Annotated in this window: 104 protein-coding genes, 1 tRNA gene and 1 pseudogene (1 of these 106 cut by a window edge); 48 read left to right on the top strand and 58 right to left on the bottom strand. The window is 70.6% G+C overall.

All coding sequences use genetic code 11. The features are described 5' to 3' along the window. Positions 1-38 precede the first annotated feature (38 nt). From ACTOWY_RS25445 to ACTOWY_RS25415, 7 genes are all read left to right on the top strand, one after another. Positions 39-569: a GntR family transcriptional regulator gene (locus tag ACTOWY_RS25445; RefSeq protein ID WP_441312184.1), complete on the top strand. Its 531-nt coding sequence runs from the start codon at positions 39-41 to the stop codon at positions 567-569. Between the two features lie 30 nt (positions 570-599). Beyond that, positions 600-1328, top strand: coding sequence for a GntR family transcriptional regulator (locus ACTOWY_RS25440; RefSeq protein WP_441312183.1), 729 nt, complete (start codon positions 600-602; stop codon positions 1326-1328). Between the two features lie 869 nt (positions 1329-2197). Further along, a complete protein-coding gene (locus ACTOWY_RS25435; RefSeq protein WP_441312182.1) occupies positions 2198-2998 on the top strand; it encodes a hypothetical protein in 801 nt (266 codons plus the stop codon). A 93-nt stretch (positions 2999-3091) separates the two neighbouring features. Then, positions 3092-3619, top strand: a complete 528-nt coding sequence (locus tag ACTOWY_RS25430; protein ID WP_247757885.1) for a hypothetical protein — start codon at positions 3092-3094, stop codon at positions 3617-3619. 59 nt (positions 3620-3678) lie between these two features. Then, positions 3679-4977: a DNA polymerase III subunit beta gene (locus ACTOWY_RS25425; RefSeq protein ID WP_441312181.1), complete on the top strand. Its 1299-nt coding sequence runs from the start codon at positions 3679-3681 to the stop codon at positions 4975-4977. A 165-nt stretch (positions 4978-5142) separates the two neighbouring features. Next, positions 5143-5424, top strand: a complete 282-nt coding sequence (locus ACTOWY_RS25420) for a hypothetical protein (protein ID WP_441312180.1) — start codon at positions 5143-5145, stop codon at positions 5422-5424. Positions 5425-5870: 446 nt separating this feature from the next. Continuing rightward, complete coding sequence (locus ACTOWY_RS25415; RefSeq protein ID WP_441312179.1) at positions 5871-6524, top strand: N-6 DNA methylase; 654 nt, start codon at positions 5871-5873, stop codon at positions 6522-6524. 30 nt (positions 6525-6554) lie between these two features. On the opposite strand, the gene ACTOWY_RS25410 is transcribed toward ACTOWY_RS25415, so the two are convergent. The 8 genes from ACTOWY_RS25410 to ACTOWY_RS25375 all read right to left on the bottom strand — a co-directional run bounded on the left by ACTOWY_RS25410 (position 6555) and on the right by ACTOWY_RS25375 (position 17377). Further along, a complete protein-coding gene (locus ACTOWY_RS25410) occupies positions 6555-7520 on the bottom strand; it encodes a C40 family peptidase (RefSeq protein ID WP_441312178.1) in 966 nt (321 codons plus the stop codon). A 7-nt stretch (positions 7521-7527) separates the two neighbouring features. Continuing rightward, a complete protein-coding gene (locus ACTOWY_RS25405; protein ID WP_441312177.1) occupies positions 7528-8559 on the bottom strand; it encodes a replication-relaxation family protein in 1032 nt (343 codons plus the stop codon). Between the two features lie 22 nt (positions 8560-8581). Then, the gene (locus ACTOWY_RS25400; protein WP_441312176.1) at positions 8582-11095 is read right to left on the bottom strand and encodes a type IV secretory system conjugative DNA transfer family protein; all 2514 of its coding nucleotides are present in this window, start codon (positions 11093-11095) and stop codon (positions 8582-8584) included. Next, a complete protein-coding gene (locus ACTOWY_RS25395) occupies positions 11085-12917 on the bottom strand; it encodes a VirB4 family type IV secretion system protein (RefSeq protein WP_441312175.1) in 1833 nt (610 codons plus the stop codon). The genes ACTOWY_RS25400 and ACTOWY_RS25395 overlap by 11 nt, the downstream gene beginning before the upstream one ends. After that, complete coding sequence (locus ACTOWY_RS25390; protein WP_441312174.1) at positions 12914-13990, bottom strand: PrgI family protein; 1077 nt, start codon at positions 13988-13990, stop codon at positions 12914-12916. Before ACTOWY_RS25390 ends, ACTOWY_RS25395 begins: the two co-directional genes overlap by 4 nt. Then, positions 13987-15588 (bottom strand): hypothetical protein, encoded by a 1602-nt coding sequence (locus ACTOWY_RS25385; RefSeq protein ID WP_441312173.1) that lies wholly within the window; start codon positions 15586-15588, stop codon positions 13987-13989. Before ACTOWY_RS25385 ends, ACTOWY_RS25390 begins: the two co-directional genes overlap by 4 nt. A gap of 308 nt (positions 15589-15896) precedes the next feature. Further along, on the bottom strand, positions 15897-16226 hold the full coding sequence (locus ACTOWY_RS25380) for a pilin (protein WP_247757894.1): 330 nt from the start codon (positions 16224-16226) through the stop codon (positions 15897-15899). A 161-nt stretch (positions 16227-16387) separates the two neighbouring features. Then, positions 16388-17377: a hypothetical protein gene (locus ACTOWY_RS25375; RefSeq protein WP_441312172.1), complete on the bottom strand. Its 990-nt coding sequence runs from the start codon at positions 17375-17377 to the stop codon at positions 16388-16390. A 522-nt stretch (positions 17378-17899) separates the two neighbouring features. Between ACTOWY_RS25375 and ACTOWY_RS25370 the strand changes: the two genes are divergently transcribed. The 7 genes and pseudogenes from ACTOWY_RS25370 to ACTOWY_RS25340 all read left to right on the top strand — a co-directional run. Beyond that, on the top strand, positions 17900-18892 hold the full coding sequence (locus ACTOWY_RS25370) for a hypothetical protein (protein ID WP_441312171.1): 993 nt from the start codon (positions 17900-17902) through the stop codon (positions 18890-18892). Next, complete coding sequence (locus ACTOWY_RS25365) at positions 18885-19844, top strand: DNA methyltransferase (RefSeq protein WP_441312170.1); 960 nt, start codon at positions 18885-18887, stop codon at positions 19842-19844. The genes ACTOWY_RS25370 and ACTOWY_RS25365 overlap by 8 nt, the downstream gene beginning before the upstream one ends. A 188-nt stretch (positions 19845-20032) precedes the next feature. Next, positions 20033-20851, top strand: a complete 819-nt coding sequence (locus ACTOWY_RS25360; RefSeq protein WP_441312169.1) for a recombinase family protein — start codon at positions 20033-20035, stop codon at positions 20849-20851. After that, positions 20851-22101 carry a DNA-methyltransferase gene (locus ACTOWY_RS25355; RefSeq protein WP_441312168.1) on the top strand — a complete coding sequence of 417 codons (1251 nt, stop codon included), beginning with the start codon at positions 20851-20853 and terminating at the stop codon, positions 22099-22101. Before ACTOWY_RS25360 ends, ACTOWY_RS25355 begins: the two co-directional genes overlap by 1 nt. Continuing rightward, entirely contained in the window at positions 22098-23222 is a 1125-nt protein-coding gene (locus ACTOWY_RS25350; protein ID WP_441312167.1) for a DNA-methyltransferase, read from the top strand. The genes ACTOWY_RS25355 and ACTOWY_RS25350 overlap by 4 nt, the downstream gene beginning before the upstream one ends. Positions 23223-23437: 215 nt before the next feature. Then, positions 23438-23578, top strand: coding sequence for a hypothetical protein (locus ACTOWY_RS25345; protein WP_441312166.1), 141 nt, complete (start codon positions 23438-23440; stop codon positions 23576-23578). Between the two features lie 73 nt (positions 23579-23651). Then, positions 23652-24941: pseudogene (locus ACTOWY_RS25340) on the top strand (recombinase family protein); the annotation flags it as partial. Between the two features lie 30 nt (positions 24942-24971). On the opposite strand, the gene ACTOWY_RS25335 reads toward ACTOWY_RS25340, so the two are convergent. The 10 genes from ACTOWY_RS25335 to ACTOWY_RS25290 form a co-directional block, all read right to left on the bottom strand. Continuing rightward, on the bottom strand, positions 24972-25097 hold the full coding sequence (locus ACTOWY_RS25335) for a hypothetical protein (RefSeq protein ID WP_441312165.1): 126 nt from the start codon (positions 25095-25097) through the stop codon (positions 24972-24974). A 467-nt stretch (positions 25098-25564) separates the two neighbouring features. Continuing rightward, positions 25565-25638: transfer RNA gene (locus ACTOWY_RS25330), tRNA-Leu, on the bottom strand. A 51-nt stretch (positions 25639-25689) separates the two neighbouring features. Continuing rightward, positions 25690-26619: a DMT family transporter gene (locus tag ACTOWY_RS25325; RefSeq protein ID WP_441312269.1), complete on the bottom strand. Its 930-nt coding sequence runs from the start codon at positions 26617-26619 to the stop codon at positions 25690-25692. A 107-nt stretch (positions 26620-26726) separates the two neighbouring features. Next, entirely contained in the window at positions 26727-27677 is a 951-nt protein-coding gene (locus ACTOWY_RS25320) for an alpha/beta fold hydrolase (protein ID WP_441312164.1), read from the bottom strand. An 11-nt stretch (positions 27678-27688) separates the two neighbouring features. Then, positions 27689-28399, bottom strand: a complete 711-nt coding sequence (locus ACTOWY_RS25315) for a TetR/AcrR family transcriptional regulator (protein WP_441312163.1) — start codon at positions 28397-28399, stop codon at positions 27689-27691. 50 nt (positions 28400-28449) lie between these two features. Next, complete coding sequence (locus tag ACTOWY_RS25310; RefSeq protein ID WP_441312162.1) at positions 28450-29673, bottom strand: FAD-dependent monooxygenase; 1224 nt, start codon at positions 29671-29673, stop codon at positions 28450-28452. 88 nt (positions 29674-29761) lie between these two features. Further along, a complete protein-coding gene (locus ACTOWY_RS25305) occupies positions 29762-31174 on the bottom strand; it encodes a purine-cytosine permease family protein (protein ID WP_441312161.1) in 1413 nt (470 codons plus the stop codon). Beyond that, on the bottom strand, positions 31171-32103 hold the full coding sequence (locus ACTOWY_RS25300; RefSeq protein ID WP_247757906.1) for a PfkB family carbohydrate kinase: 933 nt from the start codon (positions 32101-32103) through the stop codon (positions 31171-31173). The genes ACTOWY_RS25305 and ACTOWY_RS25300 overlap by 4 nt, the downstream gene beginning before the upstream one ends. Continuing rightward, positions 32100-33101: an ADP-ribosylglycohydrolase family protein gene (locus ACTOWY_RS25295; RefSeq protein ID WP_441312160.1), complete on the bottom strand. Its 1002-nt coding sequence runs from the start codon at positions 33099-33101 to the stop codon at positions 32100-32102. Before ACTOWY_RS25295 ends, ACTOWY_RS25300 begins: the two co-directional genes overlap by 4 nt. 94 nt (positions 33102-33195) lie before the next feature. After that, complete coding sequence (locus ACTOWY_RS25290) at positions 33196-34044, bottom strand: NAD(P)H-binding protein (protein ID WP_441312159.1); 849 nt, start codon at positions 34042-34044, stop codon at positions 33196-33198. A gap of 69 nt (positions 34045-34113) precedes the next feature. On the opposite strand from ACTOWY_RS25290, the gene ACTOWY_RS25285 reads away from it, so the two are divergent. Together ACTOWY_RS25285 and ACTOWY_RS25280 are read left to right on the top strand one after the other, a co-directional pair. Continuing rightward, complete coding sequence (locus ACTOWY_RS25285; protein ID WP_441312158.1) at positions 34114-34572, top strand: MarR family winged helix-turn-helix transcriptional regulator; 459 nt, start codon at positions 34114-34116, stop codon at positions 34570-34572. Positions 34573-34660: 88 nt separating this feature from the next. Beyond that, the gene (locus ACTOWY_RS25280) at positions 34661-35134 is read left to right on the top strand and encodes a carboxymuconolactone decarboxylase family protein (protein ID WP_441312157.1); all 474 of its coding nucleotides are present in this window, start codon (positions 34661-34663) and stop codon (positions 35132-35134) included. A gap of 144 nt (positions 35135-35278) precedes the next feature. On the opposite strand, the gene ACTOWY_RS25275 is transcribed toward ACTOWY_RS25280, so the two are convergent. After that, the gene (locus ACTOWY_RS25275) at positions 35279-37714 is read right to left on the bottom strand and encodes an FtsX-like permease family protein (protein WP_441312156.1); all 2436 of its coding nucleotides are present in this window, start codon (positions 37712-37714) and stop codon (positions 35279-35281) included. Next, positions 37711-38460 carry an ABC transporter ATP-binding protein gene (locus tag ACTOWY_RS25270; RefSeq protein WP_441312155.1) on the bottom strand — a complete coding sequence of 250 codons (750 nt, stop codon included), beginning with the start codon at positions 38458-38460 and terminating at the stop codon, positions 37711-37713. Before ACTOWY_RS25270 ends, ACTOWY_RS25275 begins: the two co-directional genes overlap by 4 nt. A gap of 119 nt (positions 38461-38579) precedes the next feature. Between ACTOWY_RS25270 and ACTOWY_RS25265 the strand changes: the two genes are divergently transcribed. The 3 genes from ACTOWY_RS25265 (at position 38580) to ACTOWY_RS25255 (ending at position 40819) form a co-directional block, all read left to right on the top strand. Continuing rightward, positions 38580-39728: a sensor histidine kinase gene (locus ACTOWY_RS25265; RefSeq protein ID WP_441312154.1), complete on the top strand. Its 1149-nt coding sequence runs from the start codon at positions 38580-38582 to the stop codon at positions 39726-39728. After that, complete coding sequence (locus tag ACTOWY_RS25260; protein ID WP_441312153.1) at positions 39725-40372, top strand: response regulator; 648 nt, start codon at positions 39725-39727, stop codon at positions 40370-40372. The genes ACTOWY_RS25265 and ACTOWY_RS25260 overlap by 4 nt, the downstream gene beginning before the upstream one ends. Before the next feature lie 96 nt (positions 40373-40468). Beyond that, positions 40469-40819: a hypothetical protein gene (locus ACTOWY_RS25255; RefSeq protein WP_441312152.1), complete on the top strand. Its 351-nt coding sequence runs from the start codon at positions 40469-40471 to the stop codon at positions 40817-40819. Positions 40820-41464: 645 nt separating this feature from the next. On the opposite strand, the gene ACTOWY_RS25250 is transcribed toward ACTOWY_RS25255, so the two are convergent. Genes ACTOWY_RS25250 through ACTOWY_RS25240 form a run of 3 tightly spaced genes read right to left on the bottom strand, consistent with a single transcriptional unit; the run spans position 41465 to position 44309 of the window. Further along, positions 41465-41734, bottom strand: a complete 270-nt coding sequence (locus tag ACTOWY_RS25250) for a hypothetical protein (RefSeq protein ID WP_441312151.1) — start codon at positions 41732-41734, stop codon at positions 41465-41467. Positions 41735-41737: 3 nt separating this feature from the next. After that, positions 41738-42067 (bottom strand): ArsR/SmtB family transcription factor, encoded by a 330-nt coding sequence (locus tag ACTOWY_RS25245; RefSeq protein WP_441312150.1) that lies wholly within the window; start codon positions 42065-42067, stop codon positions 41738-41740. A 28-nt stretch (positions 42068-42095) separates the two neighbouring features. Then, positions 42096-44309, bottom strand: coding sequence for an MMPL family transporter (locus ACTOWY_RS25240; protein ID WP_441312149.1), 2214 nt, complete (start codon positions 44307-44309; stop codon positions 42096-42098). Between ACTOWY_RS25240 and ACTOWY_RS25235 the strand changes: the two genes are divergently transcribed. Further along, positions 44268-44948 (top strand): alpha/beta hydrolase, encoded by a 681-nt coding sequence (locus ACTOWY_RS25235; RefSeq protein WP_441312148.1) that lies wholly within the window; start codon positions 44268-44270, stop codon positions 44946-44948. The two genes, ACTOWY_RS25240 and ACTOWY_RS25235, sit on opposite strands and share 42 nt — an antisense overlap. 201 nt (positions 44949-45149) lie before the next feature. On the opposite strand, the gene ACTOWY_RS25230 is transcribed toward ACTOWY_RS25235, so the two are convergent. The 4 genes from ACTOWY_RS25230 to ACTOWY_RS25215 form a co-directional block, all read right to left on the bottom strand. Next, on the bottom strand, positions 45150-46802 hold the full coding sequence (locus ACTOWY_RS25230) for a carboxylesterase/lipase family protein (protein ID WP_441312147.1): 1653 nt from the start codon (positions 46800-46802) through the stop codon (positions 45150-45152). A gap of 76 nt (positions 46803-46878) precedes the next feature. Continuing rightward, positions 46879-47409: a hypothetical protein gene (locus ACTOWY_RS25225; RefSeq protein WP_441312146.1), complete on the bottom strand. Its 531-nt coding sequence runs from the start codon at positions 47407-47409 to the stop codon at positions 46879-46881. Continuing rightward, positions 47406-49217, bottom strand: a complete 1812-nt coding sequence (locus tag ACTOWY_RS25220; protein WP_441312145.1) for a DEAD/DEAH box helicase — start codon at positions 49215-49217, stop codon at positions 47406-47408. The genes ACTOWY_RS25225 and ACTOWY_RS25220 overlap by 4 nt, the downstream gene beginning before the upstream one ends. Before the next feature lie 256 nt (positions 49218-49473). After that, positions 49474-49743, bottom strand: coding sequence for a ricin-type beta-trefoil lectin domain protein (locus ACTOWY_RS25215; RefSeq protein ID WP_441312144.1), 270 nt, complete (start codon positions 49741-49743; stop codon positions 49474-49476). A gap of 238 nt (positions 49744-49981) precedes the next feature. Between ACTOWY_RS25215 and ACTOWY_RS25210 the strand changes: the two genes are divergently transcribed. Beyond that, positions 49982-50356 carry a PH domain-containing protein gene (locus ACTOWY_RS25210; protein ID WP_247757924.1) on the top strand — a complete coding sequence of 125 codons (375 nt, stop codon included), beginning with the start codon at positions 49982-49984 and terminating at the stop codon, positions 50354-50356. Here ACTOWY_RS25210 and ACTOWY_RS25205 read toward each other — a convergent pair. Together ACTOWY_RS25205 and ACTOWY_RS25200 are read right to left on the bottom strand one after the other, a co-directional pair. Beyond that, positions 50353-51567, bottom strand: a complete 1215-nt coding sequence (locus tag ACTOWY_RS25205) for an RNA polymerase sigma factor (RefSeq protein ID WP_441312143.1) — start codon at positions 51565-51567, stop codon at positions 50353-50355. The two genes, ACTOWY_RS25210 and ACTOWY_RS25205, sit on opposite strands and share 4 nt — an antisense overlap. After that, positions 51564-51938: a YciI family protein gene (locus ACTOWY_RS25200; protein WP_441312142.1), complete on the bottom strand. Its 375-nt coding sequence runs from the start codon at positions 51936-51938 to the stop codon at positions 51564-51566. The genes ACTOWY_RS25205 and ACTOWY_RS25200 overlap by 4 nt, the downstream gene beginning before the upstream one ends. Before the next feature lie 160 nt (positions 51939-52098). Between ACTOWY_RS25200 and ACTOWY_RS25195 the strand changes: the two genes are divergently transcribed. From ACTOWY_RS25195 to ACTOWY_RS25175, 5 genes are all read left to right on the top strand, one after another. Continuing rightward, positions 52099-52584: a formate dehydrogenase subunit gamma gene (locus tag ACTOWY_RS25195; RefSeq protein ID WP_247757927.1), complete on the top strand. Its 486-nt coding sequence runs from the start codon at positions 52099-52101 to the stop codon at positions 52582-52584. Continuing rightward, positions 52581-54134 (top strand): formate dehydrogenase beta subunit, encoded by a 1554-nt coding sequence (locus tag ACTOWY_RS25190; protein ID WP_441312141.1) that lies wholly within the window; start codon positions 52581-52583, stop codon positions 54132-54134. Before ACTOWY_RS25195 ends, ACTOWY_RS25190 begins: the two co-directional genes overlap by 4 nt. After that, positions 54131-56938, top strand: a complete 2808-nt coding sequence (gene fdhF, locus ACTOWY_RS25185; RefSeq protein WP_441312140.1) for a formate dehydrogenase subunit alpha — start codon at positions 54131-54133, stop codon at positions 56936-56938. The genes ACTOWY_RS25190 and fdhF overlap by 4 nt, the downstream gene beginning before the upstream one ends. A gap of 3 nt (positions 56939-56941) precedes the next feature. Further along, positions 56942-57160: a formate dehydrogenase subunit delta gene (locus ACTOWY_RS25180; RefSeq protein ID WP_441312139.1), complete on the top strand. Its 219-nt coding sequence runs from the start codon at positions 56942-56944 to the stop codon at positions 57158-57160. 136 nt (positions 57161-57296) lie between these two features. Continuing rightward, entirely contained in the window at positions 57297-58403 is a 1107-nt protein-coding gene (locus tag ACTOWY_RS25175; RefSeq protein ID WP_441312138.1) for a methyltransferase, read from the top strand. A 75-nt stretch (positions 58404-58478) separates the two neighbouring features. Here the strand turns inward: ACTOWY_RS25175 and ACTOWY_RS25170 are convergent, their stop codons facing one another. Beyond that, complete coding sequence (locus tag ACTOWY_RS25170; RefSeq protein ID WP_441312137.1) at positions 58479-60071, bottom strand: tannase/feruloyl esterase family alpha/beta hydrolase; 1593 nt, start codon at positions 60069-60071, stop codon at positions 58479-58481. A gap of 702 nt (positions 60072-60773) precedes the next feature. Here ACTOWY_RS25170 and ACTOWY_RS25165 point away from each other — a divergent pair. Continuing rightward, positions 60774-61346 carry an RNA polymerase sigma factor gene (locus ACTOWY_RS25165; protein ID WP_247757934.1) on the top strand — a complete coding sequence of 191 codons (573 nt, stop codon included), beginning with the start codon at positions 60774-60776 and terminating at the stop codon, positions 61344-61346. On the opposite strand, the gene ACTOWY_RS25160 is transcribed toward ACTOWY_RS25165, so the two are convergent. The 14 genes from ACTOWY_RS25160 to ACTOWY_RS25095 all read right to left on the bottom strand — a co-directional run bounded on the left by ACTOWY_RS25160 (position 61306) and on the right by ACTOWY_RS25095 (position 77624). Continuing rightward, positions 61306-64557 carry a tetratricopeptide repeat protein gene (locus ACTOWY_RS25160; RefSeq protein ID WP_441312136.1) on the bottom strand — a complete coding sequence of 1084 codons (3252 nt, stop codon included), beginning with the start codon at positions 64555-64557 and terminating at the stop codon, positions 61306-61308. The two genes, ACTOWY_RS25165 and ACTOWY_RS25160, sit on opposite strands and share 41 nt — an antisense overlap. 184 nt (positions 64558-64741) lie before the next feature. Continuing rightward, complete coding sequence (locus tag ACTOWY_RS25155) at positions 64742-65218, bottom strand: MaoC family dehydratase (protein WP_441312135.1); 477 nt, start codon at positions 65216-65218, stop codon at positions 64742-64744. 5 nt (positions 65219-65223) lie between these two features. Then, on the bottom strand, positions 65224-66018 hold the full coding sequence (gene fabI, locus ACTOWY_RS25150) for an enoyl-ACP reductase FabI (protein WP_441312134.1): 795 nt from the start codon (positions 66016-66018) through the stop codon (positions 65224-65226). Then, positions 66011-67228: a beta-ketoacyl-[acyl-carrier-protein] synthase family protein gene (locus ACTOWY_RS25145; protein ID WP_441312133.1), complete on the bottom strand. Its 1218-nt coding sequence runs from the start codon at positions 67226-67228 to the stop codon at positions 66011-66013. The genes fabI and ACTOWY_RS25145 overlap by 8 nt, the downstream gene beginning before the upstream one ends. Then, the gene (locus ACTOWY_RS25140; protein WP_247757952.1) at positions 67228-67467 is read right to left on the bottom strand and encodes an acyl carrier protein; all 240 of its coding nucleotides are present in this window, start codon (positions 67465-67467) and stop codon (positions 67228-67230) included. The genes ACTOWY_RS25145 and ACTOWY_RS25140 overlap by 1 nt, the downstream gene beginning before the upstream one ends. Beyond that, positions 67464-67937, bottom strand: coding sequence for a type II toxin-antitoxin system RatA family toxin (locus ACTOWY_RS25135; RefSeq protein WP_441312132.1), 474 nt, complete (start codon positions 67935-67937; stop codon positions 67464-67466). Before ACTOWY_RS25135 ends, ACTOWY_RS25140 begins: the two co-directional genes overlap by 4 nt. Beyond that, positions 67934-69187, bottom strand: a complete 1254-nt coding sequence (locus ACTOWY_RS25130) for an aspartate aminotransferase family protein (RefSeq protein WP_441312131.1) — start codon at positions 69185-69187, stop codon at positions 67934-67936. The genes ACTOWY_RS25135 and ACTOWY_RS25130 overlap by 4 nt, the downstream gene beginning before the upstream one ends. Next, positions 69184-70326, bottom strand: coding sequence for an acyl-CoA dehydrogenase family protein (locus tag ACTOWY_RS25125; protein WP_441312130.1), 1143 nt, complete (start codon positions 70324-70326; stop codon positions 69184-69186). Before ACTOWY_RS25125 ends, ACTOWY_RS25130 begins: the two co-directional genes overlap by 4 nt. Next, a complete protein-coding gene (locus ACTOWY_RS25120; protein WP_441312129.1) occupies positions 70327-71955 on the bottom strand; it encodes an aldehyde dehydrogenase family protein in 1629 nt (542 codons plus the stop codon). 304 nt (positions 71956-72259) lie between these two features. Then, entirely contained in the window at positions 72260-73246 is a 987-nt protein-coding gene (locus tag ACTOWY_RS25115; RefSeq protein ID WP_441312128.1) for a phosphatidylglycerol lysyltransferase domain-containing protein, read from the bottom strand. Next, positions 73243-73692 carry a hypothetical protein gene (locus ACTOWY_RS25110; protein ID WP_441312127.1) on the bottom strand — a complete coding sequence of 150 codons (450 nt, stop codon included), beginning with the start codon at positions 73690-73692 and terminating at the stop codon, positions 73243-73245. Before ACTOWY_RS25110 ends, ACTOWY_RS25115 begins: the two co-directional genes overlap by 4 nt. A 3-nt stretch (positions 73693-73695) precedes the next feature. After that, complete coding sequence (locus ACTOWY_RS25105) at positions 73696-74910, bottom strand: cytochrome P450 family protein (protein ID WP_441312126.1); 1215 nt, start codon at positions 74908-74910, stop codon at positions 73696-73698. A 9-nt stretch (positions 74911-74919) separates the two neighbouring features. Next, positions 74920-76281: an NAD(P)/FAD-dependent oxidoreductase gene (locus ACTOWY_RS25100; protein ID WP_441312125.1), complete on the bottom strand. Its 1362-nt coding sequence runs from the start codon at positions 76279-76281 to the stop codon at positions 74920-74922. Beyond that, complete coding sequence (locus ACTOWY_RS25095; RefSeq protein WP_441312124.1) at positions 76278-77624, bottom strand: NAD(P)/FAD-dependent oxidoreductase; 1347 nt, start codon at positions 77622-77624, stop codon at positions 76278-76280. The genes ACTOWY_RS25100 and ACTOWY_RS25095 overlap by 4 nt, the downstream gene beginning before the upstream one ends. Positions 77625-77781: 157 nt before the next feature. On the opposite strand from ACTOWY_RS25095, the gene ACTOWY_RS25090 reads away from it, so the two are divergent. The 3 genes from ACTOWY_RS25090 (at position 77782) to ACTOWY_RS25080 (ending at position 79716) form a co-directional block, all read left to right on the top strand. After that, entirely contained in the window at positions 77782-78453 is a 672-nt protein-coding gene (locus tag ACTOWY_RS25090) for a TetR/AcrR family transcriptional regulator (protein WP_441312123.1), read from the top strand. A gap of 118 nt (positions 78454-78571) precedes the next feature. Next, a complete protein-coding gene (locus ACTOWY_RS25085) occupies positions 78572-79213 on the top strand; it encodes a GGDEF domain-containing protein (protein WP_441312122.1) in 642 nt (213 codons plus the stop codon). Next, positions 79210-79716 (top strand): phosphoribosyltransferase, encoded by a 507-nt coding sequence (locus ACTOWY_RS25080; protein WP_441312121.1) that lies wholly within the window; start codon positions 79210-79212, stop codon positions 79714-79716. Before ACTOWY_RS25085 ends, ACTOWY_RS25080 begins: the two co-directional genes overlap by 4 nt. A gap of 161 nt (positions 79717-79877) precedes the next feature. On the opposite strand, the gene ACTOWY_RS25075 is transcribed toward ACTOWY_RS25080, so the two are convergent. After that, positions 79878-80714, bottom strand: coding sequence for a LysR family transcriptional regulator (locus ACTOWY_RS25075; protein WP_441312120.1), 837 nt, complete (start codon positions 80712-80714; stop codon positions 79878-79880). Between the two features lie 370 nt (positions 80715-81084). On the opposite strand from ACTOWY_RS25075, the gene ACTOWY_RS25070 reads away from it, so the two are divergent. Genes ACTOWY_RS25070 through ACTOWY_RS25060 form a run of 3 tightly spaced genes read left to right on the top strand, consistent with a single transcriptional unit; the run spans position 81085 to position 84334 of the window. Beyond that, on the top strand, positions 81085-81420 hold the full coding sequence (locus ACTOWY_RS25070; protein ID WP_441312119.1) for a winged helix-turn-helix transcriptional regulator: 336 nt from the start codon (positions 81085-81087) through the stop codon (positions 81418-81420). 2 nt (positions 81421-81422) lie between these two features. Continuing rightward, positions 81423-82970, top strand: a complete 1548-nt coding sequence (locus tag ACTOWY_RS25065; protein ID WP_441312118.1) for a BTAD domain-containing putative transcriptional regulator — start codon at positions 81423-81425, stop codon at positions 82968-82970. Between the two features lie 8 nt (positions 82971-82978). Continuing rightward, entirely contained in the window at positions 82979-84334 is a 1356-nt protein-coding gene (locus ACTOWY_RS25060; protein ID WP_441312117.1) for a hypothetical protein, read from the top strand. Between the two features lie 871 nt (positions 84335-85205). Here ACTOWY_RS25060 and ACTOWY_RS25055 read toward each other — a convergent pair. Continuing rightward, positions 85206-85679 carry a MarR family winged helix-turn-helix transcriptional regulator gene (locus ACTOWY_RS25055; RefSeq protein WP_441312116.1) on the bottom strand — a complete coding sequence of 158 codons (474 nt, stop codon included), beginning with the start codon at positions 85677-85679 and terminating at the stop codon, positions 85206-85208. Between the two features lie 105 nt (positions 85680-85784). Between ACTOWY_RS25055 and ACTOWY_RS25050 the strand changes: the two genes are divergently transcribed. Both ACTOWY_RS25050 and ACTOWY_RS25045 read left to right on the top strand, forming a co-directional pair. Then, a complete protein-coding gene (locus tag ACTOWY_RS25050; protein ID WP_441312115.1) occupies positions 85785-86339 on the top strand; it encodes a YceI family protein in 555 nt (184 codons plus the stop codon). A 52-nt stretch (positions 86340-86391) separates the two neighbouring features. Next, the gene (locus ACTOWY_RS25045; protein WP_441312114.1) at positions 86392-87162 is read left to right on the top strand and encodes a pirin family protein; all 771 of its coding nucleotides are present in this window, start codon (positions 86392-86394) and stop codon (positions 87160-87162) included. A gap of 364 nt (positions 87163-87526) precedes the next feature. On the opposite strand, the gene ACTOWY_RS25040 is transcribed toward ACTOWY_RS25045, so the two are convergent. Then, a complete protein-coding gene (locus ACTOWY_RS25040) occupies positions 87527-88105 on the bottom strand; it encodes a TIGR03086 family metal-binding protein (RefSeq protein ID WP_441312113.1) in 579 nt (192 codons plus the stop codon). A gap of 122 nt (positions 88106-88227) precedes the next feature. Beyond that, complete coding sequence (locus ACTOWY_RS25035; RefSeq protein ID WP_441312112.1) at positions 88228-90204, bottom strand: S8 family peptidase; 1977 nt, start codon at positions 90202-90204, stop codon at positions 88228-88230. A gap of 329 nt (positions 90205-90533) precedes the next feature. Here ACTOWY_RS25035 and ACTOWY_RS25030 point away from each other — a divergent pair, with 329 nt between their 5' ends. Further along, on the top strand, positions 90534-91328 hold the full coding sequence (locus tag ACTOWY_RS25030) for an alpha/beta fold hydrolase (RefSeq protein WP_441312111.1): 795 nt from the start codon (positions 90534-90536) through the stop codon (positions 91326-91328). A 50-nt stretch (positions 91329-91378) separates the two neighbouring features. On the opposite strand, the gene ACTOWY_RS25025 is transcribed toward ACTOWY_RS25030, so the two are convergent. Together ACTOWY_RS25025 and ACTOWY_RS25020 are read right to left on the bottom strand one after the other, a co-directional pair. Then, a complete protein-coding gene (locus tag ACTOWY_RS25025) occupies positions 91379-91603 on the bottom strand; it encodes a hypothetical protein (RefSeq protein WP_441312110.1) in 225 nt (74 codons plus the stop codon). Positions 91604-91719: 116 nt separating this feature from the next. Then, positions 91720-94161, bottom strand: a complete 2442-nt coding sequence (locus tag ACTOWY_RS25020; RefSeq protein WP_441312109.1) for an AAA family ATPase — start codon at positions 94159-94161, stop codon at positions 91720-91722. 140 nt (positions 94162-94301) lie between these two features. Here ACTOWY_RS25020 and ACTOWY_RS25015 point away from each other — a divergent pair, with 140 nt between their 5' ends. Next, on the top strand, positions 94302-95966 hold the full coding sequence (locus tag ACTOWY_RS25015) for a purine-cytosine permease family protein (protein WP_441312108.1): 1665 nt from the start codon (positions 94302-94304) through the stop codon (positions 95964-95966). Here ACTOWY_RS25015 and yidC read toward each other — a convergent pair. The 4 genes from yidC to ACTOWY_RS24995 form a co-directional block, all read right to left on the bottom strand. Then, positions 95918-96592, bottom strand: coding sequence for a membrane protein insertase YidC (gene yidC, locus ACTOWY_RS25010; RefSeq protein ID WP_441312107.1), 675 nt, complete (start codon positions 96590-96592; stop codon positions 95918-95920). The genes ACTOWY_RS25015 and yidC overlap by 49 nt on opposite strands. Positions 96593-96626: 34 nt before the next feature. After that, complete coding sequence (locus ACTOWY_RS25005) at positions 96627-96887, bottom strand: DUF6412 domain-containing protein (RefSeq protein ID WP_441312106.1); 261 nt, start codon at positions 96885-96887, stop codon at positions 96627-96629. Between the two features lie 59 nt (positions 96888-96946). Continuing rightward, on the bottom strand, positions 96947-97627 hold the full coding sequence (locus ACTOWY_RS25000) for an NIPSNAP family protein (protein ID WP_441312105.1): 681 nt from the start codon (positions 97625-97627) through the stop codon (positions 96947-96949). A gap of 479 nt (positions 97628-98106) precedes the next feature. Beyond that, positions 98107-98613 (bottom strand): Lrp/AsnC family transcriptional regulator, encoded by a 507-nt coding sequence (locus ACTOWY_RS24995; protein WP_441312104.1) that lies wholly within the window; start codon positions 98611-98613, stop codon positions 98107-98109. A gap of 163 nt (positions 98614-98776) precedes the next feature. Here ACTOWY_RS24995 and pdhA point away from each other — a divergent pair, with 163 nt between their 5' ends. From pdhA to ACTOWY_RS24960, 7 genes are all read left to right on the top strand, one after another. Continuing rightward, complete coding sequence (pdhA, locus tag ACTOWY_RS24990; protein WP_441312103.1) at positions 98777-99862, top strand: pyruvate dehydrogenase (acetyl-transferring) E1 component subunit alpha; 1086 nt, start codon at positions 98777-98779, stop codon at positions 99860-99862. 3 nt (positions 99863-99865) lie between these two features. Further along, positions 99866-100855 (top strand): alpha-ketoacid dehydrogenase subunit beta, encoded by a 990-nt coding sequence (locus ACTOWY_RS24985; protein WP_441312102.1) that lies wholly within the window; start codon positions 99866-99868, stop codon positions 100853-100855. Positions 100856-100884: 29 nt separating this feature from the next. After that, entirely contained in the window at positions 100885-102369 is a 1485-nt protein-coding gene (locus tag ACTOWY_RS24980; RefSeq protein WP_441312101.1) for a dihydrolipoamide acetyltransferase family protein, read from the top strand. 121 nt (positions 102370-102490) lie between these two features. Then, positions 102491-102868 carry a PLDc N-terminal domain-containing protein gene (locus ACTOWY_RS24975; RefSeq protein WP_441312100.1) on the top strand — a complete coding sequence of 126 codons (378 nt, stop codon included), beginning with the start codon at positions 102491-102493 and terminating at the stop codon, positions 102866-102868. 2 nt (positions 102869-102870) lie between these two features. Further along, on the top strand, positions 102871-103416 hold the full coding sequence (locus tag ACTOWY_RS24970; RefSeq protein ID WP_441312099.1) for a GNAT family N-acetyltransferase: 546 nt from the start codon (positions 102871-102873) through the stop codon (positions 103414-103416). Positions 103417-103471: 55 nt separating this feature from the next. After that, positions 103472-105238, top strand: coding sequence for an IucA/IucC family protein (locus ACTOWY_RS24965; protein WP_441312098.1), 1767 nt, complete (start codon positions 103472-103474; stop codon positions 105236-105238). Then, positions 105235-107043, top strand: coding sequence for an IucA/IucC family protein (locus ACTOWY_RS24960; RefSeq protein WP_441312097.1), 1809 nt, complete (start codon positions 105235-105237; stop codon positions 107041-107043). Before ACTOWY_RS24965 ends, ACTOWY_RS24960 begins: the two co-directional genes overlap by 4 nt. Here the strand turns inward: ACTOWY_RS24960 and ACTOWY_RS24955 are convergent. Further along, complete coding sequence (locus ACTOWY_RS24955) at positions 107024-107530, bottom strand: VOC family protein (protein WP_441312096.1); 507 nt, start codon at positions 107528-107530, stop codon at positions 107024-107026. The two genes, ACTOWY_RS24960 and ACTOWY_RS24955, sit on opposite strands and share 20 nt — an antisense overlap. 118 nt (positions 107531-107648) lie before the next feature. Here ACTOWY_RS24955 and ACTOWY_RS24950 point away from each other — a divergent pair, with 118 nt between their 5' ends. Then, positions 107649-108902 (top strand): alanine racemase, encoded by a 1254-nt coding sequence (locus tag ACTOWY_RS24950; protein WP_441312095.1) that lies wholly within the window; start codon positions 107649-107651, stop codon positions 108900-108902. Here ACTOWY_RS24950 and ACTOWY_RS24945 read toward each other — a convergent pair. Continuing rightward, entirely contained in the window at positions 108890-109585 is a 696-nt protein-coding gene (locus ACTOWY_RS24945) for an ArsR/SmtB family transcription factor (protein WP_441312094.1), read from the bottom strand. The genes ACTOWY_RS24950 and ACTOWY_RS24945 overlap by 13 nt on opposite strands. Before the next feature lie 298 nt (positions 109586-109883). On the opposite strand from ACTOWY_RS24945, the gene ACTOWY_RS24940 reads away from it, so the two are divergent. Together ACTOWY_RS24940 and ACTOWY_RS24935 are read left to right on the top strand one after the other, a co-directional pair. Further along, positions 109884-110366, top strand: coding sequence for a hypothetical protein (locus ACTOWY_RS24940; RefSeq protein ID WP_441312093.1), 483 nt, complete (start codon positions 109884-109886; stop codon positions 110364-110366). Beyond that, entirely contained in the window at positions 110363-111142 is a 780-nt protein-coding gene (locus ACTOWY_RS24935; protein WP_441312092.1) for an isocitrate lyase/PEP mutase family protein, read from the top strand. The genes ACTOWY_RS24940 and ACTOWY_RS24935 overlap by 4 nt, the downstream gene beginning before the upstream one ends. On the opposite strand, the gene ACTOWY_RS24930 is transcribed toward ACTOWY_RS24935, so the two are convergent. Further along, positions 111120-111848 carry a hypothetical protein gene (locus ACTOWY_RS24930; RefSeq protein ID WP_441312091.1) on the bottom strand — a complete coding sequence of 243 codons (729 nt, stop codon included), beginning with the start codon at positions 111846-111848 and terminating at the stop codon, positions 111120-111122. The two genes, ACTOWY_RS24935 and ACTOWY_RS24930, sit on opposite strands and share 23 nt — an antisense overlap. Positions 111849-111960: 112 nt before the next feature. On the opposite strand from ACTOWY_RS24930, the gene ACTOWY_RS24925 reads away from it, so the two are divergent. Further along, positions 111961-112398, top strand: coding sequence for a GNAT family N-acetyltransferase (locus ACTOWY_RS24925; RefSeq protein ID WP_441312090.1), 438 nt, complete (start codon positions 111961-111963; stop codon positions 112396-112398). A 4-nt stretch (positions 112399-112402) separates the two neighbouring features. Here the strand turns inward: ACTOWY_RS24925 and ACTOWY_RS24920 are convergent, their stop codons facing one another. Beyond that, positions 112403-113594, bottom strand: partial view of a glutamine synthetase family protein gene (locus ACTOWY_RS24920; RefSeq protein WP_441312089.1) — the 3' portion only. It continues 170 nt past the right edge of the window; the window shows 1192 of its 1362 coding nt (coding positions 171-1362); its start codon lies beyond the right edge, outside the window; it ends in the stop codon at positions 112403-112405.

The raw sequence follows: 113594 nt of genomic DNA, 5'->3' as shown, positions 1-113594 counted from the left end.
AGCACCTGTCCAATGCGAGACGCAGAGGAGCGCGAGCCATGACCAGCGGCGGCCCGTGGACGAGCGTGTCGATGCCGTACGTGAGCGGCCACCGCGGCGACGCCTGGGGTGCCGAGGCAGCAGAGCATGGCGGCACAGGCGCCCAGAAGCTGCTCGGCGTTGACGAGGTAGTCGCCTCCGCGGAGGTCGCCGACGCGCTCCGCCTGAACCTGGGCGAGCCGGTGATCGTGCGGCGAAGGGTCATGCTGTTCAACGACCACCCGGTCGAACTCGTCGAGTCGTACTACCCCGCGACCATCGCCCTGGGCACCAGACTGGCCGAGGCCCGCAAGATTCCCGGTGGCGCGGTCGCCCTCTTGGCCGACCTCGGCCACCAGCCCCGCCACGTCCGCGAGGACGTCAGCGCACGCCTGGCCACTCCGGCCGAACGGACCGCGCTGCGACTGAACGACCCCTCCTGCGTGCTACTGCTCTCGCGCGTACTTTCGACCGGGCTCGGCCTTCCCGTCGAGGCCAGCGTGATGACGATGGCCGACGGCCGGCGGCTGCGCTACGAGCTGACCCCATGACCACGCCGTCGCTGTCTCCAGGAGCCGGACTTGCCCCGCGCCCGTGACACCCGGCCCCGGCACCAACAGATTGCCGCGGAACTGCGCGACCTCATCATGCGCGGCGAACTCAAGCCGGGAACCCAACTGCCCTCCACCGCGCGACTCGTCGCCCAGTACGAGGCGGCCAACGCCACCATCCAGCATGCGCTCGGCACCTTGAAGACGGAAGGTCTCCTGATCAGTCGCGTAGGCAAGGGTGTCTACGTCCGGGACCGGCAGCCGTTCGTCATCGACGCCGCCGCCTACATCACGCCCGAGCCGGGCCGGTTCCGCTATCAGCTGCTCACTGTCGACACCGTCATACCGCCCGCGGACATCATCGACGGACTGCGGCTGGCTCCGGGCGCGACCGCGATCATCCGCACCAGGATCCTCTTCCACGATGAGCGGCCCGTGGAGTTGTCCGCGTCGTACTACCCCGCCGAGATAGCCACCGGCAGCAGCCTGGCGAAGGCCGCGAAGATCCGCGGAGGCGCACCCCAGGTGCTGACCAACCTCGGATTTCCGCAGCGGATGTTCGTCGACCGGATCTCGGCTCGCCCTCCGACCGTGGAGGAAGCCGAGACGCTGGACCTTCCTGACGGGACGCCGGTGATCCGACAGCTGCGGGTCATCTACAGCGACAACGAACGCCCTGTCGAAGCCTCGGTACTCATCAAGGGTGCCCACCTGTACGAGCTGCGGTACCGCCAGACCGCGGAAACCGAGTCCGGGTAGAGCCTGGCCCTCACACCGTCTGCCCGGCAACATCACGAGCAGAAAACCCCGGCCAAGTTCGAAGAGCCCCTTTGTGTCAACGAAAACCCACCACGGTAATGCCGTCGCAAAGACATTGTCATCAACCGTGTACCATGACCTGACAACCCTCGGCGCCATCCGAACAACGGAAACTGACGGGCGCTGAATCACGTTCGACCCAATCGCCATGAGAATTCTCCTGCACGGTCAGTCCGGCAGCGCCCAGCAGGAATTCGCAGTCCCATCTTCGAGCGGATTCAAGCGCCAGATAGAGTTGCCATGTCGCCAATACCACACGAACAGCCCAATATCAACACCAGCCGCGAAAACCTACAACTCAGCCTGTCTACCAATGCCCCTTCCTATCCGACTACCGATCCGCCTACCCACTAGAGCAGCAGGAGCGATCGAGCCTATTCGCGCAGGCCAAGAGCTTCCACATCCTACCCATGCACCCCCCGACTTGGGTGCCGGCAGGCATATGAACAGACGGGCGGGGCGCACCAGGAGGTCTGGGCCACTCACCACTATCGCTCTCCACTTTTCGCAAACCAATCACTACACGAAGATCCATGCTCATTGAATTTCTTTCTATTTCACCCTTGATCCTCCCATTGCGAACTATTCCCTATCTTGATCTTGATTCATCGCCGAAAACGAGACCTACCGAAGATCGATTTCACCAGCCGGCACATCTGTCGATCAATACAGAAATGGGCCATAAATTCGACAAGACCTCTTGATTCAGGACCATAAGAGAGTAGAATCAGAGTTGTCGGGCAACGGGGCGGCACACCTCGAAATCCGATTCGACAATCCGGCATAGATCAACGAAAAGGTAGTCTGCCATGACTATTCTTGAAACGTCCGTGTCGCGCTTTTCGCTCACGGTGGATGTATCCGACACAGTCGCCGTCATGATCGATAACGCTGACACCCCGTGGGGCCGACGGCTGCACGAGGCGTTGGCGTTCGCGACCTCCGCTGACACCGCCTACGCGGTCACCCCGTATGTGAGCGTCGGCCTGGACGACTTCCGACCCGATGCCCCGCAACGGCCGGACCGGCCCGACGTAGCCGACTGCCACGTCTCCGGGGTGCTCGGCAAGCTTGCGGCCGCAAGTTACCTCACCGCACGCACCGAACTACGCGAGTCCTCATCGGAAAGTTATCTCTCCGACGGGCGCACCGTAACGAGCGTGGCAGTGCACCGGCCGTTCGCGCTGGTCGAGGTCGACTACTGGTTGCGCCGGGATGCCAACCGTCCTACAAGCCAGTACGGCTACGCCTACGCCCGTCGGTGGGAGATCAGCCACCGTTCCCACATCGTGCCCGCCGGCTTGTACCTGATCGGCGAAACCGGCGACCACGTGCCGAGGTTGACCGGCGTCGCCGGTGTCGAGGCGAACCGCACCGACCTGGTGTCGCACTTGTTCGACCTTGAGGGATTTGGGGCCAGCACCTGCGACGCGGACTGCGACGCCTGCGGCGCCCAGTGGCGGGCTGAGTGCGGCTCCTGGCACTTCCGGGCTGAGGACTGCCCTACCGACGCGTGGTACTTCGACGACGCTGCCGGTATCGACGACACCACAGGCACAATCGCGTGCCCGGCATGCCGAGCCGGTCGAGTCGGCTTCGCCATCTCCTGAACGGTCCCCGCGTCCGCGGCCGGCTCATACCGACGCGCCCACGGGCCTCTGGTCATCGAATCCTGTTCGTCTCGCGACCTTGTGAGGTTTGTGATGTTTGCTGCGCTCTTGGTCGACGGCACCCCCGCCGAACCCTGCGAAGACACCCCTGGCGCCGTGACACTGGAGTTCGCCACCGACACGGCCGCCACCCATCGGTGCCGCGCATGCGGTGAAGAGCTGCACAAAACCGTGTCCGGCTACGAAACCGACTTGGGCGAGACCGGGTGTCCCGACTTCGAGCCGCACACCGACACCGGCCCCGAGTCCGGCGAAGGGCCGCACGATCCGGAACACATCCCAGTGTCCTGGTGCAACAGTGCCGCGGTGCACACCGACGAGTCGCAGGACTCGGTCACGGTGTCCATTTCGGTCGGTGACCCCCGCGGCGCGTTCACCCTCACCATTCGCCGGATGCCCGATGACGTCGACTGTGGCCTTGCCGGACACCTGATCATGCACACCCCCTACGCGGGGCAACCGTTGCCGCATATGGAACTCACGCCGTTGCATGACGGAACCTACGTCGTCGGCCCCTACACCCCGACGCAGCGCACGCACTCCGTTCCACCCGCGGCCTAACCCGCGTGGCAGACCCGCCACCGCCCACTGGCCATGACTGATCCACGGAGGTACCCACGATGACCGCCACCGCCGAAACCCCCACCGCCGCAAGCCTTCCGCGTCCCGCGTTGGCTGCCCGGCTGAGCTTCACCACAGACCGCGCCACCCTCGCCGATGCCTTGACCACGGTAGGTCTGGGCGTGCCCACGCGGCCCGTCCTACCCACTCTGGGCGGGGCGCGCCTGGAGGCCAGCGAGGGTCACCTCACGATCAGCGCCACCGACTACGAGACCACCGTGACCGTGCGCATACCGGGTACCGTGCAGGTTGCGGGCATCCTGCTGGTTGATCATGGCGAGATCAGCAAGCTGTTGGGCGCGCTGGTCAAGGGCACCGGCAAACGGGAAGCCGACGCACTGCCGGCCACCGTGCGCACCCTCGATGACGGCACCCCCATAGTGGATCTTGCCGGGTACACGATGCCCGTCACGGCCTACCCCCTTGAGGACTATCCGCCTATCCCAGAGGCCGTGCCGACACTGGCCGAAGTCGACCGGGATGCCTTCGCCCGGGACATGGCGCGAGTGATGATCACGGCGGGCAAGGATGACACGCTACCCGTGCTGACCGCGCTCGGTCTGGAGATCACCCCTGGCGCGGTCACGATGGCGGCAACCGACCGGTACCGGCTGGCCGTCGCGCCGCTTCCGGCCGTCACCGCCGTCCGCGGCGCGCAGAACGCGCGTGCCTTGGTGTTGGGACATGTGGTGACGCGGGTGGTCAAGCGGTTCACCGGCGACCGCGTACGCATCGGACTCGACGACGTCACCGCCCCGTCGATGGTGTCGTTGACCTGTGGTCCCGTCACGGTGTCGGTACACACCGTGGATGCCCAGGCTCCGCCGTACAAGCAACTTCTCCCCGACGGTGCGGCCGGCATCGTACGGACCGGGCGTGACGCGTTGCTGACCGCGACGCGTCGGGCCGCCGCCGTGCTCGATGCCAAACGGCACAAGAACGGGCAGGTCGATGTGATCATGTCCGGCGGGTCGGTTTCGGTAACACCGGTACTCGCTGAGAACACCGTTGCCGTGACCGCGCCGACGCAACCGGCCACCATCGAGGGGATCAGTGACGGTCACCGGTTGCGGTTCAACCCCGCCTACCTGCTCGATGCGCTGAACACCTTCACCGGCGACACGATCACCGTGCACACCCAATCCACTGCTTCTCGCCCCGTGGTGTTCACCAATGCCGCTGACGGACTGACCGACCCTGCCGCGTTCCTGCACCTGGTCATGGGGGTGCGTATCCCACAGGGAGAGAACCACATCCACACGCGAGAAGCCGGCAACCGGGTACCTGTCGGGGCCTGACCCGACCTCCGGCCATAAAAGACAGACGGCGTGCGGGCTGGGGCGAGGCATCTCGACACGTCGCAGTCGACCCGCGCGGCCCGCGCCTTCGTCGACCGCGTGCGCGCACCGTCGCGGCGACCAACTTCGGTCGGCTCAGCCACGCACCACGCAAGAGAGGGCACTATGTCTGACAACCACGGCAACGATCAGAAGATACCCGATGGATACCGACTCGTTGATGAAACGACCCTATCGTTCCTGTGGTTCCACACCGCCGCCGTCGCGCTCCACTATTTTGGAGTGAAGAAAATCCCGCTCGTCTCCGACGCGGAACGACTCGATTGTGTCATGCGACTAGGAAAACTCCATCAACAGCACAGTGACCTGCTGCCAGACGAATCTCTGCTCGTCATTGACTGCCTGGTCACCGCGGCTACGGACCTGACGCGAGTGTCCAGGCACTGACCCGTTGTCAGGACCCGGCGAGCGGGAGCACCTCCGAAGAGGTGCGGCACACCCACCCGCCAGGCATCCAGCACCGCGCACCAACGAAACCGCGCGCGGACGGCCAGTTTAGCGCACCACCAGCACCCAGCAGGACCGCCATCGACAGCGCGAGCCCGGAGAAGGCCAGCTACCCGTCTGGAGCCAGACGTACAGAACTCTCGGAGCGCAACGCCATGCCCACGCCATCCAAGAAGACGAGTTCGCGCCACGCCGCGACACGTCCACGCACACGGCCGATGCCACCGGCTAATGCGGAACTTCATGCACGCAAGATAGCCGAGGTAGTCGTATCCGCCTGGCACGGCGCGGACGACAGTGGGCGACTCGACGTCCCTATTTCCGTCGTAGCCACACTGGCCGCACCTCCGCAGGTCGACTCGCGGGGAAACGACGTTGTCGAGTTGGTGAGCGAATGGACCGTGCCTGAACTCGTAGCCTACTTCAGGCATACGTGGCGTTCGATCATCCGTTCACGTCCGGAGGTCACGCACCTGGTGTACCCGGTGATATCGTGGATCTTCGACGACAGCCAGGCATCCGTGCATCCCCACGCCCATGCCGTTGCCCGCGCTGCACTAGACGCAGGTCAACCGGACCTGACCGGCACCGATCGGCGGTTCGACACTGACCTGCTCGGCCAGGTGCTGGTGCTGCTACGACCGAAGTCCGCGCTGCAAGCCCGCGGGCAGTTCTACACCCCCTCCGATATAGCGGCGCTGCTCGCAGGAATGTCCACTGTGGAGGAACACTGCACGGTGCTGGATCCGATGATGGGCACCGGCGGTATGTTCCGCGCCGCCGCGGCGGTCATGCGCGAACAGGGCCGCGACCCGCACACCGTGTCCTGGGTTGGCTGCGACATCGACGAGACCGCCGTAGCCTGCGCCACGGTGAACAGCATGATCTGGGGACTCGGACGCGACATCGTCTTCCATGCCGGCGACGCGCTGACCCCGGACTGGGAGACTCACGCACGGGCGCAACGAGACGAACTACGGCGCCTGGCAAGCGGTATTGAACGCGACCAACGCCTGATCGCTGCGCTCACCTCGATGTGAACCCAGCCTGCCGTCGATGCGGAGCTCGCATCACGCGGCTCCCAGTGCGGCGGGACGCGTCACGCCGAGGAAGGTCGAGCGCCAGATCCGTTCGATGCGCACCACCGCGCCCCGGTGCGGCGCGTTGACCATGGAGTCGGCGGAGAGTGCGATCCCCACGTGCGTGACCGCGCTCGGCCCGGAACCGAAGAACACCAGATCACCGGGCAATATCGCCTGCCCCGTCGGCACCCTCGGCCCTGCTTGATACTGCGTCTGCGCGGTGCGCGGTAGCTGAATCCCAGCCGCGGCGTAGGCCGCCTTCGTCAGCCCTGAGCAGTCGAACCCACCTTCAGTGGCTCCGTCACCGCCCCAGAGGTAGGGCAATCCCCTTTGGCTACAGGCAAAATTGAGGGCGGCGACAGCTGCGGCACTGGACGCCTGGATCGTAGCGCACTCACCGGTTCCGGTGGTGGTGCAGGGGATGCCGTGAACCGCTCCGACTACCTCGCGCGCCGCCTGCTCGAAGTTCGCGTAGCGGTCGGGGAATCCGGAACGCTGCACGGTTTGTGCGGCGGTGGTGACGCTCATCCGCTGCCAGCCGTCGACGGCGATCAGGTGTTGGTAGAACTTCGTGGCGCTGTAGATGGGGTCCATGATCTGGGCGGGGCTGCCCCATCCCTGGGAGGGGCGTTGCTGGAATAGGCCGAGGCTGTCCCGGTCGCCGTAGTTGAGGTTGCGGAGCCCGGATTCGGTCATCGCGGTGGCGATGGCCACGACCCAGCCGTGTTGGGGGATCTGCATCTGCTTGCCAACCGCGACGATCGTGGCGGCATTGGCCATCTGCTCGGATCCATAGCCAGCTGCCCCGCTTGCGGTGACACCGGGTGCGGAGCAGTTGAGGCCGCCGCCGGTTCCGGTGCCGAAGACCGCGTGCAGGACCGTGATCGCGCCAGCTCCGAGAAGCAGGACGGGCACGAGGACGAACGCCACGCCGAGGGCGGCGAGCTTACCCATGAGGCACCTACCTTCGGCGGCAGGCGGGTTGTGGGGGCGTCGGAGGCGGCGGGGCCAGCTCAAGCCGCTCCCCGACAGGCTGACCGCCTCGGTTGGTTCCTGCGGCGTGGGGCATTGCGGCGGCAAGGCCCGGCCACAACGCGGGCAGATCAGCCAGCTGGACCCGCCCGCTGGCCGCGGTGTCCCCGACGCGCCGCCACCGCGGCTCGGTCATGTCCAGGGGATCAGCGCCCGCCAGTGCACTGGTGGTCGCGACCAGTGCCCGGTTCGGGTAGTCAAACGTACGCAGGGCCTCGGCCAGCGCACGGCGAACAGCCGCTTCTCGTTCGGGGGTGGGCAGCCAGATCAGGACCGGGGTGATGATGCCGGTGATGGTGGCCAGCCGTTCGTAACGGGCGAGCTTGGCGGCCAGGCGAGACAGGGGCTCGGTGCCGAAGTCGAACTCGATGAACCACTCGATCTCACGACCAGCCTGATGCCACCGGCCGTAGCCGTCGGGGGTGATGATGTCACCCCAGTGCCGGCCGCAGCGGGCCGCCGACCACCACGCGGTAAGCCTTCCGGCGGCACCGGGCTGGCGGCCGCGGCGGATCAGCGTGGTGAACAGGCTGTTGCAGCCCACGGTGTGGGCGAGTTGGAGGGAGTAGGCGCGGCCGGCTTCCTCGTCTCGGTTGTAGTTCAGCTCCGCCGGTTTGATCCCGTCCTCGTGGGCGAGCAGTGTGGCGCCGACGGTGTCCAGGACGTAGTGCATGGGGTGCGAGCCGCTGTCGCGGTGCGGTTGGAATCGGTGCAGCACTCCCCACTTGCGCAGGTTGAGCAGCCGGAGGTTGGCCGCGCGCCGGGTGGGAAAGGCAAGGTCGACGAACTGGTGGGTGGTGAACACCTTGTGCTCGAAGAGCATTCGCGCGAGCCACCGGTCTCGCGCCGTGAGGTGTCCGGCAAGCCAGGCCAGGTGCTCGGCCGTCTTGCGTACCCGTGCCACCCCGCGGTCGGGGTTGTGGCCACGCAGGGCGCGTTGTGGTGTGGGATTGGAGATCATGGCGTCAAACACCTCCAGTGGTTCAGGCGGCGCGGCGTGGGTCGGCCGGTCGCCGGGTGGCGGGCCGGATCGGGAGGTTCTCTCCCTGCGGGCGGGTGTTGATCAAGGCTGCCGTGCGGATGGCATGGGCGCGGCCGGGGATGGCGGGTGGGAGTTTGCGGGTGCGGGCGGTGAAGGGGTGGGTGTCTTCACCGTCGAGGACCAGACGGGCGGCGAGGTGGAAGGCGCCCAGGTGGGCGAGGTCGTGTTCGGTCAGGCGTGGGGTGGTGTGGCGGGCCAGTTGCCGGGCGTCTTCGGGGCTGGCGGCGAAGAACAGCTTGGATCGGGCGTTGGCTGAGATTCCGGCGTGCAGGTCGTTGGGGAGCTGATCCAGATTCTGGTGGGCCAGCACCATCGACAGGCGGTATGCACGCGCTTTGGCAAGCAGGGATTCCAGGGAGTAGGGCAGGTTGAGGAAGTTGTGGCACTCGTCGATGTAGACCGCGGCATCCCGGCGCCGGTGTTGGGGAAGGCGGCCTCGGCTGGTGGCCGCGTGCCAGGTGGCCGCGACGATGAGGGAGCCAACCATGCTGGTGGTGTCCTCGCCGAGTGCGTCCTCGGCGATACGCACCAGGCAGATCCCGCCGTCGAGGACCTTGGTCATGTCCACTGTGGATGCTCCACCGGCGAAGGCGTTGCGGACGAACGGGCGCAGTAACAGACCGCGGAGCTTGTTCATCAGGGGCGCGATCACCTGGGCGCGTGCCGGGTCGGACAAGCTGTTGAACCCCGCCCAGAAGCCGAGTAGGACTTCGTCGCGGATGTGCTCGGTGGCGCGATCCCGGAAGGCGGGAACGGTCAACAGCTTCGGCAACTCCAGCAGGGTCGGGGTGCCGGGCTGGGTTGTGAGGGTGAGCAGGCTGGCGCGCAGGATGTCCTCGGTGCGCGGTCCCCAGGAGTTGGCGTAGATCCGGGCGAAAATCGACACCAGGTTGTCGACTGTGCGGGCGACGTCCTTGCCCTCCAACGGGTTCAGCACCGGTGGCCGCGTTGCGCTGTCAGCGTCGAAGAGCACCACCTTCTCCCCCAGTTCCTCCGGCAACCGCATGAGCAGGTCGTTGACCAGGTCACCTTTGGGGTCGATGACCACCACGCCGCGGCCGGCGTGGGCGTCGGCCAGGACCATGTTGGCGATCAGCTCGGACTTGCCGGAGCCGGTCTTGCCGAGGATGTGCAGATGCTGGCGGGCATCCGCTGTGTGCAGACCGATCGGGCGGACGTGGCTGGTGTCGCTGACACCAATCGGTTTGACCTGCGGACCGGTGGCGACGACACCCGGCGGCGGCGGGAGTGCGCGGGCGCCGGCGCGGCGCAGGCCAGGGGCGGCTTCGTCCAGGGGCAGGTGGGCCAGGGCGGCGAGTTCGGGCACTGACAGCAGATCGCCGCTGTCCAGGCGCCGGGATGCCACCTTGTCCCCGGGCCGGCGCAGGCGAGCGCGGCGGTAGTGGTTGTGTTCGGCGAAGAGGGCGAACGCTGCGGCCAGGGCGTGGCCCCGGCCGCGGAGAACGGCGAGGATGGCGGCGCGCTCGTCCCGGGTGGGCTCGGTGTCCAAGGTGGTGGACACCAGGTAACGGATGCGGGTTTCATACTGCGGTTCCCGTTGCTTGGCAACGATTGCCCGGTCCTGAGCGTGGTAGTCCAGACTGGTCTGCCGATCCACCCGTGGCCCCGACCAGGAAGTGTGCCTCGGCCGCTGGGTGTTGCCGCCTGGGGTGATGAGGTCGAGCAGGCGGCCGGTCAGGTTGGTCGAGCGGCCGGTGTGCAGGCATCGCGCGGCGCGGCGGGCTTTGGCCAGTCGGCGTCCGGTGACCGGGCGGGCCAGGATCTGCACCTGGACACGTTCGTATGGGCCGAGGCCGACGGCGACACCGAGCAGGGCTCGAAGTGGATCTGCGGCGAAGTCGGTGCGGATGGGCAGTGCTTCGGTGCGGGCCAAACGCAGTTCGCCGCCCAGCGTTTCGCCCGATTGGTCTTGTGGGAGCGGGGTGGGAGCGGTGCGGGTGTGGGCGCCGGGCCAGGCGGCTTCGACCGCGCGTTCGATCAGTCCCGGCGGCACGACGCCGGGTACCCACAGTCGGATCTGCAGGCCCTCGATGGTGAAGTCGTACTCGAAACTCAGGTGCGGCTGGCCGTGCAGCAGACGTTTCCAGGCGGGACGGAGCAAGCCGATGAGGTTGGACCACAAGGCGATCGCCCCGGCGGGCTCGGCGGTGGGCGGGGCCAGCACTGTGACCAGCCGCGCCCGGTCGGAGAGCCGGGCCTGGTTACGACGCCGACATAGGACCCGGGTCACGACCATCACGCCGATGAGCGGAGCGAGCACGCCGCCACCGAGCGGGCCCCAAGCCAATAGCCACTCCCAGATCGTGTTTGCGGCGGCGGCCAGGGCACTCCACGGGTCGCGCAGGTAGTCGGTCAACGGTGATGCCTGCACGGTTCCGCTGTCCGCCAAGGGGATTCCGGCGGTTGGGTTGGACGGGATGTGGTCAGGCCGCATCGACTTCGACCTCCTCCGGCGGCTCGCCTGCCGCGTCGACGGCCACGGACTCCATGTCCAGCCACCCGGAGTTCGTCTCGGAATCCTGAAGGGTGGCGAGGAACTTCGGGTCTGTTGTGATCAGGGTGTGTTCGGCCGGGGAGGCCAGAGCTTGGAAGGCGACCCGGTGAGTGTCGGTGGCCAGCAGCCCTTGGCCTTGGGCGGCGGCAAGCAGGAACTGGCGTTCCCCTGCGGAGAGGGTGAAGGCGTGGCCGATCTCCTCGATGGCCTGTGGGGCCTGGCGCAGCAGGATCTGGGTGTTGGCGTTGGCGATGACGGCTTTGCCGATGTCGGAGCCGAGCACGTCGGCGGCGTCCTGGGTGGCCACGGTGAGGCCGGCCCAGTGTTTGCGGCCGGCTTTGGCCATGCGGAAGAGGAATTCCGCGCCGGCCGGTTGGCGCATCAGCATCCAGGCTTCGTCGACCACGACCAGCCGGGGGCGGCGGATCGCGGTATTGGAGACCTGTCGCCAGACCGCGTCCAGCGCGAGCAGGGTGCCGAGGGGTTTGAGTTCCTCGGCCAGCTCTCGCAGAGAAAAGATCACGAAGTGGCCTTCCGGACGCAGCGTGGTCGGCCCGGCGAACAGCCCCGAGAACGCGCCGGTGGTGTAGGGCTGCAACCGCGCCGCCAGGGCTTGCCCGGCTGGGTCTGCGGAGTGGGTGAGGGTGGTTGCCAGGTCGCTCAGCAGGGGTGCGGGGCGTAGCCAGGTGCGGGGGTCGCCGGTGATCCCGGCCGCGGTGTAGGTCGCGGTGATCGCCCGGTCCAGGCAGACCCGCTCGGCGGCGTCGAGTTCGGCGGCGAGCAGAACCGCGATGACGGTGTGCAGGAACAGTGACCGCCGTACCAGGGCGTCCCGCGGTGCGGTGCGCCGTCCGTCGGTGCGGGTGTGCACCGGCAGGTCGAGGGGGTTGAGGTGGATGCCGTCGGCGCCCAGCCGTAGGTGGGTGCCGCCGATGGCTGCGGCCAGGCGGGCGTATTCGTCTTCGGGGTCGACGATGAGCACCTGCACGCCGCGGTAGAGCGAGCGCAAGGCTTCGAGCTTGACCAGATAGGACTTGCCGGCGCCGGAGCAGCCCAGGATCACCGAGTTGTGGTTGGCGCAGGCGAAGCGGTCGTGGTGGACCAGTCCTTGGGAGCCGAGGTTGAACCCGTAGAGCACCCCGGTCGGCACGGCCGCGGAGGCGGGGTCGGGGGCGGGCAGGTCAGGGCTGGTGAACGGAAAGCTGGCTGCGAGGGCGGTGGTGTCGAAGGTGCGGCGCAACCTGAGCTGGTCCAAGCCGAGGGGCAGGGTGGTGACCCAGCCTTGCAGGCTGCGGTAGCTGGCCGGTTTGGCATCCAGTAGCAGCGAGGCGGCCAGCGAACGCACCGCGGCGACCTCGGTGGCCAGCTCTGGCGCGGTGTGGGCGTGCACGGTGAGGTAGAGGCCGAAGCGGAACAGCTTGTCCTGGCCGCGGGCCAGCCGGTCGGCGAGGTCTTCGGCATCGGCCAGGGCGATCGCGGCGTACCGGTCAGAACTCTGCGCGGGAGTGGAGCCGAGACGGCCGACTTGCTTTTTCAGTCGGTCGGCGGCGGTGACCGGGTCGATGGGCTCGATGTGCAGGCTGACGTCCAGGCGCCCGGGGTAGGTCAGCAGCGGTTGGAGCCAGCCGGGGTGGACCTCGCGCGGGTAGCCGGTGATGGCGAAGGAGGCCACCTGTTCGCCGCCGACTTCCAGGTGGCGGGCGCCGATGGTGATCGCGTCCGGGGTGAACGCCCCACTGCCGGTGAGGTTGGTGCGGCTCATCGCCAATCACCTCCGGGGTCCTCGGTGTGGGGTGGGGTGCCGAAGGCGGCGGGGTTCCAGCCGTCGGCCGGGGCGGTGGTGACAACCTCGTCCGCGGCGGCCAGCACGGTGCCCGGCGGGATGAGCGAGTCGGGGTTGCAGACCCCGGCGAGCACGCTGGCCGTGGCTCCGGGCTCCAGGGGCGCCACAGTGATCCCGGCTGGGGCCAGCAGCGCGGCGGCTTCCTGTATCCGCTGCACCAGCCGCATTTCCGCGGCCCTGCGTGCCCCCTCGTCCTGCCCACCCTGTGCGCGGCCGAACCTGGCCAGCAGAGACCTACCGGGGGTAGTGCCGCAGTGGAGGGGCTCGCGCAGGACGAGCAGGACCTGACGCCGCAGCAGGTCTGTGGTTCGGGCGAGTTGGGTGAGGTAGTCGGCGTGTTCGCAGGCGGCCTGTTCCAGCGCGGGATGCGGTAGCCGCGGCGCGGCGGTCTGGAGTTCGGCGATCTGAGTGGACAGGTCCAGGCGTTGGGCGCGCACCAGCAGTTGTACCGGGGCGGTGAGGCTGTTGAGGAAGCGGGCGAAGACGGCGACGAGGGCTTGTTGTTCGGCGGCGGTGCGCAAGGCGAAGTTGACCGTGGAGCACACCGCCAGCACGGCCAGGCCGTCGGCACCGAGGTCGATGACACCGGTGTCGGTGACCGCCTGCGCCGGCAGCTCCAGGGGTGCTGGTGACACGCCCTGGGTGGTGGTGGAGTGGGTGGCGTGCTGGGCCAGCCACGCTGGGGCGGCCGGGATGCCCTCCGGTGCGGCGACCCGGTGCCGTGGGCGCAACGCCTGCCGCAGTGCGGCGAGGGCGAGGCGGTCCAGGCTGATCCCGTCCCGCTGACCCAGCGCCAACGCCACCGCCAGCGCGGCGATCGGCAGGGCGGCCAGCGCGAAGAACAGCAGCGGCAGGAAGGCCCGGGTCAGCAGGTAGCCGGCATAGAGCAGAGCGCCGACGGTGGCCAGGATGAGCACCTGCCGACCGGTGAACGGGCCGAGGATGCGGTCCGGCCGATCGACATCGGCCGAGATGCGGATCGGCGCGGTCACTTCGCACCTCCAGATCGAGTCGGTGGGGCAGGCTGCGGCGCCTGGAACATCAACGTCGTCACGGTGAAGTCCGGACCGCTCGCCGACGTGGCACTGGGGACTGGTGGGGACTGGAACTGTGTGGGGGCAGGGGTGTGGGAGCGGGCGCGGCGTCCGACGGGTGAGGCTGCCGGATGCCCGAACACCGGGGCCGCGGGCGCGGAGCTGGCGGTGCGGGGTGGCTGTGGCGGCTCGGTGCTGGCGGGCCGGAACTGCAGGTGTGTGGGCACCTGCGCGAGCGGCACCCGAGTCAGTGGGCTCGCCGCGCCGGCTGGGGCCTGGAACCTGGGCGTGCTGGGCATGACCGTGGGGCGTAGGAAGGGCGCCTTCGGCGTGGGGCGGCCCGGGATGGGGCTGTGGAAGATGGTCATGGCCGGGGCCTCCGAGGCGTGGCGGGTTGCCAGGTCGTGGGTGGGGGTCTGCGGGGTGTGTTGCTGGAACCGCACCGCCGCGACCCGGCTGGGCGTCTGTGTGCGCGTGAGGGTGGCGGCGCGGTGGTCGCGGAGGCGACGGGCGACGGCCTCCGGGCCTCCAACGCCGGCCAGTCCGCCCCATTCCCGGATCGCCATCGGCCACGGCGGCCCGGCGCTGGCCGCCTGCCCCGCGTTCGCGAGTGGGCGTGGGGTGTCCGAGCGGGCACCAGATGCCGCGGCGCCGGGTCTGCGGGTGCCGAGCAGGCCGAACGCCTTGCCCATGACATAGGCGCGCGCCAGCCCGCCGATGAGCGAGCGACCCTGGCTCAGGCGCAGCGGCGCGAGGATCCAGAACGGGATCTTGACCAGGATGTAGAGCAGTGCGAGCCCGACCAGCAGGTTGACCAGTCCCCCGCCAGTCGGGCCTAGCGGGGTGAACCCCGGTGCCAGGATCACCCGCAGCGCTGTGATCAAGGTCAGGGACTGGGCCAGTTGCACCGCCAGGCACCCGCCGAAGGCTTTCCACCACCACCTCGCCACCCCGTCGGAGATCGACAGGGCGTGGCCCATCAACAACAGCGGGGCGGCCGCGATGAGCAGCGCGGTCACCGTGACCCGAACGATGTAGGTCAGCAGCACCGCGATGACCCCGATGGCCACCGCGACCGTCAACAGGGCCTGCACGAGGGTCATCACGAACGAGGGACCCAGCAACAAGCTCTTCAGCGCGTCCGCGGCCGCCGTGGGGTTGACCCCCTGGCCCATCAACGCGGCGGACAGGGCATTGGCCAGCTCGATGGCCTTGACCGAGACGAACAGTGACAGCGCACTGGCCAGGAACCCGGTGATGAGCCTGGGCAGGATCTCCTGGGCTGAGTAGCGGGTCTGCACGCTCTGATAGGCCATCAGCTGCATCCCGGCGAAGACGATGAGCAGCCCGTAGCAGGCCAGCACGATCTCCCAGGAGGTCTGCCACAGCTCACCGAGGCGGGGCAGCGTCTCCGGGGTCGGGGTGGTGAGCAGGGTGTTGCCGAGCAGTTCCAGCAGCGGGTTGAGCACTGCGAAAGCCATGTCCCGGAACAGCTCGGTCAGCATCGTGTCCAGGCAGACCGACCAGGTCTCGGAGTCCCACAGGGAGCAGACCACCTTTCCCGATCCACCCGGCTGGCCAGGAGGTCGCCCCGGTGCGGTGGGCTGGGGCAGACAGCCTGGTCCCGTGCACGGCGGCGTGGACGGGACCGGCCTCGGGCTGTTCGTAGTGGTGGTGGTGCTCGGCGCCGGGGTGGGCGGCGGTGTGGTGGGCGGCGGTGTGGTGGGCTGGGCGGCGGCGGTGACCGCCACGGCGGCGGCCAGTAGCAGGCCCAGACTCCCCGCCAGCGCCCACCTGGCCCACCCCCGCCGCACACCGCGGCGGTGCCGGCGCTGTGTGTCGAGGAGCCTGCTGGTGTTCACGGTCAGGCCCCGACGATCTTCTTGAGGATCTCCACCACCAGTGGCGCCAGCAGCGCCACCAGGTAGCCCAGGCCGGCGCACTTCATCGCCAACTTGCCTTTGGCGGCCTCGCCCGGGTCCCCGCCGGACATGCTGTAGCGGGCGCCGCCGATGCTGAGGAACAGGGTCGCGACCGCGGCGAAGATGCCCAGCAGCCAGAGCTGAATTCTGCTCAGCACCTCCTCCAGCGACTTGGCCAGCGCCAGCACGCCGACCGGGTCGGCCTGCGCCGACGAGGCCATCCCCAGCAAACCCAGGGCAATCGCCGAGAGGACCAGCAGCCAGGTGCGCACGGTCCGACTTCGTGGCGTCCGAGGCGTAGTCGTCCGAGGACCCTGGGCAGGGGCAGCCGGGTCAACCGGGCCGATGGCGGTGTTGCCGAGCCAGGGACGAGTGCACCGTCGACCGTCCGAGCCCGGGGTCGCGGGTGGCGCGACGGTGCGCGAGGGCGGGGTCAGGCACATGGGGGCACCTCCGAACAGCGCGGCGAGGCCGGAGTGGTCCCGCACCCCTGAACACCGGATTTCGGGTCCGTTTTGGACATGTGGCGGCGAACTTTGCGCGGACGAGTTCCCAGCCGAGCAGACACGGACAGTGATGGCTCGTCGGTGTCGTGGCCGGTGCACTGGCAGGTGGTGACTGGTCGCGCCAGGGCGATCGCGACGGCCACGCGGTTGGTCAGAGAGTCGGTCGGCTCGTCGTCAACAGCGTCGTCACGCAGGTAGGCGAGCAGTCGGTTCTCGGCGCGTTTGCGGGTCTTGTACGCCGCCCACAGCGGTGTCTGGTGGCGGGCCGCCCAGTCCGACAGAACCACGTTCTCCAGCCGGGTCGTACCGATCAACTCGGCTTCGGCCGGGGTCAGGACTTCCTCCGCGACCGCGCGCGCCAGCACCAGATCCGGATGCCCCCACGGCGGGTGCGGCGGGGTCGAACGGAAGCCCGGAGCGACCGGAATCGGACCCGCCAACGCTTCGGTGAGCGCGTCGTGGCCGGACCGGTAGGCGTCCCACCGCAACCGGAGCATGATCCGCGGTCGGCGCACATCGACGGTCGACAACGCGGCCAGGAAACCGCGCAACACCTCGGCAGCCAGGTCCGCCGGGTCACCGGGGAACCGGGCGGACAGCGACGCGGCGACCGAGGTCAGCGCCGGCAGCGCCACGCCGACCGCGGCGACTGTCCAGCGCGACCCCGAGATCCGCGAGCGCAGTACCAGGTGCGCCCACACCGCGTCCCGGGTGGCCTGCGTGCACCGTCGGGCCAGCAGGTGGTCACGCACCTCGTCCAGCGGCAGTCGGCGAGGCGGCAGGCGTGGAAACAACCGGCCGTCCACGGAAATCGGTTCCGGCCCCATCACCAACCAGGTAAAGGCGTCGCGTGCGACATCCAGGGAGTTCACCGCGGTCGCGACTTCGGGATCGCGAGCCCACAACTTTGCTGCCATGACGTGACTCCTGCGGCATCGAGGTCAACAACGCCACCAGGAAGCCATGGCCACTACTACTTAAATACTAAAGATCATGAACAAATGATCTATGCGACTGCCATTCTTTTACTAATTCACCATCAAACACCAACACACGGAGATCGACTTCAAAGAGTCGGCGACGATCTCAAGCTATTCACGTTAGCTACCCTGAACTGGTCTTTAGTTTTGACCTAGCAACCATCCTGCCACCATGGGGGGGACTGCACCCAAAGCTTCTCAAGATCACTTAAGTGATCATCTCCGGTCGTGGAAAAATCTTGAAAGTCGTTTCGTTTCCACATCCGCGACGGACATGCTTGACGATGCAGTCGGCGCGTCGTCACTACTGAAAGGCGGTCGACACCCCGGCAACTGCTCGGACTGTTGAGCGTCATCCGCGGGCACGGAAAAAATCCTCATGACGTGTCCAAAACGGGGCCAAAAAAGGGCTTTAAGGAGTGACAGTAAAAACGCCCCAGACCCGTCCGGGAGCCACCCATGATCCACGGCAACGGCAGCGACCATGACAGCGGCAACTCCGGTTCCCGCCACACACGACGTCTCGAACGGACTCGTGCCTCGGCCTCTCCGCCACGGCGACGAACACCCCGGCTGCCGTTGTCGCACCGGCTCCCGTCCACAGTCTGGCCCTGCGCCCAGGGCGAGCAACGCGAAGGCACCGGACTGCTCGCCGACTGGTTGCTGACCGCCGTGGTCAGGATCGTCACCACCTACACCGAACCGGGCCACCGGGTCCTCCTGCTGGCCCCACCGAGCGGCTCCCGACGGACCGCCTCCGGTTCGTCGGCGGTCGGCGGCGGCCGGGGTCACGGTCCGTACGCCGGACTGCACGAGGCGGCCTGGACCGTGGTCCGGCTCGGTCGCGGCGTCCAGACCTACACGGCCGGTCCGACCGACAGTCCGGCTGCCAGTCCGACCGATGCTGGCATCGCCGAGCGGTCCGATCCGCCAGTCCGGGCATCGGACTCGGACCGACACCTTGGCGACACCAGTCCGGATCCCGGCGACACCGGCCGATCCGACTCACGCACTCCGGTCGAGCCGACCGGACGGCGGGCGGCCAATCCTCCGGACCGCTTCGACCTGATCATCACCACTGTCAACCCCCAGGCTCCGCGTTGGGTGCGCACACGGGACTGGGATCGCCTGCTGACCGTTCACGGCATCCTTGCAGTCATCACACACAGTGACCGTCGCGCGGGGCGGCTAACCGATCCCACGGGAATGCTCGTGCGCATTGTCCGGGCTGCCGGGCTGACCTTTCGCGATCACGCGGCGCTGCTGTGGGTTCCCGTCCGGAGCGGTGCGCTGGACACCGGCGCGGACTCCGCGACCGACCATCACCTCGTCCCGGCGAGCGTGGTCGGCGCACCGCAGGCACCCGCACAGGTCCACTCCGATCTGCTCATCTTCACCAGGCTCCCGAGCCCCGCCACGGCCACCGGCGACAGGGAGACCTCTGATGTCTGATGGGGTGGTCAGTCCTGGCCCCCGCCCCCAGGCGGCGGCGGAGAAGTTCAACAAAGCAGCTTCGGCGGCGGTGCGGCCGGCGGCGCTGTCGGTGTGGCAGACCGGGCAGCACGATGAGATCGGCCAGCTGCGGGACGGCGGCTACGTGGCTGACACCGCGGCTGACGCCGAGCGGGTCGTGCCCGCAATCGCCGTCTACGCCATCACGACCTACAGCCAGCCAGGTGAGGTAGTGCTGGACCCGGACTGTGGGGCGGGCACCGTTCTGGTGGAAGCGCTGCGCGCGGGTCGGCACGCCGTCGGACTCACTCCGAACGCCCGCTGGTGGAACACTGCGCGCGCCAACGTCACGGCCGCCAAACGCCACGGCGCCTGGCGAGACGGCTCCGTCCTGGACGGTAAGCCGCAACTGCTGGCGACTGTGCGAGCGGCCGGACTGGCCGGTCGCGTAGGACTGGTGCTCACCACCCTGCGCCTCCACGGCGGCTGTGACCTTGGTGGCGGCGATCCGGACAACGCCCTGACGAGTCTGACCCGGACCCTGCGGCACTGTCGGCCGCTGGTGCGCCCCGGCGGGCACGTCATCGTCATCCTCCGGCCGAGGCGGCACGCCGGGGCGCTGCTGGACCTGCCGAGCCCGGTGCTGGCTGCCGGACAAACAGCGGGGCTCATCCCGGCCGCGCGCTGCGTGGCCCTGCTGGCGGAGCTGCGCGGCAGCCGCTTGGTCACGTGCGCGTCGCTCGCGCAACGCCGGGCCACCGCCCGCGACCGCGCCGCCGGTGCGCCGACACTGCTGCCGGTCCATCACGACGTCTTGGTGTTCCGCGTCCCCGCCCTGGCCGAACCTGTTGCCCTCGCCGCCGCCGGAGGCCACCTGCCGGCGATGCTCTCCACGCCAATGCGGAGGCCCGCGGCCGAAGCCCACCACGGCTGCCGGGGGCGAGCCGCATGAGCCGGCGCCCGTATTGCCGTGAATGCGGCTGGCACCCCCACTACCGCCGCCAGCGGGCCGCCGTGCGCGCCGCGCGCCGACACCGGTGCCCACCCGGCACACCGCACCCCCGCAGCCAGATCACCCACTGCCCTGACACGGAGTCCGTCTCCGGTGCCCTGCCGCCACGCGACGAACAGGACCTTCACATGATCGAGCACACCCAGCCCACACCGGCCTCGGTGACCGGCACGGCACCGGATGCCACGGTCACCGCCCGGGGAGTCCGGCGGAGGTCGGCCTGGCTCCTTGCCATGATCACCCGGTGCCCCTTCCGGCGACGCTCGGCCTCCGACGACCGGTGCGGGGAACCGTCCGTCCCACCGGCCACGCCCGAGCCCATCGGCACCGCTGGGACCGCCACGTCCCGCACCGCGGACGCACTGCCGCAGCGGGTACGCGACGCGGTGCTGGCCGACTACCACGCCGAGAACATCCGGCGCGCACGTGACGCCGTAGCCGAGTTGATCCGCGCCGGCTTCCACCTCGGGCCGACGCCCTACGGCTACCGCGCTGTCCCGGTGCGCGGCCCGGCTCGGTCCAGCCGGGCAGGCCGTCGGGTCCGACTCGTCGCGGACCCCGTCACGGGTCGGGTGGTGAGTGCGATCTTCCGCTGGCGAGTCCACGAGCGGCTCGGCCACACGGCCATCCTGGCCCGGCTGACCGCCGACCCCCATCGGTACCCGGCCCCCACCTCCCCTGCCACTGGACAGCCCGGAACCTGGGCCGCCTCCACAATCCGGCACATCCTGGCCAATCCGCGCTACACCGGATGCCAGGTCCACGGACGCCGCGTCGCGGGCAGAGCTGTCCCGCCCCAGGCGTGGGTGCGCTCAGCGCCCGACGCGCACGAGCCGCTGGTAGCGGAGGCCACCTTCGCCCGCGCGCAACACCGCGCGCCCCGCCGTAAGGCCGTCGGCCAGGACACCGCGGAGCGGGATGGCATCGGGCCGGGGAGGGCCGTGTGATGCGCGCTCCGTACTTCACCGATTCGCAGGTCACCCTCTACACCGGCGATGCGATCGAGGTCTTGTCCGAGCTAGCCGACTCCTCGGTGCACTGCGTGGTCACCTCGCCGCCCTACTGGGGCCTGCGCGACTACGGCACCGGCACCTGGATCGGCGGGCGAGCCGACTGTGCGCACTCCACCGGCCCCTGCGCCAACTCACTCCCGGCTCGCGGTACGGAAGTTGGCGCTCCCGCCTCGCCAGCGAACCGCGGAGGGAATCCGCCGGCGTGCCCGCGGTGCGGGGCGGTCCGCCAGGACCGGCAGTACGGATTGGAGCCCACACCCGAGGCGTACGTGGACACGCTGCGCGCGGTGTTCGCCCAGCTGTCACGGGTGCTGGTCGACACCGGCACTGTGTGGCTCAACCTCGGCGATTCCTACAGCGCCGAGCCACCCGGCCGGACCCGCGACCCGATGCGCAACAGCACGCTGTCGGGCCGGTCGGCGGCGGCGCACTTGCGGGAATCGGTCCGTCACGCTGACGTGCACCGCACGCGCGGTGTTCCCCGCAAGAACCTCATCGGCATGCCGTGGCGGGTCGCGTTCGCTCTCCAACGCGACGGCTGGATCCTGCGCAACGCGATCGTCTGGCACAAGCCCAACGCCATGCCCGAGTCCGTTCGCGACCGGCTGTCCAATCGCTACGAGTTGCTGTTCCTATTCGTCAGACAACCCACCTACTGGTTCGACCTCGACCCGGTCCGTGAGCCCCTGAGCCGTCCGGAGGCGCTCACCGAAGGAATCGTCATTGGCGGCGGGAAAGGCCAGCACGCCGGACTCGACGCCACCGCGCGGCGACGCGGCCACGCCGTCTACGGCACGTCCGGCAAGTACCACGACACGGCCGCGTTCACCGGCAACCGGCCCGGCCACGCGATGCGCCCTACCGGCAGGCAGCACACCGCCGGTCATCCCCGTGGCAAGAACCCCGGTGACGTGTGGTCCATCACCACCAGGCCACTGCGGGCCGCGCACTTCGCGGCCTTTCCCCTCGACCTGCCGCAACGCTGCATCGCGGCGGGCTGCCCACCGGGCGGCGTCGTGCTCGATCCGTTCAGCGGCGCGGCCACCACCGGACTGGCCGCCCGCAGCCTGGACCGCACCTACCTCGGCATCGACCTCAACCCGGCATTCCACGACATCGGCCTGGACCGGCTCGGGATCGTGCGCAGCGACCACCCCGCCCCCCTGGACCGGAGGGCGTCATGAACACCCCCGGAGTCCGCGACGCCGCAGGGCCGACGCGGCGACCATTCCCCTCCACCACCATCGCGCCCACCGCATCCGGCGACCATGCCCGGCATACCCCGGCCGCCTACCACCTTGACCGCGACTTCACCCTCTACGCCGGAGACGCCCTGCGAATCCTGCGCGGGTTGGACGACAGCACCGCTGACTGTGCGGTGACCTCCCCGCCGTACTGGCGCCTGCGCGACTACGCCACCGCCATCTGGACCGGCGGCGCCCCGGACTGCCCACACCCCAGCGATGACGAGCATCTGCTCACCTCGGCGAGTCAGTCCCGCCGCTGCCGGCGATGCGGCGCCACGAGTGTGGACGGTCAGTACGGGCTGGAGTCCACCCCCGCCGCATACATCGACACCCTGCGTCAGGTCTTCGCCGAAGTGCGACGTGTCCTCACACCCGCGGGGACGCTGTGGCTCAACCTCGGCGACAGCTACTCCGCGAACTCCGACGGCTACTGGTGCGCCCAGCCCGGCCAGGACCGGCAACCCCGGTTCCGGCCGGCGGCGGACGTGCCGGTGAAGAACCTGGTCGGGATGCCCTGGCGGGTCGCGTTCGCGTTGCAGGACGACGGTTGGATCCTGCGCAACGCGATCATCTGGCACAAGCCCAACTCCACCCCCACTCCGGTCCGTGACCGCCTGGCCTGCCGCCACGAACTGCTGTTCCTGCTGACCCGGCAAGCCCGGTACCACTTCGACCTCGACCCCATCCGCCAACCGGTCGTCAGCGGCGGGCCGCCGTGTGACATCGCGCAGGCTGCCCTGGCACGGGGCAAGAACCCCGGAGATGTCTGGTCGATCCCGACCCGGCCACAGCGGCACGCCCACCCCGCCGCGTTCCCGATCGAGCTGCCCCTGCGCTGCATCGCGGCCAGCTGCCCGCCTGCCGGCATGGTGCTCGATCCGTTCAGCGGTACCGGCACCACCGGCCTGGCTGCCCGCCACCTTCACCGCCGCTACATCGGCATCGATCTCAATCCTGCCTTCCACGACATCGCCCTCGGCCGCCTGCGCCCTGACGACCGGGCGGTGGCCAAGACCCGGCAGCACGGCGACGCCGAGCGAGTCGACGGAAGGTGGTGACAGTGGGTGGAATCCGTGACGAGCAGGCCCACTCGTTCGGGGCCTCCGTATCGCCGTCTCCAGCGTTAGGCTTTCGGGCCCATAGGAATCGAACAGATGTCGCGGCGGCGTTTCCATTCCCGGACCGATCCGCGGACACGGGCAGCGCCGACGCCGCTACGACTTGGCGTTACGAGCAACCGGTCCGCGGTGGAAGCCGCCACTTCGTCGGCGAAGTGGCCTACGTCAGGGGGGCCGAAGGCCAGCGGCTACGTGGCGAGCTTGCCGCGGTCATCGCGGTTCTCCTGCGCTGGGCAGGGCAACAGCAATCCCTGCCGGAGCAGCGCGGACTAGAAGAAGACGACCGCGCCGCGTGACGTGACATACGCCCGCGAGAACACGACAGCCGCGACTCGGTTCGCAAGAAGAAGGAGAAGGTGACCGTAGATCATGAGTATCGAAGACGACCTCGTGGTCAATCCGCTCTTGCGGACGATCGAACAACGCAGCACAGCCGAAGTCCCCGAGTCGGGGCCATCCGGTCTCTCCGACTACGCGGTGTCGCCGCTGGGCACGTCAACCGCGGCCCTGATGCGCGATGAAATCCGTGTCGCAGTGCTCGGTCGGACTTCGACCGAGGACCAACAAGACCCTCGGCAGTCAATGCTGCGGCAGGTCGGCAACTGCAAGACCGCGCTTCCGGCATCGTGGGTGATCGTCGCCCACTTCTACGACGTCGAGTCAGGCCGCATGGAGCTGGATCAGCGTGGCCAGCGGAAGGACTATGAGCGGTTCGACATCCCGATCGCCCGTGACGGTGGAATCGCGGACCTGCTGGCCGAAGCCGCGCACCCCGGCCGACGGTTCGACGTGGTGATCTGCGAAAGCATCGCCCGTGTCGCGCGTCGCCTATACGAGGGTCTATCGGTTGAGCGGGCGTTGGAGCACGCCGACGTGCCCCTGTTCGCCTCCAACGAGCCCATCACCCTCACTGGCAGTCGCGCGCAACGCGTGCTGCAACGCCGGATCAACCAGTCCATCGCCGAGTACGAAGTCCTGAATACTCTCGAACAGTCCTGGGGCGGTTTGTGCACCCACGTGCGCGAGGGCTACAACATCGGTAAGCCTCCTTACGGATACAAGGCTAAGGTCATCCCACATCCCAACCCGATGAAGGCGGACAAGGGGCACACCAAGAGCCGGCTTGAACCTGACGGTGTCCACGCCGAAACGGTCACGCAGATCGCCAACTGGCGTTACCACGAAGGGCATGGCTACGGCACCATCGCGGACCGGCTAAACTCCGACCCGGCGCGATACCCGCCGCCCGAGCCGGCCGGCGGCAAACGGGCACGAGGGGCCTGGGGCAAGACCAGCGTCTACGAGATCCTGCGCAACCCGAAATACACCGGATACCAGGTGTTCAATCGACGCGCGTCCCGCTCGAAGCGAGGCAAGGTCAACGACCCGATCAAGTGGGTGTGGTCGCCCAAACCAGTACATGAGCCGTTGATTCCGAAATGGATGTACGACGAACTCAACGCCCGGCGCCAAGAACGCCGAGGCTCGCGCGCCGACAACAAACCCAACGTGCATCCTCAGACTCGCCGCACCTACGTATTGCGCGGCATGGTCTTCTGCGGCTGCGGACGGCGGATGTACGGTAGCCACCGGCACAACAATGCGTACTATTTGTGCTGGCCCAAAAGCAACAATCGTGGCCGTCCCGATACGTATACAGGCCACCCCAAGGCGGCCTACCTTCGCGAGTCATCCATCCTCGACGCGGTCTTCCAATTTCTCGCCGACCGGGTCTTCGGGCCTCGGCGCCGCGAGATCCTCGCTGCGGATCTGGACGGGCTCGACGACCGTGCCGCTCAACAACGCCAGGCCCAACGCGAACGACTACAGCGGGTCCTCTCCGATCTCACCCGCCGCCAGACCACCGTCCTACGTCAGGCGCAGGAAGGCGACCCCGACGACCCCTTCGCTCAGGGCCTGCGCACCACCTACAACGAACTGGCCGCCCAGAAGAAGACAGCGCTGACGGCGGTGGCCGACCTCGACGCTGCCGATGAGCGCGAAGCCGACACACCCAGTGTGGACGACATCGCTCTCCTTGACGCTCTGCCCTATCTCAAGCTCAACCTCACCGAGGCACCCGAAGAGCACATCAGGCGCCTGTTCGAGACCATCCGGCTCGCCGTACGGCTGATCGAGGACACCGATGAGGTGAAGGTCGAAATCCGGCTCCCGGCGGACGACCTACCACAGGTCTCCAACCAGGCAGAACGGACCGGCCACGCCGTGCCATCCCCACGGGTTCCTGCTCATCGAGCAGGCACCCGTGGGGATGCTGTACGTGCCCCGGGTGGGAGTCGAACCCACACTGGACGGATTTTGAGTCCGCTGCCTCTGCCGGTTGGGCTACCGGGGCCTTCCGGGCACAAGCACCATACGCGATCACCGCCCCGCGCCGCTGACGGGGTCACCCGGATCGGGTTGGCGTGGTGTTCGGCGGACTGGCCCGCACACCCCGCCTGCTGAGCCGCCCGTGTGCGGCCAGGATGCCCAGCAGCACCAGGGCGGCGCCCACGGGCTGGTGCCAGGCAACGGGTTCGGCCAGGACCAGGACGCCCAGCAGCACGCCGACCACGGGCGTCACGTAGGTCACCGCGGCGGCGTTGGTGGCGCCCCAGTCGCGCACCACCGCGGTGTTCCACACGTAGGCCAGGCCGGTGCCGAAGGCGCCCAGCGCGATCATGCTCAGCAGCACCGGTAGCGACAGATTCCCCGGCGTGCCAAGGAAAGGCGTGGTCAGCAGCATGAGCGCGGCGCCGATGGTGACCTGGATGAAGGCCATCGTCACCGCGGGCACGTCCCGGTCGCCGAGGAAGCGGCGCAGGTAGACGAAGGCCAGGCCGTAGCTGGTGGTGGCGCCCAGGCAGGCGAGCTGGGCTGGCAGGTCGCCGGTCAGGTCGGCGGTGAACGGGCCGATGATCACCAGCACCCCGGTGAAACCGAGCAGCAGGCCGGTGAGGCGGTCCCGGGTGAGGCGTTCGGTGCGCAGCAGGGCGGCGGCGAAGGCGGTGGTGGCGAGTGGGGTGGTGGCGTTGTAGATGCTGGCCAGGCCGGAGGACAGCCGGGTCTCGGCCCAGGCGAAGAGCAGGAACGGCAGCACGCACAGCAGCACCGAGACCACGGCCAGGTGCGCCCACAGCCTCAGCTCGCGCGGGATCGCCTGGCGGGTGGCCAGCATCAGCACGCCGAGGGTGAGCGCGCCCAGCAGCAGCCGCCCGCAGACGATCTGCGCCGGGCTCAGCTCGGTGAGCGCGACCTTGATGAACAGGAAGCTGGCACCCCAGGCCAGGGCCAGCAGGCCGAACTGGACCGGGGTGCCCAGCCGGGCTCGGGTCATCGGCACGCTGCTCCCTCCGCGGCACCCGGCGCACACCGGGGCCGGGAGGGAGTCAACTCGCCGTGCGGACGGGTTGTCCGGCGGGAATCAGACCGCGAGCTGTCGGCTCACAGCCCGCCCAGGAACTCCAGCAGCGCCTTGTTGACCTCGTCCGGGCGCTCCTGCTGGGTCCAGTGCCCGCAACCCGGCAGATCGACGACCCCGCGCAGGTCCGGCAGGATCTTCGGCAGCACGTGGTCCATGAACTCCGGCGGGTAGAAGGCACGCACCAGGTCCCGGTCGCCGCTGATATACAGGGCGGGCGCGGTGATCCGGGCGTTCTGCCAGGGCGCGGTCAGTTCCCAGTTGCGGTCGATGTTGCGGTACCAGTTCAGGCCGCCGGTGAAGCCGTTGCGCTGGTACTGCTCGGTGTAGGCGTCGATATCGGCCTCGGTGACCCAGCCCGGCAGCGTCTCCGGGTCGGGCATCGCGGCCAGGAATCCACCGCCCTGGGCGAGCGGGGCCGCGGCCGGGTTCGCGCCCTCGCCGGAGGTGGCGGCCAGGGTCTTGCGGAAGGCGCCGCGGACATCGGCGTTCAGCTCGGCGTCGGCGACACCCGGTTCCTGGAAGTAGATCTGGTAGAAGCCGTCGCCGAAGCGCTCGCGGGCGGCGACCAGCGGCGGCACCGGGCCGCGCGGGCCGGGCGCCACGCTGAGTCCGGCCACGCCGCGGACCAGGTCCGGCCGCAGCATCGCGGTGTGCCAGGCGACCGGGGCGCCCCAGTCGTGGCCGACCACCACGGCCTGCTGGTGGCCCAGCGCCTCGATCAGGCCGACCACGTCGCCGACCAGGTGGAAGATCGAGTAAGCGTCCACATCGGACGGCTGGTCGGTGCCGCCGTAGCCGCGCTGGTCCGGCGCGACCACGTGGTAGCCGGCCGCGGCCAGCGGCTCGAACTGGTGCCGCCAGGAGTACCAGCTCTCCGGGAAGCCGTGCAGCAGCAGCACGAGCGGGCCCTCGCCCTGCTCGGCGATGTGCATGGTGATGCCGTTGACGGACACTTCACGGTGCTGTGGCAACGAGATTCCCCTCATTCCGTGGTCGTGACGATGGTGGCCAGCACGGCCGCTCGTCGTTCGTGCAGCAGGGTCAGACCGGCCTCGGCGGTGGCGCGGACCTCCGCGGCGGTGGCGGTCTCCGGGCCCAGCAACGCGGTCACCGCGCCCGCCATGACCGCCTCGGGATCGGCGACCTCGATCTCGGTCAGCGCGTGCGGGTGCGCGGCCACCTGGAAGAAACCGGCGGTCATCGCCCGCAGCGCGTAGGCCTGCTCGTCCAGCGGCCAGTCGGTGCGGGCCAGGTGGTGCGCCCGCCACACCGGCAGCACCGCGTACATCAGCGCGCCCGGCCCGAGCGCGCCGACCAGTTCGGTGCTGCGCGGGTGTTCGGCCAGGATGCCGAGCATCTCCACGTCGCCGGTCTGCAGCGCGCGCACGATCGGGCGTTCCAGGGCGACCCGGACCAGCAGCGGGACCAGCCGGTGCGGGCGGGCGGTGTCCGGATCGTCGGTGAAGCGCCGGCTGAAGTCGTCGACGACCTCCAGGAAGTCCCTGGCGAACAGCCCGACGAACAGGTCCTCCTTGGTGCCCCAGTACAGGTACACCGTGCCCTTGCCGACGTGCGCCTTCTCCGCGATCTCGGCGATGGTGACGCCCTTGACCCCGCGCCGCAGCAACAACTCCCTGGCCACGCTGAGGATGCGGGCGGCTTTCACCGAGTCGTGTTCGACCAGTTGAGCCATCACCGATCCCTTTCCCCAGCCCGGCCACCCGCGGTCGCGGGTCCACTCCATCATGCCCGCGCGATGTCCAGCTCCTTCATGCGACTCGCCTTCCCGCCCTCCCGCATGGCCTGCAGCAGACGGCCGATCAGCGGCCACTTCTGCCCGCGCATGAGCACCTTGCGCAGCCCGATCTGGAACCGGCTGGTCGGGGTGAAGAACGCCTGCTGGTCCAGCCCGTTCTGCTGGTAGTACTCGATGCTGGGCCGCAGTTTCGCCTCCCATTCCGACAGCGCCCGGTCCAGGTCGCCGGGGTGGCGTTCCAGCATGGTGCCCAGCAGGTCCGCGCCTGCCAGACCGGCCGAGACGCCCATGCCCGCGTACAGCGTCACGCACCAGGCCGAGTCGCCGAGCAGCACCACCCTGCCGTTGTGCCAGCGGTCCATCCTGACCTGCTCGACCGAGTCGAACAGCAGCTCGTCCGCGGTTTCCATGGCCCGCAGCGCCTCGCCCAGCGCCCGCCCGGTCGGCCCGGCGCCGAAGACCGTGCGCACCCGCTGCACGGGTGGTTCGGCGAACTCGGCGTCCACGTCCTCGGTGCGGTAGGACAGCAGCACGGTGGGCGGGTGGTCGGCGAACGGGAAGATCCACATCGACCGGCCGGGTTCGAGCAGGGTGACGCCGTCCTCCTGCGCGAGGTCGGTGAGCGGGCCGGGCAGCTGGAAGGCGGCGATCATGAAGTTGAGCCGTTTCAGGTACCGCTCGTGCGGTCCGAAGACCAGCGAGCGCACCGTGGACCGCAGCCCGTCCGCGCCGATGACCAGGTCGAACCGCTCGGTGCTGGTGTGCCCGTGCACGGTGTTCCGCAAGGTCACGTCCACGCCGTCGGCGTCTTGGGCGATGGCGGTGGGCACGGTCGAGTAGCGGATCTCCACGTCATCGGGCAGCGCGGCGAAGGCGGCCCGTTCGACGTCGCCGCGCAGCATCAGCCTGGGCAGTCCTGGCAGGTCCTTGAAGCCCAGTCCGCGCCGCCGGTTGCCCGCGCGGTCGATGTCGAAGTTGACCCCGTCGGAGGCGGTCCGGTCGGCCATCCCGTCCAGGATGCCCAGCCGTCGCGCCGCCGCCCTGCCGGTGCCGAACAGGCCGACGAAGTACCCGCCGGAGCGCCTGGCCGGGGCTTTCTCGATCAGCACCAGCTCCCAGCCCGCCCGCCGCAACCGCAGTGCCGTGGCAATTCCGCTGATGCCCAGTCCGACCACCAGAGCGCGGCGGTCGCGGGGGTTCGTGGTGTCCATGAACCCAGGTTAGACCCAACTGACCAGATTCGTCATTTGGTCAGTTCGTGGCCTGCGTCACCTCCGGCAGGGTGGGTGAACAGGAAGATCAGGCCTGCGCGGCGCGGGCGCGGCGGCCGGTCGGCAGGGTGCAGGCGAAGCCGAGGACCAGGGCGAACAGCACCCCGAGGTTGGCGCCGGACCAGTTCGCCGCCAGCCCCAGCGGCTCCAGCAGATACCCCTGCCAGCCCAGCCACCCGGCCGCCGAGTTGGTCACCAGCCCCCACCCCAGCCCGGTCGCCAGCACGATCAACGCCACCGGCCCCCACCGGATGTCGCCGTACCGCCCGGCCGGGTCGGACAGGTCCGCCTCGACGTACTCCCGCCGCCGGGTCAGATCGGCGAGCATGATCCCGCACCAGGCCGCCACCGGCACGCCCAGCGTGGTCAGGAAACCCTGGAACTGGCCGAGGAACTCACCGCCTAGGAACACCAGGTACACCGTGCCGAGCACCATCAGCACGCCGTCGATGAGCGCGGCCACCGGGCGGGAGACCCGGACACCGGCGGCGAGCAGGGCCAGGCCGGAGGAGTAGATGTCCAGCACCGCGCCGCCGACCAGGCCGAGCACCGCGACCAGGGCGAAGGGCACCAGGAACCAGACCGGGAGCAGGGTGGTCAGGGCGCCGATCGGGTCGGCGGCGATGGCGGTGTTCAGCTGCGGGGAGGATCCGGCGAGCAGCAGGCCGGAGAGCAGCAGCACCACCGGGGCCAGACTGGCGCCGAAGGTGGTCCAGCCGATCACCGAGCGACTGGGGGTTTCCCTTGGCAGGTAACGGGAGTAGTCGGCGGCGGCGTTGACCCAGCCGAGGCCGAAGCCGGTCATCAGGAACACCAGCGCGCCGACGAACTGCTGGGCGGAGCCGGCCGGGATGGCGGTCACCGCGTCCAGGTGGATGTGCCCGGCGACCAAGCCCAGGTACACCAGGGTGAGCAGGCCGGTGATCACGGTGATCACGGTCTGCAGCCGCATGATGGTGGCGAAGCCGAGCACGCCCGCGCCGACCACCAGCACCGTGACCACCAGCAGTGCCAGCACCTTCGTGGTCGCGCCGCCACCCCAGCCCAGGCGCTCGAACACGGTCGCGGTGGCCAGCGTCGCCAGGGTGGCCAGCACGGTTTCCCAGCCGACGGTGAGCAGCCAGGAGATGGCCGAGGGCAGCCGGTTGCCGCGGACGCCGAAGGCCGCGCGGCTCAACAACATCGTCGGCGCGGACCCGCGTTTGCCCGCCACCGCGATGAAGCCGCAGAGCAGGAAGGAGAACACGACGCCGGCCAGCGCGGCGAGCACGGCCTGGCCGAAGGAGAGGCCGAAGCCGAGCACGAAGGAGCCGTAACTGAGGCCCAGCACGGAGACGTTGGCGCCGAACCAGGGCCAGAACAGCTGCCGGGGCCTGCCGTGCCGGTCGGCGTCGCCGATCACGTCGATGCCGTGCGTCTCGACCTTGAGCGCTTCGTTCATGGCGGGAACCCCGTTCCGACAAGCTCTTCGATGTCCGCGCGCACCGGCGCGGTGGCCGGCCCGTGCCGGGTGACCGCGATCGCGGCGGCCGCGTTGGCGTACCGGGTCGCCTCCAGCATCCCGCTGCCGCGCAACAACTCCGCGAGCAGCGCGCCGCAATGCGCGTCCCCGGCCCCGTTGGTGTCCACCGCGTCCACGTTGAACCCGGCGACCGTGGTGATCCGCCCATCCCGTTGCAGCAGGCAGCCGGCCGGCCCGTCGCGCACGATCACGGTGGCGAAGCTGGGCACCAGGGTGGCCAGCGCGGCCGCGGCGGCCCTGGTGGTGTTGGTGCGGGAGAGTTGTTTGGCCTCACGGGCGTTACAGCTGAGAATGTCCACTCTGGACAGCACCGCGGTGAGGTCGGACCAGACGATCTGCTCGACCAGCGGGCCGGGGTCGAACAGCACGGTGGGGCCGGGCAGCCGGGCCAGCCAGCCGAGCAGCGCCTCCCGGTTGGCCCGCTGCAGCAGGCTGTACCCGCTGATGTAGACCATGTCCGCGGCACTGGGATGCACCCGGTCCAGCTGCCCCGGTTCCAGCCTGCCCTCGGCGCCGACGCCGGTGACGAAGGTCCGCTCGCCGGTCTCCTCATCGACCAGCGCGACCACGATCCCGGTGTCCGCGCCGGGGGTGGGCGGGTTGGCCACCAGCACGCCCTCGGCGGCCATCGCGGCCCTGGCCAGGTCGCCGAAGCTGCCGGTGCCGTGACTGCCCGCGTAGAGCACCTCGGCGCCGGAGCGGCAGGCCGCGGCCATCACGTTGAACCCGCCGCCCGGGGTCAGTTTCACCGCGGAGGCAAGCACATCACCGCCCAGGGGTGGCAGCCCGGACACACTCAGCACCAGGTCGACCACGACCTGGCCGGTGTGCACGAGCTGCCCGCTCACGCCCGGCCCCGGAGCGCGAGCAGCCCGGCCACCAGCGGATCCAGGGTGAGAGCGTTCACACGGAGCACCTTAGTGGTCAGATCCGTTGGCAGCGCGGCACTTCCGTGACAGGCGCCGAGCATCGCCCCGCAGATCGCGGCGATGGTGTCGGTGTCCCCACCCAGGTTCGCGGCCAGCAGCAACGCCGCCAGGGGCCGCTCGCCGAGGGCCTCGGCCAGCGCGAAGGCGGCCACCACGGATTCCTGCGCCGCCACCGAGGTGCCGATCACCTGCCCGATCGCGGGACCCAGCTGCCCGGACGGGATCCCGCGCACCCACTGCCGCGCCCACCTGATCCGCGGCCCGATCTCGGCGCCTGCCACCCAGTGCCCACGCCGGGCCCCCACCTCCGCGCCTTGTTCGCCCAGGTCAAGGGCTTCGGACAGCCCGGCTCCGGCGATCCCGGCGGACACCGCGGCGGCGACCGCGACCGCCGCGCCGAGTCCGAGGCTGGTGTGGTGGGTGACCCGCGCGGTCTCGGCGACCACCTCGGCGAGCCGGTCGAGATCCTCCGCCGGGGTGGCGATGCCGACCGGGGCGACCCGCATGGCCGCACCGTTGGTGACCCCGTCCCGCCCGGTCCGCTCCGGCGACTCGCCTGCCGCGAGCCGGGTCAGGGCCAGTTTTGTCGACGGGCCAAGCAGATCCGCCGATCCGCGGCTGATCATCCCGGCCTCCCAGGCGAGCAGCGCCTGGCCGTACACCCCGGGGTCCACCCGCCCGCCGCCCGCGATCAGCAACCGGGCCAGCAGCAGTGCCTGTTCGGTGTCATCGGTGATCGTTCCGGCGGGTTTTCCGGGCACGATCGGTTGGGCGGCAACGGCATCGACCAGGCCGGTGATCTCGCCGTAGTGCGTGGCGATGTCTGTCGGCGACATCGCCTGGGTGGGCATGCCGAGCGCGTCACCGAGGGCGAGCCCCAGCAGGGCCCCGCGCGCCCGGCCGGCCCGTGAGTGCATGTGCATACCTGTACACCCGGCCACCGCCCCCGGCAATCGCCAGCGGTTCAGCGCTCGAACGCCGCCGCCGGCCGCACGGGCTGCCGGTGCCCGGTCATGCCTGGCCGCGCAGCGCGCCGGCGTGATCCTTGGCGAACTGGGCGAAGTCGCGCGCCCGGTGCCCGGTCAGTTCGGGCACGGCCGGGGTGGTGAAATCGCCCCAGCCACCGGCGTAGGCGGCCCCGTACTCGTTGGTGACCGCGGCCATCCACGGCGTCATCCCGGCCCCGAGGAAGACCTCGTAGGCCTGCTCCGGGGTCAGCGAGTGGTAGCTCACCGGCGTGTCCAGGGCGTCGCCCGCGGCCGCGGCGGCCTCGTGCAGGGTGATGCTCTCCGGGCCGGTCAGGGTGTAGATCTTGCCCGCGTGCGGGGCCGGGTTGGCCAGGATCGCGGCGGCGGCGTCGCCGATGTCCCTGACGTCGATCAGGCCGAGCCTGCCCTCGCCGAGGAAACCGTAGAAGGTGTCCCCGTTGACCGAGCCGAGCAGGTTCTGCATGAAGAAGTGCGGGCGCAGGATCGTCCAGGACAGGCCGGAGGCGATGAGTTCGTGGTCGGAGAGGGCGTGCAGTCGTCCGTTGCGGGTCGGCGCGTCGTAGCCTGCCCCGATCGCGGACAGGCGCACCACGTGCCCGATCCCGGCCTGCTTGGCCGCGTGCACCGCGTTCATGCTGGCGTGCGGGGCCTGCGGACCCATCGCGGTGAGCAGCCACAGCGTGTCCACCCCGGCGAAGGCCTCGGTCAGGCTGGCCGGCTCGTCCAGGTCGCCGACCACGACCCGCGCGCCGGGCAGCCGGGGCGCGCGCTTCGGATCGCGCACCAGGACGCGGACGTCCTCATCGGTGGCGAGGGAGTGGAGTACCGCACTGGAGACGGTGCCGTTGGCGCCGGTGATCAGAATGGTCATGAGCACGACGTTATAGTAAGAATCAGTGACTATCAAGATTGGTGACCAAATCCACGTGGAGAGCCAGCCGTGAGCCGTAGCCAACGCAAGGAAGAAGACCCTGACCTGGGCATTCTCGCCGGCAACATTCTGTTCGGGGTGCAGCGCGAGCTGTTCCGGGCGCTGGCCGAGCAGGGCCACCCGGACCTGCGGCCCCGGCACGGCGCGGTGCTGGCCTACCTGGACGAGCAGGGCAGCCGGGCCACCGACCTGGCCCGCCAGTCCGGGCAGCACAAGCAGGTGATCGGCACCCTGGTCGACGAGCTGGTGGCGCTGGGCTACCTGCGCCGGGAGCCGGATCCGAACGACCGGCGGGCCAAGCTGATCCTGCCCACCGAGCGCGGCCTGGACGAGCTGCGCCGCGGGGATCTGATCATGGCCGGGATCGAGGCCAGGCACGCGGCGGAGGTGGGCGAGGCGGAGTACGCGGCGTTCAAGCGGTGCATGACCCGGATCGCCCGGCTGCACCGGAGCAGCGCCGAGGACTAGCGACGCAGGTCACATCCAGGCCGGTCACACTCTGCCGGGCCGGGTCGTCATAGCTGTGTAGGCAACGACAACGGCAGAGGAGTTCACCGTGAACGCCCGTTTGAACATGTTCGCCAGCCCGATGGCCGCCAAGCTGATCAAGCACTTCAACTCGGCTGGCAAGGTGGTGTCGGACTCGACGCTGCCCGCCGCGACCCAGGAGCTGGTGAAGATCCGGGCCAGCCAGATCAACGGCTGTGGCTTCTGTCTGGACATGCACACCAAGGAGGCCGCGCTCGCCGGGGAGACCGCGCAGCGGCTGCACATGATCGCGGGCTGGCGCGAGGCCACGCTGTTCACCGAGGCCGAGCGGGCCGCGCTGGAGCTGACCGAGCAGGGCACCCGGATCGCGGACGCGGCGGGCGGCGTGCCGGATGAGGTGTGGGCCAACGCCGCCAAGCACTACGACGAGGAGCAGCTGATCGCGCTGATGTCGCTGATCGCGATCATCAACGCGTACAACCGGCTGAACGTGATCGTCCAGCAGCCCGCAGGCGACTACCAGCCCGGCCAGTTCGCCTGACCGGCCCGGTCTTCTCCACTCGTGTTGGCCGTTGTCGCACGGTGAGTTGGCCGTTGCGGACGGCGTGTTGGCCGAATGGCGTACCAGTTCGGCCAACACCGGGTACGAGAACGGCCAACACGCCGCGAGGTACGGACCGGATTCCTAGTCGTTGGCGCGCATCGCGGTGACCGGGCTGACCCGCGCGGTCCGCACCGCCGGGATCAGCCCGGCCACCGCGGTGAGCCCGACCAGCGCCAGCACCGCGAGCGGCAAACCCAGTACCGGCAACACGAACGGCGCCGAGGTGCCCAGGCTCTGCACACCCAGCCAGCCGTAGGGCACGCCGAGCAGCAGCCCCAGCACTCCGCCGAGCAGGCCCTGCACCACCGACTCGCCGAGGGTGGCCCCGGCCAGGGCGCCCCGGCCGAGTCCCAGTGCCCGCAACAGCCCCGCCTCCGGGCCACGCTCCACAACGGACAGTGCCGCGGTGGTGCCGACGCCGACGATCGCGATCAGCACGGTCAGTCCGATCAGGCACAGCGCGAGCAGGGTCAGCAGGTCCAGCAGCCCGGACTGGTCGGCGCGCCGGTCGGTCAGCGAGGACAGTTCGGCCTGCTGTCCCAGCACAGTCCGGGCCGCGGCCTGGGCCGCCAGCTGCTCGGCGTTGCCCGGCCCGCCGGCGGCGAGCAGCACCCCGCTCGGGGTCGGCGGCACGTTCAGCCGGTCCAGGTCGGCCCGGTCCAGCACCACGGCGGACACGGCGATCCGTTCACCCAGCACCACTCCTCGCACCACCAGATTCCGGCCGCCGACCTGGATCAGGTCCCCGGCCCGCACCCGCAACCTGCGGGCGAAGTTGTCGCTGAGGAACACCCCGCCAGGCTCCCAGCTGCCCTCGGACAGCCGCAGTCCGGCGAAGCCCGGGGTGGCCCGAATGTCCACATCGGACACCTGCACGCTCACCTGGGCCTGTGGGCTCCGCACGTCCAGGCGCACCTCGCGGTAGGCCAGCACCTGCCGGAATTCGGGGCGGGCACGGAGTTTCTGCACCAGTCCGGCCGGCAGCGACTCGCCCTCGGGCACGCTGACCAGGAGGTCGCTGGGGTAGCTCGCGGCGGATTCGGCCGCGGTGTACTCGCGCAGGGTGGTGCCGCCGACCAGGGCGCCGGTCAGCAGCGCCGAGCCCAGGGTGACCACGGCGGCCACCGCTGCCGCCCGGCGCGGGGCGCCGCCGACGCCGCGCACGGCGAGCACGGCGGTGGGGCCGAACAGCCTGGCCGGGCGTTCCAGCAGGCGCAGCAGCGGGCCGACGTAGAGCGGGCCGAGCGCGACCACCGCGCCAAGGGCCAGGGCCCCACCGGCCACGGTGAGCAGCAGCAGGTCCGCCGTAAGGCCGCCGGGCCTGGCGGTTTCCAGCAACCCTTCCTGGATCATCAGGTACACCAGTCCGCCGGCACCGGCCGCGGCCAGCACGCCGATCGCGATCCGCAGCCGTCCGGTGCGCTTGCTCTCGGCGGGTTTGCTGGTGCGGCGCAAGGCTTCCAGCGGGGACACAGCGGCCGCGCCGAGGGCCGGGGCGAGCACCGCGCCGATCGTGACGAGCATGGCGCCGGCGGCGATCACCAGTAGCAGCAACGGTGACAGGCTCGGCTGACTCACCGGGGCGACCAGCGGGGCCAGCCAGCCGAGCCCGTAACCCAGGGCAGCGCCGAGTGCGCCGCAGACCAGGCCGGTGAGCGCGCCCTCGGCGATCAGCGCCCTGGCGAGCCTGGCCCGGGAGCCGCCGACCGCGCGCAGCAGGGCGAGCTGGCGGCCGCGGTGGGCGAAGACGATCCGGAACGCCGAGGTGGCCACCATGACCCCGGCCAGCAGCGCGACCAGCACGAACGCGGTGAGCGCCGCGGTGAGCTGGTCGACGGAGTCCTGGGCCCGGCCGAGTTCGGCGGTGCGGGCCTGGGCCGCGGGCACGGCGGTTTCGGCGCTGGTGCGCAGGGCTTCGACGATCCGGGCCTGGTCACCGGTCAGCTCGACCCGGTCCAGGGGCGCGCCGGTCAGGGTGAGCACCTGGCGGTCCGGGGTGTAGGCGGCGATGCCGTCCGCGGGTGGTCCGGAGACCAGGCCGGTCACCGTGAGCCGCACGGGTTTCGCGCCGATCCTGGCCTCGATCGTGCCGCCGGTGGTGACGCCGAGTCGTTGCGCCGCCCGCTCGGACAGCGCGATCTCCCCGGCCGCGGCGGGGTAGGCGCCGCCGGTCAGGCGGACCCGGCTGAGCGGTCCGGCGCCCGGGTCGGCGTGCATTCCGACGGTGTTGTCCCCCACCAGGATCCGGCTGTGCGCGCGGCCGACCGCGCTGGTCGCGCCCGGGGTGCGGGCGAGCCGGTCCAGGGCGGTGACGCCGTCGCCCGCCGGGCTGGCGACCACGGCGTCCGCGCCGGCCGGGATGGCGGTGAGGTTCTCGATCGCAGTGCGCACCGCGATGTCCCTGGCCATGATCGCGCCGGTGGCGAACAACGCGGCCACGGTGATGGCCAGGCCGGTCAGCAGCAGGCGCAGCGGGGAGCGCAGCACGCCGCGCAGGTAGACGCGGGTGAAGTTCACCGGCCCGCTCCGGCGGTGCGCAGGGCCTCGATCACGGTGGGCAGGTCCGGGTCGCGCAGTTCGCCTGCGAGGCGGCCGTCGGCCAGCAGCACCACCCGGTCGGCGTGCGCGGCGGCTACCGGGTCGTGGGTGACCATGACGACGGTCTGGCCGAACTCGCGCACGCAGTGGCGCAGGAAGCGCAGCACCTCGGCGCCGGAGCGGGAGTCCAGGTTGCCGGTGGGTTCGTCGGCGAAGACCACCTCCGGCCGGGTCAGCAAGGCCCTGGCCAGCGCGACTCGCTGTTGCTGGCCGCCGGAGAGTTCGGCTGGCCGGTGCTGGAGACGGTCCGCGATGCCCAATATTCCGGCGAGACGCATATACAGCGCGCGATCATATGCGCGACCGGCGAGGCTCAGTGGCAGCAGGATGTTCTCCCGCGCGGTGAGCTGGGGCAGCAGGTTGAAGGACTGGAAGACGAAGCCGATCCGGTCCAGCCGGGTCTTGGTGAGCGCCTTGTCCGGGAGCCGGGTCAGGTCGGTGCCGCCGAGCAGGGCGGCCCCGGAGGTCGCGGTGTCCAGGCCGGCCAGGCAGTGCATGAGCGTGGACTTGCCGGAGCCGGAGGGCCCCATGATGGCGGTGAACGCGGCGCGGTCGAAGCCGACCGTCACCCCGTCCAGCGCGCGCACCGCGCCGGGGCCGCTGCCGTAGACCTTCACCAGGTCCACGGCGGCGACCGCGGCCGTCGCGAGAGCGGAGTTCGTCATGCCGGTCACGATCTCCCCTGGCCGGGTGGGCGCGGATCTGTCCCGGGGCCGGTTCCCGGTCGGGTGGCTCTGACTTTTGGCCGATCTGCCCGGTCCGACCGGCGGATAGGCTGCCGGGCGTGATCGGGAACCGCTGGCTGCCGCTGCAGGTGCTGCTGTGGCTGGCGGGAGCGGCGGCGCTGGGTGCGCTGGGCCTGATCGACCTGGCCGGACGCGCCTTCCGCTCCGGTGCGGGCTTCGGCCTGGACCTGGGCACCGCGATGACGGCCTGCGGGCTCGCGCTGGTGTGCTGCTGGCTCGGCCCGCGCACCCTGGCGGTCGCCGCCGGCGTGCTGGCGATCGGCTCGGTCGTGCTGCGCTACACCGGGGAGCGGCTGCGGCTGCCGGACGCGCCGTTCAGCTTCGCCTACAGCGCGGCCGTGCTGGTGCTGCTGGGCGTGCTGGCCTGGCGGGGTGCGGTGTGGTGGTCGGCGACCGCCGCGCTGCTGCTGCTCGGCGCCCTGCTGACCCAGCCCCTGGTCGCCGATCGCGGTCTGGCCGCCGTGGTCGGCGCGATCGTGCTGGTGCTGGCCGCCGCGATCGCGCTCGGCGCCGGGGTGACCGCACGACTGACGGCCCGGATCAAGACAAGGCAACTGGAGCACGCCCGGCTGACCCAGCGCACCGAGTTCGCCAGGGACCTGCACGATTTCGTCGCCCACCACGTGACCGCGATGGTGGTGCAGGCCAGGGGTGCGCTGGCGATCGCGGACAGGAAGCCCGAGCTGGTCGCGCCCGCGCTGGAGCGGATCGCGGACACCGGAACCGAGGCGATGGAATCCTTGCACCGCATGGTCGGCTTGCTGCGCGGCGAGGACGATCCGGCGCGCACCACCCCGATCGGCATGGGCGAGCTGCGGGCGCTGGTGGCGCGGTTCGGCGCGGTGGACGGGGTGCGGGCCACGCTGAGTGAGTCCGGCGAACTGGACGAGTTGCCCGCCGAGGTCGCCTCCACCGCACACCGGGTGGTCCTGGAGGCGCTGACCAACGTGCGCAAGCACGGACAGGAGGTCGGCGCGGTGGACGTGCTGGTGCAGCGCAACGGACAGTGGGTGGTGGTCCGGATCGCCGACGACGGCCGGGCGCCACGTTCAGGTGGCCGCAACGGATTCGGGCTGCGCGGCCTGGGCGAACGGGCCGAGTCGATCGGTGGCACACTGCGCTCCGGGCCGGGCGCCGCGGGCGGCTGGGTGGTGGAGGCGAGACTGCCGGTGGGGACGGTCCGATGACGATCCGGGTGCTGCTGGCCGACGACCAGGCGATGGTGCGCACCGGGTTCGGCATGATCCTGGCCGCCGAGGACGACATCGAGGTGGTCGGCGAGGCCGAGGACGGCGTGCGCGCGGTGGAACTGTGCCGTGAGCTGCGCCCGGACGTGGTGCTGATGGACATCCGGATGCCCCGGCTGGACGGCCTGGAGGCGTTGCGGCGAGTGACCGCGCCCGGAGTGGTCGATCCACCGAAGGTCGTGGTGGTGACCACGTTCGAGGAGGATGCCTATGTGCGACAGGCACTTCAGGACGGCGCGTGCGGATTCCTGTTGAAGACGGCCAGTTCCGCGTTGCTGGTGGAGGCGATCCGGGCGGCGGCCTCGGGTGCGGCGCTGGTCAGCCCGTCGATCACGGTGAAACTGCTGCGCAAGCTGACCGGACCGGGCCCGCGTCCAGCCTCCGGCGGCGAGCTGTCCGAGCGGGAACTGGACGTGGTGCGCGAGGTGGCCAGGGGCGCGACCAACGCGGAGATCGCGGCCGCGCTGCACATCGCGGTGGGCACGGTGAAAACCCACCTCACCAGCATCCAGCACAAACTACCCGCCCGGAACCGGGTGGAAATCGCCGCCTGGGCCTGGTCGTCAAACATAGTTGGCCATTAGTCGTACCCCGAACCGACCCAAAGTCGGATTCCCCACCCCCACCCACCCGGCAGCCTGAAGTGGACACACCCCAACCGTCCACTGTGGAGGACCCCCGTGCCCCGCTGGCCCGCCCTGCTTCTACTCGCCGTCGTCCTGGTCACCGGCGGCTGCGCGAAACCCCCGTCGGAGAAGTACTACGAGGTGAAGGTCGACATCACCGGCGGCGACAAGTCCGTGGTAACCCTGTCCAACTCCACCGGCAACGGCACCGCCCAGTACACCCAGGACGTCACCACGCCCTACACGATCACCCTGGTCCCCAACGGCGGCCCAGCCAAGTTCACCGCCACGCCCAAGGATCCAGGCGTGGCCGTGGAATGCAACGTGACGGTCGAGGGCGAGCACAAGGTCCGCAACATCGGCGAGGCAGGCAAACCCGCGTTATGCGAACTCAGCGTGGAGTGACCACCCCACCTCGCCCAAACCCCGCTCCCCCACCAGGCCCTGCCCCCGGCCCAGCCACAACCTGACCTCACCCCGCTGACGCGGATCCGCCTGCCACACACCAACCAAGCCACATCTCAGTCACCCGCACCCCGACCCCAGCCAACCCCCGCCCAGTCAACTCCCGCACAGCCAACTCCCGCCCGGCCAACTCGCACCCAGACAACTCGCACCCAGACAACTCGCACCCAGACAACTCCCGCACAGCTGCCACCCGAGCAGCCAACCCCCACCCCGCCGAACCCAACCGGGCCCGCACGTCGAGCAGCCGAACCCCGACCCCAGCCAACTCACCCCCGACCTGCTCCCGCAGCGTCGGCACGGGCAACCAACCCCACCAGACCTGCCCGCAGCACGACCCCGGCCAACTTCACACCCAACCGGCTCCTGTGCGACGCCGCGGGCACCCCACCCCCACCGCACCCGCCGCAACGCAACCACGGCACGAAGGGATCGCTCCACCACAGCCACAATCCGCGCCATCGAATCGAACCGGGTCCGCACCTCGGGCAGCCGAACACCGACCTCAACCAGCCCCCACCCAGTCAGCGCACGCCCAGCCTGTTCCCACGCAGCAACGGCGCGCACGACCTCAGCGTGCAGTGATCACTCCACCTCGCGCAGGATCCGCTCCACCGAGGCAAGCCGGGTCTGCAGCTCGGTGAGCTGTGCCCTGGTCTCGGTCAGTTCGCGGGCGGTGTCCTCCTGCGCGGCCACCGCGCGGGCGGCCAGTGCCTGATACCCCTGCTCGCGGGCGGCGCTGGCCTTGGCCCGCACCGAGATGAAGCTCTGCCAGATGATCACGGTCAGTACCACGGTGATCAGCATGAAGACGCCGAACACCCCGACTAGTTCCTGCCAGGCACGGACGCCCATGGGTCAGTCTTCCTGTTCTTCCGGTGTGCTGAGAGTGCGTACGGCCGCCACGACCGTGGCCGGGGTCAGCTCGTAAGCGAACGGGGTCACCTCGTAGAACTTCATCGCCTTGCCATCCGCCGACAACTCCAACTGAGCGGTCACCAGGCCGGCCGCCTCCAGCTTGCGCAGGTGCACCTGGAGCAACGCCCGGCTGATGCCGAGTTCACGGGCCAGCGCGCTGACGTACTGGCGCTGTCCGGACAGCGCCGCGACCACCCGCAGCCGGTGCGGATTGGCCAGCGTCGCCAGCACCCGCACGAGGTCGTCCCCCGTGGGCGTCTTCCTGGTCATCGCGGCACCCGGCACATGGTCAGCAAGGTTAGGCGGTGACCCGAGCGCCCCGCACGGGACGGTCGGCCCCGGGCCGCCCGGCCCGGAAACCTGGCAGCCGCCAGGCACGTTCGCCGAGCAACGACAGCGCGGCGGGCACCAGCACACCACGTACCAGGGTCGCGTCCAGCAGTACCGCCACGGCGAGGCCGACGCCGAGCATCTTGTTCTCAATGGAGGTGAGAGTGACGAACACGGCGAACACCAGGGTCATGATGACCGCGGCGCTGGTGACCACGCCCGCGCTCGCGCCGAGGCCGCTGACCACGGCTTCGCGGGCGGGCAGGCCGTCGGTCCAGCGTTCGCGGATACGGCTGAGGATGAAGATGTGGTAGTCCATGCTCAGTCCGAACAGGACCACGAACATGAACAGCGGCAGCCAGCCCATCACCCCGCCGTAGGAGGTGAAACCCAGCAGGCCGCTGAGGTTGCCGTACTGGAAGATCCAGGTGATCACGCCATAGGCCGCGCCGATGGAGAGCAGGTTCAGCGCGATCGACACCAGTGGCACGGTGATCGAGCGGAACACGAAGATCAGCACCACGAACGACAGCAGCAGCACGAAGGCGAACACCAGTGGCGTGCGATCCCGCAGCTGGTTGGTGAAGTCGTAGGTCTGCGCGGTCTTGCCGGACACGGCCGCGTCCAGCTGGGCGAAGCCGCCGAAGGCCGCGGGGATCGCCTGGTGCCGCAGGTGTTCCAGCGCGCGCACCGAGGTGTCGTCGGTGCCGGACCCGGCCAGCGGCATCCGGACCACCAGCGCGTTGCCCACCCGGTCGCTGGTGACCGGCTCGGCCAGCAGCCCGCCGCTCTCCTTGACCTGCGCGCGCAGCCGGTCCACCACCGCGCCGCTCAGCATTCCGTCCACCCTGGACTGATCGCGCTGCCAGATCACCACCCTGGCCGGGGTGGGCGCGCCGGGAAACGCCTCCTGCATGCGGATCGCCGCGTCGACCTGGGCGACGCTGCGCGGCAGGCTGTTCACCGCGGCGGCGTCCTGGAGCTTCATGTCCAGCGCGGGCACCGCCAGTGCCAGCAACGCCAGCACCGCCGCCGCACCCCACACCAGCGGCCGCCGGGCCACCCGGCGGGCGACCCCGGACCAGATCCGGGACTCCCTGGCCGCGGTCCGGCCCTTGCCCAGCCAGGGGATCCGGCCCTTGTCCACCCGGTGCCGCAGGGTGGCCAGGATCGCGGGCAGCACGGTCACCGAGGCGATCATGGCCAGGCCGACCACCACGGTCATGCCGATCGCGCCGCCGGTGAACACGCCGAGTCCGGTCAGCACCAGCCCGGCCAAGGACAGCATCACGGTGAGGCCGGAGAACAGCACCACGTGCCCGGAGGTGCGGGCGGTGGTGCGCAATGCGGTCTCATCGTCCACTCCGGACAGTCGTTCCTCGCGGTAGCGGCGCAGATAGAACAGCGAGTAGTCGATGCCGACAGCCACCCCGATCAGCAGGATCAGCGCCGAGCCCGCGCTGTTGATGGCGACCACCTTGCCGATCACCGACAGCAGGGTGAAGGTGGCGATCAGCGCGGTCGCGGTGAGCAGCACCGGGATGCCGGCGGCGACCACCGAGCCGAACACGATCAGCAGGATGATCAGCACCAGCGGCAGCGACAACAGGTGCGACCGGGCCAGATCGGCCTTGATCGCCTCGTCCACCGCGCCGGACAGGCTGCGGTCCCCGGCCTGGGCCAGCCGCACCCCGGGATGCCGGGCCGCGACGGTGGCGACCGCGTTGGTGGCGAAACTGAAGTGCTCATTGAGTTTTTCCACCGGCCAGGCCAGCCGGAAGGTCACCAGCCCGGACCGGCCGTCGGCGGAAACGTGCGGCGATCCGGGTTCCGGCTGCGAACCGGGTTCCAGCGGCGAGCCGATGCCGGTGACCGCGTCCGGCCGCCGCTTCAGCTCGGTGATCAGGTCCTCGGCGGCCGCGAGCAGCTCCGGACTGTTCCCGAAGTGCCTGCCCGGGGTGCGGGCCTGCACCAGGACCTTCTCCTCCACCGGCAGATACTCGCTCTGACTGTCCAGAATGGACCGCGCCCGGCCGGTGTCCCCCGGCTCCGCATTGCGCGCGTCCGGTCCGGTGACCAGCACACTCGCCAGAAACGCGAGCAGTACCAGCCCCAGCCAGCCCAGGATGGCCGTCCGGCGATGCCGTGCGGACCAGGCCGCGATCCGATCGGTCAGCGTCATGCCACAACTCCCCAGTTCGATACCTGCAAGCGAAAGCTAGCAGGTGCCACGCTGGGTTGTCACCCAGAGAACCCGGCCATCTCATTGGGCGGCCTCCGGAGGAGTTTCCGCCGGGCCCGACCTACCGTGGTGGCAGCGAGCACATCCGAGGGGGGCCTTGGCAGTGACGGACAATCGCATCGCCGCGAGCGCGGACACCCTGGCCAGGACGGTCCGGGCACTAGTCGACACCGCCGACGCCGCGCATCGCCGGATCCGCGGTCACAGCGGCGCCCAGGACGGCGACGACGCGACCAACGCCAAGCAGGACCTGGGCAGGTTCCAGGAGGGCTGCGCGCCACCCATGAGGATCAGCCTTCGCACAACACCGTCGTCGGGCACAGCTACGGCTCCACCGTGGTGGGGCACACCCCGCGCGACCTGACGATCCAGGCCGACGAGGTGGTGTTCATCGGCAGTCCCGGGGTCGGCGTCACTCAGGCGAGCGAGCTGAACCTCCCGCCCGAGCGGGTGCACTCCAGCACCGCCCAGCACGACGTCATCAAGTACACCAACATCAACCTGGGTCTCGACCGCGACGTCCTGCCGCTGGACCCGCTCGGCTCCCGACCGAGACGCGGACGGAGCGGATCGCGCTGAAGACGAACAGCCCGTGCGATGTGCCCTCGGACAACGGACCGCCAGGCCGGGTGCAGGTGTCCAACAGCTATCAGCTGCACAGGCTCGACCCCGCGCGGTTCACCCGCTATTTCGACACCCTCAAGGGCAACCACTTTGGCGAGCTGTACCTCGGCTCGACGTCGCCGTGCATCTGGCCGAACGGACAACCGAAGTAGCGGATCAGCCGAGCCGCGACCAGAACCCGCAATCGTGCCGGGCCGCCAGATCGATCGGCCCGGTGTGCCCGGAGCTGAAGGACATCGTGCGACCCGGACCGTGTCGCGGCCAGCCGGGATCGCCGGTGCGCACGAAGGCCGACCAGTGGTCGATCATGCGGTTGGCCAGGTCCTGCTGGGCCGGGGTGAGTGGCGGCTGCGGCCAGGACAGGTCCAGCAGGTAGCGGAGTTCGGCGCCATGGGCTGCGCCGTAAGGGAAATCGCCGACCACGTGGCCGGTGGGTTCGGCGAACTCGAAGGTGTACAACGGTTTGCGGGCGGATTCGGCCACCGGGAGCTGGGTGCAGGCGCCCAATACGCCACCGTGGTCGGTGAGCAGGCGGGACAGGGTCAGGGCTGGGGTGGGCTGGGACTGCGGTGGGTACTGGTGGAGGACGGCGGGGGCGTCCTCGCCGAAGAGAGCGGTGACGACCGTGGGGTAGTCGGCCGCGGTGAGGGTGCGGTGCTGGGCGGCGACGAACGGGGTCATCTCGTCGGCGGTGCCGCCGAGCAGGAGGGGGACCCTGGCGGTGTGGGATTGCGTTGGCAGGGTTGGGGTTCCGGTGACCGGGAGCCAGGGGCGGCCGTTGAAGTCGCGGCGTAGCAAGGAGAGCTGGTCCTGGTGCAGGCCGACCAGGGCGGACAGCGGCAGGTCGCGCAGACAGGTGGCGTCGGGGCAGCCGAGGGTGGTCGCGGTGGACTGGGCGCGGCGCTGGGCTTCGGGGCGGGTGATCATGGGGTTGGCGCAGGGGGCGCTGTGGATGGCGGCCTGGTGGAACAGGCCCTGGGAGGCGGGGGCGGACAGGTGCGCGCACACGCTGTAGCCGCCCGCGGACTGGCCCCACAGGGTCACCCGGGCCGGGTCGCCGCCGAAGGCGCCGATGTTGGCGCGGACCCAGCGCAGCGCGGCCTGCTGGTCCTGGATGCCGAGGTTGCCGGTGTCGGGGCCCAGACCGGGGTGGGCCAGGAAGCCCAGGGCGCCCAGGCGGTAGTTGAGGGTGACCACCAGGAGGTTGCCGCGGGTGGCCAGGCGGGCCGGGTTGTACTGGCTGCCCGCGCCGGTGGTGAAACCGCCGCCGGGCACGAAGACCAGGACCGGGAGCTTGTCTGTCCCTTGTGGACGGTGGATGTCGAGGGAGAGGCAGTCCTCGGCGCCCTGGACCGTGCCGCCGGGGCCGGGTTGGGCGCAGACGAGGCCGGGCTGGGTGGCGTCGCGGATGCCGGGCCAGGGGTGCGGTGGGGCCGGGGGTGACCACCGGGTGGCCTGGGCGTAGGGGATGCCTTGGTAGACGCGGAGATCGGGGGTGCTTCGGCCGCGGACCCAGCCGCCGGTGGTGCGGGCCAGATCACCGGCGGAGGCGGAGGCGGAGGGGACGGGGACGGCGGGGGTGTGGGCTGGGTTGCCGGGGGCCGCGGTGGCCGGGGCCGGATCGGTGTCGGCGGCTGGGCCGTTGAAAGCCGTGGTGGCAGCCGGATCGGCGGCGGCGGTCGGACCGTTGAAAGCCGTGGTGGCGGCCGGATTGGCGGCGGCGGTCGGGCCGCTGGGATTCGCGATGCCTGGTGCTGGTGCGGCCAGCAGGGTGAGGGCCAGGGTGGTCAGGAGGGTCGCTTGTCGCATGGGGCGACCCTGGCAGCGCGCGGGCTGCCAGGGCGTCACCGCGGGACCGTATCCGGGACTACGTGGATCGGCGTACTCAGCCGTAGAACCCGGCCACCGAGACCTCGCCCAGTGGCACCCAGTCCGCGTCCGCCGGACCGGTGATCACCGGTCCGCGCAGTTCCACCGCCAGGGCCGGGCGTTCGTCCACCGCTTGCACCAGCAGGTACAGCGTGGTCAGCACGTGCAGGCAGTGTGGGCGGCGGTCGCGGCAAGCGCACTGGGTCAGCAGGGAATCCGGTGGTGGGGCGATCTCGACGCCCGCTCGGTGCAGGGTGGTGGCCAGGGTGTCCGGGAGGTCGCCGGGGGCCGCGGGCGGGAGGTCGGCGAGCAGGGTGGCGACCAGGGTCAGGGTTTCGGCGGGCCAGTGCGGGACGGTGATCTGGACCTGGTGTGCGCCCACGGTGGCGGTGAGCAGGCCGGGGACGATGGTCAGGCCGGTGACGCTGTCGTCGCGGGAGAGTTTGCGGGCCCTGGGCAGCAGCGGGTTCGGCCGGGTCACCCGGGTGGGTTCGGCGGTGCGCAGCCAGGCGTGGCCCCAGGCGGTGGCGCCGAATTCGGCGATCATGGGCCGGTTCCTTCCAGGTTCAGGGCCAGCACGGCGTGCAGGTCGTCGTCGGGCAGGTTGGCCAGGGCGGTCTCGGTGTCGCCGGAGACCACGTCGGCCAGGGCGCGTTTGCGGTCGTGCATGCGGGCGATGTGCTCCTCCACCGTGCCGCCGGTGACCAGGGTGTGCACGTTGAGCACCCGGTGCTGGCCGATGCGATGTGCCCGGTCGGTGGCCTGTTCCTCCACCGCGGGGTTCCACCAGCGGTCGTAGTGCAGCACGTGACCGGCCCTGGTCAGGTTGAGGCCGAAGCCGGCGGCGCGCAGGCTCAGCAGCAGGATCGGCGGGGCGTCGTCGTCATTTTGGAAGGCGTGCACGAGCCGGTCCCGCTGGTCGATGCCGAGGCCGCCGTGCAGGAACGGGATCCGCGGGCCGCCCAGGGTTTGGGTGAGGTGGCTGGAGAGCAGTTCGCCCATGGCGCGGTACTGGGTGAACACCAGCGCCCGGTCCTGGTCCTCGACGATCTCGGTGAGCATTTCGGTGGCGCGGTCGAACTTGCCGGAGCGGCCGGCCAGCGGACCGTCCTGGCCGAGCAGCTGGGCCGGGTGGTTGCAGATCTGTTTGAGCGCGGTGAGCAGGGCCAGGATCCGGCCCCGGCGTTCGATGCCGGACCCGAGACCGTTACTGAACGCCCGGTCCAGCGCGTCGCGGTACAGCCGGATCTGCTCCGTGCTGAGCGTGCAGGCCACCGTGGCGTACAGCTTGGGCGGCAGGTCGGTGGCGACCTCGGATTTGTTGCGGCGCAACAGGTGCGGGCCGATCAGCGTCTGCAACCGGTCCGCGGCGGCGGCCGAGCGACGCTGCTGGATGGGCACGGCGAACCGCTGCCTGAACCGGCCCCTGGTGCCCAGCAGGCCAGGCCGGGTGAGGTTGAGGATCGACCACAGCTCATCGAGGCGGTTCTCCACCGGGGTGCCGGTCAGCGCGATCCGCAGGTCCGCGGTGAGCCGGGCGGCGGCCTTGCTGGCCAGCGCGTCCGGGTTCTTCACCTGCTGGGCCTCGTCGAAGATCACCGTGTCCCAGTCGATCCCGGTCAGCTGCTCGACGTCCGCGCGCAACGCGCCGTAGCTGGTCACCACGACCGGTCCCGCCGCGAGATCGCCGAGGGTGCGCTGCGGGCCGTGGTAGGGCCGCACCGGCAGGTCGGGGGTGAATCTGGCCAGTTCGCGGCGCCAGTTGCCGACTAGGGAGGTGGGGCAGACCACCAGGTGCGGGCCGGGGCGGGTGGCCAGCAGGCTGATCGCCTGCAGGGTTTTGCCCAGGCCCATCTCGTCGGCCAGGATGCCGCCGCCGGGCACCGAGCGCAGCCAGGCCACCCCTGCCACCTGGTACGGCCGCAGTTCCGCGCGCACCTCGGCCGCGCGCAGCTCCTCGCGGGTGCGGGCGGCCTGCCGGAACTGGCGCAGCAGCGCGGCAGGCGAGCTGATCGCGGTGCCCTCGGCGTTGGGCACCGCGTGCGCGGCCGGGGGCAGCGGCAGGTCGGCGTCCGGATGCTGGGCCGCCTGCCGCCAGGCGCGGGCGGCGGGGCTGAGCTGGGCGGTGGTGCTCAGCAGCGCGGGCAGCGCGAGGTCCAGGTCCACCAGGCGCACCGGGGTGGGCAGCACGGTGATCCGGCCGTCCACCGGGCGGGCCAGCCGGCATTCGGCGGCCCGGCCCACCGGCAGTCCGGCCGCGGTCAGCGCGGCGGCCGGGTCGGGCGGGCCCCACCAGGCGAACGCGCCCTCGGCTGGCAGGAACGTGGCCTGGAGCTGGACGTGCGAGGTCGGCATGACCTCCCTTTCGAGGCAAGGCGGTGGCCGGGACGGAATCTCGATGGCCAGCCGAGGTTACCTCGCGGATTGCGCTCGCGCTAATGAATCCGACATTTGACAAAATGGGATTCGTGTATCTCCGGAAATTCATCCTTGACAAAGTCGGGGGTGGTGCGTCTCATGGCTTTGCCGCCCGCGGATCCGCTCACCGGTGTTGCTGTGCCGCACCGCCACACAGCAACACCTCCGCGGAACAGCGTTGCGCCGCCAGGCGTCACGGCTCGTTCAGGAGCCACTTCTGCCTGTCAACGGCGGCGTTGCAGCCCCGCAACCGAAGGGGCGCATCGAGCCCCGCGTACTCGGCACAGGTGCGGTACTTGGTGTTCCCCAGTTGAGGCGAATCGCCGCCACCGCGCCGCGTCCACTTCTGCCCCGGGGCGTTGTTGTCACATTTAAGCCCCTTGATCTTGCCCTCGTCCACCGCGGTGGCGCACTTGTTAGTGCCAGCGTTCCGCAAGGTGTCGTGGTCGGAGTCGTACACCATTGCTGGCGGGGTGATCCGGCGTCCTCGGTGGTGCGGACCAAGTCCGTTACCTGGGGGCCTGCGTCCACACGGCCCCGGCCGCGAACTCGCTTTCGATCACCCAGGTCGTCTCGTCGGCGATCGCACGGATGTTCGAGCAGCTCAGGCTGCCAGGCCGCCCGCCCGATCAGGGGCAGGCCGACCACTAGTTGTGTTCGCGCGCCGCACCGGGCAGCCGCGTTTCGGTACGGTGGAAATCGTGATCGACTTCGAGAAGGCTTCCGTGTTCAAGCTCTCGCCGTGTCGCCCCGAGGACATCGCCGGATCCGTCGCGCCGATCATCATCCCGGGTGAACAGCTCGTCGCCGCGTTCAAGACCGTGCGGGACTACGTGGTGTTCACCAACAAGCGGCTCATCGCGGTGAACGTGCAGGGCATGCTGGGCAAGAAGAAGGACTTCACCTCGCTGCCCTACAACAAGGTCCAGGCGTTCTCCATCGAGACCGCGGGCACCTTCGACCTGGACGCCGAACTGGAACTGTGGTTCAGCGGACTCGGCAAGGTGCGGCTGGAGTTCCGCGGCGACTCCGATGTGCGCAAGATCGGCCAGCTGATCGCGCAGCACACCCTCTAACCGAGCCGGGCCGCCCTGGCCAGCAGATAACGCTGTTCGGGCAGGCTGTTCGTGCGGCGGGCGGCCAGGTGATACGCCTGTGCCGCCGCCGCGGGCTCCTCGTTCAGCTCCAGCAGATGCGCGCGCACCGCGTCCAGGCGGTGGTTGGCCCGCATCCGCTCGTCGGCGGCCAGCTCGTCCAGCAGGTCCAGGCCCGCCTTGGGGCCCTCGACCATGGCCAGCGCGATCGCCCGGTTCAGCGTGACCACCGGGTTCGGCGCGATCCGGTCCAGGATCCGGTACAGCACCAGGATCTGCGGCCAGTCGGTGTCCGCGGCACCCTCGGCCTCGGCGTGGGTGGCCGCGATGGTGGCCTGGATCAGGTACGGGCCCAGCTCGCCTGTGTGCAGGGTCTGCCGGACCAGGTCGACGCCCTCGGTGAGCGCGGCCCGGTCCCAGCGGGTGCGGTCCTGTTCGGTGAGCGGGACGAGCGCGCCGTCCGGGCCGGTGCGGGTCTCCCGGCGGGCGTCGGTGAGCAGCATCAGCGCGAGCAGTGCGGTGACCTCGCTGTCGGCCGGGGCCAGCCGGTGCACCAGGCGGGTCAGCCGGATCGCCTCCCCTGCCAGTTCGGCCCGCTGCAACTGCTCGCCGCTGGAGGCCGTGTAGCCCTCGTTGAAGATCAGGTACAGCACCTGCAGCACCACCTGGAGCCGCTCGTCCCGTTCCTGGGCCTGCGGCGGGCCGAAGGTGGATCCGGCGGCCTTGATCTTCGCTTTGGCCCGGCTGATCCGCTGCGCCATGGTCGCCTCCGGCACCAGGAAGGCGCTGGCGATCTGCGCGGTGGTGAGGCCGCCGACCGCGCGCAGGGTCAGCGCGAGCTGGGACGGCGGGCTCAGCTCCGGGTGGCAGCACAGGAACAGCAGGGTCAGCGAATCGTCCCGCGCGGGCGGCAGGTCCGGGGCCGCCTCCTCCGGATCCAGGGCGAAGGCCTGTTCCCGGCGGCGGCGGGCCGACTCACTGCGCCAGGCGTCGGTGAGCCGCCGGGTGGCCACGGTCAGCAGCCAGCCGCGCGGCTGCTCCGGCAGCCCGCTCCGCCACTGCTGACTGGCCTCCAGCAACGCTTCCTGCACGGCGTCCTCGCAGGCGTCGAACTGCCCGTGACGCCGGACGAGCACGCCGAGGACCTGCGGCGCGAGTTCGCGGATCAGGTCCTCGACGGCCGAGCCGCTCACATCTCCAACTCCATGCCCCCGGAGAACATCACCGTGCGGACCTCCACGCCCAGCCCCTCGATCCGCGTGTCCGGGATCAGCTTCGCCAGCTCCAGGGCGCGCTCCCGGTTCTCGCATTCGACCAGGTAGAAGCCGCCCATGAACTCCTTGGCCTCCAGGAACGGCCCGTCGGTGACCACCTGCTGACCGTCCTTGGCCCGCACCACCGCGCTGGCGGCCGGTTCGGCCAGGGCCTGGGTCAGGATCAGCTCACCCGATGCCTGGATGGTGCGGATGAACTCGCCATGGCCTGCCCCGATCGCGGTGCGTTCCTCCTCGGTCAGCGCGTCCAGGATCGCCGGGTTGACGTTCATGATCAGCAAGAACTTCACGGCCTGCTCCTCGATGTCCGCGGCGCCTCGTCGGCACCGTACACACCCTGGTCGGAACGGGCAGGACGGTCTCGACACGCCCCCGAAACCAAGTCACTCTTTTTTTCAGCGTAGGATCGGACTAACGTTGTGTATACCGTATGCACGATGGGAGACGGGCATGCCGATAGACACGAGCGAGCCTTCGATGGCCGACCGGGTGCGCTCAGTGGTGGACCGGCATCGCGGTGATCGCGGCGCGCTGCTGCCGATCCTGCACAGCCTGCAGGCCGAGTTCGGGTACGTGGATCAGGCGATGATCCCGGTGCTGGCCGCCGAACTGAACCTGTCCAGGGCCGAGGTGCACGGGGTGGTGACCTTCTACCACGACTTCCGCGCCGAACCGGCCGGTCGCACCGTGCTGAAACTGTGCCGGGCCGAGGCCTGCCAGTCCGTCGGCGCGGAGGACCTGGTCGCGCACGCCGAGGCCAGGCTGGGCAGCAAGATCGGCTCCACCACCGCGGACGGCCAGGTGACCCTGGAGCAGGTGTTCTGCCTCGGCAACTGCGCGCTGGGGCCCGCGGGTCAGGTCAATGGCCGCTTGTACGGACGACTGGACGCGGCGAGACTCGATGGCATCCTCGATGCGGAGGCGGAACGCGCATGACGACCACTATCTATGTGCCCCGTGACTCCGCCGCCTGTTCGGTGGGCGCGGACGCGGTGGCGAGCGCGATCGCCCGGGAGGCGGCGGCCGCCGGGGCGGATGTGCACGTGGTGCGCAACGGATCCCGCGGCATGCTGTGGCTGGAACCCCTGGTCGAGGTCAGCACCGAGGCGGGCCGGATCGGCTACGGGCCGGTGTCCGCCAGCGAGATCCCCGCGCTGATCGAGGCTGGCCTGTTCGCCGGTGGCGCGCACCAGAAACGCCTCGGTCTGGTCGAGGAACTGCCCTGGATGGCCGATCAGCAGCGGCTCTGCTTCGCCAGGGTCGGTGTCACCGACCCGGTTTCCGCCGATGACTACCTGGCACACGGCGGCATGGCCGGACTGCGCCGGGCGCTGACCATGGATCCGGCCGAGGTGGTCAAGGAGGTCACCGACTCCGGCCTGCGCGGCCGCGGCGGCGCGGGCTTCCCGGCAGGCATCAAGTGGAACACCGTGCTCAAGACCGACGGCGAGCTGAAGTTCGTGTGCTGCAACGCCGATGAGGGCGACTCCGGCACCTTCGCCGACCGGATGCTGATCGAGGGCGACCCGTTCTGCCTGATCGAGGGCATGGCCATCGCGGCGTACGCCACCGGGGCCACCGAGGGCTATGTGTACCTGCGTTCGGAGTACCCGGACGCGGTGGCCACCCTGCGCCAGGCCATCGAGGTGGCCTACGCCCGCGGCTGGCTGGGCCAGGACTACCTCGGCTCCGGGCAGCGCTTCGACCTGTTCGTCCGGGTCGGCGCGGGCGCCTACATCTGCGGCGAAGAGACCTCGATGCTGGAGAGCCTGGAGGGCAAACGCGGGATGGTGCGGGCGAAACCGCCCATCCCGGCGATCACCGGCCTGTTCGGCAAACCGACCGTGGTGAACAACGTGCTCACCCTGGCCTCGGTGCCCAGCATCCTGGCCGAGGGCGCGGCGGCCTACGCGGCGCTGGGCGTGGGCCGCTCCCTGGGCACCCAGGTCTTCCAGCTGGCCGGGAACATCAAGCACGGCGGGGTGTTCGAGACCGCCTTCGGCATGTCCCTGGCCACCCTGGTCAACGACTACGGCGGCGGCACCCGGTCCGGGCGGCCGGTGCGCGCGGTCCAGGTCGGCGGGCCGCTCGGCACCTACCTGCCGGCGTCCACACTGGACATTCCGTTGGACTACGAGGCGTTCGCCGCGGCACAGGCGATGCTCGGGCACGGCGGCATCGTGGTCTTCGACGACACCGTGGACATGGCGGCCATGGCGCGCTTCGCCATGGAATTCTGCGCCGAGGAGTCCTGCGGCAAATGCACCCCGTGCCGGGTGGGCTCGGTACGCGGGGTGGAGACGATCGACCGCATCGTCGCCGGGGTCGAACCCGAGGCCAACCTCGTGCTGCTGGGCGATCTGTGCGAGCTGATGACCGACGGCTCGTTGTGCGCCATGGGCGGGTTGACGCCGAACCCGGTCCTGTCCGCACTGCGGCACTTCCCGGACGACTTCACCGCCCGTCACGAGGGGACGGCACCATGACCCTGTTCAAGGAACACGATCTCGGCACTCCGGCCAAGCCCGGCGAGGCCACCGTCACCATCGAGGTGGACGGCATGCCGGTGCGGGTGCCCGAAGGCACCTCGGTGATGCGCGCCGCGGCCGAGACCGGCATCGACATCCCCAAGCTGTGCGCCACCGACTCCGTGGAGGCCTTCGGTTCCTGCCGGCTGTGCCTGGTCGAGATCGACGGCCGCCGCGGCACCCCGGCCTCCTGCACCACCCCGGTCGCCGAGGGCATGAAGGTCAGCACCCAATCGCCGAAACTGGAGAAGCTGCGCCAGGGCGTGATGGAGCTGTACATCTCCGACCACCCCCTGGACTGCCTGACCTGTTCGGCCAACGGCGACTGCGAACTGCAGGACATGTCCGGGGTGGTCGGCCTGCGCCAGGTGCGTTACGGCTACGAGGGCGAGAACCACCTCGGGCTGCTCAAGGACGATTCCAACCCGTACTTCGACTTCACCCCGTCCAAGTGCATTGCCTGCTCCCGCTGTGTGCGGGCCTGCGGCGAGGTGCAGGGCACCTTCGCGCTGACCATCGAGGGCCGCGGCTTCGACTCCAAGGTCTCCGCCAGCGCGGGCGAGTTGTTCATGGACTCCGAATGCGTCTCCTGCGGCGCCTGCGTGCAGGCCTGCCCGACCGCGACGCTGCAGGAGAAGTCGGTCATCGAACTGGGCATGCCCACCCGCAGCGTGCTCACCACCTGCGCCTACTGCGGGGTCGGCTGCTCGTTCAAGGCCGAGCTGCGCGGCACCGAGCTGGTGCGGATGGTGCCGTACAAGGACGGCGGCGCGAACGAGGGCCACTCCTGCGTCAAGGGGCGCTTCGCCTTCGGCTACGCCACCCACCCGGACCGGCAAATGAATCCGATGGTGCGGGACAGCATCGACGAGCCCTGGCGGGTGGTCGACTGGGAGACCGCGATCACCACCGTGGCCGACCGGATGCGGGAGATCCAGGCCGTGCACGGGCCGGGCTCGATCGGCGGCATCACCTCCTCCCGGTGCACCAACGAGGAGGTCTACGCGGTCCAGAAGATGGTCCGGGCCGCCTTCGGCAACAACAACGTGGACACCTGCGCCCGGGTCTGCCACTCCCCCACCGGCTACGGGCTCAAGCAGACCTTCGGCACCAGCGCGGGCACCCAGGACTTCAAGTCGGTGGCGCAGGCCGATGTGATCGTGGTGATCGGGGCCAACCCGACCGACGGCCACCCGGTGTTCGCCTCCCGGATGAAGAAGCGGCTGCGCGAAGGCGCCAAACTGGTGGTGATCGACCCGCGCCGGATCGACCTGGTCCGCTCACCGCACATCGAGGCCCAGCACCACCTCCAGCTCAAGCCCGGCGCGAACGTGGCCGTGGTGAACGCGATGGCGCACGTGATCGTCACCGAGGGCCTGGTCGATCAGTCCTTTGTGGACGAACGCTGCGAGGGCTTCGACGAATGGGCGAGTTTCATCCAGCGCCCGGAGAACAGCCCCGAGGCAGCCGAGGCGGTCAGCGGGGTCCCGGCGGCCGATCTGCGCGCGGCGGCCCGGTTGTACGCCACCGGCGGCAACGCGGCGATCTACTACGGCCTCGGCGTCACCGAGCACAGCCAGGGCTCCACCATGGTGATGGGCATGGCGAACCTGGCCATGGCCACCGGCAACATCGGCCGCGACGGCGTGGGCGTGAACCCGTTGCGCGGGCAGAACAACGTGCAGGGCTCCTGCGATATGGGCTCCTTCCCGCACGAACTGCCCGGCTACCGGCACGTCTCCGACGACGCCGTGCGCGAGGTGTTCGAAACCCTGTGGCAGCGGCCGATCCTGGCCGAACCGGGCCTGCGCATCCCCAACATGTTCGACGCCGCCATCGACGGCACCTTCCGCGCGCTGTTCGTGCACGGCGAGGACATCGCCCAGTCCGACCCCAACACCAACCACGTCTTCAGCGCGTTGCGGGCGATGGACCTGGTAGTGGTGCAGGACCTGTTCCTCAACGAGACCGCCAAATTCGCGCACGTGTTCCTGCCCGGCACCTCCTTCCTGGAGAAGGACGGCACGTTCACCAACGCCGAACGGCGGATCAACCGGGTCCGCCCGGTGATGGCGCCCAAGACCGGCAAGCACGAATGGCAGATCGTCGCCGAGATCGCCCAGGCCATGGGCTATCCGATGTCCTGGAACAACACCAGCGAGATCATGGACGAGATCGCCTCGGTCACGCCCACCTTCGCCGGGGTCTCCTTCGAGCGGCTGGACAAGCTGGGCAGCATCCAGTGGCCCTGCAACGACAACGCGCCCGAGGGCACGCCGATCATGCACGTGGACGGGTTCGTCCGCGGCAAGGGCCACTTCGTGCCGACCACGTTCGTGCCCACCGAGGAACGCAGCACCCGCAAGTTCCCGCTGATCCTCACCACCGGCCGGATCCTGAGCCAGTACAACGTGGGCGCGCAGACCCGGCGCACCAAGAACGTGGCCTGGCACCCGGAGGACCTCCTGGAGATCCACCCGCACGACGCCGAGGTGCGCGGCATCTCCGACGGCGACCTGGTGTCGCTGTCCAGCCGGGTCGGCGAGACACAGCTGCATGCGGTGCTGTCCGACCGGATGCCGGTCGGCGTCGTCTACACCACCTTCCACCACCCGGTCACCGGGGCGAACGTGGTCACCACGGAGAACTCCGACTGGGCCACCAACTGCCCCGAGTACAAGGTCACCGCGGTCCAGGTCGGACTGCGCCGCACGGTTGCCCCGTCCCAGGCCGCGGAACCGGCCGAAGCGCTGGTGGAGTAACGCATGTCGACCACGTCCCAGTCACCCCAGGTGCGGCTGATCAACGAGATCGCGCTGCAGTTCGAGGGCCAGCCGGTCAGCCGGGCCGCGACCGCGATCGCCGAGCACATCCGCGCCTTCTGGGACCCGCGCATGCGCGCGGACCTCAACCAGCAGCTCGTGGACAACCCCGGGGCGCTGTCCCCGCTGGCGTTGTCGGCGGCCAAGCTGTTGCGCCACTGAACCATCGTGCCCGTCCGGTTCGCCGGGCGGGCGCGGTGGGTTAGGCTGGCCGCGTGACCTGTCCTGTGTTCGCCGCCGTCGTTCGCTGACGCCGCTCCGTCCCCGGAGCCCTCAGCCGAACCAGCGGAACAGGACCATGGACACGGGTTTCTTCAGCGACGGCCGGAACTGGCTGTCCACGCGGGATCAACCGCGACCACAGAATATTCGCCAGGTAGACAATCGGATCTCCGCCGCCGAGGCCCTGCGGCTGTGCCGGGACGGGATTTCCCCGCACCGGCAAGGTGACTGGCCAGGACTGCGGCAACTGCTGCGCGCGATGGACCGGCGGATGCCCTGGCGCGGCGGGGATTTCGCCCGCTGGCGGCAACACCAGGCCTGGCGCTCGGCGGTGCTCGGGCGAGTGCTGGTGACCCTGGACGACGGGCTGGCGCCGACGGTCCGGGAGGCGTGCGCGCAGGTGTACGGCGAGATCACCGGGCCCGCGGTGGTGTCGGCACGCGAACTGCTCGGCGTGCTCGGGGCGTACGAGTGGCGACGGCGGGGGATCTTCGTACCTGGGTTGGGCGCGCGTATCCACCCGCACTACGGGGTGTTCCCGCCGACGCGGCATGAGTACGTGGACCTGGTGGCCGAGGCGGAGCCGCCGGGCGGGCTGGCCTTCGACGTGGGGACCGGGACCGGGGTGCTGGCGGCGGTGCTCGCGCGGCGGGGACTGCGGGTGCTGGCCACGGATATCGACCCGCGGGCGGTGGCCTGCGCGCGGGACAACGTGGCTCGGCTCGGGCTGGACGAGCAGGTCGAGGTGACGCAGGCGGATCTGTTCCCGGCCGGGCGGGCGGACCTGGTCGTGTGCAACCCACCCTGGCTGCCGGGGCGGGTGCGCGGCGGCCTGGATCGGGGCGTGTTCGATCCGGGCGGGCGGATGCTGGGGGCGTTCCTGGACCGGCTGGCCCGGCACCTGACCCCGGGCGGCCAGGGCTGGCTGGTGCTGTCGGACCTGGCGGAAACGCTGCGGTTGCGGGAGCCCGGAGCCCTGGCGGCGGCGATCTCGGCCAGCGGGCTCCGGGTACTGGGAAGCAGTTCCACCCGGCCCCGGCACCCGCGAGCAACGCGGGCCGGGACGCGGACCGCGGCCGGGGCGGACCCCCTGCGTGCAGCCCGCCCCGGAGCTGCGGCTGATCCCCTGCGTGCCGCCCGCGCGACCGAGGTGATCACCTTGTGGCGGCTGGGCGCGCGCTAACCCCAGCCCGCCCACTTGGCCCAACTAGGCGTACCGGTTGGGCCAAGCGGGCGTACCAGTTGGGCAAACTCGGCGTCAGCGGGCGCAGTGGTAGCTGGTGGCCTGCTTGGGGTCGTTCTTGCCGTCGTAGTGGGAGATCTGGGGGTAGCGGCACAGGTTGCGGGTGATCTGGGCGCCGGTGGCGTCCTTGGTCTCGGCGGGCAGGGTGTCGGGGGCCTTGCCCTGTTCGACCCACTTGACCAGGGCACCCAGGGGGTCCACCGGGGCCGGGCCCGCGCCGCCGCCGCAGTGGTCGACGCCAGGGGCCAGGAAGACCCGGTAGAACTCGTCGACCTTGGCCGCGCCGCCCATCCGGCGTTCCACCCGGTCGCGGTAGTCGGTGGTGCCCTGGGCGAAGATGATCGGGTCGGTCCAGCCGTGCCAGGTGATCATCTTGCCGCCGGCCCGGCGGAAGCCGGACAGGTCCGGGTTGTCACTGCCGATGAAGCGGTCCAGCTTGGCCGGGGACTTGGCCGCGATCCGGTTGAAGTCGCGGTAGGACACCGAGTCCAGGGTGAACTTGGGGTTCTCCTCGACGAAGTAGCGCACCCAGTTGTCCGCGATCGGGTTCGGCACGCCGACCAGCTTGCCGTCCGGGCCGGGCTGGGTGTCGGCCACCACGTTGAACGGGGCGCTCTTGGGCAGCGCGGACCAGGACGGGTGCCCGGCCCAGATCTTGCGCACCACCTCGGCGACAGCCCGGCTGATGGTGATCTCCTTGCCCTCGCACAGGATCTTCTGCCCGATCAGCGAAGCCGGATCGTACTTACAGCGCAACGGCTGCTCCAGCACGCCGTCGGCCACGCCGTCCAGGGTGTCGCAGGCCTTGATCGCGGCCTGCTGGAACGCCTCGAACTCGCAGTTGCTCGGCAGCACCTTCTCCTGCCGCATCACCACCTGTCCCCACAGGTCGGCGACCAGGAAGCGGGGCATGCTGATCGCGGGCGCCGCGGCCAGGACGCCGTCGTAGTCACCGGGGTAGCGCTGCGCGTTCATCAGCCCCTGGCGGCCGCCGGTGGAGCAGCCGTTCCAGTAGGCGTAGCCGGCCGGGCGGCCGTAGTGCGCGGCGGTGACCGCCTTGCCGACCAGGGCCAGGTCGTGCAGCGAGCGGGAGGAGAAGTTGGTCAGCAGCTCCTCGTTGACCTTGCCATCCGGGCCGAGCGCCCAGGAGGCCGGGTCCAGGCCGTCCGCGCCGACGCCACCGTCGGTGGTGGCCGCGGCGTAGCCGTCCCGCAGCGCCATGGCCAGCCCGAACTCGAAGTTGCCCATCGAGTAGCCACCGCCGCCGACACCCTGGAAGCGGCCATTCCAGCCCGCGCGCGGCAGCCAGGCCGCCACGAGCACCGTGTCGTTCACCCCGGGATGGGTGAGCGTCACCTTGATCTCGCACAGCGCCGGATAGGCGATCGGCGGGAACCACGGACTTTCGATCACCCCGGCCGGTTTGGCCTGGGCGGTCACCGACAGCACTCGGGCGCCAGGCACGTGCGGGGCAGCGGGTGGGACGCACTCCGCCGAGGTGGCGGCGGGCGCGGCGGAGACGGGGACGGTGGGCAGGAGTAGCGCGACGGAAGCGAGTAGCGGCACGGCGAGCAGCCGGAGTCCGCGACGGACTGGACGGGTGGACATGGGCCGAACCTAGCGGCAGGCCCCGACAATCACGACCGAGTTCGGGCCGGAGCCGCCGGACGGCCCGCAGGGCGCCGTCCGGCGGCTCCGCTCAATCAGGATCCGCAGTGGCCGCAAGCACCGGCCACGACGGTCACCGGCTCAGCCGGCGATGCGGACACAGTGGTGACCAGACCGGCCGCCAACGCACCCGACAACGCCAGCGAAACTAGTAGCACGCGCTTCATGAAAATCACTCTCCGAAACATGAATCCGTTATTTACCGCAGGGTCCGCAATTCAGCAGGCGCCGCACTCCGCCAGCACCGTCGCCCCACAGCCGCCAGCGCAGCCATCAGACGTCGAGCCACCGTCCACACTCATGCTCACCTGCGCACTCAGCGCCGAGGCAAGCCCAGTGCCGAGCCCACCCAGCGCGGCAAGAGCGACGACGGCCATCATCAGTCGTTTCATGAATCAGCCCCTGATCAATCAGGGAACGCCCGCCCTCGCAAGCGTTCCATCCTGACGTGACGGACGCTGAACCTAAACCACGAAACACGGAAAGAAAAGGGTTCCGGCAAACCGGTAGGGATGTTTACCGGACGTCAGCCAAGTTGAACAGTTAACTAGTCGCGTCAGGTTTCCATCCAGGTTTCGCCAATCCCGGCCGCGCAGGATTCTCCCGTCGCACCCACGTCGCGCGAACCGATCGGTCGAAACCATGTCGCACACCCTGCACGCACCACCCGCGCAATCCGACACCCTGGTCAGCCGTTGCCAGAACCGCGAGGAGGACGCCTGGACCGAACTGGTTCAGCGCTACGGCCCGCTGGTCCGCATGATCGCCTCCTCCTTCGGGCTGCGCCGGGCCGATGTGGAGGACATCGCGCAGCAGACCTGGATCCGGGTCTACGAGGGCATCCGTTCGGTGCGTGAGCCGGACCGGGTGCGCGCCTGGATCGTCACGGTGACCCGGCGGGAGGCGTTGCGGCACCTCAACCGGCGGACCAACGGCGAGCTGCCGATCGGCGACCAGCAGTACTTCGACGTGGCCGACGAGCAGGCCAGCCCGGAGCGGCACGTGCTGCTGGGGGCGGAGCTGGACGCGGCGCTGGCGGTGGTGGCGAAGCTGCCGGAGGCCCAGCGCAGGCTGCTGATCCTGCTCTTCGGCGCGCAGGCGGTCAGCTACGACGAGATCAGCGCCCGGCTGGGCATCCCGCGTGGGTCGATCGGGCCGACCAGGGCGCGGCTGCTCAGGCAGCTCCAGTACGCCCTCGACGGCTGGCGGTCATGAGTTCCGGCGCGGGCAAGTCGAGTTCCCGGTAGGTTTCCTCGGCCCGTCGCCGGTGTTCGGCGGCGGTGTCCGGGATCTCGTGCACCGCGCCGAGCCCGTGGTGGGCGTGCGCCAGTTCGTGCCGGTTGCGGGCCTCGCCGCTGCGGTGCAGGGCCTGCTCGAACCAGATCCGCGCGTTGGGCGCGTCGCCGAGCAGCCAGTGCAGGTCGCCGAGGTGGTTGAGGGTCATGCACTCGCTGAACAGATTGCCGGTGTCGCGCTGCAATTCCAGACCCTGCAACAGGTTCTGCGCGGCCTCGGGCAGCTGGCCGGTCCACAGCAGCACCTCGCCGAGGTAGCCGAGCGCGGCGCCTTCCCCGGAGGGACAGCCGATCTCCCGGTACACGCCGAGCGCCTGCTCCAGGAGTTCGGTGGCCTCGCCGGGCTGGCCGACCCGGAGCAGGGCCTGGCCGAGGTTGCTCAGCGCGTTGGCCTGGTGCCGCCGGTACCCGGTTTCCCGGTGCACGGCCAGTGCCCGGCGCAGATGGTCCAGGGCCTCGGGGTAGCGGCCGACGCGCAGGTAGGTGTGCCCGAGGTTGTTCAGCGCGCCGCCGATGCCGAGGCGGGATCCGGTGGCGCGGTTGACATCCAGCGCGGCGGAGAAGTGTTCGATGGCCTGTGGGTAGCGGCTGGTGCGCAGGAACAGGTAGCCGAGGTTGATCAGCGAGATGCCCTCGCCGACCCGGTAGCCGCCGCGCCGGTAGAGCCGCAGCGCGGATTCCAGGCGCCGTTCGGCCTTGTCGTAGCGGCTGGTGTGCAGGAAGACGTTGGCCAGGTCGTTCTCGGCCTCGCCCTGGCCGATCAGGTCCTCGATCTCGCGGTAGATCTCCAGGGCCTGGGTGAGGCTGGCGATGGCCTCCGGGTAGCGGCCGGTGGGTTCGTAGATGCCGCCGAAGCGGCGCAGCGCGGTGGCCTCGCCGCGGCGGAAACCGGCCGCGCGGAATAGGTCCAGGGCCTGTTTGAGGTTGTCCACGGCCTCCCGGTAGCGGCCCAGCCGCAGGCAGGCCGACGCCAGGCCGAGTCTGCTGCACGCTTGGGCGTGCCGGTCGCCGAGTTCGCGGCTGGCCTCGACCGCGCCGTGCATCAGGCGCAGCGGGGAGTGCCCGCGCATGTCGAAGTAGGCGTCCAGGGTGTGCGGCAGCTGCCAGGCCGGCTCGTGCCAGCCGTCCTCCTGGGCCTGGGTGGCGGCCGCGGCCAGGTTGGGGTATTCGGCGTCCTGCCAGGCCAATGCCTGTTCCGGGGTGCTCAGCCAGGCCCGGGGCGCCGGCGCCTCGGGCAGCCAGACCAGGTTGGGGTCCAGCAGGATCGCGGCCGCGCCGCTGGTGGCGACGTAGTGCTCGAACATCCGGTGCAGCGCGGCGCGGCGGCCCGGTTCGGCTTCCTCGTCGTGCGCGGCGCGGCGGGCGTAGTGCCGGAGCAGGTCGTGGAACTGGTAGCGGCCAGGGGTGGGTTGCTGGATCAGGTGCACGTCGACGAGTTCCTCCAGGAGGTCCTCGGTCTCGGCCACCGGCAGCTCGGCCAGGGCTGCGGCCACGTGCACGTCGAAGTCGGGGCCGGGAATGAGGCCCAGCAACCGGAACAGCCGGGCCTGGGCGGGGGCGAGTTGCCGGTAGGACAGGGTGAACGCGGTGCCCACGCACCGGTCCCCGGCAGCGAGTTCGGTCAGCCTGCGGCGCTGGTCGCGCAGCCGGGTGGCCAGGTGCGCGGCGGTCCAGGCCGGGCGGGCGCGCAGCCGGGCCGCGGCGATGCGCAACGCGAGGGGCTGGCGGCCGCAGAGTTCGACCACCTCGGCCACAGCGGTGTGCTCGGTGGTGGCGGGCGGGTGGTCCACGGTGCGGGTGAACAGGTCGGCGGCGGCGGTGTGCGGCAGCACGTCCAGGGACAGCGTTTGCGCGGTGTCCAGGTCGGTGAGCCGCCGTCTGCTGGTGACCAGGGTGAGACAGCCCGCGGTGCCAGGCAGCAGTGGTCGGACCTGGGCGGCGCTGGCGGCGTTGTCCAGCACCAGCAGCGCGCGTTTGTCGGCGAGTTCGGCCCGCCACAGCGCGGAGCGGGCGTCCAGGCGTTCCGGGATCTTCTCCCCGGCCACGCCGATGGCGCGCAGCAGGGTGTCCAGCGCGGCGGCCGGATCGGTGGGTTCGTGCCCGGCGGTGTGCGCGTGCAGGTCGATGAACAGCGAGCCGTCCGGGAAGTGCGCGGCGAGCTGGTGCGCGGCGTGCACGGCCAGGGTGGTCTTGCCGACCCCGGCCATCCCGTCGATGGCGGTGATCACCAGCGCGGTGCCGCCGGGCCGGTCGGTGTCGGGCAGGGTGGCCAGCAGGCGGCGCATCTCCTCCTGACGGCCGGTGAAATCGACGATGTCGGCCTGGAGGTCGTTGCGGCGGGTGCTGGTGCGTGGCCGTTCGGCCGGGCGGGCGGCGCAGTCGGCCTCGCCGTGCAGGATCCGCTCGTACAGCTCGCCGATCTCCGGGCCGGGGCTGACCCCGAGTTCCTCGGCCAGGGCGGTGCGCAGGTCCTGGTGCACCCGCAGCGCCTCGGCCGGGCGGCCGGACTGGCAGAGCGCGCGCATGAGCAGGGCGTGCAGCCGCTCGCGCAGCGGGTTGGCCGCCACCAGCGCGCTCAGCTCGGCGACCAGGTCGCCGCCGCAGTCCGCGCCGCGGGCCAGCACGCAGTCGGCGAGTTCCTCCTGGGTGGCCAGCCGGTACTCGGTCAGCCGGGCGATCTCCGCGTCCAGGATCGGGGTGGCCGCCACCCCGGCGAACGGGTTGCCCCGCCACAGCGCGAGCGCCTCCCGGTAGCGGCGGGCGCAGGTCTCCGGATCGCCGAGGCGGCGGGCCACCCTGGCCTGTTCGACCAGGGCCTCGAACCGGTGCAGGTCCAGCTCACCGGGCTGCAGACTCAGCTGGTAGCCCGGTGAGCGGCGTAGTAGCCAGGCGGGACCGCCCTTGCGTTGCCCCAGCGCGCAGCGCAGCCGGGAGATGTAGGCGTAGATCTCCGCCTTGGTGTCCACCGTGGTGCCGTGCGGCCACAGCTCCTCGGCGATCCGGTCGATGCTGACGATGGCGCCCGCGTTGGCGAGCAGGATGCCGAGCACGGTCCGCGCCCTCGGCGTCCCCAGCGGCAGCGCCTGCCCGTCGAGCACGGCTTCCAGCGGCCCCAGTACCCGAAACTCCACTGCCCGTCCCCACACACTTCACCAGCGGCTATGTCCTCCCTGTCGCGGAGGCTCAGTGAATGGTTACTCCGAAAGTGCGAAACACCGAATTACCCCAGACATCATTGCTGGAATGACTCGTTCAGGAATTCGTGATTCACTGGACCGGTCAAGCGGACATTCCGGACCGGATGTGACGCCGCCGTCACCCGGCCAGTGCCGGCTCGGGCACGTGCAGCAGCATCCGCATCCGGGCGGTGAAGGCGGCCTCCGATTTGCCGTCGATCTCCCCGGTGACGCCGAGCTGCAGATCGGTGAACCCGAGTGGGCGTTCGGTGGCCACCAGCAGCTCGAACACCGCGCGCACCCGGGCGCCGACCGGCACCGGCTGGTGGAACCGCAGCCGGTCCATGCCCTTGTTGATCACCAGGTCGACGCCGTCGACGTGGATGGTCTCCATGAGCTGGGCGGGCAGCAGGGACACGGTGAGGAAGCCGTGTGCGATGGGTCCGCCGAACATGCCCTCGCTGGCCCGTTCGGCATGCAGGTGGATCCACTGCCGGTCCTCGGTGACCTCGGCGAAGTCGGCGATGCGTTGCGCGGACACGGTATGCCAGGCGCTCGCGCCGAGCCGCTGGCCGACCGCCTCGCGCAGTTCGGTGGCACTGCTGAAGATGCGCATCCGGCTCAGCTCCTCTCGGGGGCGGCGCCGACCGCGTGCGCCCCGCCGTCGACGTGCAGGATTTCCCCGGTGACCGCGGGCATCCAGGCCGAGAGCAGCGCGCAGACGACCCTGGCCACCGGTTCGGTGTCGGTGTGGTCCCAGCCCAGCGGGGCCCGGTTGGACCACACCTGGTCGAGTTGGTCGAACCCGCCGATGCCCCGGGCGGCGAGTGTCCGAAGTGGACCGCAGGCGACCAGGTTGACCCGGGTTCCCTGTTGTCCCAACGCCTGGGCGAGGTAGCGGCAGCAGCTTTCCAGGCCTGCCTTGGCCACGCCCATCCAGTCGTAGCCGGGCCAGGCCAGGCTGGCGTCGAAGTCCAGGCCGACCAGGGATCCGTGTTCGGCTTTGGCCAGCAGCGGGCCGAAGACCCGGCCGAAGGCGGCGAAGGAGTAGGTGGAGATGTGCAGTGCGGTGGCCACCTCGGCCCAGTCCGCGGTGAGGAAGCCGCCGCCGAGCGCGCTGGGCGGGGCGAAGGCGACCGAGTGCAGCACGCCGTCCAGGCGGCCCCAGCGCTGGTCGAGGGCGTCGGCCACCGCGTCGAGGTGCTCGGGTTTGGTGACGTCGAGTTCCAGCACATCGCAGGGGACCGGGAGTTTCGCGGCCATCGCGGCGGTGATGCCGAAGCCGCGGCCGAAGCCGGTGAGCACCACCTCAGCCCCGTGTTCCTGGGCCAGTTTCGCCACCCCGTAGGCGATGGAGCTTTCGGTGAGCACGCCGGTGACGAGGATCTTCTTGCCGGAGAGCAGTTTCTCAGTCACGCGTCACCACGATCACGCCGTTGGCGCCGCCGAACCCGAAGGAGTTGCTGACCGCGGCCCGCAGGTCCAGTTGCCGGGGCACCTTGTGCACGATGTCCAGTTCGATCCGCGGGTCCTGCCGGTCGAGGTTGGCGGTGGGCGGGATGATGCCGTCGCGCACGGACAGCACCGTGCACACCGCCTCGATCGCACCGGCCGCGCCGAGGGCGTGGCCGAGGGTGCCCTTGACCGAGGTGACCGGGGTCTGGTCGCCGTAGAGCCGGTTGATCAGCCCGCCCTCGATGACGTCGTTCATCGGGGTGGAGGTGCCGTGCGCGTTGACGTGGCCGATATCGCCGGGGGTGAGTCCGGCCTCGGCGAGCGCGGCCAGGGTGGCCCGTTCCACGCCGTCGCCGTGCGGGTGCGGGGCGGTGATGTGGTGCGCGTCGGAGGATCCGCCGTACCCGGCCAGCCGGGCGTGCACTCGCGCCCCGCGGGCCTGGGCGTCCTCGGCGCGTTCGAGGACCAGGATGCCCGCGCCCTCGGCGGCGACGAAGCCGTCCCGGTCGGCGTCGAAGGGCCGGGAGGCGGTGCCCGGGTCCTCGCTGCGGGTGGACAGCGCGCCGAGTTGCCCGAACCCGGCCATGATCAGCGGGGACAACGCGGATTCGGCACCGCCGGCGATGACCACGTCGCAGATGCCGGACCGCAGCCAGTCCCTGGCCACGCCGAGCGCGGTGGCCCCGGAGGCGCAGGCGGTGGCGGGGGCGAGGTTGGGGCCGCGGGCGCCCAGGTCCAGGGTGAGCCAGGCGGTGGGTGAGCCGACCCCGGCCATCGGGATCAGCATCGGGGTGACCTGGGATTCCCCTTGCAGGCGCAGGATCTCGTACTGCTGCTCGAAGGTCATGGTGCCGCCGAGGGAGTTGCCGACCACCACGCCGACCCTGGCCCCGTTCCAGCTCGCCGGGTCCAGGCCGCTGTCCGCGATGGCCTCGCGGGCGGCGACCCTGGCCAGGTGCGCGCAGCGTTCCTGCCGCCACGCGGTGCGGCGGCCCAGCTGCGCGTCGGCGTCGAAATCGGGCACCCGGCAGCTGAAATCGCTGACCTGTCCTGCCAGGTTGGGGTCCGGGCTGGCGGTGGACTCGCCGCGCAGGATGCGCGCCCAGCTCGCCTCGACACCGATCCCGGCGGAGGTGACCAGCCCGAGGCCGGTGACGGCGATGCCGCTCATCAGGCGGCCTCGCGCTTGGACTCGATCAGCTTGGCGATGGTGGCCAGGGTGTCCGAAGTGGACACTTCGTCGTCCTTGACCCTGACCCCGAACTCCTTCTCGGTCACCAATCCCAGTTCGACCAGGGCGAGTGAGTCCAGGTCGAGGTCGGCGAAGGTGGCCTCGGCCCGGACCTCCTCGGGCGGCACGCCGAAGCGGGTGGTGAGCAGGGCGGTGAGCTGGTCGAGCAGGGCGGTCATGGGTGATTCCTTTCACCAGGGTGTGCGGGCAGGTCGTGCAGTTGGGCGCCGGCGCCGAAGAGTCCACTCAGGACGGAGCGCATGACCCGGCGGAGCAGCCGTTCGGCCACCGGGTCCATGGCCTCGGCGAGGCTGTCGATGCCGAAGTCGAAGTCCACCTGGAAGTCCACCGCGCAGCCGGCGTCCAGCTCGGTGATCCGCCAGGCGCCGCGGAAGTGCTCGAAGTCGCCGTCGGTCTGGCCGAATTCGACGCTGGTGGTGGCCGGGTCGAGTTTTTCCCATTCCCGCCAGCGCAACCGGCCGCGGCGGAAGGTGACCTCCCAGGCGGAGTGCCGGGGGTCGCCGGGGAAGACCTCGACCGAGCGGACTTCCTCGGCGATGGCCGGGAACCGGCCGAAGTCGGTGAGCAGGGCGAAGGCCTGCGCCGGGGTGGCGCCGGGGACCTCGGCCAGCAGGTGCACGCGTCTCATGCCGCCACCGCCTTGGCCGCGGTGGCGAAGGCGCCGCGCAGGAAGTCCACTTCGGACTCCTCCAGGATGGCGGGCGGGGTGAGGCGCAGCACCTGGCCGGAGTTGAGGGAGTGGTTGGCGATGACCCCGGCGGCCATCAGTTCGGCGAGCAGGTCGGCGGCCAGGCCGGGTTCGCTGAACTCGACCCCGATGAGCAGTCCGGCGCCGCGTACCTCGCGCACCCGGGTGCCGAGGATGTCCTTGCAGATCAAGGAGAGTTCGCCGCGGATGCGTTCGCCGAGCTTGCGCGCGGCCTCGACCAGGCCGCCCTCCTGGATGGCGGTGAGCGCGCCGCAGACCGCGGCCATGCCCAGTGGGCTGGCGGAGAAGGTGGAGGTGTGCAGGTAGGGGTCGCGGTCGAAGGCGCGGAAGGCGGATTCGGTGGCCAGCACCGCCGAGACCGGCATGACGCCGCCGCCCAGGGCTTTGCCGACCACCAGCACGTCGGGCACGATCTGTTCGCGGTCCGCGCCCCACCAGTGGCCGAGCCGGCCGAGGCCGGTCTGCACCTCGTCCAGGATGAGGAAGGCGCCGAACTCCCGGCACAGCCGGTGCGCCTCGGTGAGATATCCGGCCGGCGGCAGGATGACGCCCGCCTCGCCCTGCACGGGTTCCAGGATCAGCGCGGCCCGGCCTTCGTGTGCGGCGAGTTCCTTGCGCAGGGCGGCCGGATCGCCGTAGGGCACGTGGCAGACCCCGGACAGCAGTGGCCGGAACGGGTCCTGGAACACGCCGCGGGCGGTGACGCTGAGCGCGCCGAGGGTTTTGCCGTGGTAGCCGTTGGTGGCCGAGATGAGGTGGGTGCGGCCATGTGTGCGGGCGAGTTTGATCGCGGTTTCCACCGCCTCCGCCCCGGAGCAGGCGAAGTGCACTTTGTCCATTGTGGATGGTGCGATCGCGGTGAGTGCGGCGGCGGCCTTGGCGGCGCTGGGTTCGAGCAGGAGTTTGGCGGAGACCGGCAGGGTGTGCAGCTGGGTGCGCACCGCGGCGACCACCCTGGGGTGCCGGGCGCCCATGAGCAGCACGCCGTAGCCGCCGCAGTTGAGCAGTTCCCGGCCGCGGCTGGTGCGGACCCAGGCCCCGGTGGCGGACTGTTCCAGCTCGCGGCCGAACAGTTCGCCCAGGGCGGCGCGGCCGCGGCTGAGGTGATTGCGGTAGGTGGCGGCGGTGCGCTCGAATTCGGCGTCGCGGTCGGTGGTGTCCAGGGTCATGCCGCGTCCCTGGCCGAGGTGAGGTGGCCGAGGATGGTGTCCAGGGTGCTGGCCCGGGAGGGCGGGTGGAAGGCGACCGCGTGCGCGGCGGCGACCAGGTAGGCCACCTCGCCTGCGGAGATGAAGGCCATGCCGCCCAGCAGTTCCGCGGCGAGGGAGGCGGTGCTGGTGACCAGGTGTTGCACGGTGTGCCGGGTGACCAGGGCCGCGCCCAGGGTGTCCACTCCGGTGTCGCCGGCGTCGATCCGCCGGGCCAGGCCCTCGGTGAGCAGGGCGGCGGACTGGTGCCGGATGAGCAGTGCGGCCCGGTCCGCGGCACTGCCCCGGCTCCGGTGCAGCACCCGGTGCACGAGTGCCCCGGCGAGTCCACTGTAGACGGAGCAGACGCTGAGCTGGAACCAGATCAGGCCGAGGATCTGGAGTTCCAGCATCCGTCCGGCCAGCTCTGGAGTGGTGCGGACGAGCTGGTCCTCGGCGAGGAAGACGTCGGTGAGCCGCACCTCGTGGCTTTCCGCCCCGGCCAGTGCGAAGGTGGACCAGAACGGGTGCACGGACAGACCGGTGGTCAAGGCGGGCATCAGGATCAGCCCGAAGTCGGACTGGCCGTCACCGGTGGGCACGGCCACGCTGGCGGAGAGCAGGTCCATCGACCGGGACAGGCTGCACGGCTTTTTGCCGCCGTTGACCAGGTAGCCGCCGTCCACGCGTTCGGCGCGCAGGGTGGGGCGCAGGATGTCCTGGTCGGTGTTGCCTTCGGCGAACCCGGAGGCCAGCAGCAGCCGGTCGGCCGCGATCCGGTGCAGCAGCGTGGGATCGAGGCTGACCTGATCGCCGATGGCGGCGGTCATCGAGTACAGGGTGCCGACGGAGAAGTGGTGCATCATGGTGGCCACCGCCATGGACGGGGCCAGCGCGCCCAGGGCCCGCATGACGTGCATGGCCTGCACCGCGGTGCCGCCGCTGCCGCCGTATTCGGTGGGTACCACGAGGTTGGAGCCGTTGCAGGCGCGGAAGAGCTGGATGGCCTTGCCGTCGTCGGCCTCCCGTTCGGCCAGGCTGAGCCCGGCCAGTTCCGCGCGCAGGCCGGGGGCGAGTTCGTCGCAGACGTCCCGGTCGGCGGCCATGAACTGTAGATCCATTCACGCTCCTGGTTGGGTGATGCGGGTGTACGCCTCGAACACCGCGGCACTGGGCCGCACGTTCTCCGCGACGGACACGCCCTGCAGGTGGGTGGTGCGCAGCACCAGGTAGTTGGCCTCGCCGAAGGCGCCGCCGGTGAGTCCGGTGCCGCCGTGGGTGGGCAGGTAGGGCAGGAACCCGATGTGCGAGTCGTTGACCTTGAGCAGCCCGCCGTTGCCGACCCTGGCCAGAAACTGCTCGATGACGGCTTTGTCCTTGGCCCACAACGAGTTGCGCAGGCCGTACCGGTTGCTGTCGACAAAGGTGAGGATCTGGTCCAGCAGGTCCTCGTCGGGCGCCGGTGCGGGCACGACCACGGGCAGCAGCGGGAAGAAGGTCTCCTCGCGCACCGCGGTCAGTTCCCTGGAGGTGTCCAGTCCGTCCACCCGCAGCACGGTGGGCGCGAGGAACGGCCCGGTCTCGGAGAGTTCGCCGTCGACCTCCAGGCGCCCGCCGCCGCAGATCAGTTGGGCGCCCCGGGCGAGGGCGTCCTCGACCACGGTGCCGAAACGTTCGGCCCGCAGTACCGGGGAGAGCAGCACATCGGGTTCGTCGGGGTAGCCGGGTCGCAGCGCGGTGACCGCGGTGTGCAGCTTGGCGATCAGCTCGTCCGCGATGTCGGGGTGCACCACGGCCTGGTTGGGCACCATGCAGATCTGCCCGGAACCGTAGAAGCATTCGGTGAGGGCTTCCACCGCCAGGTCCAGGTCGGCGTCTTTCCAGATGACCACACAGTCGTTGCCTGCCAGTTCCAGGATCGGTTTCTTCCCGGCCGCGATGCAGTCCCGTTCCAGTTCCAGGCCGCGTTCCACCCCGCCGGTGTAGAAGATGTCGTCCACCAGGGGATCGGCCAGCCAGCCCCGTAACGCGGGTCCGGGCCGTCCACAGAACACGTTGAGCACCCCGGGCGGGGCCCCGACATCGGCCAGCGCGGGCACCACGTACTCGCGCAGCACGTACATGACGCCGAACGGCGCACTGCGCGGCGCCCGCACCACCACGGTGTTGCCCGCCATCAACGCGGTCGCCCCGAACAACGCGCTGGTGGCAGGCGCGTTCTGCGGCGGGTTCACGCACACCACGCCATCGGGCCTGCGCCGCAACAACAATCGCCGATCCCCGTGCCGGAACTCCTGTTCGAGCTGCCCGGCCAGCCAGCCCACCGTCTCCTCGCTGGCCACCGACAACATCCCGGCCACCTGCCACTCGGCCAGCGGCCGCGGATTGCCCTCGGCGATGAGCACATCCACCAGTTCCTTGTGCCCCACCAGAATCCGCTCCCGCAACGCGAGCGCCAACTCCACCCTGGTGGCCAACGGCGTCGCGCCCCAGGCTGGTGCGGCCGCCGCCGCGGCGGCCACGGCGGCGGCCATGGTGTCCTCATCGGCGAGCGCGCACCGCCCGACCACCCGGTCCGCGACGGTGGCCGGGTCGAGCTGGCCCTGTTCGAGGCGCCGCTTGAGGGTGAGGCTGCCGAACAGGTCGGTGAGGATCGGCCGCGCGCCCACGGTGTAGACGTAGCGGTCGGAGTCAATCTCCTCTCCGGCCACATAGGACAGATAAGTGGGCACCGGAACCGCAGGCCTCATCGGATATCCCTCTCAGTGTTGGATTGGCGTGCTCCGCACGCGGGATTTTTCGCTCTGAGTCGCCTTGTCGTGTACCCGCCGCACGCGAAGCAAGCTTCGGATGCGTCGGGCACACGACAAGGCAACGCGAAAAATCGGTACCCCGCCGCTGGTTAACGGCCCGCCGTGTCGCTGCGCGCCACGCCTCTTTCGCAACAAGTGGTCGCTCGGTTGAACTGCTCACCACGCCTCGTCGCGAGCTGTGGGCGGAGGGTGTCACTCATACAGTGCCTCCGCGGAGCCGTCTGGATACCGCCGGTGCCGATCACAGCGCGCCGATCAACCGGAGCAGTTGCCAGCCCGCGCCCAGGCTCAGCCCGTGCTCGAAAGCCAGGTACTCCGGTTCGATGTGGTGCGGCGCCCACTTGGTCTTGAAGCGTTCCTGGGTGCGCGCGGAGTACAGCCACCGTTCCCGCCCGGCCACCTGTCGCATGAGCCGACGCAGGATTCCGTTGTCCGCGCCCGGAATCTGATGTTCCGGGTGCAGTTGCACGAACGGGGTGAAGCCCAGGTGCAGCCAGCCCACGCCTTCGTCCCTGAACACCTCCGCCGCGGCCGCGATGATCGACTCGATCGCGCCGGTGGGTGCTTCCGGATGGCGGCGGGTCAGGTCGTAGAGCCAGCCGGGTCGCGGACCGTACACCGGGGAGAACGAGATGTAGGCGACGATCCGCCCGGCCGCCCTGGCCACGAACAGCCTGCGATGCTCCGCACCCCGGCCGCCGCGTTCGCCGACCATGAAGCCGAGTTGTTTGACCGCGCGGCCCTTGGCCCGCAACCACACCTGGTCGATCGCGGCCAGCAGCACGGCCAACGCTGAGTCCATTGTGGACTCCTCGGTGACCACCACTCCGGCGCGGCGGGCCTGGGAGAGCCGGTTGCGGGTTTCGGCGAGTTTGCCGCCGCGCAGGGTGAACTGGGCCAGGTCGATGCTGAAGGAGGCGCCGAGCTGGTTGACCGCGTAGCCGAGGTCGGCGCAGGCCGCGGCTTCCTCGCGCAGCAGTTGCACCGCGGTGATCCGACGGCCCTGCCGGGCGGCGAACTCGCGGAAGGCCGCGGTCAGTGCGGGGTGGTCGGTCTCGGCCGCGCACGGTCCGGTGAGCTGCACCAGGTGTTTGCGGCCCGCGGGCCGGTAGGCGACCAGGCCGTTGAGGCCGGGGGGCTGGAAGTGTTCGGTGTCCTGGTTGTAGGCCAGGAAGGCGCTGGAGCTGCGGCCGTGCGCACGCAACAGGTCGAGGGCGGTGGTGGTCACGTTGCCCGCCCGGACACCGCGGCGGCGAGCCGGATGTAGGCCGGGTGCGGGGTGGGCTCGAAGGACACGGCGAACGGTTTGAGGAAGTTGCCGAGCAGGCCGCGGTCGCCGCACAGGTGGATCGGGATGGCCAGCAGCGCCCACTCCGGGCGGACCAGCCAGGCCCACAGCAGGGCGACGAGTCCGGCGGTGACGAAGCTGTGTGCCAGGTTGTAGGCCACGTAGAAACCGCGGTGGATCTTGCCACTCTTGCTGTGGCGGAAGGCGATCAGGCCGGGCAGGTAGCCGATGACGTCGATGTAGGCGAACAGGATCAGCGCCGGGATCAGCCGCACCTCGGCCCAGTGCGTGATGAACAGCGCGGTGCACAGGCCGAGCGCGGCCAGGTATTCCAGCCGGAGCAGGCGGTAGGTGGTGCGGGTCTCGAACAGGTTGCGTGGATCCACGCCTCAGCCTTCCGGGGTGAACACGATGGGCAGGGACAGCGGGGCGCGGCCGATGCCGGGCATCCACTCCAGGTCCTCATGTCGCGCGGCCAGCCGCAGATCGGGCAGCCGGGCGAACAACCGGCCCAGTGCGGTGCGCACCTCGGCCCTGGCCAGTTGCGCGCCCAGGCAGTAGTGACTGCCGTGACCGAGGCCGAGGTGCTGGTTGGCGTCGGCGCGGGAGAGGTCGAAGGCGTCCGGGTCGGTGAACCGGCGTGGATCCCGGTTGGCCGCGCCCAGCGACACCAGCACCCGCTCGCCCTTGCCCACCGCGACCCCGCCGATCACGGTGTCCTGCTTGGCCCAGCGCATGGTGGACAGCTCGGCTGGTCCCTCGAACCGCAGTGCCTCTTCAACGAGATTGCTGACCAGTTCCGGGTTCGCGCGGAAGGCGGCCAGCTGGTCGGGGTGCCGCAGCAGCGCGAGGGTGGCGTTGGCGATCAGCCCGGCGGTGGTGACGTGTCCGGCCAGGAACAGCAGCAGCGCGTTGGCCAGCAGTTCCTCATCGGTGAGCCGCTGTTCCTGGTCCCTGGCCGCGACCATGGCGCTGATCAGGTCGTCGCCGGGCTCGTTCTTCTTGGCCGCGATGAGCTTGGCCATGTACTCGTTCAGGCCTGCCAGCGCGGCGGCGGCCCGGTCCCTGGTCTCCGGGGTGAAGCCGACGTAGTCGTGCGCCAGCTCGAAGAAGGCGTCCCGGTCTTCCTCGGGCACGCCGAGCAGTTCGCCGATCATTCCCACCGGCAGCCGCAACGCGAAGTCCCGCATCAGATCGGCCTGTCCGCGCGCGGCGAACTCGTCGATCAACCGGTCCGCGCTGTCGGCGAGTTTGTCGTGCAGGGCGTCGATGCGGCGGCGGGTGAACGCGCTGCCCACCAGTCTGCGCAACCGGTCGTGGTCGGGCGGGTCCAGGTTGAGCATGCTGGCGCCCATGCTCGGCGAGAGCCCGTCGGTGGACTCGGCGTCGTAGCGGCTTTCCTTGCTCAGCAACGGATCGGTCAGCGCCTGCCGGACCTCCTCGTACCCGGTGATCAGCCAGGCGGTCAGCCCGGTTGGCAGGGTCACGTAGCGCACCGGGGACACCGCGCGCAGCCGCGCGTAGGACGGGTAGGGGTCGCGCTGGTAGTCCGCGTCGAACAACGCGGCGTCGGCCGGATCCGGCCGGACGGGACATCTTTCCATTGTGGACACTCATTTCCCGTTGCGGCCGAAGCGAAGCGGCGCGCAACGTCCGGTGTGCAGCGAACGTCGGTCGGTCAGCTGGAGGAAGGTCTGGCGCAGCGGGTAACGCAACCGGTCGAACACCGGCGCGGGGGTGGCCCCGCCGCGGTGCCAGGGCACGGTGGGCGGGGGCAGGGGTTTGCCGTGCAGGGCGGCGGCGAGCTGGCCGCTGAGCCAGCCCGCGGAGTGCAGGGCGGGGGCGATGCCGCGGCCGTTCCAGCCACCGGCGAACCAGACCCCCGGCCCGACCTGCCCGACGATCGGCATCCAGTCCGGGGTGGCGCCGCTGACCCCGGCCCAGGACCGGGCGATCCGCACCCCGTCCAGACCCGGGAACAGTTGGCGCAGCTCACGTTCCAGCCGTCGCCAGGTGCCGCCGGCGACCCGGGGTTGCGCGCCGGGGATGGTGCGCGGGTTGGCGGCGCGGCCGCCGCCAAGGATGAGGCGGCCGTCCGGACTGAGCCGCACGTAGTTGAAGAAGGCCCGCGAGTCCAGCACCAGATCCCCCGGCCGCAACGCGAGTCCGGCGAGCTGGGCGGCGGAAAGCGGTTCGGTGCACAGCGCCTGGGAGCGGAACGGGACGATGGGCAGCCGCACCAGTCCGGCCGCGCGGGTGTAGCCGTCGATGGCGAGCACCACCTGGGCCGCGTCCACCTCGCCCCGGTCGGTGCGCACCCGCACCCGCTCCCCCGGTTCGACCGAGCGCACCGGCGATCCTTCGTACACCTCGACCCCGCGGGCCAGCAGCACCTCGCGCAGTCCCCGGCACAGCCGCAGCGGGTCGAGCTGGTACAGCGGCGCGACCCGCAACGCCCCGAAACCCCCTTGCAGGCCAAGGGTTTCCGCCGCCTCGACCGGCGACAGCCAGTCGGCCCGCATACCCAGGCGGTTCAGGTCCGGGAGGTCGCCGGTGTACCGCTGGACGTGCTGGGCGGTGACCGGCAGCTGATACATCCGGCCCCGCACCAGATCGCAGTCGATGCCCTCGCTGGTGACCAGTTCCCGCAAGGCTGCCATGCCCTCCAGGGAGGCGCGGGTGAGCGAGTCGGCCGCGGCGGGTCCGACCCGCTTGCGCAGCAACCGCATCGAACCCCACACGCCGGGCCTGGCCAGTCCGGTGCTGTGCCCGGTCGCGCCGCCGCCGACCACCACCGCCTCCAGCAACACGATCCGTGCCGAGGGCAGTTCCTCCCGCAGCCGGTGCGCCAGGGACAGTCCGGCGATCCCGCCCCCCACCACCACGATGTCCGCGCGATGTTTGCCGGTCAGCGGCGGCAGGGTGGGCGCCACCGGCAGTCCGGCGCCCCAGGGCGAGGTGCGCACGAGGCTCATCGGAGCGCCCCGGCGAGTTCCCCGGACAGGCTGGGCGCCTCGGCCGCGCGTTCGCGGAACGCCTTGCGCCGCAACAGGGACAGCCGCAGCAGGTCGCCGGCCTCCCGCGCCACCGCTGGCACCGGCACACCGGCGAGGACCTGGCTGAGCGCGCCGCGGGCCAGCCGGGTCGCGGTGAGCAGGGTGTCCGCGGCCCGTTTGTCCGCCATCACCTCGTCCAGCCTGCGGATGCCGGTGGCGCCCAGACCGCGGAATACCGCCTTGCGCAACGGGGTGACCGGGGCCGCGTCGCCGAGTTCCTGGCTGTACCAGAAGTTGGCCAGCTCGGCCGCGTCCCGCCGCTGTGCCCAGTGCCGCAACCGATCCGGCTGGGCCCGCTGATCGTCCCAAGTGGACAGCAGAGCCTCGGCGAGGGCGGCGGAGTTGCGCAGCGCGTCGGTGATGCCGTGGCCGATGGTGGCGTCCTTGGCATGTCCGGCATCCCCGGCCAGGGCCCAGCCCGGTCCGTAGGGCTGGCGGAAGAAACACGGATAGCCGCTCATCCGGCGCAGTCCGCCCACCGGCTCGCCGCCACTGGCCAGCTCGGCGATCTCCGGGCTGACCTGCGCCACCCAGGGCAGCAACGCCTCCGGTCCGCTGCGCCGGAAGTCCACCGGATCGCCCACCGGCGGTTGCGCGCACAGGTAGTACTCGTCCGCGCCGGTGGGCAGGATGTGCGCCAGCCGGGCGCCGACCCGGTGCCACAACAGCACCCTGGGCAGCCGTTTACCGCGGTAGTACCGCCACACCTGACCGCGTCCGCTGCGGAAGGTCAGGTACTGCGCGGCACGCACCCAGCGGGCCACCGGCGAGCTGCGCCCGTCCGCGCCGACGACCAGGCGGGCGTGCACCGGCCGCACCCGCCCGTCCCGGTCCGCGACCTCCACCCCGGCCACCCGGCCGGCCACCCGCAGCAGTCCGACCACCGGTTGTCCCAGATGCACCAGTGCGCCCGCCGCCCGCGCACGCTCCAGCAGCAGGTTGTCCAACAGCTCCCGCGGCGGGCACAGCCCGGGATCGTGCGGATGCCGGAAGGTCAGCCGCAGCTCGTCCAGGCGCACCTGGACCTCGGGCAGCGGCGGCACCCCGGCGGCGACCAGGTCGTCGTAGACGCCCTCGGCCCGCAGGTCCGCGGTGCCGTGCAGGATGTGCGTGGACAGCGTCGGCCCGATCTCCACGGCCCGCTCGTACACCGCCACCCGCAGCCCGGCCCTGGCCAGCCTGGCCGCCAGCGCGGCGCCCGCGACCCGGCCACCGACCACCGCGACGTCCACAGTGGACGTTGTTCTCCCGGATCCAGCCATCGCGATCACACCCCTTCGTCTCACCGGAACAGAGACCGGTCAGTGGCGGAGCGGATACACGTGATCGCGCAGCGCGAAAAAGTTGGCGCTACCCGGTATCCACCGGGCCGCCGACCAGCTCTGTTGGGGCAGACAGGCAGCCGAGCGCGGAGGAACGATGGACACTCCCCTGGAGCACAGCACGGTCCGCCGCCCGTGCGGGCCGCGGCGCAGGCGGATGGCCCCGGCCGCACGGCGGGCGGAGCTGGTGGAAACCGCTATCCGGGTGATCACCACGCACGGGGCCGGGATCAGCATGGACCAGCTCGCCGCCGCGGCCGGGGTGAGCAAACCCCTGCTGTACCACTACTTCTACGACAAGGCAGGCCTGCTCAAGGCCGCGGGCGAGCGGGCAACCGAGCTGATGCTGGCCCGGCTGCGACCCGCGCTGGCCGAGCTGCGCGGGGTCGGCGTCCGGGAACGCTGGATCCACGGCGCGGTGGAGGCATACCTGGCGGTGATCATGGAACACCAGTGGCTGTACCGGTTCACCATGAGCAACGCGGCCAGCGGCAAGTCCACCGCCCCGGATCCGATCATCGCCGCGCTGGCCGACGTGCTCGGCGAGATCCCCGGCCTGCGCCCGTCCCCGCCACCGGACCCGGTGCGCTACGCGCTGGCCGGGATGGTGCAGGCGGTCTGCCACTGGTGGCTGGAACACCGGCGGCCGGGCCGGGCCCAGCTGCTGGCCCAGCTCAGCCGGATGATCGAGCACACCGTGGCAGGCATGTCCGCGCTGGCCACGGTGGAATCGGCGCCCGTCGAGCTGCCCAGCCCGCAGACCGGATAGACGTCCGGCAGTCCCCCCAACCGACGTCTGTCCACCCCAGGCGGCGAGGGACCGTGAAATCCCACCGACCCGCGAGGTCCCTCGCCGCCTGGTCCCAACGAACATGGGTGCCACCGGGATGAACCACCGACAGAGCAGGCCCTCGGCCCGCTGCCGCTCCTGTGGACACGAGCCACGAGCCTGGGCCACCGACAAGCTCACCGGACTGCTGGACCGCTGGGGCTGGGACGCCGAGGCCGGTCGCGCACTGGCCGCGGCCCGCCGCCGGGACGAACCCGCCGCGCTGGTGCTGCTGGACCTGGACCACTTCAAACGGGTCAACGACACCCTGGGCCACCCGGCAGGGGACCGGGTGCTGCGCGCGGTGGCCTCGGTGCTGCGCCAGGTCACCGAGGCCGACCCGGGCGGCGCGGGCGCGGTGCTCGGCCGCTACGGCGGCCACGGCGGCGACGAGTTCCTGGCCTTCCTGCCCGCTGGCGACCTGGCCGCCGCGGCCGGCCTGGCCGGCGCGCTGCGCACCGAGGTGCGCGCACTCCAGGTCCCGGCCCGCACCGTGCGCGGCCCGCGCACCATCACCGACCTGACCGTGTCCATCGGCCTGGCCGAACACCGCCCCGGCACCCGCACCCGGCTGGCCGACCTGGTGCTGGCCGCCGACGCGGGCCTGCTGGCCGCCAAACGCGCGGGCCGGGACCGGGTGCGCGGCGCGGAGCCCACCCTGCGCCGACTCGCCTGGGATGAGCGAGGATTGCCGGCATGACGGCAGCACCGGAGGACCGGGAGAACCTGACCTACAGCCTGTTCGGGGACGCGATCCGCGACCTCGCGCAGACCATCGCCGACAACGGCTACGCCCCGGACATCATCCTGTCCGTGGCCCGCGGCGGCCTGTTCGTGGCAGGCGGCCTGGGCTACGCGCTGGCGGTGAAGAACCTGCATGTGATGAACGTCGAGTTCTACACCGGCGTCGGCACCACCCTGGACATGCCGGTCATGCTGCCGCCGGTGCCCAACGTCATCGACCTGTCCGGGGCGAAGGTGCTGGTCACCGACGACGTCGCGGACACCGGCAAAACGCTCAAACTGGTGCACGACTTCTGCGCCGACCACGTGGCCGACGTGCGCTGCGCGGTGATCTACGAGAAGCCGCACTCACTGGTGAAATGCGAGTACGTGTGGCGGCACACGGACAAGTGGATCAACTTCCCCTGGTCGGTGCTGCCCCCGGTGGTCAGCCGGGCAGGCCAGGTCCTGGACGCCTGAGCCGAACAGCTCAGCTCCCGCGCCGGTGCTCGCGGCCATCGCTCCGCCCCACCCGCGGCCGTGCTCCGCCCAGCACCAGCGATCGCGGTGGCCGCGTCTCGCCGCCACCGCGATCCCAGCCCAGCCCAGCCCCGCCCGGCCCAGCCCGGCCCGACCGCGCCCTACGGCCAGCGCGCCGTCGTGATCAGCTGCGTCAGCGCCGCCGCAGGCCCATACCCGGCCCGCCGCCCGCCCAGCACCGCGAAATCCACCTCCGCCAGCGGCGGCAGATCCGCCTCCACCGGCACCAGCCCCTCGGGCACCACCGACCGCGCGAACACCGCCACCCCCAGTCCGGCCAGCGCGGCCGCCCGCAACCCGTTCAACCGGTCGCTCCAGCACCCGATCCGCCATTGCATCCCCCAGGCCCGCAACGCCTCCAGGGCCCGCGCCCTGGTCAGGCTGGGTTCCGGGTACAGCACCAGCGGGATCGGCTCGTCCTTGGTCAGCCGCAGCCCCGGCCTGCCCACCCACAGCAGGGGTTCCCGCCACAGCAGGTGGCCGTCGGCCTCGGTGCGGCGTTTGGCCAGCACCAGGTCCAGGCCGCCCGCGGCCAGCCGGTCGTGCAGCACACTGCTCAGCTCGACGGTCAGTTCCAGGTCCACCAGCGGATAGGTCTCCCGGAAACGCTGCAGGGTGGCCGGGAGGTGGCCCAGCACCAGGTCCTCGCAGACGCCAAGGCGTATCTTGCCGCGCAGTTCCGGGCGGGCGAAATAGGACATGGCCAGGCGTTCCTGGTCCAGGATGTTGCGCGCGAAGCCGATCAGCGCCTCACCGTCGCCGGTCAGGGTCACCGAATGGGTGTCCCGCACGAACAGCTGCCTGCCGGTGACCTGCTCCAGTCTGCGCACGTGCTGGCTCACCGTGGACTGGCCGATGCACAGCCGCCGGGCCGCCTCGGTGAACCCGCCGGTCTCGGCGACGGTGAGGAAACTCCGCAACCACACCGGGTCAAGCACGGGCTGGTCCTGTCACGTTCGGCACGACACCGGCCTACCACGACGGGCGGGACGTGGCAGGCCGGTGCGCCGGCACGCACATCCGCCGGCGGCTGGGGGCCGTCGGCGCGATGGCCTCCGGGATGACGGAGAGCACCGGTTCCGGGTGGCTGAACGCACGGACATGCTGCTCAGCGCACCGGTGACTCCGAGGTCGTCACGGGGCGTCACCGTCCGGGAAGAGACATCACGCTTGACCCCTTCGCGCCAACCCCTTGCGGTTCACCTGCACGGGTCATCCTGCCGCCGCACCGGCCCTGCGGAAACAAGTCGATCATGATCACTGTTATCGCGAAGCCCGATAAGAGGGCGGCGCACTACCCTGGAGGGCATGGCCGAGGACTGTCCCGACCACCGGAGCTGCGACGGCGCGCTGGTCCGGGTGTTCGGGCTGCTCGGGAAGCGCTGGAACGGGGTGATCATCGGCACCCTGGCCACCGGCTCGGCCGGATTCGCCGAACTGCGCCGGGCCATCGGCGGGATCAGCGACTCCATGCTGTCCGACCGGCTCACCGAACTGGCCGCCACCGGACTGGTGCGGCGCGAGGTCAAGGACGGGCCGCCGCTGTCGGTCTCCTACCACCTCAGTCCCCGCGGCGCGGCGCTGCTGCCCGCGCTGGACGCGCTGGCCAAGTGGGCCGCCGAACACCTGCCAGCCGACTGCTGAGCATGCGCTTCGGTTTCCTCGGCCCGGTCCAGGCCCACCAGGACGACGGCACCCCGGTCGACCTGGGCGGCCCCAAGGTCCGCACCCTGCTCGCGCTGCTGGCCGCCGAGGCCGGGCGGATCGTGCCAGCCGAGGCACTGCTCGACGGCCTCTACGCCGACACCCCGCCCGAGGGCGCGGCGAACGCGTTGCAGTCCCAGGTCTCCCGCCTGCGCCGGGTGCTCGGCCCCGGACTGGTCGAGTTCCACCCGACCGGCTACCGGCTGGCCGTTGACCCGTCCACAGTGGACGCCCACCGGTTCGCCGCACTGGCCGCCGACGGCCGCGCCGCCCTGGACCGCGGCGAACACCTGGCCGCCGAGGAAAACCTCACCGCGGCGCTGGCCCTCTGGCGCGGTGAGCCACCGGCCGAACTCGGTCCCAGCCGCTGGCCCGAACTGCACCTGACCGCGATCGAGGACCATGCCAGGGCCGCGCTCGCCCTGGGCCGCCCCGGCCTGGTCCCGGCCCTGCGCGAACACCTGGGCGCGCACCCGCTGCGGGAACGCCTGTGGGCGCTGCTGATCCGCGCCCAGCTCGCCGACGGCCGCCCCGCCGAAGCCCTGTCTGCCTTCGAGCAGGCCCGCACCCGGCTGGCCGAGGAACTCGGCGCCGACCCGTCAGCCGAACTCGCCGAGGCGCACCGGCTCGCGCTACGCGGCGACGACCGGCGGGTCACCCCGCTGCCAGCCCAGCTCACCAGCTTCATCGGCCGCGCGGACGAACTCACCCGGGTCCGCGCCCTGCTGCGTGAGCACCGGCTGGTCACCCTCACCGGTCCCGGCGGCGCGGGCAAGACCCGGCTGGCCATCGAGGCCGCCGCGGACACCCCGGCCTGCTTCCTCGCCCTGGCCCCGCTCACCGAGGGCGCCGACCTGCCCCGCGCCCTGCTGGCCGCGCTCGGCGCGCGCGAGGGCGCGCGGGATCCACTCGACCGGTTGCGCGCCGCGCTGGCCGATCGGCCACCCCTGCTGGTGCTGGACAACTGCGAGCACCTCATCCAGCCCGTCGCCGAGCTGACCGCGGACCTGCTGCGCGCCAACCCGGCCCTGCGCGTGCTGGCCACCAGCCGGGAGGGACTCGGCATCACCGGCGAGGCCCGCCACCCGGTGCCCAGCCTCGAACCCCTGGCCGCGGCCGCCCTGTTCACCGACCGCGCCCGCGCCGCCGACCCCGGCCACGACCCGGCCGCGCACCCGGACCTGGTCGAGGGCATCTGCCAGGCCCTGGACGGCCTGCCACTGGCCATCGAACTCGCCGCCGCCCGCGTGCGCACCCTGCCGGTGGCCCAGATCGCCGCCCGCCTCGACGACCGCTTCGGCCTGCTGGCCAGGGGCGAACGCACCGCCGCCGCCCGGCACCGCAGCCTGCGCGGCGTGGTCGAGTGGAGCTGGGACCTCCTCGATGGCCCCGAGCGGGTGCTCGCCGGACGGCTCACCGTGTTCGCCGGTGGCGCCACCCTGCCCGCGCTGACCGAGGTCTGCGCCGTGCCGACCTGCTCGGCGCGCTGACCGGCCTGGTGGACAAGTCCCTGGTCACCAGGCACGGCGAGCGCTACCGGATGCAGGAGACGATCCGCGCGTTCTGCGCCGAACGCCTCGCCGACGCCGGCGAGACCACCCGCCTCCGGCACGCGCACGCCCAGCACTTCCTGGCCCTGGCCCAGCAGGCATCGCCCAGCCTGCTGCGCGCCGAGCAGCTCGACTGGCTGGCCCGGCTGGACGCCGAGCACGACAACCTGGTCGCCGCCCTGCGCTGGACCATCGACACCGACCAGCCGACCGCGCTGCACCTGACCGCGGCGCTCGCCCCGTACTGGTGGCTGCGCGGCCGCCGCGCCGAGGGCGCCCACCTCACCGGCCCGCTGACCAGGCAGCTGGGTGCCACCGCCGCGCCGGACCTGGCGGATGAGTACGCACTCTGCGTGCTGACCACCGCCTTCGGCACCCCGGACCAGACGCACCTGCGCCCGCACCTGGCCGAGGTCCGCCGGGTGATGGAAGCCCGCACCAGCGCGCCCCGGCAGCCCCTGCTCTGGGTGCTGTGGGCCGTGGTCGCCGGGCCGCCCGCGGACACCGAGGCCACCGCCCGCCAGTACAGCGCGATGTTCACCGCCGACCCGTGGAGCCGGGCGCTGCGAGACCTCAGCACCGGCGTGGTCGCGGTCTACCGCGGCGACACCGTCACCGGCGAAACCCACCTGCGCACCGCGCTGTCCAGGTTCCGCGCCCTGGGCGAACGCTGGGCCACCATCCAGGCCCTCGCCGACCTCGCCCCGCTCGCCGAACGCCGCGGCGACCGGGACCACGCGCACGAGCTGTACGCCGAAGCCATCACCCTGGCCCAGGAACTGGGCGCCACCGAGGAAGCCGCGGACCTGCTCAACCGCCGCGCCGCGGGCCACCTCGACCACGGCGACCTGACCGCCGCCCACACCGACCTCACCCAGGTCGCCATCCTGGGACGTCAGGCCGGGGCGCCGGACTGGGTGGCCACCGCGCAACTCGGTCAGGCGGAACTGGCCCGCCGTACCGGCGACCTCGATACGGCCCGCACGCTCTGCGCACAGGCCCTGGCCGCCAGCCCACCCGGCGCGTTCGCCACCGAGGAACTGCGCTGCCGATCCCAGACCACCCTGGCCCGCATCGAACTAACCACAGGTCACCCCGAAACTGCAAAACGCCTGCTCACAGAGGCATTCACGGTAGCGGCGGCGCGCGGCAACCTCCCCCTGCTGGCCACCGTCCTGGCCATCCTGGCCGACCTCACCGGCGACCCGGACCTCCACCAGGCCACCACCGCCCTCACCACCCCGGCCCCCACCCCGCAAGCCGCCAGCACCGCCCTAACCCTCGCCGCCCACCACCTCACCTGACCCCATTCAGCGTGTTGGCCGTTATGGACGGCGAGTTGGCCGTTATGGACGGCGAGTTGGCCCAACTCGTACGCCACGTTGGCCGTTGTGGGACGGGGCGGGACGGGGCGGAGGGGTGAAACCCCCACGACGAGGGCTCTCGCGTGTTCTCCGTACGGCCTGGAGCATGCAGACCACACCTCGCCGAGTGGCCCCTGCAACCTGCCGCCGCCCTAGCCTCCCAACGCGACGGGGGCCGCTCGGTGAGGTGTGGTTGGCTGGCGGAAGGCTGTGCGGAGAACACGCGAGCCCTCGGAGCCACGCTGGAACCAGCTCCGGCAGCCCAATCCCCGCCCCGCAACCTGCTCGTCCCGGGGTTTGATCTGCCCCACCCCTCCGGTGGTCTGCCCGGCCGGCGAGGCCATCCTTTTTTGATCTTCGGGTGGACAGTCAAGAGCGAAGATCAAGGGCGTCCTCGCCGGACGGGCAGGAATCAAAGGATGGGGGGAAGAACAAGAGCAAAGACGAAGAGCAACAGCAGTGCTCGTGTGCGGTTCCCCATCCCCGTCAGCCCTCCGATACCAAACCACATCCTGGGCAAGCGGCCCGTTGCGGTTGGGCGGGCACGCGGAAGCAGGTTGCAGGCCGCTTGCCCAGGATGCGGTGTGTCCTCTCCAGGCTGACGGGGATGGGGAACCGCTCAGGGAAGGTTTTCGAAAAGCCACCCCCGCCGCCTGTCCCGGGCTTCGCCCGACCGCAGTGCCTACGGCGTCCCACAACGGCCAACCCGGCGTACGAGTTCGGCCAACTCGGCGTCCACAATGGCCAACTCGGCGTACGACAACGGCCAACACTCGGAGAGTTATTGGAGTGTTGGCCGTTGTGGGCGGGGTTACTCCTTGGGGCAGTTCGCGGTCTCGATGTTGGTCAGGATCTGCTCGCACAGCGCGGTCAGCTCGCGCACCTGGCCGTCGTCCAGCGCGTCGAACATCAGCCGTCGCACCACCGCCACGTGCCCCGGCGCCGCGCCCTCGATCGCCGCCCTGCCCTGTTCGGTCAGCTCGATGAACGAGCCGCGCCGGTCCTCCTCGCAGCCCGCCCTGGCGATCAGCCCGCGCTTCTGCATCCGGCCCAGCTGATGCGAGACCCGGCTCTTCTCCCAGTTCAGCTGCTTGGCCAGTTCCAGCACCCGGATCCGCGGCTCGGGCAGCTCGCTCAGGTTCACCAGCACCTCGAACTCGGCCAGGGACAGGTCCGATTCGGCCTGGAGCTGGCGGGCGATGCGCACGGTCAGCTCGGCGTGCACGCGGATGAAGGCGCGCCAGGCCTGCTGCTGGGAGTCATCGAGCCATCGGGTGTCGGTCACGGCACCCAGTCTAGCGGAATAGTTGACACATCAACATCGGTTGTGCAGGATGTAGATGACACGTCAACCAGCCGACGTGGCCAGACCTGAACCAAGGAGCACACCATGACCTCCACCCTCTCCCTCAGCGAGCTGACCGGCGACTACGCGATCGACGCCGCGCACAGCCGGGTCGGTTTCGTGGCCAGGCACGCGATGGTGACCAAGGTCCGCGGCGCCTTCAACGAGTTCGACGGCCGGATCAAGGTCGACGGCGACAACCCGGCCAACTCCTCGGTCGTGGTGACCATCAAGGCCGACAGCATCGACACCCGCAACGCCCAGCGCGACGAGCACCTGCGCGGCAGCGACTTCCTGGAGCTGGAGAAGTTCCCGCAGATCCAGTTCGTGTCCACCTCGGTGGCCCAGGACGGCGAGGACTTCGCGCTCACCGGCGACCTGACCATCAAGGACGTCACCCGCCCGGTGACCATCGACTTCACCTTCGAGGGCACCGCCAAGGACCCGTTCGGCAACGTCCGGGCCGGTTTCGAGGGCTCCACCACGATCTCCCGCAAGGACTTCGGCATCACCTGGAACGCGGCGCTGGAGACCGGCGGCGTGCTGGTCAGCGACAAGATCGTGCTCGAGTTCGAGGTCTCCGCGGTCCGCGCCGCCTGACCGTCCGCTTCGGACAGTCCACATCGGACGACTGACTCGAAAGGAAAGAAGGATGACGAGTACGCTGAGTCCCCGGACCGATATCCGGCGCGCTCGCGACCGGTCGGCCACGAAGATCGACTGGCTGGACTCGAAGCATTCCTTCTCCTTCGGGCGCAGGTACGATCCGGCCAACACCCACCACGGACTGCTGCTGGTCAACAACGACGACGTGGTCAGTCCGGGCACCGGGTTCGACACCCACCCGCACCAGGACATGGAGATCGTCACCTGGGTGCTGCGCGGTTCGCTCGTGCACCAGGACTCCACCGGTCATTCCGGGGTGATCTACCCCGGCCTGGCCCAGCGGATGAGCGCGGGCAGCGGCATCCTGCACTCGGAGAAGAACGACTCCTGGCGCCTGCGGGGCGGGGTCGAACATGTCGATCCGGTGCATTTCGTGCAGATGTGGGTGGTACCGGACGAATCGGGGATCACGCCGGGCTACGAGCAACTGGAGATCGACGACCAGTTGCTCGCCGGCGGCCTCGTTCCGGTTGCCTCCGGAATGGATCGGCACCAGGGCGAGTCGGCGATCCGGATCAAGAACAAGTACGCCGCACTACATGCCGCCCGGCTCAGTCCCGGGCAGTCCGTGACCCTGCCGGAAGCCCCGTTCCTGCACCTCTTCGTGCCGCGCGGGGCGGTCACACTGGAAGACTCCGGCGTGCTGGCGACCGGTGACGCGGTGCGATTCACCGCCACCGGCGGCCAGCGCATCACCGCCACCGAGGACGCCGAGATTCTCCTCTGGGAGATGCACGCGACACTCGCGAGCCAATAGTTCACATATACGAATGCAGCCGGTGAAGACGGCGGTTTCACCGGCTGCATTCTGGTCCGTCGGACTTATTTCACACCTTACATTAACCGCGCGCCTCGTTTCGACCCCAACAATCCATGCAAAGGATTGCCCGCACACAATGGACAGATTCTCGTAAGAAATCCTTTGCCCAGCCGGGATCGGGCTACCTTCGGTCCGCCGCGCCGACCGCCTGCCGCGACCGCCCTGGCCAACCCCGATGCCCAGGTCGCCACCAGCGGGAACCGGCTGCCGCGCACGGTGGCCACGACGTCCACAGTGGACGATTTGACGCCAGTGCGCACCACACCCGGTTTCCGCCGGGCGCGACATCACCCCCTGGCACTCAGCCCGCAGGCGCCCACCGCGGATCCCGGCCGCTGAGTCCGAGTAGCCGGTCCAGCGGGGACGCGTCCCCGGCCACCTCCACCGCGGGCCCGAACAACCCCTCGGTGCCCTCCGGTCCGGAGAACGGCTCGACGAAGACCAGCGCCGCGGCCACCTCCGCGTCCGTGGCCAGGTAGTCCTGACCGGTGGCGCGGGCCACGTCCCAGCCATGCACGATCAGCTCGTTCAGGGTGACCTGCCCGGCCATCTCGCCGGGCATGTCCAAGCCCCCGGCCTTGGTCATGCCGGTCCAGGCGGCCGGATCCCGCCAGGCCACGACCAGTTCGCCGAGTTGCGCCGCGATGGTGCCGCGCCAATCGGGCGAGAGCCGGGCGGCGTCGCCGTCGGGCACCAGGTCCTCGCTGGGTTGCTTGCCAGCGGCCTGGGTGAAGGCGAGCGCGAGCGTGCCGATGTGCTCGATCAGGTCACCCAGCCGGTAGTTCGCGCACGGCGTCGGCCCGGCCAGTTGCGCATCGGTGACGCGGGCGAGCAGCTCCGTCATCCGGGCGGCGGCGGCACCGTGGTCGATCATGGTCATCTTGTCCTCCCCAGGGTGTGGTGCGCGCCACTCAACCACACCCCGCTGACACCGGACTGTCAGCGGCCTGCCGCCCGCTCCGGAGAGCGGACGGCAGGCCGGGTTCAGTCAATCCAGGCTGGTCAGAAGCCGTAGATCCGCCAGCCGAAGCTGGTGGTGCCCTTGGCCCCGCCGGCGTCCGTGCCGGTGACGGTCACCGTGTACGTGCCCGCCTTGGTCGGCGTGCCCGAGATGCGACCGGCAGAGCTGATGGTCAGACCGGCCGGCAGGCCCGCCGCGGTGTAGGTCAACGAACCACCCGCGGTGCTGGACCCGCTGAGCTGCAGCGGGGTGACCGCCCAGTTCACGAAGCCCCACTGGTCGCTCGGCTTGGTCACGGTGACCGTGCCGCCACCACCGTCGGAGGTGACGGTCCAGCCGAACTTGGCGGTGCCGGTCTTGCCGTCGGCGTTGGTCACCGTCACCGTGACGCTGCTGCTGCCCGCGGCGGTCGGCGTGCCGGAGATCAGGCCCGAGGTGGAGTTGATGGTCAGCCCGGCGGGCAGACCGCTGGCCGCGTAGGTCAGCGCCTTGCCGCCCGCGTCGGTGGCCTTGATCTGCAGCGAGGCGGCCTGGCCGACCTTGCCGCTCTGGTCACCGGGGCTGGTCACCGAGACCGGGCTGGCCGGGCCCTCCACGGACTCCTTGGCGTCGACCAGGCCCTCACCGTAGAAGGAATTCTTCGCGGTGCTGCCGATGCAGCGGGTCTCGCCGGAGGGGCAGGCGATGTCGTTGGCCTGGGCGGCCAGCTTGGCCCGCAGGTCGGTGGTGGTGATGCCGGGGTTGACGCTGGCCAGCAGCGCGGCCACGCCCGCGACGTGCGGGGAGGCCATCGAGGTGCCGGACTTGGAGCCGTACTGGCCGCCGAGCACGGTGGAGTAGACGTTGTCGCCCGGCGCGGCCACGTGCACCTTGTCGGTGCCGTAGTTGGAGAAGGAGGACTTAACGTTGCTGCCGGTGACCGAGGACACCACGACCACGCCGGGCATTTCGGTGGGCAGGCTCTGGCAGGCGTCGGTGATGGTCCGGTTGACCGGGGTGGAGTCGTTGGGGCTGGTGCTGTCGGTGGTCTTCTTGGCCAGGTTGTAGTTCTCGTTGCCCGCCGCGGCCACGTTCAGCACGTTCTTGCCCTCGGCGTAGGCGACCGCGCGCTTGACGCCTTCCAGGATCGCGGCCTGGTCGTTGTCGGTGGGGCAGGCGAACAGCCACGGGTCGGTGTAGTAGCTGTTGTTGGTGACCTGCAGACCCTTGTCACCGGCGAAGACGAAGGCGCACACGGTGTTCTCCGGGAAGAACAGCTGGCTGCCCGCCTCGGCCACCCGCACCGAGGAGATCTTCACCCCTGGCGCGACGCCGACCATGCCCTTGCCGTTGCGGGCCGCGGCGATGGTGCCGGCCACGTGCGTGCCGTGGTCGCCGACCGGGCGCCAGGAACCCTCGCGGGTGTCCAGCTTGCCGTAGGCGCAGGAGGCCGACTTGCCCGCGTCGAAGTTCGGCTTGAGGTCGTAGTGCTGGTCGTCGACGCCGGTGTCCAGGACGCCGACGGTGACCGAGGCGGAGCCGGGGTTGATGTCCCAGGCCTTGTCCGCGCCGATCTGGGTCATGTCGGAGCGGTTGGTCTCGGCCGCGGTGGGCGTGGTCTGGCTGGGCGAGGGCGGGATCGCCGGGTTGGCGGCGGCCGCGGGCACGTCGGAGGTGCGGGTGGCGCCGACCTTCTGCACACCCTGGGCCGGGCGGACCTTGGCCGCGAAATCGGCGTCGGTGGAGTGCGCCACGATGACGCCGATGGCGTCGTAGGAGGCGTAGACGGTGCCGCCGTTGCTGGTCACGGCGGTCTTACCGGCGGCGACCTGGCTCGGTTCGGTGATCACGAAGTAGGCGCGCAGCCCCGCCTGCTTGTCCACCGGCACCGGCTGGGCCGGCTTCTTGCCGGCGATCTCCACCGGGGCGGGGCCCGGCGTGGGCCCGGGGGCGCCGATGGCCAGCGCCGGGGTGATGACGGCGGCGCCGACGCCAAGGGCGAGGGCTAATGCCGTCCGCCGCAGGGGAAACCGTTTCACGTCAGGGTCCTTTCGCAGGGGTGTCCGCCGCCACGGCGCGGGGCACGCGATCGGGTCGGAACGTAATCCGGAACACACCGGACCCGGTAGGGCGCTTTGGCGACACTGGCCGGATCCCGCCACCCGCCCTTATCGACATCAACGCCCTGAGCTGCGGCGATAGCAGCATTCTGTGGCAACAAACGGAAAAACCCGCCCCGCCTGGCCGCAACCCCGCGCACCCGATCGGCCGCACCCGGGGTGTTGACAGCCAGACCGCGGGTGCCTAGTGTCCCCACCAGACAGAACGAACGTTCTTTCTCGAAGTCCCGCCAGTACCGGAGGAAGTCATGTCCCGCCGTTTCTCCCTGCGCACCAAGCTCTTCGCCGCCACCCTGGGCGTCGCCGCGTTGTTCACCACGCTCGCCCCGGCCGCGGCCGGCGCCGAGGACAGCGGCTTCGGCGGCCCCAAGCCCACCATCGTGCTGGTGCACGGCGCCTTCGCCGACGCGGGCAGCTGGAACGAGGTCACCCAGCGCCTGCAGCGCAACGGCTTCCCAGTGCTCGCGGTGGCCAACCCGCTGCGCGGCGTGGCCACCGACTCCGCTGCCGTCCGTCAGGTCGTGGACAGCGTCAAGGGCCCGGTCATCCTGGTCGGCCACTCCTACGGCGGCACCCTGATCACCCACGCCGCCGCGGGCGACAAGGACGTCAAGGCCCTGGTCTACATCGCCGCCTTCGCCCCCGCCGTCGGCGAGTCCGCTGGCCAGCTCTCCGCGGGCGGCAAACTCGGCCCGGACACCACTCGCCTCCTCGGCAACGACCTCTACATCAGGCCGGAGAACTTCCACGAGGTCTTCGCCGCCGACCTGCCCCGCCGCACCACCGCCCTGATGGCCGCCACCCAGCGCCCGATCGACGCCAGTGCCCTGGGCTTCCAGGCCACCGCCGCCGCCTGGCAGGACATCCCCAGCTGGTACCTGGTCGCCAAGCAGGACAACGCCATCCCGGCCGACTCCCAGCGCGCCATGGCCGCCCGCGCCAAGTCGCACACCACCGAGGTCAACGCCTCACACGCGGTCTCGGTCTCCCGGCCGGACGCGACCTACGCGACGATCCTGGGCGCGGTGCGCGGCACCCGCTGACTTCCGGACTGACCGAGGCGCCCGTTGTCCCGCAAGGGAGAGCGGGCGCCTCAGCCGTGTTCGGAGATCAGCCGTTCCAGTCGCTCGACCACGGTCCGCCACTCATCCAGAACCTTCTGGGGCAGGTTCACCGCGCTGGCCCGGCCGTGCAGCACATCGCTGGTTTTGGCGTAGACGTGCCTGCCCAGCCGGATGAGCCCGATCGCCTCGGTCCACCGCGACTCCGGCACACACCCCAGCACGAAGTTCAGCCGTTTCCCGATACTCGTGTTCACACCGGGGACCACAGGCTGGCAAACCTGGTCGAACGCGGCGACCGCGAGCCGTTCCACCCTGATCCGCAACTCCAACGCCTCGAGCCGCCGCCGAGTGGCCGTCGTGATGTCCATTGCTACCGCCCCAGCAGGTGGGTGCAGGCCAGCCGCGCGGCCGCGATCTCGTCCTTGGTCACCGGTCCGGACTGAGAATTGCCGTGTGCGCCACCGTTCCAGTCGTTCAGGTGGGGTTTGCAAGCCTTGATGGCCAGGTCCACCACGTGCGGAGTCCCGGCGTTGGGCAGCAACTGCTTGGCCTTCTTGAGTCTTTGCTCGGTGGTCCGCCCGGCGTCGATCGCCATCAGCAGTGGCTCGACCGGGGTGCCGGTACGAGCGGCGTAGCACAGCACCGCGGTACGCAGCGCGTTGTCCAACGCCTGCCTGCACAGGCCCCGGAGCAGATCGTCAACGTGCACGGTGGTCTTGCTCTGCGCTTTCCTGACCATATCCAGGCTCTCCTCGGCATCCCGGAGCAGCACCGACCACATCTCGTCGACCGGGGTCAGCGAGACGATGCCGTCGCGCCGGGTGCGTTCGATCAGCAGGGTCTGGTGCGCCGGGTCCTTGGCGGTGATGTGCTCGCGCAGCCGGTCGTCGTGGGTGAGCACGATGATCCGGCGGTCCGCGGCCAGTTCGTGCAGCACGGTCGCCAGCTGGTCGACCCGCACCTCGTCGAAGGCGTGCACCGGGTCGTCCAGCACCAGGAACCCGAACGCGCCACCGTCCACTGTGGCCAGTAGCGGGGCCAGCAACAGGGCGTTGCGCTGGCCGGCGCTGAGCATCCCCAGTTCAAGCTCGGCGTCGGTCTCGTCCAGGATGGTGACCTCGGCCTTGGTCTGCATCACCTCAACTCCGGTCAGGCGCAGGCCTGCGTCGGCCAGCAATGAGTCCACCCGCTTGGCGGTGCGGTGGTTCAGCAGTCCCGCCTGCTCCTTGCGCAGCACGTTGATGGTCGTGGTGAGGTGGCTGTTCGCCCGGCTCCACTGATCCGCCGCCCTGGCCAGCTCGTTGTCGAGGGCCCACTGCTCGATCAGGTCGTCGAGTTCGGCCCGGCGGGCCCGGCGCCACTGGAGCAGCCGGTCGCTGTGCCGCACCGCCCGCGCCAGCAGGTCCGCGCATTCCTCGGTCCGCAGCCAGGCGCACAGCCGCTTGGCCGCCACGCACAGGTCCGGCCGGGGGTCGGTGCCCTGCGTGGTCACCGCCTGGCCGAACGCGGCGAGGTGACCGGCCGCGGTCGCGGGCAGGGTCAGACCGGCGTCCGTGAGCACCCGGCGCAGCGGTGGCACCACCACGTCGAGCGCATCGCGCAGCGTTTGCAGATCACCGCGGAAGGCCGCGATCCGGCCCTGGCCCGATCCGGTGCGCTCCACGTTGGCGCGCAGGTGGGTCAGCCAGTGCGGCTCGTCCGAGTCGCAGGCCGGGCACTGCCCGCCGGGATCGGGCAGGTTGACCGCGGCTTCGGCCAACCCGCGCAACGGACCGGACAGCCAGCCGTCCGGGGCACCCGCCCAGTCCCGCACGGCCTGCTCGGCGGTGTCCACAGCGGTCAGCAGTTCCTGGCACATCCGCTCGGTGATCTGATCATCGACGTTGCCGGGTTCGGTCAGTCCGGCTTCCGCGAGCCAGGCGCCGAGGTCCGCGCCCGGCTCCGGCCAGACCAACTCATCCAGTGCGGGCAGGTCCGGGTCGGCGAAGGTCTCGTCGACCTCCTCCACCCATTCCTTGGCCTCGCCAAGCGCCTCAAGCAGCCGCTTGCGCGCGTCCGCGGTGCTCTGCTTGTGCTCCTCGACCGCGGCGCGCAGGGTGAGCACGCAGCCGCCCAGTGCCAGCAGGGTCTCCAGGAACTCGCGCAGGTTCTTGGTGGTCTGCACCTCGCGTTCGACCGCGGCGTAGGCCAGCACCGGCGGCCGGGCGGTCAGCGCGGACAGCCAGGGCCCCGCCGGGAACGGCGTGGTCACCTCGACACCGGCCTCGGTCAGCGAACTCCGGCCGCGCACGCGGTCCCCGCCGCTGTCGAGTTCGCAGCCGAGCACCAGCTCGGCGTCACCACTGCGCAGGGTCACCTCGACCGAGGCGGCGACGGCGTCCCGGTTGGTGTGATTGCGGTTCCACAAACCGTTCCTGGCCACCGGCTTGCGGTCCAGGCTGGTCGAGCCGTGCAGGGCGGTCTCGATCGCATCGGCCAGCGTGGACTTGCCCGCGCCGTTGGGGCCGTAGACCACCGTGATTCCCGGCCCGGCCGGGAACTCCACTTCCAGCGGCTGGGTCTCGCCCACCCCCTGGTAGCCGCTCACCCTGAGTCTGGTGAGACACCACCTGCGCTGGACCAGGTGCTTGTCCTCCGCGGAGTCCGTCTCGGCCAATTCCCTGGCTAGCGCCAGCAACTGCTCCCAGGCCTCCCGGCTCGACCCCGCCGTCGCCTTGTCCCGGTGCTTCGTGATCCGGCGCACCAGATCCGCGAAGGTGACCAACCTCAGCTCCGGATCGCGGGCGACCCGAACTGTTCCACCCCTAGCCATGTTTCCTCCCATTGGCATGGCAACGGGTCAGGATGTCGTGTTGATCATCCATTGGCAAACTACTAGGCGGTAATCACCGGAACCTGTTCGTCATGGCCCTGCCGCATGCTGGAAACACGGTGTTCTTAGCGTCCGCAGGCATGACGGTGGACGAGCAGGTGGCAGCTCGCCGGGTGGACGCGGGTACCCGGGAGACGCTGGAGGACTACACGCTGCGGTTCGCGCCGCGGAGCTACCGGCGCTGGACGCCCGCGGTGGTGGGCGGGTCGGCGCTGGGTGGCATGGCGTACATGGCGGACTTCTCGATCGGCGCCGGGATCGGGCTGAATCACGGTACGCTCAACGCATTGTTGTCGATCCTGGTGGCGGCCGGGGTCATTTTCGTGACGGGTTTTCCGCTGGCCTACTACGCGGCGCGGTACAACCTGGACCTCGACCTGATCACCCGGGGCTCTGGTTTCGGATACTACGGGTCGGTGCTCACGAGTGTGATCTTCGCGAGTTTCACGTTCATCTTCTTCGCCCTTGAGGGCTCGATCATGGCCCAGGGACTGCGTTTTGGGCTTGGGTTGCCGTTGTGGCTGGGTTATCTGGTGTCCACGTTGGTGATCATTCCGCTGGTGGTCTACGGGATGCGCACGCTGGCCCGGTTGCAGACCTGGACAAATCCGTTGTGGCTGGTGCTGATCGTGTTGCCGCTGGCCTACCTGGTGCTGGCCGATCCCGGTTCGGTGCAACGGTTCCTGGACCACCCTGGCAAGGGGTCGGGGCAGGTGACGGCGGCCGCGGTGATGCTCGGGGCCGGGGTGTGCCTGTCGTTGATGGCGCAGATCGGTGAGCAGATCGACTACCTGCGGTTCATGCCGCCGCGGACGGCGGCGAACCGGCGGTCCTGGTGGACCGCGGTGGTGCTGGCCGGGCCGGGCTGGGTGGTTTTCGGCGCGCTGAAGCAGGCGATCGGGGTGTTCCTGGCCGTCTACATCGCCGACAGCGTGGGGCTGACCCGCGCGGTGGAGCCGATCGAGCAGTTCACCGCGGCCTTCCGGCAGCTCATGCCGGGCTGGCTGGTGGTGCCGCTGGCGTTGCTGCTGGTGGTGCTGAGCCAGGTGAAGATCAACGTGACCAACGCGTACTCGGGTTCGCTGGCCTGGACCAACTCCTTCACCAGGACCACCCGGCGGTACCCGGGGCGGCTGGTGTTCGTGGTGGTCAACCTGGGCATCGCACTGGCGCTGATGGAGGCGGACATGTTCAGCTTCCTCAACGGATTGCTGAGCTTCTACTCCAACTGCGCCATCGCCTGGGTGGTCACGGTGGCCACCGACATCATGGTCAACAAGCGACTGCTGGGACTCTCGCCGGCCGTCCCGGAGTTCCGCCGCGGCATGCTGTACGCGGTCAATCCCGTTGGTGTGGTGTCCTTCCTGGCCTCCTCGGGCATCTCCATCTCGATCTACTTCGGCCTGTTCGGCGACGCGCTGCAGCCCTACTCGCCGCCGGTCGCGGTGCTGATCGCGCTGGTGCTGACGCCGTTGCTGGCGGTGCTCACCAAGGGCCGGTTCTACCTGCGGCGCATCGACGACGGGATCGACGAGCCACTGCTGGACGCCGACGGGAACCCGAGCGGCGCCCGGTACGAATGCGTGGTGTGCCACCAGGAATACGAGCGGCCGGACGTGCTCGCCAGCGCGGCCGGTGGCGTGATCTGCTCGCTGTGCCTGAGCACCGACCGCACCGGCGTGCACGTCCTGCCCGCTCAGCCCCGCACGGGCGCCGGGATCTCCTTGGGCACCACGGCGTCGTAGACCGCGCGCTGGGCGATGGTCCAGGTGGTCGTGGTGAGCAGGTAGATCGCGGTGGCCAGCGGCAGGAACAGGCTGAACACCACCAGGACGAAGGGCAGCAGGCGCACCAGGACGCTCGTCGTGCCCGCCCGCGCGGCGAGTTGTCCTGACCAATAGGCGGTGGCGGCCAGCAACAGGAGCAGGCTGGCGGCGACCAGCGGGTGCGTGCCGAGCAGAGTGAAGACCCGCTCACCCAGTGGCGCGCCGAACAGGTCGTGTGCGAGCAGGCCGTTGGGCTGCCCGGCCACCGTGTCGGAGAGGAACAGCCGGTACATCACGAAGAAGAACGGCGCCTGGGCCAGGGTGGGCAGCATCCCGGCGAACAGTGAACCGCCTTCGGCCTGCGCCTTGGCCAGTTCGCGTTCCAGGCGCTTGGGGCTGTTCTTGTGCGTTTCCTGGAGGTCGCGGAGCTTGGTCAGCCAGGCCGAGCGCTTCCGTTCGCCGCGCAGGGCGGCCAGGCTCAGCGGCAGTAGCAGGGTGCGCACGAGCAGGGTGAAGACGATGATCGCGCCGACGGTGTGCAGGGGGCCGCCGAGGGCGGACACCACGAGGTACGCGCCGTGCACCGGCGCGTCGAAGATGGACATGTGTGACCCAGTTTTCGCTTGTCAGGTAAGGGAATCAGGCGAAGGCGCGGGTCACGCCGGGGGCTCGGGGACGGGGACGGCCGGGGGCGTCCGGATCGCCGAGGCGGAGATAGCGGTTGTGCGCGATGCGGCCGAGCAGGTCCGGGATCCAGGGCTGGCCTGCGGCGGGCAGGCTGCGCCGGACCTGGGCGGCGAGCTGGGTGGTGAGCAGGACAGCCAGCAGCGCCACGACCGCGATCGTGGTCAGCAGCAGTGTGTCGGGCGACCCGACCAGCGCCAGCCAAAGCCCCTGCACGCCAGGTCAACGAGCGGCGGGCGGGCGGAGTTCCCGACGCCGCCGCCCGCCGGGCTCCGCTACTTCAGCGCCGACCCGGCGGTGGGCAGCAGCGGCAACGCGGTCGGCTCGGCGCGCAACCGGGCGCGCAGCCGCGTCCAGGCGGCGGTGCGCACCCTGGCCGACTCGTGCCCGGCCAGCGCCACCGTCGAGCTGAACCGGGTCAGCCAGAGGAAGGCGTGCTCGCCGGCGCGCACCGGCAGCCGGGGGAAGGTGTTCTCCGCGTACTCGGTGCTGAACGCGGCGGGCGCGGGCGCGCCGGTCTCGGCGAGCATCGGCGCGACCTCCTCCCGGAAGAGCGCGCGGAACTCCGCGTCCACCGGGCGGTCCAGGAAGCACAGCGTGGCCAGGTAGACCCCTGGCCAGGCGCGCAGGCCGGCGGACAGCTCGCCGGACTCGGGGCTGAGCAGCAGCACGTCGGCCGAGTCGATCATCGTGGCGTTGGCCGCGGCCCGGTGCGCTGCCCACACCGGGCCGTCGTAGAAGGCGGTCAGCGCGGCCTGGCGGGCGGCCATGTCCGGGAAACCACGCAGCCAGACGAACCGGTCCGGGTCCACCGGGGTGCGGAACTGGCCGAGCACCCGGATGCCTGCCGCCTCCTGGGTGGCCACGAACTCCCGGTCGAACAGCTCGATCAGGTCGTCCCGGCGACCCGGATGGAGGGTGTATTGACGCAGTTCGATCACGGAGGGATACGACATGGGGCTCCTCTGTCCAGGGAGCCGCACGGTATGGCCCTTTCGCTGCCATCTTCTGACAGTGTTTGGCAGCTGTGACCGCTCACACGCCCACGCACAGTCACATACTGTTAAGAAACTTGATGGAGCATCACCCATTTGTTGGCCTCATTCCGTTGAGACCCAAGTCACAACGTGCGATCCTGTGACGCAGGGATCACCACAGTGGGGAAGGCTGTGATCGTCAATGGCGACCGAAGCAGATGCCTGGTCAACGTTGTTGGACACCTATCGACAGGCGGCGGTTCAGACCCTGAGCTGCCATTTCTGCGCCGACAACCGGTGCAGCGCCTGCAACCAGGTCTGGCCGTGCACCGCGGCCTGCGCCGCCGAGTTCACCCTTGATCTGGACTGAGCGGCACACCGGCAACACCTGAACCAAGCACCCGCGTCACCACCTGAGCCCGTCGCATCGGCCCGTCCGAACGCGGCGGGCTCCCGTGTTACCCAGAGAACACACCCGTCTCCCGCTCCAGCACGCCGACCAGTGGCAGCACCCGGTGCGGGACCCTGGCGTTGAGCGCGACCTCGGTCCGGGTCCGGACCACGCCCGGTGTGTTGATCATCCGCTCGATCACCGCCTCCAGGTGCCGGTTGTCCCTGGCCACCACCCGGCACAGGATGTCGCCCTCCCCCGCGATCGAGTGCGCCTCGATCAGCTCGGGAATGGCCGCCAGGCTGCGCGGGACCTCGGCGAAGCGCTCCTGCGAGACGTCCACGTGCACGAAGGCCAGCACCGGGTAGCCCATCGCGGCCGGGGACAGCCGCGGCGCGAAGCCGTCGATCACCCCGTCCTTGACCAGCCGGTCCAGCCGCGACTGCACCGTCGCCCGCGCCACACCGAGCAGGCGGGCATACTCGCGCACGCCCGCCCTAGGCTGCTCCATAGCCAGCCTGAGCACCGCGAGGTCGAGTTTGTCGAAGGACGTCGAAGACGACGAAGTGGTCACTGGGCCCCTCCGGAGGACGGTTCAGTACCGGTTCAGGAAGGGTGACCGGCGCCACCCGACTGTGCCATTGGTAAAGAATTTGCGCCAGCTATTGAGCCAACGGCCAGGTTTCGCTGAGATGGGCCACACTACTTGGCAGCGGAGCCGAGGAGAGGAGCACGCGGTGACCGTCACCACGGACCAGATGGTCCAGCTGATCACCCCGACGGGTGAGCGGCGGCCGCACCCCGTGTACGAGGGGCTGATCGCCGATCTGGACGGCGCGGCCCTGCGCGGGTTGTACGAGGACCTGGTGGTCGTGCGGCGGATCGACGCCGAGGGCACCGCCCTGCAGCGGCAGGGCCAGCTCGGGCTGTGGGCGCCCATGCTCGGCCAGGAGGCCGCGCAGATCGGCTCCGGCCGGGCGCTGCAGACCGAGGACTTCGTCTTCCCCAGCTACCGCGAGCACGGCGTGGCCTACTGCCGCGGCGTCGACCCGGCCGATGTGTTCGGCATGTGGCGCGGCACCAGCCTGAGCTGCTGGGACCCCTACGACATCAACATGGCCATCCCGGCGATCATCATCGGCGCCCAGGGCCTGCATGCCACCGGCTACGCGCTGGGGCTCAAGCGGGACGGGGTCGAGGCCGCCGCGGTCGCCTACTTCGGCGACGGCGCCACCAGCCAGGGCGATATCGCCGAGGCGCTCGGCTTCTCCGCCACCTATCAGGCGCCGGTGGTCTTCTTCTGCCAGAACAACCACTGGGCCATCTCCGAGCCGGTCGGCCTGCAGGCCCAGGTGCCGATCTACCAGCGCGCGGCCGGCTACGGCATGCCCGGCATCCAGGTGGACGGCAACGACGTGCTCGCCGTGCTCGCGGTGACCCGCTGGGCGCTGCAGCGCGCCCGTGAGGGCAGCGGACCGGCGCTGATCGAGGCGGTCACCTACCGGATGGGCCCGCACACCACCGCGGACGACCCCACCCGCTACCGCCCCACCGGCGAGCTGGAGGAGTGGCGCGAACGCGACCCGCTGACCCGGATGCTGGCCCTGCTGCAGCGCGAGGGCCTGGCCGACGAGGCCTACCTGGAGGGCGTGCGGGCCAAGGCCGACGCGGTCGCCGCCGAGCTGCGCGCGGGCTGCCTGGCCCTGCCCGACCCGGCGCCGCTGAGCATGTTCGACAACGTCTACGCCGAAGCGCACCCCCTCGTCGCGGAGGAGCGCGCCCAGTACGCGGCCTACCTCGACGGGTTCGAAGGGAGCAACTGACCGATGGCGACCACCAGGATGTCCATGGCCAAGGCCCTCAACGCGGGGCTGCGCAAGGCGATGGAGCAGGACCCCAGGGTCGTGCTGATGGGCGAGGACATCGGCAAGCTCGGCGGTGTCTTCCGGGTCACCGACGGTCTGCAGAAGGACTTCGGCGAGGACCGGGTGATGGACACCCCGCTGGCCGAGTCCGGGATCATCGGCACCGCGGTCGGCCTGGCCTTCCGCGGTTACCGGCCGGTCTGCGAGATCCAGTTCGACGGCTTCATCTACCCGGCCTTCGACCAGATCGTCTCCCAGGTGGCCAAGCTGCACTACCGGTCCCAGGGCAACGTGAAGATGCCGCTGACCATCCGGGTGCCCTTCGGCGGCGGGATCGGCGCGGTGGAGCACCACTCCGAGTCGCCGGAGGCCTACTTCGCGCACACCGCCGGTCTGCGCGTGGTGGCCTGCGCGGACTCCGACGACGCCTACGGGATGCTGCAGCAGGCCATCGCCAGCGACGACCCGGTGCTGTTCTTCGAGCCCAAGCGGCTCTACCAGCACAAGGGCGAAGTCGACCTGGACCGCGCGCTGACCAGCCGGGAACCGCTGCACCAGGCCCGGATCGCGCGCAGCGGCACCGACCTCACCGTGGCCGCCTACGGTCCGGTGGTCGGCACCGCGCTGGCCGCAGCCGAGGCCGCGGCGGCGGAGGGCGTCTCGATCGAGGTCGTCGACCTGCGCACGCTGTCCCCGGTGGACTTCGACACCCTGGAGCAGTCCGTGCTGCGCACCGGCAGGCTCGTGGTCACGCACGAGGCCGCGGTGTTCATGGGCATGGGCGCGGAGATCGCGGCGCGGATCACCGAGCGCTGCTTCTACCACCTGGAGGCCCCGGTGCTGCGGGTCGGCGGGTTCCACCTGCCCTACCCGGCCAGCAAGCTCGAGGAGCACCACCTGCCCGACCTCGACCGCCTGCTGCACGCCACCGACCGCGTGCTCGCGTACTGATCCCCTCACCTGAGTTTCCTGGAGCGGAAGTGGCCGACCTCAAGCAGTTCAACCTCCCCGACCTGGGGGAGGGCCTCACCGAGGCCGAGCTGATCACCTGGCACGTGGGCCCCGGCGAGACGGTGGCGCTCAACCAGATCATCGCCGAGGTGGAGACCGCCAAGGCCGCGGTGGAGATGCCCTCGCCGTACGCGGGCACCGTGGTGGCGCTGCACCACGAGCCGGGCAGCACGATGGAGGTGGGCTCGCCGTTCATCACCATCGACTGCGGTGGCGAGGGCTCGGCCACCGCGCCCGCCGCTGCCCCGCCCGCGGCTCCGGAGCCAGCCGCCGAGGCGCCAGCGGAGCGGGAGAGCGTGCTGGTCGGCTACGGGGCGAAGACCTCGACGAGCAACCGGCGGCGTCCGCGCAAGGACACCCCGGCCCGCCCGGCGAGCACCCCCGCGACCCCGGCCGCCACCGCACCGCACCCGGCCCCGGTCGCCACCACCCCGGCGGCACCCGCCCGGACCACTCCGGTGGCATCCGCCCAGCCCGCCGCCCGGGTCGCTCCGGCTGCTCCCGTCGGACCCGCGGCCTCGGCCGCTCCCGGCTCGCTGGCCGCGCGCAGTTCCCGGCCGGCGGCCAAGCCGCCGGTGCGCAAGCTGGCCAAGGATCTCGACATCGATCTGTCCACCGTGGTCGGCACCGGTCCGCAGGGCACGATCACCCGCCAGGACCTGTTGTCCGCCAACGGCAACGGCTCTCCCGCCGCGGCCGTGGCCCCGGTCGCCGAACCGGTCGCGCCCGCCGCGCCCGCGTTCGACCCGGCCGCCCGTGAGGACCGCGTCCCGGTGCGCGGGGTGCGCAAGCTCACCGCGGAGGCCATGGTCGCCAGCGCGTTCACCGCGCCGCACGTCACCGAGTTCATCACCATCGACGTGACCCCGACCATGGAGCTGCTGGCCGAGCTGCGGGAGAGCCCCGCCTTCGCCGGGATCAAGCTCACCCCGCTCGCGCTGATCGCCAAGGCGCTGCTGCTCGCGGTGCGCCGCAACCCGACGGTCAACTCCCGCTGGGACGAGGCGAACCAGGAGATCGTGCTCCCCCGCTACGTCAACCTGGGCATCGCCGCGGCCACCCCGCGCGGGCTGATGGTGCCCAACATCAAGGACGCCGACCGGCTCAGCCTGATCGACCTGGCCAAGGCCCTCGGCGAGCTGACCCTGACCGCCAAGGACGGCAAGACCCCGCCTGCCGACCTGAGCGGTGGCACGATCACCATCACCAACGTCGGGGTGTTCGGAGTGGACACCGGCACGCCGATCATCAACCCGGGCGAGGCCGCGATCCTGTGCCTGGGCGCGATCCGCAAGCAGCCCTGGGTGCACAACGACGAGCTGGCGATCCGGCAGGTCACCACGCTCGCGCTGTCCTTCGACCACCGGCTGGTCGACGGGGAGCAGGGGTCCCGGTTCCTGGCCGACCTGGCCGCGATCCTGTCCGACACCCGCAACTTCGTCGCCTACGGCTGAGTCGGGCGGAGTCTTCGGCTGAGTCGCGAACGGGGGTGGCGGAACGGGATCACCGCCGCCCCCGATCGTGCGATACTGGGCGCTGCTCCAACCGGGTGTCCAAGGGGAAGGGACGAGCGGAATGCCGTTCGTAGGCGTGTTCGGGCTGTTGGTACTGGCCCTGTGGATCTTCTGCATCATCGACGTGATCCGCACGCCCGACGGTGAGACCAACCACCTGCCGAAGATGCTGTGGCTGATGATCGTGATCATCATTCCCACCGTCGGTTCGATCGTGTGGCTGGTGCTCGGCCGTCCGCAGGGCCTGCTCAGCAACGATCCCGGCGCCCGGGGCGCGAACCCGAAGGTGGCCAACCGGTTCCCGGAGTACGACCGGCCGGGCAGGCACGTCGCGCAGAGCCCGGATGACGACGAGGCGTTCCTGCGCAGCCTGCGCGAGCGGGTCGAAGAGCAGCGCCGCGCCGCCCGTCAGCAGGACAAGAAGGAAGACGACAAGTAGACGTGCTGCTGGACCCGGCCGACTGCGCCCGGGAGCTGGACTGCGGCCGGTTCACCCTGCGCCGCCTGGACCCGGTCCTCGACCTGGACCTGCTGCACGCCTGGATGAACGATCCCGCCGTGGCCGAGTTCTGGGAACTGGCCAGATCCCGGCCGGAGATCGCCGACTACCTGCGTTTCCAGTCCGGCAACGGCTACTGCGCGCCCAGCCTCGGCCTGCTGGACGGGGTCCCGATGAGCTACTGGGAGCTGTACGACCCGTGGCGGGAGGGCCTGGCCGGGCACTACCCGGCCGAGCCAGGTGACATCGGCCTGCACCTGCTCATCGGCCCCGGCTCGGCCAGGGGACGTGGGCTGGGCGCCCCGCTGCTGCGCGCGGTCACCGACTGGCAGTTCGCCCAGGACCAGCGGGTCCGGCGGATCGTGGCCGAGCCCGATGTGCGCAACCTGGCCTCGATCCGGGTGTTCGAGCGCGCCGGTTTCGCCTGTCACGGCGAGCTGGAACTACCCGGCAAACGTGCCGCTTTCATGATCCGCGCCACCCCCTGAACGCGACTTTCCCCGTCTAAGCTCCGAATCGGTGATCACGACGGAGGAGGCGCGCATGGCGGAGCCGGAGCGCATGCTGGAGCCGGAGCGGGTGGCAGCGCCGGAGCGCGCAGCGGTGGCTGAACGCGATGCCGACGCGGCCGCGGTGCAGAACCTGGTGCGCTGCTGGCTACGGGAGTTCCCGGCCGAATGCCCTGCCGGGGACGTGCTGACACTGGCACTGCCCAGCCTCGGCGTCAGCGTGCGGGTCCCGCTGGCCTACACCTCCGCGGTCGGCTGGCACCGCTTCGGCCCGGTCAGCCTGCACACCGGCGCCGAACTGGACGCCACCACCCTGGCCGCCCTGCTCGCCTTCGAGGCGGCCGCCCGCCGCCAGGGCACCGCGGTGGACACCGCGGGCTTCGTCGGCCGGGTGGTCGACTCCCGCAACCGGGTCGCCCACCACCTCGCGGTCCGCGCCGGAGTGCCCGAGGACGCCGAGCCGAACCCGTTCCTGCGCGCCGAACAGGCCGCCGTGCTCGGCCATCCGCTGCACCCGGCGCCGAAGAGCCGGGAGGGCCTGAGCCCGGCCGAGGCCGATGCCTACTCCCCCGAGCTGCGCGGCGGTTTCCCACTGCACTACTTCGCCGCCGATCCGTCGATCGTGGCCGAGGACTCCGCACTGGGCCGCCCGGCGCACGAGCTGTTCGCCGAACTGGCCGGCCCGGACCTGCGGTTGCCGCCCGGCACCGTCGCGGTGCCCGCACACCCTTGGCAGGCAAGGGAAATCCGCAGCCGCCCGAGCATCCGCGCGCTGCTGGAGCAGGGTCTGCTGCACGACCTGGGCCCGCTCGGCCCGCACTGGCGGCCGACCTCCTCGGTGCGCACCCTGTTCCGCCACGACGCCCCGGTGATGCTCAAGTTCTCCCTGGGCATCCGGATCACCAACTCCAAGCGGGAGAACCTGCGCCCGGAACTGGCCCGCGGCCTCCAGGTGCACCGGTTGCTGGAGGCCGGTCTGGCCGAGGCCATCGCCGCCGCGCACCCCGGCTTCGGCATCGTCGGTGACCCGGCCTGGCAGGCGGTCAGCACCCCCGGTTCGACCGCGGAAACCGGTCTGGAGGTGGTGGTCCGGGACAGCCCGTTCGGCACCGCGGACCGGGTCGGCGTGGTCGCCGGCCTCATCGCCGACCGCCCCGACCAGCCCACCGGCCGCTCCCAGCTCGCCACCATCGTGCAAGACCTGGCCGCCCGCTCCGGCCGCCCGGTCGAGGAGATCGCCGGCGAATGGTTCGACCGGTACCTGGAAGCCCTGATCGTCCCGGTGCTCTGGCTCTACGCCGCCCACGGCCTCGGCCTGGAGGCCCACCAGCAGAACACCCTGCTGGTGCTGGACGAACACGGCTGGCCGGTCGGTGGCCGCTACCGGGACAACCAGGGCTACTACTACTCGCAGACCCGCAGCCAACGGCTGTACCGGTGGTTCCCGGACGTCGGCAAGGACCTGGGCACCTACTGCCCGGACGAGCTGATCGACGAACGCCTGGGTTACTACGTCGGCATCAACAACGTCCTCGGCATGATCGGCGCCCTCGGTTCGGCCGGCCTGGCCGACGAACGCGACCTGCTCGCCACCGCCCGCCGCACCCTCGGCCGCCTCTACGCCGAACACGGCGACGACCTCCGCCTGGCCGCCCTGCTGCTGGACGCCCCGACCTTGCCCTGCAAGGGAAACCTGCTCACCCAGGCGCACGGCATGGACGAACTGGTCGGCCCGCTGGAGTCGCAGTCGGTGTACGTGCCGGTGCCCAATCCGCTGGCGGTGCCGGGAGCCGTGGCATGACGGCCCCTGGCCTGACCGCCGGTGACGTGGGCGAGCACGGCCGGTCCGCCTGGCGCGCCGCCGGAAAGGCGTTGGTGGCCAAGGCGATCGCCGAGTTCTGCTACGAGGAGCTGCTCACCCCAGTCACCGAGGCAGACCACCACCGCCTCGTTTTCCCCGCCGCCACCTACACCTTCACCGCCACCCGCGGCGCGTTCGGGGCCTGGCGGGTGGCCGAGGATTCACCACACCGCAGCGGAATCGACGGCACCAGCAAGTCCGCCGAGGACCCGCTGCTGTTCCTCACCGACGCCCGCACCGCCCTCGGCCTGGACGGCCCGACCCTGGCCGAGGCCCTGCGCGACCTCACCGCCACCTGGACCGCCGACGCCCACCTGCTGGCCACCCGGCCCACCGCCACCGGCCTGGCCGAGTTGTGCTACGCCGAACTGGAGTCCTGGCAACAGGGCCACCCCTGCATCCTGCTCAACAAGGGCCGCCTGGGCTTCTCCGCCGCCGACACCCGCCGCTACGCGCCCGAGCACCGCCAGAGCTTCCGCCTGCCCTGGCTCGCCGTGCACCGGGAGCTGGCCGCCTTCGCCGCCGTGCCCGGCCTGAGCGCGGACACCCTGCTCGCCGAAGAGCTGGATCCCGCTACCCGCCACCGCTTCGCCGCCCGCCTGGACCACCCGGCGGACTACGTCTGGCTGCCGGTGCACCCGTTCCACCTGGAGAACGCGGTCCGCCCGCTGTTCGCCCAGCAGCTCGCCGAGGGCCGGATCGTCGAACTGGGCGAGGCCCCGGACCACTACCGCGCACTGGCCTCGGTGCGCACCCTGGTCAACGTCGACCACCCGGACAAGCGCAACGTCAAGCTGGCCCTGCTGATCCGCAACACCCTGGTCTGGCGCGGCCTGCCCGCCGAGTCCGCCGCCCAGGCGCCCGAGGTCACCCGCTGGCTGCACCTGCTGCCGCACCGCGACCCGTACCTGGCCGGGCGCATGGATCTGCTCGGCGAGGTCGCCTCGGTCGCCGTGCACCACCCGGGTTTCGCCGCGGTCCCGGACGCGCCCTACCGCTACCACGAACTGCTCGGCGCGATCTGGCGCGAACCCGCGACCGGCTACCTGGCCGAGGGCGAACGCGCCCGCTCCCTTGCCACCCTGCTGCTGACCGGTTCCGATGGCCGGGCCCTGATCGCGGAACTCGTCGATCGGTCCACCGTGGACGCCCGGACCTGGCTGGCCGCGTTCCTGCGCGCGGTGCTACCCGGCCTGCTGCATGCCTTGCACGGCAACGGGATCGCCTTCTGCCCGCACGGCGAGAACACCCTGGTGGTCTACGGTCCGGATGAGCTGCCCCGGCGGATCATGCTGAAGGACTTCGCCGAGGACGTGAAGCTGCGCACCGAGCAGCTGCCCGGCTACGCCGACCTCGCCGAGCCAGCCAAGGCCGTGTTGCTCCGGTGGCGGCCAGATCAGCTCGCGCACTCCATCCTGTCCGCCATGTTCACCGGCCACTTCCGCTTCCTCACCCCGATCCTGGAACAGCATCTGGGCGTCGGCGAGGAGGAGTTCTGGGGTCTGGTGCGCGCGGAACTGCTCGCCTATCGCGCCCGGTTCCCCGAACTGGCGGCCCAGCACGAGGAGTACGGGTTCACCGCGCCGGAGTTCGACCGGGTCAGCCTCAACCGCGAGCAGCTCACCGGCGGCGGTTTCCACGACCGGGCGGAGAAGGACGAGAACTTCGACGTCGTCCACCGCACGGTGCCGAACCCGCTGTGCGCCAGCACGTCTACGCCCGTGGTCACCCCGCCGTCGGCGTGACCAGGTCCGAGCCGGACACGTACCGCATCGCCTCGACGAACTCCGGCAGCTGCATGCGCCGGTACACCTCCTCCTCGGGCAGGTCCTCGATCCGGGTGTGCAGCCACCACAGGTTGCCGAACGGGTCCCGCACCCGGCCGACCCGGTCCCCGAAGAACAGGTAGGTCATCTCGGTGACCGACTCCGCGCCGGCGGCCACCGCCTTGGCGTGCACGGCATCCGCGTCCTCCAGGTAGAGCCGCAGGTGCGCCGGGGTGGCCGGCCAGTGCGGCCGGGAGTCGAAGAGCATGACGACCGAATCGCCGATGCGCACCTCGGCGTGCCCGATCGCGCCGGTCTCCTCATCCTGCACCCGGCCCAGCTCGGTCGCGCCGAACACCGCGCCCAGCCAGTCGATCAGCTCCGCGGTGCGCGGGCCGATGATCCACGGCGTCACCGTGTGGTAGCCCTCGGGCATGAAGCTCTTGGCGGGGAACGGAACCGTCATCGTGATCTCCTCGGTCTGCGCTGCTGGTCCGGGCGCTCGTCCGCGCCGCTGAGAACCAACCTAGGGACCAAGTAGGAACGATTCGGTCCTAGATCTCGGGCGGCTAGGATTTTCTTCCGTGGACCTGCCGATCTCCGCCGAAGGCCGCCCCGCGCTCCCCGCGACGGCCGTGCCACCGCACATCCGGGCCGAGCTGCTCGCCCGCGCCGGGGATCCACTGGCGCCGGTGAGCGGCTACGTCTACGACCCGGCGGTGGCCGCCGAGCGGGTGCGTGGGTTGCGCGCCGCGCTGCCCGGGTGGGCCAAGGTGTGTTACGCGGTCAAGGCCAACACCTACCGCCCGCTGCTGGCGGCGATGGCCCCGCACCTGGACGGCTTCGAGGTGTCCTCGGCCGCCGAAGCCGACCTGGCGCGGGCGGTGTCCCCGACGGCGCTGCTGGTCTCCGCTGGCCCTGGGAAGACCTTGCCGACGCTGAACAGACTGCTGCACAACAACATCGGCGTGGTCAACGTGGAGAGCCGGTTGGAGCTGGCCCGGCTGAACCAGGCAGCCGGGCTGGCCGGGCGACGGGTCGCGGTGACCATCCGGGTCAACCCGAAGTGGGTTGAGGTGGCCGGTTCACTGACCATGGGCGGCGCCGCCACGGTCTTCGGCTTCCCGGAGGATGAGGTCCCCGCGGCCCTGGCCACGGCCGCCGCGCTGCCGAACCTGGACGTCGTGGGTTTCCACGTGCATGCCGTCTGTCAGAACATGGACGCGGTCGCCCACGCCGCCTATGTCCGGTGGTGCCTGGAGTGGAGCGCGGCCACGGCGGCCGAGCACGGAGTCCAGCTGCGCGCCGTCGGGGTGGGTGGCGGGATCGGGGTGCCCTTCGAGGGCGGTCCCGAGTTCGACACTATGAAGTTTTGTGAGCTACTGGGCCAAGTAGAGCCTCCTTCCGGAGTGGACGTGGTCTTCGAGCCCGGCCGGTGGTGCGTCACCGACGCCGGGTGGTACGCGGCCGAGGTGGTCGACGTCAAACACGCCTACGGCACCTGGTTCGCCGTGCTGCGCGGTGGCATCAACCACTTCCAGCTACCCACCTCCTGGGACATCCGGCATCCGTTCGCCGTGCTCCCGGTGGACACCTGGCCGGTGGACTGGCCGCGGCCGGAAGCGGTGGACGTGCCGGTGACGGTGGTGGGCGAGTTGTGCACGCCGGAGGACACGCTGGCGCGGGACTTCCAGGTGTCGCGGGTGCGCGCGGGTGATCTGGTGGTGTTCCCGATGGCCGGGTCGTACGGCTACGAGTTCGCGATGCCGAACTTCCTCGGTCATCCGCCCGCCGACCGGCGGACCGTGTCCGCGGACGGGACAGGTCAGGCGAGCTGAGCCGGGTCCAGGCCGAGCAGGTCGGCCACGGCACGTTCGCCCACCGGGGTGAGGCGGACCGCGCGGCCGCTGCCGACCGGCTTGAGCCAGCCGCGGTCGCGAAACCGTTGGCAGAGCTGGGCTCCAGCCGCGCCGGCCAGGTGGGTGCGCCGCTCGGTCCAATCCAGGCAGGCCCGGACCAGGGGTCGCCCGGTGGGGCAGGACAGGTCGGCGCCCAGTTCCCCGGTCAGCCAGGCCCGGCCGGCCGGGGTGACGCCGAGGCCGTCGGCCTGGGTCAGCAGGCCGGCGGTGGTCATGGCGTCGGTAATCGCCACGCCGAGCCGTCCGGCCAGGTGGTCGTAACAGGTGCGGCCACGGGCCAGGGCGGCCGCGGCGGTGCTGGCGCGCAGGCCGGCGGGGCGCTGCGGGGCGGGGTCGAGGTGGGCAACGAGACCTTCCAGGAGTTCGGCGGTGCGCGCGTCGGCGAGTTGCACGTACCGGTGGCGGCCCTGTCGGCGTTCGGTCAGCAGGCCGCCGGACAGGAGGCGGTTGAGGTGTTCGGTGGCGGTGGAAGCGGCGACCCTGGCGTGCGCGGCCAGTTCGCCGGCGGTCCAGGCGCGGCCGTCGAGCAGGGCGAGGCAGATCGCGGCCCGGGTGGGGTCGGCGAGCAGCCCGGCGAAGGCGGCCAGCTCGGTCGAGGTCATGGCCTCATTGTGCGGCCGGACGTTTCGGCCATGACCGAAACGACCCGTGCCTAGCGTTCGTGTCATGCCTCCTGGTCAGCGTGCGTCCGTTGTGGTCAGTGAGCCCGCTCAGGTGCGGGCCGTGCTGGTGAAATCAAGCTATGCGGTGCCGACTTGGCACTGCCACTCACGAGCAGGTGAAACCGGGGTGACCGCGGATATGGCCTGGTTGCGGGCTTCCGTGGCCCGGTTCAGCAGCGGACCGGCGCACCAACGGCGGCGCTCCTTAGCATGTGCCGAGCTGGCACACGTACACCCGATGGGGTTGTTTCGGCTGGCAGCCGCAAATCCGCAGGTGGAGCCGGTATTGCTGCTGGCCGAGGCGCTGGGACTGACCGGGATCCGGGCCGAGACCGTTGCCACCGTGGCAAGGGCCTACCACCCGCACACCGCGACCGGCCCGGCTACTGATCAGGCGGCGGCCGATCGCGCGGTGGCCGAGCTGGTGACCTGCTGCGGCGGGCGCGCGGACGAGCGCACCGCGGCCCGGATCTGCCTGCTGGTCCAGTCCGCCGACGCCACCGCCGCCCTGCGCGCGGCAGTCCGCGAGCACGGCTCCGTCGAGGCCGCGCTCCGGCTCGCCCCGCCGGTCCGGCACACCCGGCGGATCAGCCCGGACGGCACCGAGTTACTGCTCGAACTCGGCGGCGACCTGGCCTTCGGCGCCGGGGCGCACGCCTGCCCCGGTCGCACCCACGCGCTCGCCCTGGTGGCGGGCCAGCTCGGAGAGGACAGCCCATGACCACCGCCTTCCACGCCCTGCACGCCGGCCCGGAACCGCTGTTGCTGCCCAACGCCTGGGACTTCGGCTCCGGCGCGATGCTGGCAGGCGCCGGATTCGCCGCCATCGGCACCACCAGCCTTGGCGTCGCGGTCGCCGCCGGACTCCCGGACGCCCAGGGCGCCGCCCGCGGCGAAACCCTGGCCCTGGCCCGGCTGCTCACCCGGCTGCCCTGCCCGGTGACGGTGGACATCGAGGGCGGTTTCAGCACGGATCCGGCCGAGGTCGGCGCGCTGGCCGCCGAACTGGCCGCGGCAGGCGTCGCGGGCGTCAACATCGAGGACGGGCGCTATGCTGGGCTCGCTGATCCCGGACAGCAGGCCGAGTTGATCAGCGCGATCCGGGTGGCGGCCCCGGAGCTGTTCATCAACGCCCGCACCGACACCTTCTGGCTGGGCCAGGGCGATCTCGGCGAGACACTGCGGCGGGTGCGCCGGTACGTCGAGGCGGGCGCGGACGGTGTGTTCGTGCCAGGGCTCGTCGACACCGAGGGCATCCGGCGGGTGGTCGGCGAGGCGGGCGCGCCGGTGAACCTGTTGTTCGTGCCAGGGCGGCACAGCGTGGCTGAGCTGGGCGAACTCGGGGTGCGCCGGGTGAGCACCGGATCGCTGTTGTTCCGGGCGGCGTTGCACGCGGTGGTGCAGACGGCGGCCGCGGTGCGGGACGGTCGCGCGACCGCCGCTGGCGTGCCAGGTTACGCCGAGATCGACCGGCTCACGGCAGGTCCAGCGGCATGAGTTCGGCGACCGTGCCGAGGATGAATCCCTGGAACTTCATTCTCTCCACCATGCCCGCATCGCCGCCGTCAGCCAGTTCGAGCTTGGGGCCGCCGGTGCCGACCATACTCAGCATCGTGGTCTGCGGTCCGTTCCGAGCCAGGTAAGCCCAGCAGTACAGGCGCTCCTCCCCGTTCGGCTGCCGGTTGTCGGCGCAGAAACCGAAAGCGGCGTCGATCCCGGCCGCGCCCTTGAACTTCACCTCGCCCTGGTACCGGAAGGAGCCATACTCCTGGTCCTTCCACTCCGGGCAGGTCCGGGTGGCCAGTTCACGCAGCTCGGCGATCAACTGCTCGGCTCGTCGACCCTGGTAGATGTGCGCGGCGCTGTTCGTCCAGTCGTGGTCGGACTGCCAGCGGCGCAGGTAGCTGACCGCGGGCGGCGTGCTCAGAGCGGCCCAGCAACTGGTCATCGGGCCGTTGTCCAGGTGCTGCTCATGGAAGCGGGTGCCGGTGCCCTGCACGGTGTCGATGGGCAGCACCGCCTGGAAGGTCAGGTGCCGGAAGACGCGTTCCTGTTCCCGCGACAGGCCCGGTGTGGTGGTCACCGGGGGCGCGGTCGAAGTGCTGCTCGCCGGGGCTGACGCGGCGGGCTGGGCGGGCTCGGCGGGCTCGGCGCAACCGGTCAGCGCCAGGCACGCGAGCAAGGTCAGCAGCGTTCGTCTCATCGTGGTCCCCCTCAGTTTGAGCGTTCGCTCAATATGGAAGCAGGTTTTAAGCGATTGCTCAAGTTCTTGTTCGCGTGATCGGCTGCGGTGATCGCGAGCGAAGGAGCTGGGGATGGTTGAGATCGGGCCACTGGCCGAGCACGAGCGGCCGGACTGGGAGGCGTTGTTCCGCGGCTACACCGACTTCTACCAGCGGGTCATGCCGCAGCAGGGCTACGATCGGGCCTGGCGGGAGTTCCGCGCCGGGACCAGGATGCACGCGCTGGGCGCTCGCCTGGACGGCGAACTGGTGGGCATCACGCACTTCCTGGTGCACCCGAGCACCTCGTCAGCCGATGTCTGCTACCTGCAGGACCTGTTCACCACACCCGCCGCCCGCGGCCGGGGCGTGGCCAGGGCGCTGATCGAGGCCGTAGTGGCGTGGGCCCGCGAACAGGACTGCGGACGGGTTTACTGGCACACCCAGGAGACGAACGCGACCGCGCGGCGGCTCTACGACCAGGTGGCGCTGAACAAGGGGTTCATCCAGTACCTGGTGCCGCTGGACTGACCGGTCAGAGGCGCTCGAAGCCGCGGCGCAGCTCCCAGTCGGTGACCGTCGCGGCGAAGGCGTCCAGCTCGGCCTGGGCGGCGCGGGCGTAGTGCCCGACCACCTCCGCGCCGAAGGCCGCCTCGGCGACCGGGCTGGCCAGCCACAGGTCCACGGCGGTGGCCAGGTCCGGCGGCAGGGTGCGCCGGTCGGTGGCGAAGGCGTTGCCCTGGAAGGGTTCTTCGAGTTCCAGCCGGTGGTCGATGCCGTGCAGGCCTGCCGCGATGACCGCGGCGACCGCGAGGTAGGGGTTGGCGTCGCCGCCGGGCACCCGGTGTTCCAGGCGCAGCGACTCGCCCCGGCCGACCACTCGGATCGGGCAGGTCCGGTTGTCCCGCCCCCAGCCCAGGGTGGTGGGCGCGAACGCGCCGGGGGCGAACCGCTTGTAGGAGTTGATGTTCGGCGCCTGGAACAGCACCAGCTCGCGGGCGCAGGCGAGCTGGCCCGCGATGAAGTGCCGCATCAGCTCCGACATCCCCTCGCCCTCGGCGAACACCGGCCGATTCTCGGTGTCGCGCAGGGACAGGTGCAGGTGGCAGGAGTTGCCCTCGCCGGAGTCGAACTTGGCCATGAAGGTCAGCGCCCGGCCGTGCGCGGCGGCGATCTGCTTGGCCCCGGTCTTGTACAGCACGGTGTTGTCGCAGGTGGTGAGCGCGTCCTGGTGACGGAAGACGATCTCGTACTGGCCGGGGTGGCATTCGCCGCGCGCGGATTCCAGGCGCAGCCCGGCCCGCACCATGTCCCGGCGGATGCGGTTGACCAGTGGGTCCACTTCGGACAGTCCGGCCACCGCGTAGTCCGCGTTGTGCCGGGTGGCCGGGCGCAGGTCGCGGTAGCCGCGTTCCCAGGCACTCTGGTAGTCCTCGCGGAACACCAGGAACTCCAGCTCCGCGCCGACCCGCGCGGTCAGGCCGCGGGCGGCCAGCCGGTCCAGTTGGGTGCGCAGGATCTGCCGGGGCGCCACACCGACCGGGTCGCCGCCGGGCCAGTGCGCGTCGGCCAGCACCAGCGCGGTGCCCTCGTCCCAGGGCAGCAGGCGCAGCGTGGCCGGATCGGGAAGCAGCGTGAAATCGCCGAAACCCGTTGCGGCGGCGTCGATGGCGTAGCCGGCGCCGGTGGTCATGTCGACGTCCACGGCGAGCAGGTAGGCGCACGCG

Source organism: Crossiella sp. CA198, from assembly GCF_052078295.1.
In the GTDB taxonomy this organism is placed as follows: Bacteria; Actinomycetota; Actinomycetes; order Mycobacteriales; family Pseudonocardiaceae; genus Crossiella.
Note: the sequence above shows the minus strand (reverse complement) of the source record. Positions and strands in the feature narration are given on the sequence as shown.

What these genes read in the sequence shown, in the direction of transcription:
- ACTOWY_RS25445 (WP_441312184.1), top strand. Translation starts at nt 39, where the DNA reads ATGACCAGCGGCGGCCCGTGGACGAGCGTGTCGATGCCGTACGTGAGC.
- ACTOWY_RS25435 (WP_441312182.1), top strand. Translation starts at nt 2,198, where the DNA reads ATGACTATTCTTGAAACGTCCGTGTCGCGCTTTTCGCTCACGGTGGAT.
- ACTOWY_RS25430 (WP_247757885.1), top strand. Translation starts at nt 3,092, where the DNA reads ATGTTTGCTGCGCTCTTGGTCGACGGCACCCCCGCCGAACCCTGCGAA.
- ACTOWY_RS25425 (WP_441312181.1), top strand. Translation starts at nt 3,679, where the DNA reads ATGACCGCCACCGCCGAAACCCCCACCGCCGCAAGCCTTCCGCGTCCC.
- ACTOWY_RS25420 (WP_441312180.1), top strand. Translation starts at nt 5,143, where the DNA reads ATGTCTGACAACCACGGCAACGATCAGAAGATACCCGATGGATACCGA.
- ACTOWY_RS25410 (WP_441312178.1), bottom strand. Translation starts at nt 7,520, where the DNA reads ATGGGTAAGCTCGCCGCCCTCGGCGTGGCGTTCGTCCTCGTGCCCGTC.
- ACTOWY_RS25405 (WP_441312177.1), bottom strand. Translation starts at nt 8,559, where the DNA reads ATGATCTCCAATCCCACACCACAACGCGCCCTGCGTGGCCACAACCCC.
- ACTOWY_RS25400 (WP_441312176.1), bottom strand. Translation starts at nt 11,095, where the DNA reads ATGCGGCCTGACCACATCCCGTCCAACCCAACCGCCGGAATCCCCTTG.
- ACTOWY_RS25395 (WP_441312175.1), bottom strand. Translation starts at nt 12,917, where the DNA reads ATGAGCCGCACCAACCTCACCGGCAGTGGGGCGTTCACCCCGGACGCG.
- ACTOWY_RS25375 (WP_441312172.1), bottom strand. Translation starts at nt 17,377, where the DNA reads ATGGCAGCAAAGTTGTGGGCTCGCGATCCCGAAGTCGCGACCGCGGTG.
- ACTOWY_RS25370 (WP_441312171.1), top strand. Translation starts at nt 17,900, where the DNA reads ATGATCCACGGCAACGGCAGCGACCATGACAGCGGCAACTCCGGTTCC.
- ACTOWY_RS25365 (WP_441312170.1), top strand. Translation starts at nt 18,885, where the DNA reads ATGTCTGATGGGGTGGTCAGTCCTGGCCCCCGCCCCCAGGCGGCGGCG.
- ACTOWY_RS25360 (WP_441312169.1), top strand. Translation starts at nt 20,033, where the DNA reads ATGATCGAGCACACCCAGCCCACACCGGCCTCGGTGACCGGCACGGCA.
- ACTOWY_RS25355 (WP_441312168.1), top strand. Translation starts at nt 20,851, where the DNA reads ATGCGCGCTCCGTACTTCACCGATTCGCAGGTCACCCTCTACACCGGC.
- ACTOWY_RS25350 (WP_441312167.1), top strand. Translation starts at nt 22,098, where the DNA reads ATGAACACCCCCGGAGTCCGCGACGCCGCAGGGCCGACGCGGCGACCA.
- ACTOWY_RS25325 (WP_441312269.1), bottom strand. Translation starts at nt 26,619, where the DNA reads ATGACCCGAGCCCGGCTGGGCACCCCGGTCCAGTTCGGCCTGCTGGCC.
- ACTOWY_RS25315 (WP_441312163.1), bottom strand. Translation starts at nt 28,399, where the DNA reads ATGGCTCAACTGGTCGAACACGACTCGGTGAAAGCCGCCCGCATCCTC.
- ACTOWY_RS25310 (WP_441312162.1), bottom strand. Translation starts at nt 29,673, where the DNA reads ATGGACACCACGAACCCCCGCGACCGCCGCGCTCTGGTGGTCGGACTG.
- ACTOWY_RS25305 (WP_441312161.1), bottom strand. Translation starts at nt 31,174, where the DNA reads ATGAACGAAGCGCTCAAGGTCGAGACGCACGGCATCGACGTGATCGGC.
- ACTOWY_RS25295 (WP_441312160.1), bottom strand. Translation starts at nt 33,101, where the DNA reads ATGCACTCACGGGCCGGCCGGGCGCGCGGGGCCCTGCTGGGGCTCGCC.
- ACTOWY_RS25290 (WP_441312159.1), bottom strand. Translation starts at nt 34,044, where the DNA reads ATGACCATTCTGATCACCGGCGCCAACGGCACCGTCTCCAGTGCGGTA.
- ACTOWY_RS25270 (WP_441312155.1), bottom strand. Translation starts at nt 38,460, where the DNA reads ATGACGAACTCCGCTCTCGCGACGGCCGCGGTCGCCGCCGTGGACCTG.
- ACTOWY_RS25260 (WP_441312153.1), top strand. Translation starts at nt 39,725, where the DNA reads ATGACGATCCGGGTGCTGCTGGCCGACGACCAGGCGATGGTGCGCACC.
- ACTOWY_RS25250 (WP_441312151.1), bottom strand. Translation starts at nt 41,734, where the DNA reads ATGGGCGTCCGTGCCTGGCAGGAACTAGTCGGGGTGTTCGGCGTCTTC.
- ACTOWY_RS25245 (WP_441312150.1), bottom strand. Translation starts at nt 42,067, where the DNA reads ATGACCAGGAAGACGCCCACGGGGGACGACCTCGTGCGGGTGCTGGCG.
- ACTOWY_RS25235 (WP_441312148.1), top strand. Translation starts at nt 44,268, where the DNA reads ATGCCGTGCGGACCAGGCCGCGATCCGATCGGTCAGCGTCATGCCACA.
- ACTOWY_RS25240 (WP_441312149.1), bottom strand. Translation starts at nt 44,309, where the DNA reads ATGACGCTGACCGATCGGATCGCGGCCTGGTCCGCACGGCATCGCCGG.
- ACTOWY_RS25230 (WP_441312147.1), bottom strand. Translation starts at nt 46,802, where the DNA reads ATGCGACAAGCGACCCTCCTGACCACCCTGGCCCTCACCCTGCTGGCC.
- ACTOWY_RS25225 (WP_441312146.1), bottom strand. Translation starts at nt 47,409, where the DNA reads ATGATCGCCGAATTCGGCGCCACCGCCTGGGGCCACGCCTGGCTGCGC.
- ACTOWY_RS25220 (WP_441312145.1), bottom strand. Translation starts at nt 49,217, where the DNA reads ATGCCGACCTCGCACGTCCAGCTCCAGGCCACGTTCCTGCCAGCCGAG.
- ACTOWY_RS25215 (WP_441312144.1), bottom strand. Translation starts at nt 49,743, where the DNA reads ATGGTGTACGACTCCGACCACGACACCTTGCGGAACGCTGGCACTAAC.
- ACTOWY_RS25195 (WP_247757927.1), top strand. Translation starts at nt 52,099, where the DNA reads ATGCCGATAGACACGAGCGAGCCTTCGATGGCCGACCGGGTGCGCTCA.
- ACTOWY_RS25190 (WP_441312141.1), top strand. Translation starts at nt 52,581, where the DNA reads ATGACGACCACTATCTATGTGCCCCGTGACTCCGCCGCCTGTTCGGTG.
- fdhF (WP_441312140.1), top strand. Translation starts at nt 54,131, where the DNA reads ATGACCCTGTTCAAGGAACACGATCTCGGCACTCCGGCCAAGCCCGGC.
- ACTOWY_RS25180 (WP_441312139.1), top strand. Translation starts at nt 56,942, where the DNA reads ATGTCGACCACGTCCCAGTCACCCCAGGTGCGGCTGATCAACGAGATC.
- ACTOWY_RS25175 (WP_441312138.1), top strand. Translation starts at nt 57,297, where the DNA reads ATGGACACGGGTTTCTTCAGCGACGGCCGGAACTGGCTGTCCACGCGG.
- ACTOWY_RS25170 (WP_441312137.1), bottom strand. Translation starts at nt 60,071, where the DNA reads ATGTCCACCCGTCCAGTCCGTCGCGGACTCCGGCTGCTCGCCGTGCCG.
- ACTOWY_RS25165 (WP_247757934.1), top strand. Translation starts at nt 60,774, where the DNA reads ATGTCGCACACCCTGCACGCACCACCCGCGCAATCCGACACCCTGGTC.
- ACTOWY_RS25155 (WP_441312135.1), bottom strand. Translation starts at nt 65,218, where the DNA reads ATGCGCATCTTCAGCAGTGCCACCGAACTGCGCGAGGCGGTCGGCCAG.
- ACTOWY_RS25145 (WP_441312133.1), bottom strand. Translation starts at nt 67,228, where the DNA reads ATGAGCGGCATCGCCGTCACCGGCCTCGGGCTGGTCACCTCCGCCGGG.
- ACTOWY_RS25140 (WP_247757952.1), bottom strand. Translation starts at nt 67,467, where the DNA reads ATGACCGCCCTGCTCGACCAGCTCACCGCCCTGCTCACCACCCGCTTC.
- ACTOWY_RS25135 (WP_441312132.1), bottom strand. Translation starts at nt 67,937, where the DNA reads ATGAGACGCGTGCACCTGCTGGCCGAGGTCCCCGGCGCCACCCCGGCG.
- ACTOWY_RS25130 (WP_441312131.1), bottom strand. Translation starts at nt 69,187, where the DNA reads ATGACCCTGGACACCACCGACCGCGACGCCGAATTCGAGCGCACCGCC.
- ACTOWY_RS25125 (WP_441312130.1), bottom strand. Translation starts at nt 70,326, where the DNA reads ATGGATCTACAGTTCATGGCCGCCGACCGGGACGTCTGCGACGAACTC.
- ACTOWY_RS25120 (WP_441312129.1), bottom strand. Translation starts at nt 71,955, where the DNA reads ATGAGGCCTGCGGTTCCGGTGCCCACTTATCTGTCCTATGTGGCCGGA.
- ACTOWY_RS25105 (WP_441312126.1), bottom strand. Translation starts at nt 74,910, where the DNA reads ATGGAAAGATGTCCCGTCCGGCCGGATCCGGCCGACGCCGCGTTGTTC.
- ACTOWY_RS25100 (WP_441312125.1), bottom strand. Translation starts at nt 76,281, where the DNA reads ATGAGCCTCGTGCGCACCTCGCCCTGGGGCGCCGGACTGCCGGTGGCG.
- ACTOWY_RS25095 (WP_441312124.1), bottom strand. Translation starts at nt 77,624, where the DNA reads ATGGCTGGATCCGGGAGAACAACGTCCACTGTGGACGTCGCGGTGGTC.
- ACTOWY_RS25090 (WP_441312123.1), top strand. Translation starts at nt 77,782, where the DNA reads ATGGACACTCCCCTGGAGCACAGCACGGTCCGCCGCCCGTGCGGGCCG.
- ACTOWY_RS25085 (WP_441312122.1), top strand. Translation starts at nt 78,572, where the DNA reads ATGAACCACCGACAGAGCAGGCCCTCGGCCCGCTGCCGCTCCTGTGGA.
- ACTOWY_RS25080 (WP_441312121.1), top strand. Translation starts at nt 79,210, where the DNA reads ATGACGGCAGCACCGGAGGACCGGGAGAACCTGACCTACAGCCTGTTC.
- ACTOWY_RS25070 (WP_441312119.1), top strand. Translation starts at nt 81,085, where the DNA reads ATGGCCGAGGACTGTCCCGACCACCGGAGCTGCGACGGCGCGCTGGTC.
- ACTOWY_RS25065 (WP_441312118.1), top strand. Translation starts at nt 81,423, where the DNA reads ATGCGCTTCGGTTTCCTCGGCCCGGTCCAGGCCCACCAGGACGACGGC.
- ACTOWY_RS25050 (WP_441312115.1), top strand. Translation starts at nt 85,785, where the DNA reads ATGACCTCCACCCTCTCCCTCAGCGAGCTGACCGGCGACTACGCGATC.
- ACTOWY_RS25045 (WP_441312114.1), top strand. Translation starts at nt 86,392, where the DNA reads ATGACGAGTACGCTGAGTCCCCGGACCGATATCCGGCGCGCTCGCGAC.
- ACTOWY_RS25040 (WP_441312113.1), bottom strand. Translation starts at nt 88,105, where the DNA reads ATGACCATGATCGACCACGGTGCCGCCGCCGCCCGGATGACGGAGCTG.
- ACTOWY_RS25030 (WP_441312111.1), top strand. Translation starts at nt 90,534, where the DNA reads ATGTCCCGCCGTTTCTCCCTGCGCACCAAGCTCTTCGCCGCCACCCTG.
- ACTOWY_RS25020 (WP_441312109.1), bottom strand. Translation starts at nt 94,161, where the DNA reads ATGGCTAGGGGTGGAACAGTTCGGGTCGCCCGCGATCCGGAGCTGAGG.
- ACTOWY_RS25015 (WP_441312108.1), top strand. Translation starts at nt 94,302, where the DNA reads ATGACGGTGGACGAGCAGGTGGCAGCTCGCCGGGTGGACGCGGGTACC.
- yidC (WP_441312107.1), bottom strand. Translation starts at nt 96,592, where the DNA reads ATGTCCATCTTCGACGCGCCGGTGCACGGCGCGTACCTCGTGGTGTCC.
- ACTOWY_RS25000 (WP_441312105.1), bottom strand. Translation starts at nt 97,627, where the DNA reads ATGTCGTATCCCTCCGTGATCGAACTGCGTCAATACACCCTCCATCCG.
- ACTOWY_RS24985 (WP_441312102.1), top strand. Translation starts at nt 99,866, where the DNA reads ATGGCGACCACCAGGATGTCCATGGCCAAGGCCCTCAACGCGGGGCTG.
- ACTOWY_RS24975 (WP_441312100.1), top strand. Translation starts at nt 102,491, where the DNA reads ATGCCGTTCGTAGGCGTGTTCGGGCTGTTGGTACTGGCCCTGTGGATC.
- ACTOWY_RS24965 (WP_441312098.1), top strand. Translation starts at nt 103,472, where the DNA reads ATGGCGGAGCCGGAGCGCATGCTGGAGCCGGAGCGGGTGGCAGCGCCG.
- ACTOWY_RS24960 (WP_441312097.1), top strand. Translation starts at nt 105,235, where the DNA reads ATGACGGCCCCTGGCCTGACCGCCGGTGACGTGGGCGAGCACGGCCGG.
- ACTOWY_RS24955 (WP_441312096.1), bottom strand. Translation starts at nt 107,530, where the DNA reads ATGACGGTTCCGTTCCCCGCCAAGAGCTTCATGCCCGAGGGCTACCAC.
- ACTOWY_RS24945 (WP_441312094.1), bottom strand. Translation starts at nt 109,585, where the DNA reads ATGACCTCGACCGAGCTGGCCGCCTTCGCCGGGCTGCTCGCCGACCCC.
- ACTOWY_RS24940 (WP_441312093.1), top strand. Translation starts at nt 109,884, where the DNA reads ATGGGGTTGTTTCGGCTGGCAGCCGCAAATCCGCAGGTGGAGCCGGTA.
- ACTOWY_RS24935 (WP_441312092.1), top strand. Translation starts at nt 110,363, where the DNA reads ATGACCACCGCCTTCCACGCCCTGCACGCCGGCCCGGAACCGCTGTTG.
- ACTOWY_RS24930 (WP_441312091.1), bottom strand. Translation starts at nt 111,848, where the DNA reads ATGAGACGAACGCTGCTGACCTTGCTCGCGTGCCTGGCGCTGACCGGT.
- ACTOWY_RS24925 (WP_441312090.1), top strand. Translation starts at nt 111,961, where the DNA reads ATGGTTGAGATCGGGCCACTGGCCGAGCACGAGCGGCCGGACTGGGAG.